Here is a 114,174-nt window from a genome sequence, read left to right as displayed (position 1 = left end):
CGAGGACTTCACCCTCGACGACTTCCTGTCCCAGATGCAGCAGATCAAGAACATGGGCAGCATCAAGAAGATGCTGGGCATGCTGCCGAACATGGGCCAGTACCGCGAGGCGCTGGACAGCTTCGACGAGCGCGAGGTGGACCGCATCGAGGCGATGATCCGCTCGATGACCCCGGCGGAGCGCAACGACCCCAAGATCATCAACGGCTCGCGCCGCAACCGCATCGCCAAGGGCTCCGGCACCACCGTGCAGGCCGTCAACCAGCTCCTCGAGCGGTTCAAGCAGGCCCAGCAGATGATGCGCACAATGGGCAAGGGCATGGCCGGCGGCGGCATGCCGGGGATGCCCGGCGGTCCCGGCATGGGCATGGGCAAGAAGTCCCGCGGCAAGCAGCAGGCGCCCAAGCAGGGCAAGAAGGCCAAGTCGAAGAACCCGGCGAAGGCGGCCCGCGAGCAGGCCGAGGCCGCGAAGAAGGCGAAGTCCGGCGAGGGCCAGGGCGGATCCGCCTTCGGCGGCGGCGCACCGAGCGGTCAGGACGTGGCGGACTTCGATCCCAGCCAGCTCCCGCCGGAGATGCAGAAGCTGCTCGGCGGCCGCTGAGCCCGTCGGCGCCTCCGGGCGGCGGGAGTCGATAGCCTCGGGGCATGCGCACCGAAGCACGCTCCGCCCACGCCGCCCGTGAGGCCTTCTCCGCCGGGCTCCGCCCCGGCACGGAGAGCCCGTCCTATGCCCGGCAGGCCGCGGACCACGAGGTCCTGCACCTCACCGGACCGGTCCTGACCGGCCCCGAGCAGGAGATCAGCGGCGCCTGGGTGGTCGGCGGCAGGATCCACCACGAGCGGCCCGAGCTCCCCGCGGGGACGGCGATCCGGGAGATCGACGGCGTCGTCGTGCCCGGCCTCGCGGATCTCCACTGCCACATCGGCATCAGCGACGAGGGCACCGCGACGAGCCTCGACGCGGCCCGTGCGCAGGCCCGCACCGACCGCGACACCGGGGTGCTGCTGATCCGCGACGCCGGGTCGATCACCGACACCGCCCCCCTCCAGGGCGAGGGCGACCTCCCGCGGATCATCCGCGCCGGCCGGCACGTGGCCCGCACCCGCCGCTACCTCATCGGCTATGCCCACGAGGTGGACCCCGCGGACCTGCCCGCGACCGTCGCCGCGGAGGCGGAGCGCGGCGACGGCTGGGTGAAGCTCGTGGGGGACTGGATCGACCGCAGTGCCGGGGACCTGACGCCCACCTGGTCCGGGGAGGACTTCCGGGCCGCCGCCGAGGCCGCGCACGCCCACGGCGCCCGCATCACCACCCACACCTTCGACGAGGAGACGCTCCCGCTCGTCCTCGACGCCGGCTTCGACTGCCTCGAGCACGCCACCGGCCTCACGGCGGAGACGATCTCTCGCGCCGCCGCGGCCGGCGTCCCGGTCGTCACCACGCTCGTGAACGTCGACGAGTTCGAGACCTACGCGAGCCAGGGCGAGCGGAAGTTCCCCGCCTACGCCGCGCACATGCGACGCCTGCGCGCGGCCCGCCACGAGCGCACCCGCGACGCGCACGACGCCGGCGTGCAGCTGCTGACCGGCACCGACGCCGGGGGAGTGCTCGGCCACGGCATCATCCACGACGAGCTCGACGCGCTCGCCGCCTGCGGGCTGGACGCCACCGCGATCCTCGAGGCGGCCACCTGGGCGCCCCGCGCCTACCTGGGCGTGCCCGGCCTCGAGGACGGCGCCCCCGCGGACCTGCTCGTCCTGCCCGGCGACCCGCGCACCGACCACCGGGTGCTGCGCGAGCGCCGCCACGTCGTCCTCGCAGGTCGCGTCGTGGCCTGAGCCCGCGGCACGGTAGCGTGCAGGGATGCACTCCGACGACGCAGCGCACCCCAGCCCGCCCGGCGGCGGGACCGACACCGCGCCCCCGCCCCGCTGGAAGCTCATCGGCCCCGGTCTCGTGGTCGCCGCGACCGGGATCGGCGCGGGCGACCTCGTCGCGACCCTCGTCGCGGGCTCCCGCTACGGGTACGCCCTGCTGTGGGCGGCCGTCGCGGGCGTGATCATCAAGATCGTGCTCGTCGAGGGCGCGGGCCGCTGGACGCTCGCCACCGGGCACACGATCTTCGAGGGCTGGCGCCGCGTGGGCCGCTGGACCTCCTGGTACTTCGGGCCCTACATCATGATCTGGGGCTTCGTGTACGGGGCGACCGCCATGAGCGCCTCCGCCCTGCCGCTCGCGGCGCTGGTCCCGCAGCTGCCGGGTCTCGGGGACGTCGGATGGATCGCGGACATGCCCTTCATCGTCTATGCGATCCTCTCGGGCCTGATCGGCGCGGCGCTCGTCTGGATGGGCCGCTACCACCGGCTCGAGAAGCTCGTCGCGGTGCTCGTCGGCATCATGTTCCTCACCGTCGTCGGCGCCGCCGTCGTGACCCTGCCGAACATCCCGCAGATCATCGGCGGCCTCGTCCCGCGCATCCCCGACGGCGGACTGCTCTACACGCTCTCCATCGCGGGCGGCGTGGGTGGCACGATCACGCTCGCCGCCTACGGCTACTGGCTCTCCGAGAAGGGCTGGTCCACGCCCCGCTGGATGAAGGTCATGCGGATCGACAACGCCATGGCCTACGTCATCTCCGGCATCTTCGTCGTCGCCATGCTGATCGTGGGCGCTGAGCTGCTGTACTCCTCCGGCGTCGCGATCGACGAGGGCGACCGCGGCCTGCTCGACCTCTCCGACGTGCTCGCCGCGCGCTACGGCACCGTCTTCAGCTGGGTGTTCCTGCTGGGCTTCTGGGCCTCGTCGTTCTCCTCCGTGCTCGGCGTCTGGAACGGCGTCTCGATCATGTTCGCGGACTTCTGGGGCCACGTGCGCGGCAAGGAGGAGGGCCACCCGGACCGGCAGATCGGCGGGCGCTGCTACCGCTTCTACATCCTCTGGCTCACCTTCCCGCCGATGCTCCTGCTGCTGCTCGGCAAGCCGGTGCAGGTGATCATCGCCTACGGCGTGCTGGGCTCGTTCTTCATGCCCTTCCTCGCGATCACGCTGCTCGTGCTCATGAACTCCCGGCACATGCCCGCGGCCTGGCGCAACCGCCCGGTGGGCAACATCGTCCTCGGCGTCGTGACGCTGCTGTTCGTGGTGCTCGGCGTCAACCAGCTCGTCGATGCGATCGCCGGCTGACCGGCCGCGGGGGGAGCGGCGGAGCGCTGTGCCCCGCCGCACATCCCTCCCGGGTGGAACCGGTCGGGGGCGAGCTGGCATAATCACTCCCTGTATGCGCCGCGGCCGGCCCTCTACCCGTCGCGGCACAGCACCCCGAGCACCGTCAGCGCCCGCATACCCCACAGGCAGCGGCGGGACTCACCCGAACATCCTGAAGGAGAGTCCACACACGTGGCTGTCAAGATCCGTCTGAAGCGCATGGGCAAGATCCGTGCACCGTTCTACCGCGTCGTGGTGGCCGATTCGCGCAAGAAGCGCGACGGCGCCGTGATCGAGGAGATCGGCAAGTACCACCCCACCGAGAACCCCTCGTTCATCGAGATCCAGTCCGAGCGTGCGCTCTACTGGCTCGGCGTGGGCGCGCAGCCCACCGAGCAGGTCGCCGCGCTGCTGAAGATCACCGGCGACTGGCAGAAGTTCAAGGGTGAGGGCGACGCCGCCGGCACCCTGAAGACCGCCGAGGCGAAGAAGTCCGCCGAGGAGCTCATCGCCGAGGCCGACAAGGCCGCCTCCACGTCCCGTGAGGGCGCGAAGAAGGCCAAGGCCGAGGCGGAGGCCCCCGCGGCCGCCGACGAGGTCGAGGCCGGCTCCGAGGAGGCCCCCGCCGAGGGTGAGTCCACCGAGGACGCCGCGGCCGCCGCCGACGAGGCCTGAGATGAGCTCTCGCGCCGAAGCCCTCGACCATCTGGTCCGCGGGATCGTCGACAGCCCCGACGAGGTCCAGGTGACCGAGAAGTCGACCCGTCGCGGTCCGCTGCTCGAGGTGCGGGTCGGTCCCGCCGACCTCGGTCGCGTGATCGGGCGCTCGGGCCGCACCGCCCGGGCCCTGCGCACCGTCACGGCGGCGCTGTCGGACGATGACGTGCGTGTGGACATCGTCGACGTCGACCGGCGCTGAGGTGCCTCACCCCTCTCACGAGAGCGGCATGGTCGGGTTCGCCCGGCGATGCCGCTCTCGTGCGTTGCCCGGCCGGGGGGCCTCGGTCTCCCGGGCCGTGACGGGGACGCTCGCCGTCCTCACCGCGGCCGCGCTGGTCACCGGCTGCGACCCCGTCGGCGCGACCGGCGGCTCCGACGCGGGGGTCGGGAGCACCGGACCCTCCGCGGACCCGTCCCGCACCACCGCGTGCACGCGATTCTTCGGGGACGCCGACTACCACGAGGTCCCGGCCTGGCGCGTCCTCGAGGGCGCCGCCGTGATCGCCGGGACCGCGGGCACCGGCCCCTCCGACGGCGGCCCGTCCGACGGCAGTCCCGCGACCGCTGTCGCGAGCGAGGTCGAGACCTCCTTCGCCGATGCCCCGGAGGACACCCGTGAGGCCGCGAGCGACGTCGCGACCTGGCTGCGCACCGCTCCCGCCTCGGGGCAGCACGCCGACCTCGACACCTTCGCGGTCGCCTGGCAGGGCCTCGCCGAGTCCTGCACCCCTGACTCCACGGCGGCCACCTGGACCGCCGGTCACGGCCAGCAGGGCGCCAAGCCCGCGGCGCTCGTCTGCGCGGAGACCTTCACGGCCCCCAGCACGCTGAGCGTCTTCGCAGACCGCGACCAGGTCGTCCCGCACCTGACGGCGATCGCCGGCGCCTCCCCGCAGACCGTCCCCGCGAGCGCGGCGACCGAGGTCGCCGAGGCCTCCGACCTGCTCACCGCGCAGAGCGTCGCCGTGGACGATCCCGCGGTCGCCGCCGCGCTGCGCGAGGTGCGCACCCCGTTCCAGGACGCGCTGCAGGGCGACCTCGACTCGCCCGGCCTCCACGACCCCCTCACCGAGCTCGGCGCGGCCTGCACCGCAGCCGGCTACGACGTCCCCGACCCGCTCGCGGGCACGGACACCGACCCTTCCGACGGAGGAACCGCATGAGCACCCGAGAGGTCATCGTCGCGACCATCGCCCGCGCGCACGGACTGCGCGGGGAGGTGGGGCTGATCCTGCGCACCGACGTGCCCGAGGAGCGCATCGTCCCCGGCGCCGTCTTCACCGCGGCGACCGCGGGAGGGGAGCGCACGCTCACCGTGGCCTCGGTGCGCAGCCAGCAGGACCGCTGGTACGTGCGCTTCGACGAGGTCGCCGACCGCACCGACGCCGAGTCCCTGCGCGGCGTCGAGCTCCCGATGACCGTGGACGAGGAGGTCGAGGCGGAGGAGGACCCCGACGCCTGGTACCCCGATCAGCTGACGGGCCTCGCGGTGCGCCACGTGGACGGTCGCGAGCTCGGCACCGTGGTCGACGTCCAGCACTACCCGGCCCAGGACCTGCTCGTGGTGCGCACCCCTCAGCGCACCCGCGTGCAGCTGCCGCTCGTCGAGGAGCTCGTGCCGGAGGTGGACCTCGAGGCCGGCGTGGTGATCGCCGACCCCCCGGGCGGCCTCTTCGAGGAGCTGCCCGCCGACGCCGACGACGACGCCGGTCGGGGCTGAGCCGTGCGCATCGACGTCCTCACGCTCTTCCCGGAGTACCTCGCCCCGCTCGAGCTCTCGCTGATCGGCAAGGCCCGCCGCGAGGGGATCGTGGACCTCCATGTCCACCAGCTGCGGGACTTCACCCACGACCGCCACCGCACCGTGGACGACACGCCGCTCGGCGGCGGCGCCGGCATGGTCATGAAGCCCGAGCCGTGGGCGGAGGCCTTCGCGGCCGTGCACGCCGCGGGCCGCGCGGAGCTGGGCGAGCAGGCATGCCCCCTGGTCGTCTTCCCGAACCCGGCCGGTGCGCCCTTCGCGCAGGCCACCGCCCAGGAGTGGTCGGGACGGGACTGGATCGTCTTCGCCTGCGGGCGCTACGAGGGCATCGACGAGCGCGTCTACGAGCATCTCGCGGACGCCGGTGTCGAGGTGGCACTGGCGAGCCTCGGCGACTACGTCCTCAACGGCGGCGAGGTCGCCGTGCTCGCGATCACCGAGGCGATCGTGCGCCTGGTGCCGGGCGTCGTCGGCAACGCGGAGAGCCTCGTCGAGGAGTCCCACTCGGAGGGCCTGCTCGAGTACCCGCTGTACACCCGCCCGGCGTCCTGGACGGATCCCGACGGCACCGTGCGTGAGGCGCCGGAGATCCTGCTCTCGGGGGACCACGGCCGCATCGCCGCCTGGCGGCGCGAGCAGTCCCTCGCCCGCACCGCGCAGCGCCGGCCGGACCTGCTCGAGGCGTCCGAGCGGCGCGGTGACGCCGGGGCCGTGACCAAGCCGACACGGTGACCGACCGCTGACCAGCGTGATTGGCGGGCCCGACGCTTGCCGCGTCCCGTGTGCGCTGGCACAATGGGTCCTCGTGCGCGTCGCGCGCCCCCCTGCCTCAGGGGAGGGGCGCAGGAAGCGGCCGGGCAGGTCCGTGGCGATGGGAGTCGCCGCCAGAGGCCCAGCACACCGGCACGAGGGTCTGCCCTCGCCGGATCGACGGTTCATCACGGTCCCCCGTCCCGGGAGACCCGCGAACATGCTGTCCGACCTGAGGCGGAGGGCTGGAGAAGAACGATGCAGAAGCTCGACGAGCTCGACAAGGCGTCCCTGCGCGAGGACATCCCCGCGTTCCGCGCCGGTGACAACGTCAAGGTCCACGTGAAGGTCATCGAGGGCAACCGCTCCCGTGTCCAGGTCTTCCAGGGCTACGTCATCGGCCGCCAGGGCCACGGCGTGGGCGAGACCTTCCGGGTCCGCAAGATCTCCTTCGGCGTGGGCGTGGAGCGCGTGTTCCCCGTGCACGCCCCGACCATCGAGAAGATCGAGGTCGTCACCCGTGGCGACGTGCGCCGCGCGAAGCTGTACTACCTGCGCAAGCTCACCGGCAAGAAGGCCCGCATCAAGGAGAAGCGCGAGCACTCCTGAGCCACGGCTCTCCCGGTGACCGATCAGGTCCACGACGGACGGCGGCGATCCCACCTCACGGTGGCGGTCGCCGCCGTCCTCGTCGTTCTGCTCCTGCTCGGCGCCCTGCTGGTGCGTCAGTTCGTGGCCCAGCCGTTCACGGTGCCCTCGGCCTCGATGGAGCCCGCCCTGCAGCCCGGCGACCTGATCCTCACGGACCGCTCCGACCGCGGCACCGCCGAGCGCGGCCAGGTCGTGGTGTTCGACGGCTCCGGCTACTTCGGGACCGACGGCGCCGGGGCGAGCGGCCGCTTCTGGGTGAAGCGGGTGATCGCCGTGGGCGGCGATCGCGTCACCTGCTGCACGGACGCCGGGGCGATCACGGTGAACGGGGAGGCGCTCGAGGAGCCCTACCTCCCCGAGGGCACCGTCCCGAGCGAGATCCCCTTCGACCTCGAGGTGCCGGAGGGGCGCATGTTCGTGCTCGGAGACAACCGGGGCGATTCCACGGATTCACGGAACCTGCTCGGCGCGCCCGGCGGCGGGATGATCCCGGTCTCGCGGGTCGTGGGGAGCGTCGACGCGATCGCGTGGCCGCTCTCGCGCCGCGGCGCGCTCTGACCGGGGCGACCAGGCTCGGCGAGGCCCCTCGTCGTGGCGCGGCGGGGCCATGCAGGAACCGCGGCTAGGATCGCGGTGATGAACGAGCCCGATGAACCCCGCAGCGACGTGACCTCCCCGGAGGCGCACGGCGACGCCGAGCACTCCCACCGCGCCGGCGCCCCGCGGGCGGCCCGCGAGCGGCGACGGCTGCCGCTCTGGCTCGACATGGTCGTCACCATGGCGGTCGCGCTGGTCATCGCGGTGCTCGTGAAGACCTTCCTGATCCAGCCGTTCTACATCCCGTCCGAGTCGATGAGCCCCACGCTCGAGACGAACGACAAGATCCTCGTCTCCAAGCTCACCCCGGGGGTCTTCGACCTGCAGCGCGGCGACGTCGTGGTCTTCGCGGACCCGGGCAACTGGGTCGAGGGTGATGCGACGGAGGATCCCACCCCGCGGGTGCGCCTGATGATGCTGCTGAGCCTCGTGGGCCTCGCGCCGGATCCCTCCCAGGACCACCTCGTGAAGCGCCTCATCGGCCTCCCGGGTGATCATGTCGTCTGCGAGTCCGCGGACTCGCAGCTCGAGGTGAACGGCGTCGCCCTCGACGAGCCGTACATCAACCCGGCGACGAGCGCCTGCCAGGGCGCCTTCGACGTCACCGTCCCCGAGGGCAAGGTCTGGGTCATGGGGGACAACCGGCACGCCTCCGCCGATTCGGCGTACCACGAGATCCAGGGCGAGGACGGCTTCGTCCCCCTCGACGACGTCACCGGCACCGCCGAGGTCGTCTTCTGGCCCGCGAGCCGCTGGACGGGCCTGAACGACGGCCACGACGCCTTCGCCGACGTCCCCGACCAGCCGTGAGCCCGGCCGGACCGGCCGTCGTCCCCACCCTCGAGGTCGAGAGCGCCCTCGCCGCCGCCTGCGGCCCGGGGGAGCGGATCGTCGTCGGCATCGACGAGGTGGGCCGCGGCGCCCTCGCGGGCCCCGTGACCCTCGGCGCCTGCGCCGTGCGCGCGGTGGACGGCGAGATCGCCCCGCTGCCCGCGGGGGTCCGAGACTCCAAGCGCCTCTCCGCGCGCCGCCGCGAGGCGCTCGTGGAGCCGATCCGCGAGAGCGCCCTCGCCGTCGCGACCGGCTGGGCGAGCGCCGCGGAGATCGACGAGGCGGGCATCATGACGGCCCTCACCCGGGCGGCGCTGCGGGCGCTGGACGCCCTCGAGCTCCCGGACGGGGCACGGATCGACGCGATCCTGCTCGACGGCGACGCCGACGTGCTCACCCCCGCGCTCGCCTCCCGCGGCGGGCACGTCCCGCGGGTCGCGCTGCAGGTGAGCGCCGACCGCGACTGCGCGAGCGTCGCCGCGGCGAGCGTCGTCGCGAAGGTCGCGCGGGACGCCCACATGGTCGCGCTGGACGAGGAGCTGCCCGCCTACGGCTGGGCGGGGAACAAGGGCTACGGCTCCGCCGCCCACCGGGAGGCGATCGATGCCCTCGGCGCGAGCGACCACCACCGCCGCAGCTGGCGCCTGGGCTCCTCACCGGCGCCCACCGGGGCACCCGCCCCCGCTCCGGTCCGGGCGTCGACGCGCATCCAGGCTCCGGTGAGGCAGGCCCCTCTCACTGGCGTACTGTGGGACGACCCTGATCCCGGGACCGGCGTGGAGGAGCGAGAGTGAACAGTCAGGACCTCGAGAACTACGAGTCGGATCTCGAGCTTCAGCTCTTCCGGGAGTACCGCGACGTCGTCAGCCTCTTCACCTACGTGGTCGAGACGGAGCGCCGGTTCTACCTCGCCAACCAGGTGGACCTGCAGGTGCGCTCCGCGGGCGGCGAGGTTTTCTACGAGCTGCGCCTCGCGGACGTCTGGGTGTGGGACATCTACCGCTCCCACCGCTTCGTGCGGTCCGTGCGCGTGGTGACCTTCAAGGACGTGAACATCGAGGAGCTGTCCAAGCCGGACATCTCGCTGCCCTGACGCGGCAGTCGATCGTTCCTCCCCAACGGCCCTCCGTCCCCAGTCCGGGACCGGAGCGGGCGCGCGAGCCGGGCACCGCCCAGGCTGTCCCGCATGAACAGCGCCACCGCCGCCGGCGGACCCCGGACCGAGGCCCCCTCCCGCCCCACGGGGCGACCACCCACCGCCGCGCAGGGACCCGCTCCCGCCCCCGTCCCGCCGCCCCTGCCGCCGCGCCCTCCCCGCCCCCTGCGCTCCCTCTCCACGGCGGAGCTCGGCCGCCGCGGGGAGGACATCGCCGCTGAGCGTCTCGAGGCCGAGGGATGGCTCGTCGTGGAGCGGAACCTGCGCCTCGGCCGGCGCGGCGAGCTCGACATCATCGCCCTGGACGGGGACACCCTCGTCTTCGTCGAGGTGAAGACGCGCCGCAGCTTCGTCACCGGTGTCCCGCAGGCCGCGGTCACCCCGGACAAGCTCGCCCGGCTGCGCCGCCTGGTCGGCACCTATCTCATGGAGCGCTCGACCCCGCACCGCGACGTGCGCATCGACGTGATCGCCGTGCACGTGCACCTCGACGGCACGGTGCTCGTCGAGCACCTGCGGGCGGTCGGCTGAGATGGGCCAGGCGCGCACGCTCTCGGTCGCGCTCACGGGGCTCGAGGGGACGCTCGTCGAGATCGAGGCCGACGTCTCCCCGGGACTCCCCGCCTTCTCCCTCGTGGGACTGCCCGGGCCCTCGACCCTGCAGGCCCGTGAGCGGGTGCGGGCCGCCTCCGCGCGCAGCGGGATCCACCTCGCCCAGCGCCGGCTGACCGTCAACATGACCCCCGCCTGGATCCCCAAGCACGGATCGGGCTTCGACCTCGCGATCGCGATCGCCCTCGTCGCCGCGCAGGGCGACCTGCCCTCCCAGGGCATCGAGCGCACCGTCCACCTCGGCGAGCTGGGTCTCGACGGCCGGCTGCGGCCCGTCCCCGGTGTGCTCCCCGCGCTCGTCGCCGCCCGCGGCCTCGGGATCGACCGTGCCGTGGTGCCGCTGGAGAACCTCGCGGAGGCCCGGCTCGTGGACGGCATCTCGGTGGACGCCGCCGGGGACCTCGCGACGGTCCTGCACCGGTGGGGCGCCCGGGTCTCCCCGGGCCCCGACCCCGCGGACCGTCCGGGCGCGCGCGGGGGAGACGACGCCGGCCCCGATGACGGGGACGGGACGGACGCCGACGGCACCGGCCCCCGCTCCACCCTGGACTTCCGCGACGTGCTCGGGCAGGAGCAGGCCCGCTTCGCCGCCGAGGTCGCCGCCGCGGGCGGCCATCACCTGCTGCTCACCGGGCCGCCCGGCGCGGGGAAGACGATGATCGCCGCCCGGATCCCCGGGATCCTCCCCGACCTCGACACCGAGGACTCCCTCGCGGTCTCCGCCATCCACTCCGTCTGCGGGCGGTTCGACGCGCGCCTGGGGCTGCGACGGCGCCCGCCGTTCGAGAGCCCCCACCACACCGCCACGGCCGCCGCCGTGGTGGGCGGTGGATCGGGGATCGCGCTGCCCGGTGCGATCTCCCGCGCCCACGCCGGCGTGCTCCTGCTCGACGAGGCACCGGAGTTCCCCGCACGGGTGCTCGAGGCGCTGCGGGAGCCGCTCGAGACCGGCGACATCACGCTCCACCGCTCAGGCGGCACCGCCCGCTATCCCGCACGCTTCCAGCTCGTGCTCGCCGCGAACCCGTGCCCCTGCGGGATGTCATACGGCCACGGGGAGGCCTGCAGCTGCTCGCCGCTCCAGCGCCGCCGCTACCTCCACCGCCTCTCGGGCCCGATCATGGATCGCATCGACATGCGCCTCGACGTCCCACCCGTGGACGTGCACCGCCTGGACGGCGCGGCAGGGGAGTCCTCCGCCGAGATCGCGCTCCGGGTCGCCGCGGCCCGCGAGCGCCAGCGACGGCGCTTCGCCGGCCGACCCTGGCACCTGAACTGCCAGATCCCCGGGCCGGACCTGCGTCGGGACCTCGCCCCCGAGCCCTCCCAGTCCCGACTGCTCGACCACGCCCTCGCCCAGGGACGGCTCTCCCTGCGCGGCCACGACCGCGTGCTGCGCCTCGCCTGGACCCTTGCGGACCTCGCCGGCGCCGAGCGACCCGAGGCCGAGCACGTGGGCACCGCCCTCACCCTGCGTGACGAGGACCGACGATGAGCGCCCCCTCCCCGGACCTCCTGGCCCGCGTCACCTGGTCCCTCATCGCCGAGCCCCTCGACGAGGTCGCCCTCGCGCTGCGCCGGCACTGCGGGCCTGTCGACGCCCTCGCCCTGGCCCGCACCGGGACCGCCAGGGAGCTCCTGCGCCGCACCGGGACGGAGCCGATACCTGCGGCTGAGCGTGCGGCGACCGAGGCGCTCTCCCGCTGGCGGCACCGGCTGAGCTCCCTCGACGTCGGCGCGGTGCTCGCCGACGCCGGCCGGCGGCGTCTGCGGGTGCTCACCCCCGAGGCTCCCGACTGGCCCGGGCAGCGGCTCGCGGACCTCGAGCACGAGCAGCCGTCCTGCCTGTGGCTGCGCGGGGACGGAGACCTCGGCGAGCTGCTGGGACGCCCCGTCGCGGCGGTCGTCGGCTCCCGCGCCTCGACCCGCTACGGGGAGGACGTCGCGACGTCGTTCGCCGCCGGTCTCGCGGCGAGGGGCGCGGCCGTCCTCTCCGGCGGCGCCTACGGGATCGACGCCGCCGCGCACCGCGGAGCGCTCCATGCGACCGAGGGCGCGACGGCGGCGGTGCTCGCGGGCGGGCTGGACCGCCTGTACCCGCGGGGCAACAGCGATCTGCTCGAGCGGATCGCCGCGCGCCACGTGCTGATCTCCGAGGCGCCGCCGGGCACGGCCCCCACGCGCTGGCGGTTCCTCGCCCGCAACCGCCTCATCGCAGCGCTCGCGGACGCGACCGTGGTGGTCGAGGCATCCTGGCGCTCCGGGGCGCTCTCCACCGCCCGCCGGGCCGAATCCCTGCGCCGCGTGGTCGCGGCCGTGCCCGGCCCGGTCACCTCAGCGGCGAGCGCCGGCTGCCACCGGCTGCTGCGGGAGAGCGACGCGGTCCTCGTGACCGAGGTGCAGGACGTCCTCGAGCTGCTGCCCGGCGGGGACCCCGCGGGGGACGGCGGCTTCGCCGAGCAGGACGCGCTGGACCTGCTCGAACCCGCGGACCGCCGGGTCCTCGACGCGGTGCCTCCCCGCTCCTCCCTCGACCTGGCCGGCATCGTCCGCGAGGTCGCGCTCCCCGAGCCGCAGGTGGTCGGGGCGATCGCGAGGCTCGAGCTGATGGGCCACGTGGAGCACGCCGGGGAGCGGATCCGGCGTCCCCGGCCGGCACGACAGGGCAGAGGGTGAGGCCCGGCGCCGCCTCTGTCCCAGGATGCAGGCAGAGCCGGGGCGGCGCCGGGGCGCCGGCCGCGGCACGGGAAGGATGAGACGCCGGGGACGGCGCGAGGCCCGGGGCGCCGGCCCCGGCGCGGCACGTGAGGGACACTGGGGCCATGTCCGCCACCCGCGAGGAGCATCCCGAGGACCTCCGCGTCCTCGAGGCCTTCGTCGACCACCTCCAGCTCGAGCGAGGCCGTTCCGAGCACACCGTGCGCGCGTACCGGCGCGAGGCGGCGGATCTCCTCGCCCATCTGCGGGAGGTCGAGCGGATCGACGTCGCGGGCATCGACATCATGGCGCTGCGCTCGTGGCTCTCCGCCCGTGCGGAGACCGGTGCGAGCCCCTCGACGCTCGCCCGCTCCGCCGCCGCCGCACGCACCTTCTGCACCTGGCTCGCCGCCTCGGGGCGGACCCCGCACGACGTCGGATCCCGACTCCGCGCCCCGCAGCGGGGTCGGCACCTGCCGACGGTGCTCTCCGCCCAGCAGGCCGGGCACCTGCTCGAGGACGCCGAGGATCCGGAGCACGCCAGGAGCTCCGATGCTCACGAGCATCCGGGGTGTTCCGAGAGCACCGTGCCCGAGGGTTCCCCGGAGGCCCCGGACCCGACGGAGCAGGCGCTCGCGCTGCGCGACGCCGCGGTGCTCGAGCTCCTCTACTCCTCCGGGCTGCGCGTCTCGGAGCTCGTGGCACTGGACCGGCGCGGCATCGACCGGGACCGCGGCACGGTGCGCGTCCGCGGCAAGGGGGACAAGGAGCGGGTGGTGCCCGTCGGGCGGCCCGCGCTCGCGGCGATCGCCCTGTGGGAGCAGGAGGGCCGCCCAGTGCTCGCGGCCGGACCGGGCCGATCGGGGGAGGCGCTCTTCCTCGGTGCCCGGGGTGGAAGGCTCGGGGACCGCGCCGTGCGCACGATCGTGGACCGCTCCGCGAGGGCTGCCGGGATCGACAAGCGGATCAGCCCGCACACGCTCCGCCACAGCGCCGCGACCCATCTCGTGGAGGGCGGTGCGGACCTGCGCAGCGTCCAGGACTTCCTGGGCCACTCCTCCCTGCAGACCACACAGATCTATACGCACGTCAGCGCCGAGCGGCTCCGGCGTACCGTCGAGCAGGCTCACCCCCGGGCGTGATCCGGGGCCGATTTCGTGCCCCGAGCAGAGTGGGCGCCGGCCGCACGTGGGGAGGGCGTCGGCCGTCGGGCCGTGTCAGTCCACGGTCGCCGCGCGGCCACCGGCGCGCACCGACGACCCTCCCGGGACAGCGGACACCCGTGACGACGAGGGCCCGGCCGCGGCGGGCGCATCCCGGTCGAGCAGGGGAGCGGGCCCCGCCCCGGCGCCGCCCGAGCCGCCCCCGTCCCAGCGGACCAGCACGCTCGGCCCGCGCATCCCGAGCAGCAGCAGCGGGTCGAGGTAGTCCTCCCCGCGCCGCGCCCCGAGGTGCAGACAGGTCGCCGGGACGCAGTGCGACAGCGACCCCTCGATCGCCTCGATCGTCCCGAGCGTCGACCCCGTCGCCACCTGGTCCCCGGCGGAGACCGTCGCCGTCACGGGCTCGTAGGTGGACAGCAGCCCGTCGGCATGGTGCACCGAGACCACGCCCCGGCCGGCCACCCTCCCCGCGAAGTGCACGGTGCCCGCCTCCACGGCACGGACCTCGGCCCCTGCCGGGACGCCGACGTCGATGCCGCGGTGGCCGCTGCCGTAGCGGTGCTCCGGGGCCTCGAAGGCGCGCAGCACGGGGTGCGGAGGGGCGACGGGCCAGTGCCATCGGCCCGACCCCTCCGCGCCGGCCCCGGGCTGGGGGAGCGCGAGGAGGGCGAGCGCGACGAGTGCGACCACCACGAGGAGCCGCCGCAGCACAGGAGGGGGCGCCGGGCGGGAGAGAGGCCGGAGAGGCGGGATCGGCGGGTGCGGGGAGCGCAGGCGTGACGGGAGCATGCCGCCATCGAAGCGGGCTGGGCCGCGTCGCGGTCCCCGGGGAGCCCGGCGGTGGACGGTGCGCGCCGGGGGAGGAGAGGCCGGCCGTCCCTCCCCGAGGCATGCGCATCCACCGCCGCCACGTGACGCAGGACGCGCCGTGCGGTGCCCCGGCGTCGGATAGACTGCTCCCAGCATCCGGTCCGTCCGGATGACTTCGCGTGCCCACCAGGGCCCGCCGGCCGACGGTCCTCGATCGTCCTCGGAGCAGCTGATCCCCGGATCGGCGTCCGGGACGGGACGAGGCGGCCGGTGACCCGGGCACCAGGCCCCGCACCACCCGGTCGTGGGGAACAACCGAGAATGCAGGTCCTGCGCGAGGACCACGGATGCCCCGACAGGTACGCCGTGCGAGCCCAGGGCCAGAAGAGGACACCGATCATGGCAGTCGTCACCATGCGCCAGCTCCTGGAGAGCGGCGTGCACTTCGGGCACCAGACCCGTCGTTGGAACCCCAAGATGCGCCGCTTCATCTTCACGGAGCGCAACGGCATCTACATCGTCGACCTCATGCAGACCCTGTCGTACATCGACAAGGCCTACGAGTTCGTGCGCCAGACCGTCGCCCACGGCGGCACCGTGCTGTTCGTCGGCACCAAGAAGCAGGCCCAGGAGTCCATCCAGGAGCAGGCCACCCGCGTGGGCATGCCCTACGTGAACCAGCGCTGGCTGGGCGGCATGCTCACCAACCTGCAGACCGTCTCCCAGCGGGTCAACCGCCTCAAGGAGCTCGAGCAGATCGACTTCGACGATGTGGCCTCCTCCGGCCGCACCAAGAAGGAGCTGCTGATGATGCGCCGCGAGAAGGAGAAGCTCGAGAAGACCCTCGGCGGCATCCGCGACATGGGCAAGGCGCCGAGCGCCGTGTGGGTCGTGGACACCAACAAGGAGCACCTGGCCGTCGACGAGGCGCAGAAGCTCAACATCCCCGTCGTCGCGATCCTGGACACCAACTGCGATCCCGACGAGGTCGCGTACCCGATCCCGGGCAACGACGACGCGATCCGCTCCGTCACCCTGCTGACCCGCGTCATCGCCGATGCCGTGGCCGCCGGCCTGCAGGAGCGTCACGCGAAGTCCACCGGCGGCGAGAAGAACGTCTCCGCCGTCGACGCCGAGCCGCTGGCCGAGTGGGAGCGCGAGCTCCTGGCCCAGTCCGAGGTCCAGCAGCAGGATGCCCCGGCCGAGAAGTCGGTCGAGGCCGAGGCGCCCGCCGCCGAGACCGCGGAGGCCGCCGAGTCCACCGAGGCTCCCGCCGCCGAGTGATCCGGCGGGGACGGGGGCGCCGATCGGCACCCCCGTCCCCCTCCGGGCGCTCCGCCCGGCCCCTCCCCTCATCACGCACCTCCCACCAGGAAGAGGACCATGGCTAACTACACGGCAGCCGACATCAAGGAGATCCGCGAGTCCACCGGCGCGGGCATGCTCGACGTCAAGAAGGCTCTGGACGAGGCCGATGGCGACAAGGCCAAGGCCGTCGAGCTCATCCGCATCAAGGGTCTCAAGGGCATCGCCAAGCGCGAGGGTCGCACCGCCTCCGAGGGCCTCATCGCCGTCGACGTGCGCGACACCGAGGGCGGCCAGACCGGCACCCTCGTCGAGATCAACTCCGAGACCGACTTCGTGGCCAAGAACGACAAGTTCGTCGCCCTCGGCGACGAGGCCGTGGCCGCCGCCGTCGAGTCCGGCGCCTCCGAGCCGGCCGAGCTGGCGGAGACCCCCTTCGGCGAGGCGCTCACCAACGCCGGCGCCACGATGGGCGAGAAGATCGAGGTGCGCCGCATCGGCCGCGTCTCCGGCGAGGCCGTCTCCTCGTACATGCACCGCACGAACAAGGACCTGCCCCCGCAGGTCGGCGTCCTCGTCGCGACCGACAAGGCCGGCGCCGAGGTGGCGCGCGACGTGGCGATGCACATCGCCGCGTACTCCCCGACCTACCTCACGCGCGACGAGGTCCCCGCGGACGTCGTCGAGAACGAGCGTCGCATCGCCCAGGAGACCGCCGAGAACGAGGGCAAGCCCGAGAAGGCGATCCCCAAGATCGTCGAGGGTCGCCTCAACGGCTACTACAAGGAGAACGTCCTGCTCGACCAGGCGTTCGCCAAGGACCCGAAGCAGACGGTCGGCAAGGTCGTCGAGGCCGTCGGCGGCACCGTCACCGGTTTCGTCCGCTTCCGCGTCGGCAGCTGACACCCCGCATCACCCGGCGCGCGTGAGCGTGCCCACCCACGAGCGGCCCCGCACCATCGGTGCGGGGCCGCTCCGGTATCCTCGCCCAGGACCCAGTGCGCGCGGAAGGATCGTCATGACCCAGACCATCACCTCCACCCTCCCTGTCCTCCCGAGGAAGCAGGGGGGACGCCGCGTCCTCCTCAAGCTCTCCGGCGAGGCGTTCGGCGGCGGGAAGGTCGGCGTCGATCCCGACGTCATCTCCAGGATCGCTGCAGAGATCGCCGAGGGCGTCGCCCAGGGCGTCGAGTGCGCGATCGTCGTCGGCGGCGGGAACTTCTTCCGCGGCGCCGAGCTCTCCCAGCGCGGCATGGACCGCCAGCGCGCCGACTACATGGGCATGCTCGGCACCGTCATGAACTGCCTCGCGCTCCAGGACTTCCTCGAGCAGAAGGGCGTCACCACGCGCGTCCAGACCGCCATCACGATGGGCCAGGTCGCGGAGCCCTACCTGCCGCTGCGCGCCGTGCGCCACCTCGAGAAGGGTCGCGTCGTCATCTTCGGCGCCGGGGCCGGCATGCCCTACTTCTCCACCGACACCGTCGCCGTGCAGCGTGCGCTCGAGATCGGCTGCCAGGAGGTGCTGATGGCGAAGAACGGCGTCGACGGCGTCTACACCGCGGATCCGCGCACCGATCCGAGCGCGACGAAGCTCTCCGCCATCACCTACAGCGAGGCCCTGCAGAAGGGTCTCAAGGTCGTCGACGCCACCGCCTTCAGCCTGTGCATGGACAACAGCCAGCCGATGATGGTGTTCGGCCTGGACGCCCCCGGCAACATCACCCGGGCCATGCTCGGCGAGCGCATCGGCACGGTCGTCACCGGCGATTGACCCCGCGTTCCCGGCATCCCGCCGGGTCGTCCCCGCGCGCACCGGCGCATGCGGGACAATGGACCTGATCCACGAGCAGATTCTGAGCAGAACGAGGACACAACGACATGAGCGACGACATCCCCGGCATCCTCAAGGACGCCGAGTCCAAGATGAGCAAGTCCATCGAGGTGACCAAGGACGAGTTCACCGCGATCCGCACCGGGCGGGCGACGGCCGCCATGTTCCAGGGCATCGACGTGGAGTACTACGGCGCGCCGACGCCGCTGAACCAGCTCGCCTCCCTGCAGTTCCCCGAGGCGCGCACCGTCATCGTCACCCCGTACGACAAGACCGCCACGACCGCGGTGGAGACCGCGCTGCGCGAGTCCGATCTCGGTGTTAACCCCACGAACAACGGTGACAACCTCCGCGTCGTCCTGCCCGCCCTCACCGAGGAGCGCCGCCGCGACTACATCAAGCTCGCGAAGAACAAGGCGGAGGACGGCCGCGTCGCCATCCGTGGCTCGCGCGGCAACGCGAAGAAGGCCATCGAGAAGCTGGTCAAGGACAAGGAGATCGGCGAGGACGAGGGCACGCGCGCCGAGAAGGAGCTCGAGGCCCTCACCAAGAAGCACATCGAGCAGATCGACGAGGCGCTCGCCGCCAAGGAGACGGAGCTCGCGACGGTCTGACCGTCCTCCTGCGATGACTGCGACCGCTGAGCCCGCGGGCCGACCGGCCGCCCCGATGACCCTCGGGGCGGCCGTCGCCGTGCCCGGCGAGGGGAGCGGCGGGGGAGCGGTGAGCGAGGAGGCGCCGAAGCGGCGCGGACCGGGACGCAACCTCCCGGCCGCGATCGCCGTCGGCCTCGTGCTCGTCGCCGTCGTGCTCGTGAGCCTCTTCGTCGTCCCGCAGGCCTTCCCGGTTCTCGTCGGGATCGCGATGGTCCTCGCGGGGCTCGAGCTCGTGCGCGCGCTCGGCGAGGGCGGCCTGCGGGTCCCGCCGGTGCCCCTGCTCGTGGGGATCGCCGGGATCGTCGTCTCGACGGTGGTGCTCGGACCGGAGGGTCTGCTCATCGCGACGGCCGCGGCGGTCTGCGTGATCATCCTGTGGCGCGTCACCGAGTCCATGGGGCTCTCCGCGCTGCGGGACGTCACCGGCGGGGTGTTCGCCCTCGCCTGGGTCGCCTTCCTCGGCTCCTTCATCCTCCTGCTCCACGACCGCGAGGGAGGGGCTGTCCTCGTCCTGCTCGCGATCTTCGTCCCCGTCGGCAACGACGTGGGCGGCTACATCTCCGGCGTGCTCTTCGGCTCGCACCCCATGGCGCCGAGCATCAGCCCCAAGAAGAGCTGGGAGGGGTTCGCGGGATCCCTCGTGCTCGGCACCGGCATCGCGATCGGCATCTCCGTCCTCGCCCTGGACCTCGACTGGTGGATCGGCGCCGTGCTCGGCGTGGTCCTCGTCGTCATCTCCACCTGCGGCGACCTCGCCGAGTCCCTGCTCAAGCGCGACCTGGGCATCAAGGACATGGGCCACCTGCTCCCCGGCCACGGCGGCGTGCTGGACCGCATCGACTCGATCCTCCTCGCCGCTCCCACCACGTTCATCCTGCTGGAGGTCCTCCTGCCATGACCAGTCCGTCCTCCGCCGCCCCCGGCGGCAACCCGGACCTCTCCCGCGAGGCCGTCCCCGGCCAGGCGATCGCGCTCGCGCCGGGGCAGCTGCAGCTGCGCCCCACGCGCCGCGGCAAGCCGCCGGCCCACCTCGCGGACCTCACCCTCGCCGAGCGCGTCGAGGCGGTGAAGGAGATGGGTCTCCCGGGCTTCCGGGCGAAGCAGCTCTCCGTGCACTACTTCGAGCACTTCACGACCGATCCCGAGGACCTCACGGACATCCCCAAGGATCTCCGCGAACGCCTCGTGGAGCGCTTCTTCCCGACGCTGCTGGAGCCGGTCTCCCGGCAGTCCGCGGACCACGGCGCGACCCAGAAGTTCCTGTGGAAGCTGTTCGACGGCTCCCTCGTGGAGTCCGTGCTCATGCGCTACAGCGACCGGGTCACGCTGTGCATCTCCTCCGAGGCCGGCTGTGGCATGAACTGCCCCTTCTGCGCGACGGGGCAGATGGGCCTGACCCGCAACCTCTCCGCCGCGGAGATCCTCGAGCAGGTCCGGGTGGCGAACAGGCTGCTCGCGAGCGGCGAGCTGCCGGGCGGCACGGGCCGCGTCTCGAACATCGTCTTCATGGGCATGGGGGAGCCGCTCGCGAACTACCGCCCCGTCGCCACGACCTGCAAGCGGCTGAACGCCCCCGCGCCGGAGGGCTTCGGCATCGGCGCCCGCCACATCACGGTCTCCACCGTCGGCCTCGCGCCGGCCGTGCGGAAGCTGATCAAGGAGGAGATCCCGGTGACCCTCGCCGTGTCCCTCCACGCCCCGGACGACGAGCTGCGCAACGAGCTCGTCCCGATCAACACGCGCTTCGACGTCGACGAGATCCTCGACGCGGCCTTCGAGTACTTCGAGGCGACGGGCCGGCGGGTGAGCATCGAGTACGCCCTCATCCGGGACATCAACGACCAGGCGCATCGGGCCCAGCTGCTCGCGGACCGTCTGATCGCGCACGGCGGCGCCCACTGGATCCACGTGAACCCGATCCCGCTGAACCCCGTGAAGGGGTCGAAGTGGACGGCCTCGGACCCGCGGGACGAGAAGCGCTTCGTGGAGATCCTGCGGGAGAACGGGATCTCGGCGACGATCCGCGACACGCGCGGCAGCGACATCGACGGCGCCTGCGGCCAGCTCGCCGCCGAGGTCATCGAGACCGACGAGCACCGTGCGGACCGCGAGGCCCGCGTCGCCCGCGTCGAGGCCGTCGCCTCCCTGGCGGAGTGACCGCCGCGCCGCCTCCCAGGCGGCCCCCGGCCCCGCCGCTACAGTGGGGCACCGACAGCACCGAGGAAGGACCCATCTGGTGAGCACATCGTTCGAGCGCGTCTCGCGGTTCAGCGTCGGGTACGACATGCACGAGGTCGACGAGTTCCTGGCCCGTGCCCGCACCGCCTACGAGGGCCGCGAGGCCGGCTTCGACGGGGCGGACATCACCTCCGCGAGCTTCGGCACCGAGCGCGGCGGCTACGACATGCGCGTCGTCGACGAGGCGCTGGACCGTCTCTCCGACGCCTTCGCCCTGCAGGCCCGTGACGATGCGATCGCGGAGAAGGGCGAGGAGTCCTGGATCGCGGAGCTCACCGAGCGCGCGGAGGTCCTCAAGGAGCGCCTCGAGCGTCCCGCCGGGGAGCGCTTCGCCCCGGGGGCCGACGGCGAGGCCGCGTACGACCGCGCCGACGTCGACGCGCTCTGCGACCAGCTCGTCGCGTACTTCACCGAGGGGCACCCGATGAGCGTGGACGACGTGCGCCGCGCCGCCTTCCGTCGCCGCCGCGGCGGTGACGGCTACCGTGAGGCCGTCGTCGACGTGTACCTCGACCACGTCGCGGACGTGATGGCCTCCGTGCCGTGACCTCCGCCCCGTCACGCCGGCTCGTCCTGCTCGGCTCGACCGGCTCGATCGGCACGCAGACCCTCGACGTCGTCTCCCGCTACCCGGGCACGGTCCGCGTCCACGGCCTCGCCGTCGGCGGCTCCCGCCCGGAGCTCGTGGCCGAGCATGTCCTCGTGCACCGCCCCGAGCGGGTCGTCGTCGCCGATCCCGACCGGCTCGACGCGGTCGCCGCGGCCGTGACCGCGGCGTGCACCGCGGAGGGGATCACTGCTCCGCACCTGGACGCCGGGCAGGAGCGGATCACCGCCCTCGCGGGCGCGCTCGGCGCGGGGGACGTGGTCCTCAACGCCGTCACCGGCTCCGTGGGCCTGCTGCCCACCCTCGCCGCGCTCGAATCCGGCGCGCGGCTCGCCCTCGCGAACAAGGAGTCGCTCGTCGTGGGCGGCCCCCTCGTCACACGGGCCGCGGTGCCCGGGCAGATCCTCCCCGTGGACTCCGAGCACACCGCGATCGCGCAGGCCCTCGCGGGTGTGCGCCCCGATCAGGTGGGCCGGCTCGTCGTCACCGCCTCCGGCGGCCCCTTCCGCGGCCGCACGCGGGCCGAGCTCGCCGACGTCACCCCCGATCAGGCGCTCGCCCATCCCACCTGGGCGATGGGGCGTGTGATCACCACGAACTCCGCGACGCTCGTGAACAAGGCGCTCGAGGTGATCGAGGCCTGCTTCCTCTTCGACCTGCCCGAGGACCGCGTCGACGTCGTCGTGCACCCGCAGTCGATCGTGCACTCCATGGCGACGCTCGTGGACGGCTCGACGATCGCGCAGGCGAGCCCGCCGGACATGCGCCACGCGATCGGCTGGGCCCTCGCGCATCCCGAGAAGCTGCCCGGCCTCGCGGCGCCGCTCGACTTCACGGCGGCGCAGTCCTGGACCTTCGAGCCGGTGGATGAGGAGACCTTCCCGGCGATCCGCCTCGCCCGCGGCGCCCACCGTGAGGGCGGCGGTGCGATGGCCGTGCTGAACGCCGCCAACGAGGAGGCCGTCGACGCCTTCTTCGAGGGCCGCCTGGGCTTCCTCGGCATCGTCGACCTGGTGGCGGAGGTCCTCTCCCGCCCCGACCGTCCCCGTGCCGATCTCGACGGCGGCGCCGCCGCGCTGCTCGAGGTCGAGGCCTGGGCCCGCCGCGCCGCGCAGGAGCAGATCACACTCGCGGAGAGCGCTTCGTGAGCGTCCTGCTCTTCGTGCTGGGCATCGTGCTGGTGGCCCTCGGCCTCGGGGTGTCGATCGCGCTCCACGAGCTCGGGCACCTCCTGCCCGCCAAGCGCTTCAGCGTCAAGGTCACGCAGTACATGATCGGGTTCGGGCCCACGGTCCGCTCCTGGCGCCGCGGGGAGACCGAGTACGGCCTCAAGGCGATCCCGCTCGGCGGCTACATCCGCATGATCGGCATGTACCCGCCGCACAAGGGGGAGCCCGAGGGCACCGTCCGCGAGGACTCCACCGGCATGTTCCAGCAGCTCGCGGACGAGGCCAAGGAGTACGAGTCCTCCCAGTACGGCCCCGAGGACGCGCACCGCACCTTCGTCGCCCTCAGCGTGCCCCGCAAGCTCGTGGTGATGCTCGGCGGTCCGGTCATGAACCTGCTCATCGCGACCGTGCTCATGACGGTGCTCGCCTGCGGGATCGGCATGCCGGAGGTGACGCCCCGGGTGCAGTCGGTCTCGCAGTGCGTGCTGCCGGCGGACGCCGCGGCCGACGCCTCCTGCGCCGGTGAGCAGGAGGCCCCGGCGATGGCCGCGGGCATCCGCCCCGGGGACGAGATCCTCCGGATCGACGGTGCCGAGATCTCCACCTGGGACGACGTCACCGCCGCGGTGCGCGCCGCGGGCGGCCGCGAGATCGACGTGGTCGTCGAGCGGGACGGCGAGCGCCTGGACCTCACGGCGACGCCGATCCTCGACGACCGCCCCGTCTATGCGGCGGACGGCAGCGCGGAGACCGACGAGAACGGCGCCTACGTCACCGAGGAGGTCGGCTTCCTCGGGGTCTCCGGCACCCCGGCGCTCGTGCGCCAGTCCCCGCTCGAGGTGCCCGGCATGGTGGGCAGCGCCTTCGTCGGCACCGCGAAGGTCGTCGTGACCCTCCCGGTGCGCCTCTACGACGTCGCCGTCGCGGCCTTCGGCTCCGGGGAGCGGGACCCGAACGGCCCCGTCGGCGTCGTGGGCGTCTCCCGCCTCGCCGGGGAGATCGTCGCGGCCGACGAGCCGGGCTTCGCCCTCCAGCAGAAGGTCGCCTCGCTGATCTCGATGCTGGCCTCGCTGAACATGGCGCTGTTCGTGTTCAACCTGGTGCCGCTGCTGCCCCTGGACGGCGGGCACGTGCTGGGCGCGCTCATCGAGGGCGTGCGCCGTGCCTTCGCCCGGCTGCGCGGGCGCCCGGACCCGGGCCCCGTGGACATGTCGCGGATGCTGCCGCTGACCAACGCGGTCGCCCTGCTGTTCATCGGCATGACGGTGCTGCTGATCTACGCGGACGTCGTCAACCCGATCACGCTGTTCTGAGGCGGGGCCGGAGCGGCCGCGCCTGTGCCCGGGGCCACGCGGGGCGTGGGGGAGTGGTGGAGGTGTCGCACCTCGCTCCCCCTCGGGGCGCGAGGGGGCGATAATGGAGCGGTGACTTCCGTGAGCCTCGGCATCCCCTCCGTCAAGACGCCCCCGCCGGTCCTCGCCCCCCGGCGGAGGACCCGCAAGGTCAAGCTGGGCGACATCTTCGTGGGCGGCGACGCGCCGATCACGGTGCAGTCGATGACGACGACCCCCACCCACGACATCAACGCGACGCTCCAGCAGATCGCGGAGCTGACCGCCGCGGGCTGCGACATCGTCCGCGTCGCGTGCCCCCGGCAGGAGGACGCCGACGCGCTCGTCGCGATCGCCGCGAAGTCCCCGATCCCCGTGATCGCGGACATCCACTTCCAGCCCAAGTACGTCTTCGCCGCGATCGAGGCGGGCTGCGCGGGGGTCCGCGTGAACCCCGGCAACATCCGTCGCTTCGACGACCAGATCAAGGACATCGCGAAGGCCGCGAAGGACCACGGCACGGCCCTGCGGATCGGCGTGAACGCCGGCTCGATCGACCCCCGCATGATGAAGGGCGACCGGGTCACCCCGGAGGCGCTCGTGGCGTCCGCGAAGTGGGAGGCCTCGCTGTTCGAGGAGCACGACTTCCACGACTTCGGCATCTCCGTGAAGCACAACGACCCGGTGATCATGGTCGAGGCCTACCGGCAGCTCTCCGCGGAGGGCGACTGGCCGCTCCACCTCGGCGTCACCGAGGCCGGCCCCGCCTTCCAGGGCACCATCAAGTCCTCCGTCGCCTTCGGCATCCTGCTCGGCGAGGGCATCGGCGACACGATCCGCGTGTCCCTCTCCGCCCCGCCGGTGGAGGAGGTCAAGGTCGGCAACCAGATCCTGCAGTCGCTGAACCTCAAGCCGCGCAAGCTCGACATCGTCTCCTGCCCCTCGTGCGGCCGCGCCCAGGTCGACGTGTACACGCTCGCCGAGGAGGTCACCGAGGGCCTCAAGCACCTCGAGGTCCCGCTGCGCGTCGCCGTCATGGGCTGCGTCGTCAACGGGCCGGGCGAGGCGCGCGAGGCGGATCTCGGCGTCGCCTCCGGCAACGGCAAGGGCCAGATCTTCGTCAAGGGCGAGGTCATCAAGACCGTGCCGGAGGCGGAGATCGTCGAGACGCTGCTCGCGGAGGCGAACCGCATCGCCGCCGAGATGGGCGAGGGCGCCGAGGGCGCGCCGTCCGTCTCCGTGAGCTGAGGCCACCGGTGTTCCGCCGCGGGGGCCGCGTGCGCCCGCTGCGGGGCGCGGCGGTCGAGCCCGCCCTCTCCCTCGCGCTCGAGGAGCCCGTGCTCAACACCCTGGGCGGTGCGCGCCTCGCGGAGCTCGCCCGTGCCGGCAGCACCGCCGCCGAGTTCTCCGTGCTGGGTGAGGACGACGCCCCCGAGGGTCTGCTCTGGCACGGGGTGAACCTGTCGCCGCTCGGGGCGGGTCCCGAGGTGCTCGAGGAGTTCGGCCGCCACCTCGCGGGCCGCTCCCGCCGCTCGAGCTCCGTGGTGGGGCCGCGGCAGGCGGTCGAGGCGATGTGGGCACCGATGGCGCCCACCTGGGCGGGCCAGGTGCGGGAGTACCGCTGGAGCCAGCCGCTGCTCGTCGCGGACGAGACGCCCGCGGCCCTCGCGGACGTCGGCCTGCGCCGAGCACGCCCGGGGGAGGAGTCCGCCGTGTTCCCCGCCGCGGTCGCGATGTTCCGTGAGGAGGTGGGGGCCGATCCCACGCGCGGCGACGGCGGCCGCTCCTACGGGAACCGGGTCACCGAGCTCATCCGCGCGGGCCGCACCTACGTCGTCATGCACGACGGGCTCGTGCTGTTCAAGGCCGACGTCGGCGCGATCTTCGGCCCGGTCGCCCAGGTGCACGGCGTGTGGGTGCGACCGGGGCACCGCAGCCGCGGCCTCGGGCGGGCGGCGATGGCGCAGCTCGTCTCGCAGGTGCGCGCGGACCTCGCCCCGCAGGTCTCCCTCTACGTGAACGACTTCAACGAGCCCGCGCGCCGCGCCTATGCGGCGGCCGGGTTCCACGAGGCGGGGGAGCTCTCCACCATCCTGTTCTGAGCGGTCTGCGGCCCGTCACCGGGTGCCGAGCCCCGCCCGGGACCGGTCGGCACGGCTCCTCGACCACACGCTCCTCGACCACACGGCACGGCCACCGACCGCGCGGTCGCGCCGGATTCCCCGTGCGCGGGCGTGCGTCGGCCGGTATGTTCCCCGCATGTCCGCATCCCCTGACCGACCCTCCGGGAACGATGTCGGGCAGGGCCCGTCGCTGGTCCTGCTCGTCGGTCCGCCCGCCGCGGGCAAGCTCACGATCAATCGAGAGCTCGAGCGGCGCACGGGAGCGATCGTCGTGGACAACCACCTGGTCAACAACGCGGTCTTCGTGCCGATCGGTCTGAACCGCTCGCCCGAGGTGCGCCTCGAGGCGACCGATGCCCTGCGCGCACGGGTGTGGGACGTGGTGATCGAGGCGACCGAGGCCGCGCCCGCCCGGCTCAGCCATGTGTTCACGGTCTGGCTGGCCGATGCTCCCGGGAGCGCCGCCCACGTGGAGCGGCTGCGCGCCCTCGCCGGACGTCGCGGCGTGCGGTTCGTGCCCGTGTGGCTGCAGGCCGGCACGGAGACTCTGCTGGCGCGGGTGGACGATCCTGACCGGGCCGAGCGGGGCAAGCTCACCGACCCCGGCGCGCTGCGGGAGATCCTCGCGCTCCCCCTGCTCCCCGCCCCGGAGGACGCGCTGGTGCTGGACACCGGGACGGTGTCCCCGGACCAGGCCGTGGACGCGATCCTCGACCGCTGAGCCCAGCCGTCGGCCCCCCTGCGGGCCGGGCATCGCGCGGTGGTCAGCCCTCGCGCAGCGCGTCGATCGTGAGGATTGTGTTCGCGGCCGTCCAGGCGAGCGGGGCGACGGCCGCGGGGCGCCCGTCGAAGAGCACCTTCTCGCTGAGCGAGCCGGCGGCGGTGCGATGCTCCGCGAGCCAGGTCAGGAGCGAGCCCGCCTCGTCATCAGCGCCGGTGCGGGCGAGGCCCAGGGCGAGCAGGCTCGTGGACGGGGTCCAGCTGATGCCGTCCCGCTTCCAGCGCGCCCCGGGGGCGATGCCGCCGGCGGGACGGCGGAGCGTGTCCCCGAGGCGGGTGAGGTCCGCGGCGGGGACGACGTCCGCGGCGCCGAGCGCCGCCAGCAGGGCGAGCGCGGAGTCGGCGCCCCCGCGCCGGGCGTAGCGCTGGTACCCGGCCGGCCCGAACTCCTCGCGCAGCAGCGCGGCGAAGGCCTCCGCGGCCTCGGCGTCCCCGCTCTCGCCGCTCACGGTCGCGGCGGCCTTCCAGCCGGCGAGGGTCGTCGCCATCAGGGCGAGCGTCACCGAGCGCTCGCGCAGCTCCCAGTAGTCGGGGGAGACGGGCGGCAGCTGCTCGCCGTGGCCGGTGCCCGAGCGCAGCAGGTCCCGCGAGCGGGTCACGAGGCGCTCGAGCCCGCCGGCGGCGGTCGCGCGCCGCTCGGGGGTGGGCAGCGCCGCCAGGACCTCCGCCACCGCCCAGAAGACGAGCCCGGTCCCGTCGAACTGCGGGGGCCGGTCGTCCGGGGCGCGGCCCGTGGCGAGGTCGTAGCGGGCCTCGAACCAGCTCCCCTCCCGCTGCAGGGACTGCAGGTGGGAGAGGATACCGAGCGCCTCGTCGTACAGCCCGGCGCGGGCGAGCGCGACCGCGCAGAAGGCGCCGTCGCGCGGCCACAGGTAGCGCCAGTTACGCGACCATCCGGCGACCGGGGCGGGGGCGTCGTCGCCCAGCACCCAGAGGTCCGCGAGAGCGGAGGCCGCGAGCTCGGAGTGCGCCGCGGGCACCGTGTCCAGCCAGGGCCGGGCCGTCGCCATGAACGCGGCGGCGCGGCGGGCGGGGGCGGCGTCCTCGGGGACGGAGGCGAGCAGCCGGGTGCCCGGTCGCAGCCGGGAGGCGGGGATCGAGGAGTCGCCGCCCACCAGGTGGCGTCGACCGTCGGCCGCGATCGCGACGCTCGCCGAGAGCAGCGGTGCCTCGGTGCGGGGATCCTCGCGCAGGGCGAGGGCCCCGGCGCCGAGCGCGCCCGCCCCGAGCAGCCCGCCGCCCAGGAGCAGCGACCGGCGGGCAGGGCGGGAGGAGGCCACCTCCATGGCATGCACCTCCCTGCTCGTCGCGCGTGCGCACCAGCGTACGTGCGCGCCCTTACCATGGTCCCGGTGCCCGCGCGAGAGCCGGCCGCCCCCTCACGTCCGAAAGGCCCCTCCATGATCCGCATGTCCTCCTCGTTCGTCCGCACGCTGCGCGAGGACCCGTCGGATGCCGAGGTCGCGAGCCACAAGCTGCTGGTGCGCGCCGGGTACATCCGCCGCTCCGCCCCGGGTGTGTACACCTGGCTGCCGCTGGGCCTGAAGGTGATGCGCAAGGTCGAGCAGATCGTGCGCGAGGAGCAGGACGCGATCGGCGGCCAGGAGCTGCTGTTCTCCGCGCTGCAGCCCCGCGAGCCCTACGAGGCGACCGGCCGCTGGGAGGAGTACGGGCCCACGCTGTTCCGTCTCCAGGACCGCAAGGGCGCGGACTACCTCCTCGCCCCCACCCACGAGGAGATGTTCGCCCTCGCGGTGAAGGACCTGTTCAGCTCCTACAAGGACCTCCCGGTCATGCTCTACCAGGTCCAGCACAAGTACCGCGACGAGGCGCGCCCCCGCGCCGGTCTGCTGCGCGTGCGCGAGTTCGTCATGAAGGACGCCTACTCCTTCGACGTCGACGACGCCGGTCTCGACGCCTCCTACGACCGTCAGCGTCAGGCGTACCAGCGGACCTTCTCCCGCCTCGGCCTGCCCGTCGTGATCTGCCAGGCGGATGCGGGCGCCATGGGCGGCTCCCGCTCCGAGGAGTTCCTCCACCCGACGCCCGTCGGCGAGGACACCTTCGTGGTGACCGACGGCGGCTACGCCGCGAACGTCGAGGCCGTGACGACCGTGGCCCCGGCGCCGCTGTCCGCGGAGGAGATCGCCGCGCTGCCCGCCGCCCATGTCGAGCAGACCCCCGGTGCCTCGACCATCGCCGCGCTCACGGACTTCTCCAACGCGACCTACCCCGGCGGCGGCTACGTCGCGGAGGACGGCAGCTGGACCCGCTACGAGATGCTCAAGCACCTCGTCTACCTGCTCACGCACCCCGACGGCAGCACCGAGCCGCTCGTCATCGCGCTGCCCGGCGATCGCGAGATCGACGAGAAGCGCCTCGAGGTCGCGGTCGCCCCGGCGGTCGCCGCGCCCTTCACGGAGGAGGACTTCGCCCGCCACCCCGTGCTCGCCAAGGGGTACATCGGACCGGCGGGCCTGGGCCTGGAGTCGGCGTCGAAGATCCGCTACGTCGTGGACCCGCGGGTCTCCGAGGGCACGCGCTGGGTCGCCGGCGCGGGCGAGGCCGGCAAGCACGTCTACGACCTCGTCTTCGGCCGCGACTTCACGGCCGACGGCACGATCGAGGCGGCGGAGGTGCGCGACGGCGACCCCGCGCCCGACGGCTCCGGGCCGCTGCGCCTGACCCGCGGCATGGAGATGGGCCACATCTTCCAGCTGGGCCGCAAGTACGCCGAGGCGCTCGACGTGAAGGTCCTGGACGTGAACGGCAAGGCCGTCACGGTCACGATGGGCTCCTACGGGATCGGCGTGACCCGTGCGGTCGCCGCGATCGCCGAGCTGCACCACGACGACAAGGGCCTCGCGTGGCCGCGCTCCGTCGCGCCGATGGACGTGCACGTGCTCGCGACCGGCAAGGACGAGGCGATCTTCGCGAAGGCCGCGGAGCTCGCGGAGCAGCTCGAGGCCGCCGGGTACGACGTGCTCTACGACGACCGTCCCAAGGTCTCCCCGGGCGTGAAGTTCAAGGACGCCGAGCTCATCGGCATCCCCGCGACCGTGGTCGTGGGCCGCGGGCTGGCGGAGGGCATCGTCGAGGTCCGCGACCGCGTCGCCGGATCCGTCCAGGAGGTCGCGCCCGAGGCCGTCGTCGCGACGGTGCGCGGTCTCGCCGACGCCTGATCCCGCGGACGGGACGACGCACGGGGCGCCGACGGCTCAGCCGTCGGCGCCCCGCTGCGAGATGTCCAGGGAGGGCAGCGGATCCATCGCGCTCGTGAGCGGGGCGAGCACGCCCGCCTCCGCGAGCGCGGCCGCGATCCCGAGCGGGCGCCGCGCGAAGGGCGCCGCACCGGTGAGGGCGAGATGCGCGTCGAGCAGCGCCGTGGAGACCTGTGCGGGGAGCTTCGCCGCGGTGTCCTCGTCGAGGGGCTCGACCGGCAGGGCGTACACCGCCTTCCGCTCCACCACGGGGGCGCCGTCCTCCTGCGCGGCCGCCGCGAGGGCCGCCGCCCGGTCCCGGTGCAGCGTGCTCGCCTGCTCGTGCGCGGTGCGCTCCTCGTCCGCGGTGCGCGCCGCGAGGACCTCGTGCACGTATCCGGCGTACCACTCCTGGTCCTGCGCCGCCTCGATCGTGAGGTGGTAGTCGGACTCGGCGCCGATGGACGGCGGGTCGGTCTCGGGCACGGTCCGGGTGGGGACGATCTCCTCCGCCGCGGGCAGTGCGGCGAGCTCGCCCGATCCGCTCGCCGCGGCGAGCCGCAGCGCCGCCCAGTGCACGTGCGCTCCGACGGCGGCGACGGGCCGGGCGAGGGAGCCGGAGACCTGGCGCGCGGCAGAGGTGCACAGCACCCGCAGATCGGACAGCGCCGCGACGAGGGCGGCGGCGTCGGCGGCGGGGGAGGCGGAGGGGGAGACCGTCGCCGTCGGGGAGCCGGCGGCCTCGGCGCTCGCGGCGTCCTCGAGCTCCGCGCCGGTGCGCAGGGCGTCACGCTGCGCTGGCAGGACGCCCACGAGCTCGGAGAGCACCTCGGCGGTCGCCGTGTCCGTCCCCGGATCCGTCGCCTCCGCGACGACTCGGGCCCCGGCGAGGCAGGCCTCGAGGGAGGCCAGCAGGTCCTTGCGGTAGAGGTCGTCGATGCCGGGCGGGGGAGGGGTGTAGGGGGCCGGCCCGCCCAGGCGCACCGTGCCGCAGCCCGTGAGCGCGAGCAGACCGGTCGACGCCCCGGCCAGGAGCACGGCGCGGCGCCCCGGCCGCGACGCCGGCGCCCGACGGACGGAAGTCTCCCGGCGGCCGGGAGCCGGACGGCCGGGGTCTGAGGGATCGGGGAGCATGCGGAGCACGGGAGGATTGTCGCACCGGAGGCCTCCCGGGGCGCGTTCAGGGCGGTGGACCACTATCCTGGAGCGGTCCCTGCCGGCACCCCGGCGCACGGACCCCACGCCCCGCCCCGCGCGGGCGCCATACGCAGGAGGAGAAGAGCGCCGATGAGCACCCTCGACCCGTATCCGGCCCTGCGGGAGGCCGCGGAGCGCCTGCTCGCGGACCACGATCTCGTGCTCGAGGACATCCAGGTGCGGCCCCGCTCCGGGATGCCGGAGATCCGCGTCGTCGTCGACCTCCCCGAGGACCGCTCGGGCAGCGTGGACCTCGACACCGTCGCCCTCGTCTCCCGTGCGCTGAACGACATGGTCGACGAGGACGATGCGCTGCTGGGCCCCGATCCCGCGCTGCTCGAGGTGACCACCCCCGGCGTGGACCGCCCGCTCACCGCCGCCCGCCACTTCCGTCGCGCCCGCGGCCGCCTCGTCGAGCTGCGCACCGCGCAGGGCGAGGAGCACCGTGCCCGGATCCTCGCCGTGACCGAGGCCGAGGCGGTGCTCCTGCGCCCGGAGGCGGGCCGCGACGACCGCGGCCGGCCGCGCAAGCTGCCCGCCGGCACCCCCGACCGCCTCGAGATCCCCGTGTCCGAGGTCGAGTCGGCACGGGTGCAGATCGAGTTCGACCCGCCCGCCGATCTCGAGCAGCTGCTCGCCGAGGCCGGCCACACCGCACCGAAGGAGAGTTGAGATGGACATCGACATGGGGGCGCTGCGCGCGCTCGAGCGCGAGCGCGAGATCAGCCTGCCCGTGCTGCTGGACGCCATCCGCTCCGCGCTCCACGCCGCGTACCTCCACACCGACCACCCGGTGCGGGACTCCGAGGTGCTGATCGACGAGCGCACCGGTGAGGTCGCCGTCATCGCCCGCGAGCGCGACGCCGAGGGCAACGTCCTCGAGGAGTGGGACGACACCCCGGAGAACTTCGGCCGCGTCGCCGCCTCCACCGCGCGCCAGGTGATCTTCCAGCGCATCCGCGATCTCGAGGACGACGCCGTGCTCGGCACGTACGCCGATCGCGAGGACGACATCGTCTCCGGCATCATCCAGCAGGGCCGCGACCCGCGGATGGTGCTCGTGGACCTCGGCGAGGTCGAGGCGGTGCTGCCGCCGCACGAGCGCGTCCCCGGGGAGGACTACTCCCACGGCAAGCGCCTGCGCGCCTACGTCACCGAGGCCCGTCGCGGCCCCAAGGGCCCCCAGATCACGCTCTCGCGCTCGCACCCGAACCTCGTGCGGCGGCTGTTCGCCCTCGAGGTCCCCGAGGTGGCCGACGGCTCCGTCGAGATCGCCGGGATCGCCCGCGAGGCGGGGCACCGCACCAAGATGGCGGTCCGCGCGACCGTGCCGGGTCTGAACGCCAAGGGCGCCTGCATCGGCCCGATGGGCGCCCGCGTGCGCGCGGTGATGAGCGAGCTCAGCGGCGAGAAGATCGACATCGTCGACTACTCGGAGGACCCGACCACCTACGTCGCCAACGCGCTCTCGCCCTCGAAGGTCACGAGCGTTGTCGTGGTCGACGAGGTCGGTCGGGCGGTCCGCGCGACGGTCCCCGCGACCCAGTTCTCGCTCGCGATCGGCAAGGACGGACAGAACGCGCGCCTCGCGGCGAAGCTGACCGGCTGGAAGATCGACATCCACCCCGACGGCCCGGCCCCCGCGGAGGACGCGGGCGCCTGACCGGCGCCGCGGGCCGGGCGGGCCCGCGCGCGGGGTGGTGTGTCGCACGACTCCCCGGTGCCCGGCGCCCCGGGCGTGTCCGCTACACTGGACCAGCTGTCCTTCCAGGATTCCTGGCTGGTCCGTGCCCTTCGGGGAGGCGGATCGTCACCGGGGAGGGCGCTCGGAACGGAGAGAGAGGGACCGATGGCTGGCCCTTCGCCCCACCGCCCCGAGCGCACGTGCATCGGCTGTCGTGAGACGGCCCCGCGCGATCAGCTGATGCGTCTGGTCCGGGAGCCCGCTCCCGATGGGACGGCACCGCTCATCCGGCTCGACCCCCGCAAGGTCGCCCCGGGCCGCGGGGCCTGGCTCCATCCCGACGCGTCGTGCCTCGACCTCGCCCTGCGACGGGGCGGCCTCGCCCGGTCCTTCCGCGGCGCGGTGCGCACCGATCAGCTGCTCGGGGATCTCGAGGCTTTCGAGCCCACCATCCAGTGGAAGTAGAAGAACCCATGGACATCCGATGAGTACTCACTCATGAGCACCCTCTGGAATTAATGGTCCGAGCCCTTCTGTCGGCCGGACCGAGACAGGAGAAAAGTGGCTAAGGTCCGCGTCCACGAGCTCGCCAAGGAGCTCGGACAGCCCAGCAAGGTCGTCCTGCAGAAGCTGCAGGACATGGGCGAATTCGTCCGTTCCGCCTCGTCGACCATCGAGGCACCCGTCGCCCGTCGTCTGCGCGGGGAGTTCCCCGCCGGCTCCGGCGACTCCGGCGCGTCGGCCCCGGCGCCGTCCGCCAAGCCCGCCGGTGCCCCCAAGCCCGGCGGCGCCCCCAAGCCCGGCGCCAAGAGCGCCCCGAAGCCGGGTGCCGCCCCGGCGCCCGCCGCCGAGCAGAAGCCCGCCGCCGAGGCCGCCCCGGCCCCGGCCGAGCAGTCGGCCCCCGCCGCCGAGGCCCCTGTCGCGTCGGCCCCCTCCGCCGGTGCCGAGCGCCCCGCCGCGAAGCCCGCCGGCGCCCCGAAGCCGGGCGCCCCGCGCCCCGCGCCGAAGGACGAGCGCCCCGCCGCGAAGGAGGAGCGTCCCTCGGGCGCCCCGAAGCCCGGCGGCGAGCGTCCCGCGCCGCGTCCGGGCGGTGCCCGTCCCGGCAACAACCCGTTCGCCAGCTCGCAGGGCATGCCCCGTCCCGGTCGCAAGCCGGGCGGTGCCGGTGCCGGCGGCCGCGGCCCTCGCGAGGGTGGCAGCGCGCGTCCGGGCAACAACCCCTTCGCGAGCTCGCAGGGCATGCCCCGTCCGGGCGGCCCGCGTCCCGCGCAGCGTGACGGCCAGGGTCAGGGCCAGGGCGCGCAGCGTCCCGGCGGTCCCCGTCCGGGCGGTCCCCGCCCCGCCGGCGCGCGTCCGGGCATGCCCACGCCCGGCGTCATGAACCAGCACGCCCACGGCGGTCTCCAGGACGCCGCGAAGGGCGCCGACGGTCGCGGCCCCCGCGGCGCACGTCCCGGCGGCGGCCCCGGTGCCCGTCCCGGCGGCGGTCCCGGCGGCGGTGGCGGCGGTCCCCGCGGCGGCCGCGGCGGTCGCGGCAGCACCCAGGGCGCCTTCGGGCGCGGCGGCAAGCCCGCCCGCTCGCGCAAGTCGAAGCGCGCGAAGCGCCAGGAATGGGAGCAGCAGCAGGCTCCCGCCCCGGGCGGCGTCTCGCTGCCCCGCGGCAACGGCGCGACCATCCGGCTGCGCCGCGGCGCCTCGCTGTCCGATTTCGCGGACCGCATCGACGTCAACCCCGCATCGCTGATCACCGTGCTCTTCGCGATGGGCGAGATGGCCACGGCCACCCAGTCCCTCGACGAGGACACCTTCGGCCTGCTGGGCGAGGAGCTCGGCTACAAGATCGAGATCGTCTCCCCGGAGGACGAGGAGCGCGAGCTGCTCGAGCAGTTCGACATCGATCTCGACGCGGAGCTCGCGGACGAGGACGACGAGGACCGCCTCCCGCGGCCCCCGGTCGTCACCGTCATGGGCCACGTCGACCACGGCAAGACCCGACTGCTGGACACGATCCGGTCCTCGAAGGTGGCCGCGGGCGAGGCCGGCGGCATCACCCAGCACATCGGTGCGTACCAGGTCGCGGTCGAGCACGAGGGCGCCGAGCGCGCGATCACGTTCATCGACACCCCGGGCCACGAGGCGTTCACCGCCATGCGTGCCCGCGGTGCCGAGGTCACCGACATCGCGATCCTCGTGGTCGCCGCGGATGACGGCGTGATGCCCCAGACCATCGAGGCGCTCAACCACGCCCAGGCGGCGAACGTGCCGATCGTGGTCGCGGTCAACAAGATCGACAAGCCGGACTCCAACCCGGACAAGATCCGCCAGCAGCTGACCGAGTACAACCTGATCGCCGAGGAGTACGGCGGCGACACGATGTTCGTCGACGTCTCCGCTCGCGAGAACCTCAACATCGACAAGCTGCTCGAGGCCGTCCTGCTCACCGCGGACGCGTCCCTCGACCTGCGGGCGAACCCCGACAAGGACGCCCGCGGCGTGTCGATCGAGGCGAACCTGGACCGCGGTCGCGGCCCGGTCGCGACGGTGCTGGTGCGGCAGGGCACCCTGCGCGTGGGCGATGCGATCGTCTGCGGCATCGGCCACGGCCGTGTGCGCGCAATGCTCGACGAGGACGGCACCCCGGTCGAGGAGGCGGGTCCGTCCCGTCCCGTCCAGGTGCTCGGTCTGACCTCGGTCCCCGGCGCCGGTGACAACTTCCTGGTCGCGGCCGACGAGCGCACCGCTCGCCAGATCGCCGAGAAGCGTGAGGCGGCCAAGCGCGCCGCGTCGCTGTCCAAGGTGCGCAAGCGCATCAGCCTCGAGGACATCACGCAGCACATGGCCGACGGCAAGATCGAGACCCTCAACCTCATCCTCAAGGGTGACGCCGCGGGTGCGGTCGAGGCGCTCGAGGAGTCGCTGCTGGGCATCGACGTGGGCGAGGAGGTGCAGCTGCGCATCATCGATCGCGGCGTCGGCGCCATCACGATGAACAACATCAACCTGGCCGTCGCCTCGGATGCCGTCATCATCGGCTACAACGTGCGCGCCGAGGGCCAGAACGCGGAGTACGCCGACCGCGAGGGCGTGGAGATCAAGTACTACTCGGTCATCTACAACGCCATCGACGAGATCGAGCAGGCCCTCAAGGGCATGCTCAAGCCGGAGTACGAGGAGGTCGAGCTCGGCTCGGCGGAGATCCGCGAGATCTTCCGCTCCTCGAAGTTCGGCAACATCGCCGGCTCGATCGTCCGCAGCGGCATCATCCGCCGCGGCGCGAAGGCCCGCATCACCCGCGGTGGTGTGGTCGTCTCGGAGAACATCGAGATCGCCGGTCTGCGTCGTTTCAAGGACGACGTCACCGAGGTGCGCGACGGGTACGAGTGCGGTATCAACCTGGGCTCGTACAACGATCTGCAGCTCGAGGACGTCATCACGACCTACGAGATGCAGGAGAAGCCCCGCAGCTGATCGCCGAGGGTCCGGGTGCCGCATCTGCGGCACCCGGACCTCCCGATCAGGAGGTGACCCGAGATGACCCGATCCCTCCTGGCGCTGCGCGCCCCCTCCGCGAACCGCGTCTACACCTCCGCCGCCGGGCCCCTCGTGCTCGCCGAGGCCCGCTGGGTCCTCGGTGCGCACCTGGGGTCCGGCGTCGCCGTGAGCGAGCGCCCGGTGGGCGGGATCCCCGCCCTCGAGGTGTCCCTGCCCGGCGGTGATCCGGACGCCGAGTGCGCGCTCCCCGCCCTGCTCTCCACGCTCTCCGCGACCTACGGGCTGTTCGAGCTCGTGGGGGATGGCGCGGAGGTTGCGGAGGAGCCGCTGCTCCGGCCGCTCGCGGTGCCCTCGACCCTGCGCCACGGGGACGACCTCGAGACCATCCTGAAGTACCCCGGCAAGACCAACGAGCAGTTCACCGCCCTGCTCGTGAACCTCGCCGCCGCGCTCTCCACGCGTCGCGCCGGACTGCGCGACGGCAGCCTGCGGCTGCTCGACCCGATGGCCGGTCGCGGCACCACCCTGAACCGTGCGCTGCGGCTCGGGCTCAGCCCCGTCGGCGCGGAGATCGACCGCAAGGACGTCGACGCCTACCGGGCGTTCCTCTCCACCTACCTGCGCACCCACCGCTACAAGCACACGGTCGCCGCGAGCCGGCTCAGCGTGCGCGGCGAGCAGCTCGGCACCCGCGTGGACGTCGAGCTCGCGGAGGACAAGCGCGTCCAGCGCGAGACCGGCGGCCAGCGCCTCACCCTGCTGGGCTGCGACACCCGCCGCCTCGGCGAGCTGCTGCCGGACGCCTCGGTCGACGCCCTCGTCGCCGATCTGCCCTACGGCGTCCAGCACGGCTCCCGCTCCGCCGGCGGCTGGGACCGCTCCCCGCTCACCGTGCTCGAGGAGGTGGCCCCGCGCTGGCGCGCCCTGCTGCGCGACGGCGCCGGGGTGGCGCTCGCGGTGAACCGGCATACGCTGGACCACGCCGGCGCCTCCCGCGCGCTCGAGGCGGCCGGCCTGCGCCTGATCAGCCACGACGGAGCGTTCCGCCACCGCGTGGACCAGTCCATCGACCGCGACGTCCTGCTCGCGGTGCCCACGACCCACCCGCGGCTCGAGGAGCTCACCGCCCTCGGCGCCGCGACGGATACCCGTCCCCAGGAGGACCCCTCATGACCGAGAACCCCCGCGTGCGGCGCCTCGCCCACCGCATCCAGCAGATCGTCGCCACCCAGCTCGACACGAAGGTCAAGGACCCGCGCCTGGGGACCGTGACCGTCACCGACGTCCGCGTGACCGGGGACCTCCAGCACGCGACGGTCTTCTACACCGTGTACGGGACCGACGAGGAGCGCGAGGGCACCGCCGCCGCCCTCGAGAGCGCGAAGGGCATGCTGCGCCGCGAGGTGGGTCGCGAGACCGGGGTGCGCCTCACCCCGACCCTCGAGTTCATCCTCGACGCGATCCCGGAGAACGCCCGCTCCATCGAGGACCTCCTCGTGACCGCCCGCACCCGGGACGAGGACCTCGCCCGCACGAAGGAGGGCGCCGCCTTCGCCGGCGAGGAGGACCCCTACCGGGTCCCCCGTGAGGACGTCGACGACGACCTCGAGGACGAGGGCACCGACGCCGACGCCGACGACGTGCGCGGGGGCACCACCGCGTGAGCGGTCCCCACGGCATCCTCCTGGTCGACAAGGCACCGGACCGCACGAGCCATGACGTCGTGGCGCGCGTCCGCTGGCTGCTCGGCACGAAGAAGGTCGGCCACGCCGGCACGCTCGACCCGATGGCCACGGGCGTGCTCGTGCTCGGCGTCGGCCAGGGCACCCGCCTGCTGACCTACCTCGTGGGGCTGGACAAGACCTACACCGCGACGATCCGGCTGGGCCGCGCGACGACCACCGACGACCGCGAGGGCGAGGAGATCGGCGAGGTCGTCCCCGCCGCCCACCTCACCGAGGCCCAGGTCGAGGCGGCGCTGGTCCCGCTGCGCGGGGAGATCCAGCAGGTGCCCTCGACCGTCTCCGCGATCAAGGTCGACGGGAAGCGCGCCTATGCCCGCGCCCGCGCGGGGGAGGATGTGCAGCTCGCCGCGCGCGGCGTCCGCATCTCCCGCTTCGAGGTGCTCGGGCGGCGTGAGGACGGCCCGCACCTCGACCTCGACGTCGTGGTCAGCTGCTCCTCGGGCACGTACGTGCGCGCCCTCGCCCGGGACCTCGGCGCCGCCCTCGGCGTCGGCGGTCACCTCACGGCGCTGCGGCGCACCGCGGTCGGGCCCTTCGGTGTGGACGAGGGCCTGCACGTCCCCGCCCGCGGCGAGGGCGACGACGTGGAGCTCCCGCTGCGGGGGCTCGGGGCGGTCGCCGGGGCGGTCCTCCCGACGATCACGGTCGACGAGGCGGGCGCGTCGGACCTCGCCGTCGGCCGTCCGCTCCCCGGGGCGGAGGGCAGCTCCGAGCAGCCCGTCGCGGCCCTCGACGCCGACGGCGCCCTGTGCGCCGTGGTCCGAGCCGAGAAGGGCAGCTGGAAGCCGCTTCTCGTCGTCCCCCTCGACGCCCGGAGCTGAGCGGCGCCCGGCGCCGGAGCCACCGTCGCCCGCGTCCGCCCCGTCCCGCACCCTCCGCACGCACAGCGCCCCCGCCCGGATCACCGGACGGGGGCGCTGCGCATGCGGGGGAGGGGATGGTCAGCGATGGACCTCGACCCGGGTGCCCATGCCGCCCCAGTCGTAGAGCCACTTCGCGTCGGAGACCGGCAGGTTGATGCAGCCGTGCGAGCCGGAGTAGCCGAAGGACGAGCGCCAGGGCGCGCCGTGGAAGGCGTAGCCGCCGTGGAAGTACTGCACCCAGGGGACGTCCTCGGTGTAGTAGTACTTCTCGTGGCCCACCGGGTAGCGGGAGGCGTTGGTCATGTCCTGCTTCTCGTAGGTCAGGTAGACCTCGAACGAGCCCTCGACGGTCTCGTAGCCGGACTTGCCGTCGACCATCGAGCGCGGGCCCCACACGGGGGTGTCGCCGACGTAGGCGGTCACGGTCTTGTCGGCGAGGTTCACGTCGATCCACTTCTCGCCGGTCGGCGTCGCGTTCTCCTCCTCCTTCTCCTCGGAGTCCTCGGAGGTGGCCTTCTCCTTGTCGTCCTTGGCCTTGTCCGCGTCCTTCTCGTCGTCGGTCGCGGCGTCCTCGTCCTCGTCCTCGTCGGCGGGGGCGTCGACCTTCTGGATCTCGGCGGCGACGGACTTCGTCTCGAAGGTGCCCTCGAAGGGGCTCGTGCCCTGGAGGGAGGAGATGAGCTGGTCCGCGACGGCGTCGGTGTTGGTGATCTCGACGCCGTCCTGCTTCTCCGCGACGACCTTCACGGTCTTGCCGGACTCGTCGACCTGCTCGATGCCGTCCTTCTTCTCCTTGGTCCGCTTCTCGGCGCGCTCGGCGACCCAGTCGCGCACGGCGTCCTCGTCGACGGAGACCTCGAGGGCGGATCCGGCCTCGTCGGCGGCGACGGAGAGCCAGCTGCTCCGGCGCTCCTTCGAGATCTCGAGGACCTCGCCGTCGGCGTCCTTGATGACCATCGACTGGTCCAGGAGCGAGGCGATCTCGCCGACCGTCTTCTCCGCCTCGTCGGTGGTGATCGCGGGGGCGATCTCCTCGATGGGCTGCTCGACGGTGAAGGACTCGAGGGAGGCGGCCTTCTCGGTGACGGTGTCGACGAGGGCCGTCGGGTCGACTCCCTGGCCGGCGGTGCCGGGCACCGCGTTCCAGGTGCCGGCGTCCGCGTCGTACTCGACCTTCGCGTCGACGGGCTGGGTGCGGTCCGCGGGGACGAGCCCCTTCGCGACCTCGGCGGCCTTCTTCTGGTCGACGTCCACGACCGGCTGCACGGCGTGCTCGCCGGACCAGGTCGAGGCGACGACGTCCGGAAGGGCCCGGTCGCGGTCGAGCGCGGCGGCGGCGGTGGCGTCGGCGTCCACGCTCACGCCGAGATCGGCGAGGGCGACGTCCTTGCTGTTCTCGCCGGCGTCGATCGTGACGGTGACGTCGTCGGCCTTCCCCGCCACGAGGGCGGCGATCTCCTCGGCGCTCTTGCCGGAGACGTCCTGGCCGAGCACCGTGGTGCCGGGCAGCGCCTTGCCGTCGAACTGCTTGGCGTACGCCAGCGCGCCGCCCGCGAGGATCACCGCGAGCACCGCGATGATCGCGAGCAGCACGAGGGCCACGCGCCGGCGGCCGTGGCGGCCCGTGGCCGTGTCGGTCACGTTCGTCATGGTCATCGTTCCGTTCCCGGGCGGCGTCGATGCCGCACCACGCGCTCGCGCGGAGGCGACGGGGAGAGTCCCATACCACCCTTTCCGATCCACGATAGCCGAGCCCGGTCCCCCGGGGTCGTGCAGGACTCTCCGATGTTCGTCACAGGGAGGTCACATCGCGGCCGGGCGGCCGCCCGCGGGCCGGGAGCACCGGGGTTACAGTGGCCCACGGCGTCCGGGAGCCCCCGCGCCACCGCCGTGGGCCGCGCGCCCTGCCCGGAAGGATCCGCTGCCCCGTGACCCCCACGCCCATCTGGCACTCCCCGGCGGAGGTGCCCGCGGACCTCGGCCCGACGGCGGTCTCGATCGGCAACTACGACGGCGTCCACCGCGGCCACCGCGCCGTGCTCGACCAGCTCGTGCGCCATGCCGAGGCGCGCGACCTCGCCCCCGTGGCCCTCACCTTCTGGCCCCACCCCCGCCACGTCATGACCGGCGTCGCGGAGCCGCCCCTGCTCACGGGGCACGCCGACCGCGACCGCCTGCTCCTGCTCGCCGGGGTCGCGGGAGTCCTGGACCTCGAGTACACCCTCGAGTTCGCCCAGCACAGCCCCGAGGACTTCGTGCGCACCTTCCTCGTCGAGGGGCTCGGCGCCCGCTGCGTCGTGCTCGGCGAGGACGCCCTCTTCGGCAAGGGGAACTCGGGGACCATCCACACGATGCGCGAGCTCGGCGAGGAGCTCGGCTTCGAGGTCGTCACCGTCGCGGACGTCGGCCCCGAGGGGGAGGGGAGCGGCCGCATCTCCTCCTCCGCGATCCGCGCGGACCTCCTGCGGGGCGACGTCGCCGCCGCCTCGGAGATGCTCGGCCGCCGCCACACGGTGACCGACACGGTCCACCACGGCTTCCAGCGCGGCCGGGAGCTCGGCTTCCCGACCGCCAACCTCGGCCCGCACCCCGCGGGGCTCGTCCCGGCCGACGGCGTCTACGCGGGCCGGCTGACCGTCCTCGAGCAGGATCCCGGCCACGAGGGCTGCCCGCCGCTCGCGGGCGCGCCCGCGACGATCTCGATCGGCACGAACCCGACGTTCACCGTGGACGGGGCGCCCCAGCGTGTCGTCGAGGCCTACGTGCACGGCGACCACTCGCTGGACCTCTACGGGGACACCGTGCGCCTCGAGTTCGTGGACTACCAGCGGCCCACGCTGCGCTTCGAGTCGGTGGACGCGCTCGTGGTGCAGATGCACGAGGACGTCGAGGTGACCCGCCGCACTCTCGAGGTCGACGCCTCCCGGCCGGAGAGCGCCGGCTGATACCCTGGCCATGCCGTGACATCGGCCGCGGAGAGCAGTTCGCACCCCCTCGCAGCACCCCTCGCGGGAGAGCCGCGCGCGGGCAGGACGCTCGCACAGAGAGCCCGGGTCAGCAGGACCCGCGGCGCCGCGCAACGACCAGGGAGAGCTATGGCATTCGACACCGCCACCAAGCAGCAGATCATCGCGGAGTACGGCACCTCGGAGGGTGACACCGGCTCGCCCGAGGTCCAGATCGCGCTGCTCACCCACCGCATCACCTACCTGACCGAGCACCTCAAGTCGCACAAGCACGACCACCACACGCGTCGTGGCCTGATGCTGCTCGTCGGTCAGCGCAAGCGACTCCTGAAGTACCTCCAGGGCGTCGACATCGAGCGGTACCGCGCGCTGATCCAGCGCCTCGGCATCCGCCGCTGATCCTCACCGCCGCTCGCCCTCCGGGGCGGGCGGCGGTTCGATGTGCCCGCCCCTTCGGCGGGCACCGGAACCCCGCCCCCGACCAGGTTCGGTCCTCGGCAGTGACCTGCGGAGCGGATCCCCGCGATCCGATCCCGCGCGTGACTGACGATGGCCGCACCGGCAGGGGCACCACCGAACACAAGGAGATACCTCATGGCCATGGAAGGCCCTGACATCACCGCGACCACCGCGGTCATCGACAACGGCTCGTTCGGCCGTCGCGAGGTGCGCTTCGAGACCGGCCGCCTCGCCCAGCAGGCCGCCGGCGCCGTCGCCGTCTACCTCGACGACGACACGATGGTCTTCTCGGCCACCGCCGTGTCGAACAAGCCCAAGGACCAGTTCGACTTCTTCCCCCTCACCGTCGACGTCGAGGAGCGGATGTACGCCGCGGGCCGCATCCCCGGCTCCTTCTTCCGTCGTGAGGGCCGCCCCGGCACTGACGCGATCCTCGCCGCGCGCCTCACGGACCGCCCGCTGCGCCCCGCCTTCGTCAAGGGCCTGCGCAACGAGGTCCAGGTCGTCCTCACGGTCATGGCCTGCGCCCCCGACGACGCGTACGACGTGGTGGGCATCAACGGCGCCTCCGCCTCCACCCAGATCTCCGGCCTGCCCTTCTCCGGCCCGATCGGCGCCGTGCGCATCGCGCTCATGCCGACCGCCCAGGGCGGCCAGTGGGTCGCGTTCCCGACCTTCGCCCAGCTCGACGAGGCCGTCTTCTCGATGGTCGTCGCCGGTCGCATCGTCGGCGACGACGTCGCGATCATGATGGTCGAGGCCGAGGCCACCGACAACTCCTGGAGCCTCATCAAGGAGCAGGGCGCGATCGCCCCCACCGAGGAGGTCGTGGCCGAGGGCCTCGAGGCCTCCAAGGTCTTCATCCGCAGCCTCTGCGAGGCGCAGATCGAGCTCGCCCGCACCGCCGCCAAGCCGGTCCGCGAGTTCCCCCTCTTCCTGGACTACCAGGAGGACGCCTACGGCATCGTCGAGGGCGCCGTCTCCGAGCGTCTCGCCGCGGTCATGCAGATCGCCGCGAAGACCGAGCGCGAGGAGAAGACCGAGGAGCTGCTCGCCGCGGCCCTCGAGGAGCTCGCCGGCGAGGGCAAGCCGCTCGCCGGCCGCGAGAAGGAGGTCTCCGGCGCGTACCGCGCCCTGACCAAGAAGCTCGTGCGCCAGAAGATCCTCACCGACGGTGTGCGCATCGACGGCCGTGGGCTGCGGGACATCCGCCAGCTCTCCGCCGAGGTCGAGGTGCTCCCGCGCGTGCACGGCTCCGCCCTGTTCCAGCGCGGCGAGACCCAGATCCTGGGCGTCACCACGCTGAACATGCTCAAGATGGAGCAGCAGATCGACTCCCTCGGGCCGGTCGACCGCAAGCGCTACATCCACCACTACAACTTCCCGCCGTACTCCACCGGCGAGACCGGCCGCGTCGGCTCCCCGAAGCGCCGCGAGATCGGCCACGGCATGCTCGCCGAGCGCGCCCTGGTGCCGGTGCTCCCGGGCCGCGAGGAGTTCCCCTACGCGATCCGCCAGGTGTCCGAGGCGCTCGGCTCCAACGGCTCCACCTCGATGGGCTCCGTGTGCGCCTCGACGCTCGCGCTGCTCAACGCCGGTGTGCCGCTCAAGGCCCCCGTCGCCGGCATCGCCATGGGCCTGGTCTCCGACCAGGTCGCGGGCGAGACCAAGTACGCCGCCCTCACCGACATCCTCGGTGCGGAGGATGCCTTCGGCGACATGGACTTCAAGGTCGCCGGCACCTCCGAGTTCGTCACCGCGATCCAGCTGGACACCAAGCTCGACGGCATCCCGGCCTCCGTGCTCGCCGCCGCGCTGTCCCAGGCCCGCGAGGCGCGCCTGCACATCCTCGGCGTCCTCGCCGAGGCGATCGACACCCCGGACGAGATGTCGCCGCACGCCCCGCGCGTGCTCGCCGTCACCATCCCGGTGGACAAGATCGGCGCGGTCATCGGCCCGAAGGGCCAGATGATCAACCAGATCCAGGACGACACGGGCGCGGACATCACGATCGAGGACGACGGCACCGTCTACATCGGCGCGACCGACGGCCCCTCGGCCGAGGCGGCCCGCTCCGCGGTCAACGCCATCGCGAACCCGCAGGTCCCCGAGGTCGGCGAGCGCTACCTCGGCACCGTGGTGCGTGTGGTGGACTTCGGCGCCTTCGTGTCCCTCACCCCGGGCAAGGACGGCCTGCTGCACGTCACCCAGCTGCGCAAGCTGAACGACGGCAAGCGCGTGGACAGCGTCGAGGACGTCGTCAAGGTCGGCCAGAAGATCGAGGTCGAGATCCGCGAGATCGACGCGCGCGGCAAGATCAGCCTCGCCGTGGTCGAGGACGACGCCCCGGAGTCCTCCGAGGCGCCGGCGGAGACCCCCGCCGAGTGATCCCTTCGGGGGAGCGGTGACCCGGAGCGATCCGGCCACCGCCCCTCCGCCGCCGAGGGCGGCACCCCGCACGGGGTGCCGCCCTCGGTGCGTCCGCGGCCGCCCTCGGCGCGTCCGCTGTGAGCGAGGACTCGGACGTGACCCGCTGCGGTCGTGGAACAATCGATCGATGCCTCTCGACCTCGCCTTCGACGACCCCGCGTCCGACGTCCTGCTCGACCCCGCCGCCGGGGTGCGCCGCAGCGTCCTCCCCGGCGGTGTGCGGCTGCTGACCCAGACCGACCGCTCCGTGCGCAGCGCGACCGTGGGCCTCTGGCTGCCCGTCGGCTCCCGCGACGAGCGACCCGAGCACGCCGGCTCCACGCATGTCCTCGAGCACCTGCTGTTCAAGGGCACCTCCCGCCGCAGCGCCCTCGACATCGCCGCCGCCTTCGACGAGGTGGGCGGCGACTCCAACGCCGTCACCGCGAAGGAGCACACCCTCTACTACGGTCGCGTGCGCTCCGCGGACCTCCCCATGGCCGTCGACGTCCTCACCGACATGATCACCTCGAGCCTGCTCGAGGAGGAGGCGCTCGCGACCGAGCGCGAGGTGATCCTCGAGGAGCTCGCGATGGCGGAGGACGACCCGCAGGACGTCGGCTACGAGACCTTCCTCGCCGACGTCCTCGGCCCCGACACCCCGATCGGGCGCCCCGTCGGCGGCACCGCGGAGACCGTCACCGCGCTCGGCATCGAGCAGGTGCGCACCCACTTCCGCGAGCACTACCGCCCCGAGAACCTCGTCGTCACCGCCGTCGGCGACCTCGACCACCACGAGCTCGCCGCATGGATCACCCAGGGTCTGCGCCGCGGCGGCTGGGACCTCGCCGAGGGCGCGCTGCCCCGCCGGCGCCCGCTCCGGGACGCCGTCCTCGCGGGCGGTCCCGCGCTCGGTGCGGGGGAGGTCGCCGCGCTCGCCCCGCATCGCCTGGACCGCCCCGCCGAGCAGAACCACATCTACCTCGGCGGCACCGGGATCAGCGCGGTCGACGAGGACCGCCATGCGCTGTCCGTGCTCATGTCCGTCCTCGGAGGCGGCATGTCCTCGCGGCTCTTCCAGAACATCCGGGAGCAGCGGGGCCTCGCCTACTCCGTCTACTCCTTCAGCGCCGGGTACCGCGACGCGGGCCTGTTCGGCCTGTACGCCGCATGCCGCCCCGCGCGCACCGCGCAGGTGGTCGAGCTGCTCGCGGCCGAGCTCGCCATGATGGGGGAGCGGGGTGTGGACGAGGACGAGATGCGCCGCGCGCTCGGGCAGATCACCGGGTCCTTCGCGCTCGGCCTCGAGGACACGAGCAGCCGCATGGGCCGGCTCGGCACGATCGAGCTCGTGCACGGCCGCTACTCGGGCGTCGACGAGACGCTCGCCCGGATCGGCCGGGTGACCGCGGCGGAGGTCCAGGAGCTCGCCGCCCGTCTCTCCGCCTCGTTCTCCACGCGGGTCGACGTCGGCCCCGCCGCCTGACCCCACCCCGCCCCCTGTCGACCGCCCCGCTTCCGCACGAAGGAGCCCTCATGCCCGGTACCCCCGCCTCCCGTCCCCTCCGCGTCGCCGTCCTCGGCGCCTCCGGCCGCATGGGCTCGGAGGCCTGCCGCGCCGTCGACGGCGCCGAGGACCTCGAGCTCGTCGCCCGGATCGGCCGCGGGGACGACCTCTCCGCCGTCGTCGACGCCGGTGCGCAGGTCGCCGTGGACCTCACGGTCCCCGCCGTGACCGCGCAGAACGTCGACTTCCTCGTCGAGCACGGGATCCACGCGGTCGTCGGCACGACCGGCTGGGACGACGACTCCCGCGACGCCCTGCGTCGCCGCCTCGAGGGGGCGCCCGGGGTGGGCGTGCTCATCGCCCCGAACTTCGCGATCGGCGCGGTCCTCACCGCGCGCTTCGCCGAGATCGCCGCCCGCTACTACGAGAGCGCGGAGATCATCGAGATGCACCACCCGGACAAGCTCGACGCGCCGTCGGGCACCGCGGTGCACACGGCCGCGGCGATCGCCCGCGGCCGCGCCGCCGCGGGACTCGGCCCCGTGCCGGACGCGACCGAGAAGGATCCGCAGGGTGCGCGCGGCGCGGTCGTCGACGGCGTCCACGTGCACGCGGTGCGCCAGCGCGGGCTCGTCGCGCACGAGGTCGTCCAGTTCGGCGGGGTGGGCGAGCAGCTGGTGCTGCGCCACGACTCCTTCGACCGGGTCAGCTTCATGTCCGGGGTGCTGCTGGGCGTCCGCGAGGTCGGGTCGCGGCCCGGTCTCACGGTCGGCCTGGACGGCTACCTGGACCTGGGCTGAGGGCGAGGGGGAGCGCAGCGATGCGTCAGAAGCTGATGGTGGCGGCGCTCGTCCTCATCACCGCCGCGTACGCCTGGGGCCTCGGCTGGATCGCCTGGGGGTTCTGGAGGGCGGGCGGCGGGATCGGGATCGGTCTCGCCCTCGCGGTGCTCGTGCTGCTCGTGCTCACCGTGTGGGTGACCTGGAGGGAGGTGCTGTTCGGCCTCGAGGCCGGGGGCCTCGCGCGGCGCTACGCCGGCACCGCCGTCGAGCACGAGGAGCCGCGTGAGGAGTTCGAGGCCGCGCGCGCCCACCTCGAGTCCGACACCGCCGCGGAGGAGGACTGGCGGGGATGGTTCCGCCTGGCGCTCGCCTACGACGCCCTCCGCGACCGCAAGCAGGCCCGCGCCGCCACCCGCCGCGCGATCCAGCTGGCGCGCGAGGAGCGGGCGGGCGCCCGGTCCTGATCGGACGATCCCCGACCCAGGGGGCTCAGCCGATCCCGACGGCACGGAGCAGGGCGGTGACGGCCGCCGCGCCGATCACCACCGCGAGGAACGGGGCGCGCAGGATCAGCAGCACCACCGCCGCGGCGAGCCCGGCGAGACGCGCGTCGAGCACGATCGCGGTGCCGGAGGTCGCGACCTGCACGGCGACGAGCGCTCCGAGCAGCGCGATCGGCAGCAGGGTCGTGATCCGGGCGATCCGCGGCCGCTCGAGGAGCTCGGGCGGCACCTGGTAGCCGATCCACTTCTGCACGAAGGCGCCGATCGAGGCGGCGATCACGCCGATCCAGAGCATGCTCATCAGGTCCCCTCCTCGAGGTGCTGCTGCTCGGTGCCCCGGGGCCGTGTCCGCACCCGCATCCCGGCGGCGACCGCGACGAGGGCCGCGGCGAGCACGGGCAGCCCGGCGGGCAGCACCGGCGTGGTGAGCAGGGCGACGAAGGCGGCGGCGACGGCGATCGCCACGGCCTCGCGCCGCCGCAGGCGCGGCCACAGCAGCGCGAGGAAGGCCGCGGCCGCCGCCGCGTCCAGCCCCCAGGCCCCGGGATCGGCGATGTGCTGACCGGCGAAGGCCCCCACGAGCGTGAACAGGTTCCAGAACACGTAGACCGCGATGCCCGCGGCCCAGAAGCCCGCGCGGACGCCCGCGGGGGTGCGCCCGGTCGCCGCGGCCGCCGCGGACTCGTCGATCGTCAGCTGCGCCCGGGCGAGGCCCCGCAGCCCGCCGCGGGGGAGGTCACGGGTGAGGACCAGGCCGTAGAGCGTGTTGCGCACGCCGAGCAGGAGCGCGGCGAGCGCGGCCCCGATCGCCGAACCGCCGCCGCCGACGACGCCCACGAAGGCGAACTGGCTGCCGCCCGTGAACATGACCGCCGAGAGCACCATCGCCTGCCACAGGTCCAGACCGGAGGCGGTCGCGAGCGCGCCGAAGGAGAGCCCGTAGAGCCCGGTCGCCACGCCGATCGAGAGCCCGGTGCGGCGCGCCCTCGCGACCTCCGCGGCCTCGTCGGCGACCTCCGGACCGCCCTCGGGACCGGGGCCGCGCGCGGCGTCGCCGGACGCGGGATCGAGCGGGGACGGATCGGGGCGCATGATGCATCCCACTGTACGATCACCTGCACCGATGCGGGCGCGGCGTCCGCGGCCGGGCGCCGCTCCGTGAGACCGTGGAGGCATGATCTCCCCCTCCTCCGCCCCGGGCCCCGCCGCCTCGGAACCGTCCTCCCGGGAGGATGCGCTGCCGCTGGTCTCGGATGCTCTCCTGCTCGACATGGACGGCACCCTCATCGACTCGGGCCCCTCCGTGGAGCGCGCGTGGGGGACCCTGCTGGAGGAGCTCGACGCGCCGCGCCCCTTCGACCACACGATGCACGGGCGTCCGGCGCGGCAGATCCTCGCCGAGCTGCTCCCGGAGCTGGACGCGGAGCAGATCGACGACGCGCACCGCCGCATCGAGGAGCTCGAGATCGCCGACGTCGCCGGGATCGTCACCCTCCCCGGCACCCGCCGCGTGCTCGAGGAGCTCGAGGCCGCCGCGGAGCAGCTCGGCCGGACCACCTGGACGATCGTCACCTCCTGCACGCGCCCGCTGTTCGAGGCGCGCTGGGCGCGCACCGGCCTGCCCGTCCCCGGCCACCTCGTCACGGCCGACCAGGTCACCCGGGGCAAGCCGGATCCGGAGCCGTTCCTGCTCGGCGCCCGCCGGCTCGGCGTCCCGGGGGAGCGGACGATCGTCGTGGAGGACTCCGCCGGTGGCCTCACCGCGGGCCGCGCGGCAGGTGCGCGGACGGTGGCGCTGACCACCACGACCCCGGCGGATTCCCTCTCCCCGCTCGCCGATGCCCTCGTGACCTCCCTCGACGACCTCGAGGTCACCGTCGTCGAGGGCACGCTGCGCCTCGGGCGGCGCGGGGCCTGAGGGTCCGTCGTTGATAAGCTCGAGCGGCCGATCGCGGTGCCTCCGCGCTCCGGTCGTCCCCCACGGAAGGACTCGTCCATGAGCGGAATCTCCGGCAGCCACGGATCCGGCGCCGACCACGACGCGATCGCCGCACGCCTCGGCGCGGCGCTCGCGGCACCTGCCGGGAGAGAGGTCGTCGACCGCTCCGTGCCCGGCGGCGCGCTGACCCTCGTGGGGCCCGGCATCGGCGGCGCGCGGAGCGAGGCGATCGGCCGCGTGCTGCTGGCCGACGGACTCACGGACGCCGCCGCGGCCGCGCTGCTGGACTCGCTGGGCGACGACCTCGCCGGCCTCGACCTCACCGCGATCGAGCAGCCCTTCGCCCTCGCGCTCCACGACGAGGCCACCGGCACGCTCCTGCTCGCGCGCGACGGGCTGGGACGCGCACCGCTGTACTGGTGGACGGACGCCGCACAGAAGCACCTGCTGTTCGCCTCCCGGATCGACGCGCTGCTGGACGCCGGGCCCGTGCCCGCGCGCCCCGACGAGCGCACGATCCACCGCTTCCTCCTCGACGGCGTCGCGGACACCGACGAGCGCACCTTCGTCGAGGGGATCCGCCGCCTGCTGCCGGGGCAGGTGCTGCGTCACGGGCCGGACGGGCTCTCGCTCTCCCAGTCCGCCCCGCTCGCCGAGGAGCTGCAGGGGATCGCCGCCGCCCCGGGCCGACCGCTGGACGATGCGGCCGTCGCCGAGGCGACGAGCCTGCTCGCCGCCTCCGTGCGTCGCGCCGCGACCACCGGGGATGCGATCGCCCTGACCGGGGACCTCGGCTCGCTCGCCGTCGCGGCCGCCGCCCCCGAGGGCGTCCGCGCCGTCGCCGCGACGCGCCCGAGCGGCTCCGTGCCCTCCGCCGTCACCGCGCTGCACGCCGCCCGCGGCCGGGACATGGAGCTGATCACCGCCCGGGACTCCCAGGGCGACCTTCTCGCGGACCTCGACGAGCTCTCGACGGCCCTCGGCGAGCCGGTGCCCTCCGCCCGCTCGCACACCGCCCTCACCCTCGCCCGCTCCGCCCGCGAAGCCGGCGCCGGTGTGCTCGTGGACGGCGTCGGCGCCGAGCAGCTGCTCCCCTCGAGCGCCGCCCACCAGGTGTCCGGCCTGCGCCGGCTCCGCGCCGCTCGACGGATCGGTGACCTCGCCCAGGGCGCCCTCGCCTCCCGCGGCGCGCTCCTCGGCGCCGCCCGGGGCGCCCTCGCCCCGCGAGCCGAGGTGCCCACCGAGGCGCTCCTCGCGAACGCCTTCGTCGCCTCCCACCGCAGCGAGCGGCGCGCCGCTCCCGCGAGCCTCCGCGCGGCCCTCGTCGAGGAGGTGCTGCACGGCGACCTCCCGGTGGCCCTGCGCGCCTCGCGCGCAGCCGCGGACCACGAAGGCCTGCGCAGCGCCTCCCCGCTCGTCGACGCCGGGCTGCTGCGGCTGCTCGCCTCCCTCGACGACGCGTCCCTGCTGCGCGCCGCGCGGGACGGCTCCCTGCTGCGCTCGGTGCTCTCGGGGCTCGCCCCCGGGGCCGATCTCCCCGCCCGGCCCGAGGCCGCCGTCCTGGACGAGCACGCCTGGATCGTCCGCCACGCCGACGACGTGCGCGCGATCCTCGCCTCCGAGTCCTTCGCCGCACGACCCTACGTGGACGCGCGCAGCGTGCTCGCCTTCTTCGAGGATGTCGCCGCCCACCCCGAGCACCACCGCAGCGAGCAGATCTGGCGGCTCCTCTCCCTCGAGCTGTGGCTGCGCGCCGTCATCGACCCGCGCACCGCGGCGGGGACGGAGGAGCAGGCCGCCCACGGGACCGCGGGGGAGGAGCTCGACCCCGACGCGATCGAGGCCGCCAAGGCCGATCACGAGCCGAACCCCGGCAAGCGCCTCGACCTCGTCTCCGAGACCGACGGCCGCACCTGGCGCCGCCTGCCCCTGCAGACGGAGCTCGTCGGCCGCGGCGACGACCTCGACGCGATCGTGCGCGAGCGGGTGGAGCGCTTCGCCGCGTCGGTGCCCGCCGGCACGGTCCCCGAGGGCGCCCCCTGGTACTACGTGATCAGCGAGAAGATCGTCGCGATCACCCAGGGCCGCTCCTGGTACACCTGGGAGATCCACCCGCGCCCCTCGGCGAAGGTGCTCAGCCGCTTCGTGACGCGCACCCCGGCCGGCATCGGCCTCGGGGACCCGACCACGATGGAGCTCGCGATCCGCGAGGTCGGTCTCCCGCGGGTGCTCATGGCCTCCGCGGCGGGCGCCGCCGGCAAGCTGCTGCGCCGCCGCGGCGTGTTCTACGAGGTCGTCGGTGACAACGTGCGGGCCATCGACGGCCCCACGCCGTACTCCGCCTTCCCCTCGAACGTCTCCGCGAAGCTCCCGCCGAAGGACCCCGACGTGGTCGCGGCGCGGCTCTCCGCGGCGATCCGGGCCGCGGACATCCCCGCGTCCCTGCGCGAGAGCTTCCGCGGCACGGTCGTGATGGACGCCAACGACATCGGCCGCAACGTGCTGGGCAGCGACGTGTCCACGCCGAAGGCGGACCTCGAGGCGACCTTCGCGGACAACCCGCTGGGCCAGGGCCGACAGCGCACCCCGATGGCGATCCTCGTGGACCGGGGAGTGCAGCCCGGCGATGGGACCGCGCCCGCTCCCGCCGCGCCGAGGGGCTGAGCGCCCGCCGCTGGACTAGGCTCGGGCAGGAGCGCCCGCGCCGCACCGATCGATCCCCGCGCCGGCCGCACGCCCGGCGCCCACCGCCACCTCTGACCGGCCCTGCCGGCCGCCCCTCCCGGGAGGAGACCATGACCACCTCCGACACGCGCCCCGCCCGCCCCTTCGGCGCCGTGGGCACCGCGATGGTGACCCCCTTCAGCGCGGACGGCCGCGCCCTGGACCTCGACGCCGCGTCCGCCCTCGCCGCGCACCTCGTCGAGCACGGCCACGACCAGATCGTCGTCTCCGGCACCACGGGCGAGTCGCCGACCGTCTCCGACCAGGAGAAGATCGAGCTGGCGAAGGCCGTCCGCGCGGCCGTTGGCCCGGAGGTCAGCATCGTCGCCGGGGTCGGCAGCAACGACACCGTCCACTCGATCGAGCTCGCCCGCGCCCATGCGGACCTCGGCCTCGACGGGCTGCTCGTGGTCTCCCCGTACTACTCCAAGCCCTCCCAGGCCGGCATCCTCGCGCACGTGCGCGCCGTCGCGGACGCGACGGACCTGCCGGTCATGCTGTACGACATCCCCGGTCGCACCGGGGTCCCCTTCTCCCGCGACACCCTCCTCGCCCTCGGCGAGCACGAGCGGATCGTCGCGGTCAAGGACGCCAAGGGCGATCTGCTCGAGGCGTCCCTGGTGATGGCGCAGACCGGCCTCGCCTACTACTCGGGCGAGGACGCGCTGAACCTCCCGTGGCTCGCCATCGGCGCCGCGGGCATCGTCTCCGTCGTCGGCCAGGTGGCCGGTGACCTCGAGCGGGCGATGATCGACGCCGTGGACCGCGGCGACCTCGTCGCGGCCCGGGCGGCGAGCACGTCCCTCGCCCCGCTGGTCGAGGCGATCATGACCCGCATGCCGGGCGTCGTCGCCGCGAAGCATGCCCTGCACCTGCAGGGCGTCCTGCCCCATGCCGCGCTGCGCGGCCCCCATGTCCCCGCCGACGACGACCAGGTGCGCGCCCTGGCCGCTGCCCTCGACGCCGCCGTCGGCATCCCCCCACTGGATCCCTCTCGGAGGCCCGAATGAGCACTGCCTACTCCCACCGGCTGAACCAGCCGCCCAAGCTGAAGAAGGACACCATGCGGGTCATCCCGCTCGGTGGCCTGGGCGACGTCGGCCGCAACATGACCGTCTTCGAGTACCAGGGGCGTCTGCTCGTGGTCGACTGCGGCGTCCTCTTCCCCGAGGACGCCCAGCCCGGCGTGGACCTGATCCTCCCGGACTTCGACGTCATCTCCGACCGTCTCGACGACATCGCCGCGATCATCCTCACCCACGGGCACGAGGACCACATCGGCGCGGTGCCCTACCTCCTGCGCCAGAAGCCGGACATCCCCCTCGTGGGCAGCCAGCTCACGCTCGCCTTCATCGAGGCGAAGCTCAAGGAGCACCGCATCACGCCCTACACCTTCGCGGTGAAGGAGGGGCAGAAGGAGTCCTTCGGACCCTTCGACTGCGAGTTCGTGGCCGTGAACCACTCGATCCCGGACGCGCTCGCGGTGCACATCGCGACCGGCGCCGGCACCGTGCTCCATACGGGCGACTTCAAGATGGACCAGCTGCCGCTCGACGGCCGCATCACCGACCTGCGCGCCTTCGCGCGGCTCGGCGAGGCCGGGGTGGACCTGTTCATGACGGACTCCACGAACGCGGAGGTCCCCGGGTTCACGCTCGGCGAGCAGGAGATCGGCCCGGTCCTGAACCAGATCTTCGGGCGCGCGCGGCAGAAGATCGTCGTCGCCTCCTTCTCGAGCCACGTCCACCGTGTGCAGCAGGTGCTCGACGCCGCCGCCGCGCACGGCCGCAAGGTCGCCTTCGTGGGCCGCTCGATGGTGCGCAACATGGGCATCGCCGCGGACATGGGCTACCTCGACGTCCCGGACAACACGCTGGTGGACGTCCGCAAGATCGACAACCTGCCCGACGACAAGGTCGTGCTCATGTGCACCGGCTCCCAGGGCGAGCCGATGGCGGCGCTCGGCCGGATCGCGAACCGCGACCACCGCGTGAGCGTGGGCCCGGGCGACGTCGTCGTCCTCGCCTCCTCGCTCATCCCGGGCAACGAGAACGCGGTCTTCCGCATCATCAACGGCCTCATGGCGCTCGGTGCCGAGGTCGTGCACAAGAGCAACGCGAAGGTCCACACCTCGGGCCACGCGAGCGCGGGCGAGCTGCTGTACTGCTACAACATCGTGCGACCGAAGAACGTCATGCCGGTCCACGGCGAGGTGCGCCACCTCATCGCGAACGGGCGGATCGCCGAGTCGACGGGCGTCGCCCCCGAGCGCGTGATCCTCGCGAAGGACGGCCACGTCGTCGACCTCAAGGACGGCGTCGCGAAGGTCGTGGGCGAGGTGCCCAACGGCTACGTCTACGTCGACGGGTCGAGCGTGGGCGAGATCTCCGAGGCCGATCTCAAGGATCGCCGCATCCTCGGCGACGAGGGCTTCATCTCCCTGTTCGCGGTCGTCAACTCCGAGACGGGCGCGCTCATCGCGGGCCCGGAGATCCATGCGCGCGGCGTGGCGGAGGACGACGAGGTCTTCGAGCGGATCCGCCCGGAGATCGTCAAGGCTCTCGAGCAGGCCGTCGCGGACCAGACCAACCGTCGCGACACGCATCAGCTGCAGCAGGTCATGCGCCGCGTCGTGGGGCGCTACGTCTCCCAGCGCCTGCGCCGCAAGCCGATGATCATCCCGATCGTCGTCGAAGCGTAAGAGGTCGACGGGTCCGCTCTCCTGCGGGCCCGTCGGTGATGTCACCGCCCCGCCCTCCCGGGTCCCGGGAGGGCGGGGCGGTAGTCTGTGGGGCATGGCGACACGTACGTCTTCCCCCGCACGTGCGTCGAAAGGCTCCTCGCGGACCGCATCCGCCGGCACGTCCCGGACGTCCGGCGCCGCGGCCTCCGACCCCTCGACGCTTCCCCTGCCGGTGCGCGCAGTGCGCTCCGGCTACCTCGGCACGGCCCGGATGGTCGGCGGCGTGGTCCGCTCGATCGGCGTGGCCCGCTGGGAGGTGCCCCCGGAGCTCCGCCGTGACGGCTACGCCCTGGTGCTCCTGCTCATCGCGGTGCTCGTCGCCGTCGTCGAGTGGTGGAGCGCCGAGGGCCCCGTCCTCGGCGCGGTCCACACGGTCGTCGCGGGCACCTTCGGCATCGCCTCGATGGTGATCCCGCTGCTGGCGCTCGGCTGGTCGCTGCGCATGTTCCGCCGCCCGGACCACGTCCGGGCGAACACGCGCATCGTGCTCGGCGTCGCCCTGCTGCTCACGGCGATCGCCGCGATCTCCGCGGTCTCGGCGCGGCTGCCCGCCCCGGCGGACGGCGTCGACGCCCTCGCCCGCGGCGGCGGCGTGCTCGGCTACCTGGCCGCGGCGCCGCTCATCGCGCTGCTGCCGCCGGTCGCGGTCGTCGTCCTGTACTCCGTGCTCATCTTCTTCGGCGTGCTCGTCCTCACGGCGACCCCGGTCGAGGCGATCCCCTCCCGCCTGCGAGGCGTCTACGACGTGCTCGTCGGCCGCAGCGCCGAGGAGGACGAGGAGCGCGCCGCCTTCGGCCTGCGTCCCCGCCGCGTCGATCCGGAGGTGCACGAGCAGCCCACGACCGCGCAGGCCGCGGGCCGCACGCGCCGCCGCTCCCGCAAGGAGAAGGACGCCGACGAGCAGGCGCGGATCGAGGCCGAGCGCGACCACGACGGCTTCGGCTATGCGGGTGACGAGGCCTTCGAGCAGGGCGTCGCCGAGGAGAAGGCCGCCGCCGGCAGCAGGCGCAAGCGGCGCGGGGGCAAGGCCCCGAAGGACTCCACCGAGGTCTTCGACGTGGTCGAGGAGGAGAACCAGCGCACGAAGTCGTTCCCGAGCGGCGGCGCCGACGACGGTGCCTCCCCGGCCGGGCAGTCCGGTCGCAAGGTCCCCACGAGCGCTGCGGAGAAGGTCGCCGCCGCGGCCGCCGCGCCGGTCGCCCCGGCGCGCTCGTCCACGGCGGAGGCGGCCCCGGAGCCTCAGGAGCCCGACCTCGTCCACCCGCCGATGGGCGATCTGCCCCGGGCGGGGGAGCAGCTCGAGCTCGCCGGCGACATCGTCTACACGCTCCCGGAGTCGACCTTCCTGCTCGAGGGTCCGCCCCACAAGACGCGCTCCGAGGCGAACGACCACGTCGTCGCCGCGCTCGGCGAGGTCTTCGAGCAGTTCAACGTCAACGCCGAGGTCGTGGGCTTCACCCGCGGGCCGACGGTCACGCGCTACGAGGTGGAGCTCGCCCCGGGCACCAAGGTCGAGAAGGTCACGGCCCTCGACAAGAACATCTCCTACGCCGTCGCGAGCGCCGACGTCCGCATCCTCTCGCCGATCCCCGGAAAGAAGGCCATCGGCATCGAGATCCCCAACGCGGACCGCGAGACGGTCGCGCTCGGCGACGTGCTGCGCAGCCAGGTAGCCCACCGCAACGAGCACCCGCTCGTGATGGGCGTCGGCAAGGACGTCGAGGGCGGCTACGTGGTCGCGAACCTCGCGAAGATGCCCCACCTGCTCGTCGCGGGCGCCACCGGCGCCGGCAAGTCGAGCTTCGTGAACTCCATGATCACCTCGATCCTCATGCGCGCCACGCCGGAGGAGGTCCGCATGGTGCTCGTGGACCCCAAGCGCGTGGAGCTCACGATCTACGAGGGCATCCCGCACCTCATCACCCCGATCATCACGAACCCCAAGAAGGCCGCGGAAGCCCTCGAGTGGGTCGTGCGGGAGATGGACGCACGCTACGACGACCTCGCGGCGTTCGGGTACAAGCACATCGACGACTTCAACAAGGCCGTCCGCTCCGGGGAGCTCACCGTGCCCCCGGGCAGCGAGCGCAAGATCGCGCCGTACCCGTACCTGCTGGTCGTGGTCGACGAGCTCGCGGACCTCATGATGGTCGCCCCGCGGGACGTCGAGGCGTCGATCCAGCGGATCACGCAGCTCGCGCGCGCGGCCGGCATCCATCTGATCCTCGCGACCCAGCGCCCGTCGGTGGACGTCGTCACCGGCATCATCAAGGCGAACGTGCCCAGCCGCCTCGCCTTCGCGACCTCGTCCCTGCAGGACTCCCGCGTCATCCTGGACTCCCCGGGCGCGGAGAAGCTCATCGGCCAGGGCGACGCCCTGTTCCATCCGATGGGCAAGTCCAAGCCGATGCGCGTCCAGGGCGCGTGGGTCAACGAGTCGGAGATCCACAAGGTCGTCGACCACGTCAAGAACCAGATGAAGCCGACGTACCGCGAGGACGTGGTCGTCGCGACGACCAAGAAGAAGGTCGACGACGACATCGGCGACGATCTCGAGGTGCTGCTGCAGGCGGCGGAGCTCGTGGTCACCACGCAGTTCGGCTCGACCTCCATGCTGCAGCGCAAGATGCGCGTGGGCTTCGCGAAGGCCGGCCGGCTCATGGACCTGCTCGAGTCCCGCGAGATCGTGGGCCCCTCGGAGGGCTCCAAGGCGCGTGACGTGCTCGTGCACCCGGACGACCTCGCCGGTGCGCTCGCCCGCATCCGCGGCGAGGACGAGCCCTCCGCGGCCGGCCAGGGCTCCGAGCCCTACGACGACGGCGCCGCCGAGGTCGGGACCGAGGAGCCGGGTCACCCCGGCGCGGGCGGTGCGGACCGCTACGGCTCGGACCCGCTCTCCCACGAGGACGCGGACGTCGCGACCGACTACTACGACGACGCGGACGATTCCGAGACCGAGGACGCCTGGCAGCTGACCGGCCGCTGAGCATCCTCCCGCCCCTCCTGCCCGACCCCACCCGCCCGCACCCCGACCTCCCGGAGCAGCCATGACCACCCCCGCCGCGCCCGTCCCGCTGTGGAACATCGCCAACATCCTCACGATGGTGCGGTGCGTGATGGTGCCCGTCTTCGTCGTGGTCGCCGCGCTCTACCCCGAGTCGGTGGGCGGCCGCTCGCTCGCGGCGGCGATCTTCGTGGTCGCGATGATCACCGACTTCCTGGACGGGTACCTCGCCCGGAGCCGGAACCTCATCACGGACTTCGGCAAGATCGTGGACCCGATCGCGGACAAGGCGATGACCGGTGCCGCCTTCGTCATGCTCTCGGTCTGGGACTACGTCCCGTGGTGGATGACGATCCTGATCCTGGTGCGCGAGTTCGGCATCACGATCATGCGCTTCACGATCCTGAAGTACGGGGCGCTCCCGGCGAACATGGCGGGCAAGGCGAAGACGATGATGCAGTCCATCGCGATCACCTTCTGCCTGCTGCCCTTCGAGCTGCTGTGGTCGCCCGCCCGCTGGATCGGGCTCGCGCTCGTGACGATCGCCTTCGTGCTGACGATCTGGTCGGGTCTGGTGAACCTCAAGGACGGCCTGCGCCTGCGCCGCGAGGCGCTCGCGAGCGGGGCCTGATCCCATGACGACGCCCCGCACGGACGCCGGGACGGGCCACGGAGCGGACGTCGCCGCGGTCATCGCTGCGGCGCGCGCCCAGGGCGTGCAGCTCGCCACGGCCGAGTCGCTCACCGCGGGGGCGGTCGTCGCCCGGCTGGTGGACGTGCCGGGTGCGAGCGCGGTCGTCGCCGGGGGAGCGGCCACGTACTCCTACGCGGCGAAGTCGCGGGTGCTCGCGGTGGACCCCGCGGAGCTCTCCGCCCGCGGCGCCGTCAGCGCGGAGGTCGCGCGGGAGATGGCGGCGGGAGCGCTCGAGCTCTTCGCCGCTGATCTCGCCGTCGCGACCACCGGTGTGGCCGGACCGGGCGCGGACGAGCGCGGGGTCGAGGCGGGGACCGTGTGGATCGGTCTGGCGCGTCGCGGCTCCGCACCGGTGGCGGAGCTGGTGATGCTCGACGGCGATCGGCCGACGGTGCGCGCCGCGGCGGTGGACGCCGCGATCGCGGCTCTCGCCGGGGCGCTCGGCCTGGGCTGACCGTCCGTCCGGACCCGCCGCGCGCCCGTCCGACCTCAGATCCGGCACGACCGCTCCGCGGGCGCCGATGTCACGATCGTCCACATGCCCGGGTATTCCCAGGGGGCATGGGAGCTCGCCCACTACACTCTGGGGAACACTCGACGGGGCAGCGACGTTGTGGAGATCGTGATGACTTCCATGACACCGATGACCCCGATCGCCCGGACCGCTTCCGCGAAGCCGGCTCCGGGAGTGCTGACCGTGCATGACGCGAAGAAGGGAGGCAAGGCCATGGTCCTGTTCCGCCAGGAGCTCGGGGACGTCCTGCGCGACGCCCGCCGCTCCCAGGGTCGCACCCTGCGACAGGTGTCCTCCGATGCCCGGGTCTCGCTGGGCTACCTCAGCGAGATCGAGCGCGGGCAGAAGGAGGCCTCGAGCGAGCTGCTGCACTCGGTGACCGACGCGCTCGGCCTCCCGCTGTCCTTCGTGCTGCGCGAGGTCTCCGACCGCATCGCCGTGGCCGAGGGGGTCGCGGTACCGGACACGGTCCCCGCCGAGCTCACCGACGAGCCGCTGGTCGGCGCCCACTGAGGTGCGGCGCAGCGAGTTCACCGAGCTGGCCGAGCACGTGTTCGGCCCGACGCTCGCACGCACCTACACGCGGGACCTCGTGCTCGAGGAGGTCGGCGGGCTGACCGCCGAGCAGGCCCTCGAGGCGGGGCGTCCCGTGCGCGCGGTCTGGACCGCGCTGTGCGACGCGATGGACGTGCCCGAGGGCTCCCGCTGGGAGGTGCCGCCGGCGGTCCGCCGGCGCTGATCGCCAGGAGCGGCAGGAGCGGCGCGGCACGGTCCTCCCGCTCCTCGACGCCCCCCGGCACGGGGGGAGCGGCCGGGTCCCGCCGTGAGCGCGGGGGACCTCCCCGGCGACACGCCGCCGCTGCTGTTCGCTTCGAACGAGTGTTCGGGTATCGTGATGCCCGACGGTTCCCGCCACCGTCGTCGTTCCTCCCCATGGCGCCTCGGTCCACAGGTCGCCACGAGGGGCACGGCGTTTGTCCGGCGGCCCGCCTACTGTGGCCGCAACGGTCACGCCGCCGGCCCCCGGCCACTCGGAAGGAAAGCCCCCATGGCAGTTCAGAAGTCCGCACCGAAGTCCGCATCCAAGGATCGCGGCACCTCCCTCGACAACGCCCTCGCGCAGATCGACCGCCAGTTCGGCAAGGGCTCGATCATGCGTCTCGGTGACGACACCCGCCCCCCGGTCGAGGTCATCCCGACCGGCGCGGTCGCGCTGGACGCCGCCCTCGGCATCGGCGGCCTGCCCCGTGGGCGCATCGTGGAGATCTACGGCCCGGAGTCCTCGGGCAAGACGACCGTGGCGCTCCATGCGGTCGCGAACGCCCAGCGCAACGGCGGCATCGCCGCCTTCATCGACGCCGAGCACGCCCTGGACCCGGAGTACGCGAAGAAGCTCGGCGTGGACACCGACGCCCTGCTCGTCTCCCAGCCGGACACGGGTGAGCAGGCCCTCGAGATCACGGACATGCTGATCCGCTCCGGCGCCCTCGACATCGTGGTCATCGACTCCGTCGCGGCGCTCGTGCCGAAGGCGGAGATCGAGGGCGAGATGGGCGACTCGCACGTCGGCCTGCAGGCCCGGCTCATGTCCCAGGCGCTGCGCAAGCTCACCGGTGCGCTCGCCGCCTCCGGCACCACCGCGATCTTCATCAACCAGCTCCGCGAGAAGATCGGCGTGTTCTTCGGCAGCCCGGAGACCACCACGGGCGGCAAGGCGCTGAAGTTCTACGCCTCGGTGCGCATGGACATCCGCCGCATCGAGACCCTCAAGCAGGGCCAGGACGCGGTCGGCAACCGCACGCGTGTCAAGGTCGTCAAGAACAAGATGGCCCCGCCCTTCAAGCAGGCCGAGTTCGACATCCTCTACGGCGAGGGCATCTCCCGCGAGGGCGGGCTCATCGACCTCGGCGTGGAGCACGGTGTGGTCCGCAAGTCCGGCGCCTGGTTCACCTACGAAGGTGACCAGCTGGGTCAGGGCAAGGAGAACGCGCGCCAGTTCCTCAAGGACAACACGGACCTCGCCGCGGAGATCGAGGAAAAGATCCTGCGCACGCTGGGCGTGGGCAAGTACGCGACGGAGCAGGCTCCCGCGGAGGATCTGGACGCGGAGCTCCCCGGCGAGGGCGACTTCCTCGACGAGGACGTCCCCGCCGCCATCTGATCGATGGCTCTGTCCACCGAGCACGACGGGCACGGCGCCCCGGAGCAGCAGAATCCGCGCGGATCCGCTCCGGGCGCCGTGCCCGTCGCGGTGTCCCCGGCCGGCGCGCAGGGGCGCGAGCGCTCGGCGGTCCAGGAACGGCTGGCGCGCCGCACGCAGGAGATCCTCGAGCGCCCCCGGCCCGAGAAGGATCCCGACCGCGCCGAGCGCGAGAAGGCGGTCATGCGCGAGTGCCGCTACCTCATGCGTCTGCTGGCCACGCGCCGCCGCTCGCGCGGGGAGATGCTCGAGCGCCTCGAGCGCCGCGAGGTCCCCGGGTCCGTCGCGCACGAGGTGATGGCCCGCATCGAGCGGGCGGATCTCGTGGACGACCGCGCCTTCGCCCACGAATGGGTGCGACAGCGCCGGGAGCTGCGCAGCCTGGGGGACCGGGCCCTGCGCCGCGAGCTCGAGCGGCGCCACGTCGACGGGGAGCTCATCGAGGAGGCGCTCCGCGCCGGTGGTGCGGGCCAGGGGCCCGAGGGGGACCCGGTGAGCGGCGAGGAGGATCGCTGCCGGGAGCTCGTGCGATCCCGGCTCGGGGAGCGGGATCTCGAGCGGCTCGCCGCCGATCGCGACGGCAGCCAGCGGCGACGCCTGTCCCGCCGGCTCGATGCCCTGCTCACCCGCAAGGGCTACCCGGGGGACCTCGCCGTGCAGGTCATCTCGAGCGAGCTGCGCCGCGCCTCCGGCCGCTGAGCCCGCCGGGCCCGCGGGGCGCTCCGGCTGCTGAACCCGCGGAACACTGGACCCGCGGGGCCCGCCGATCCTGCGGAGCGGGTACTGGAGGCTCGGACGCCGTCGGCTCAGACCTCGACGGTCGGCGTGCCCACCACGACGGGCGCCCGGCGCCGTCGGCCGCTGCGTCGCTGCGCCCACACCGCGAGCCGCGAGAGCAGCACGTTCAGGGTCACGTACACCGCCGCGCCCACGGTGAGCAGGGGCAGCAGGTACGAGGCGTTCGTGAGGGCATCGGCCACCCGGCTGATCGATCGCAGCAGCTCCGCGTAGGAGACGATGTAGCCCAGCGAGGAGTCCTTGACGAGCACCACGCCCTGCGCGATGAGGGAGGGCAGCATCATCCTCACCGCCTGCGGCAGCTGCACGTCCCGGTAGGTGAGCGCGGGCCCCATGCCGAGGGACTCCGCGGCCTCCGTCTGCCCCCGGGGGAGGGCGGCGATGCCGGCGCGCAGGATCTCGGCGAACACGGCCGCGTTGTACATGACCAGGCCGAAGACGACCGCCATGAGCGGGGTCGAGCCGGGGATCACGAGGATCGCGAAGAACATCATGAGCACCACGGGCAGTCCGCGGCACACCTCGATGACGCCGATCGCGAGCCAGCGCACCGGGAGCAGGCGTGAGGTGCGCAGGGACACGAGCACCACGGCGAGCACGGCGGCGAGCGGGAGCGCGATGACCGCGGCGAGCAGGGTCGCGCCGAGGCCGCGGAACACCGCCTGCCACACGTGCTTCGTCTCGTAGCCGGCGAAGTTCATCGGCACGTCCCACAGCACGCGCCAGCGCTCGTCGAACACACCGTTCGCGGCGAGACGGGAGACGGCGACCGCGGCCGCGCCGAGGACCACCACGGTGAGCACCACCGAGATGATGCGGCTGCGCCGGCGCTCAGCGGGGCCGGCGACGTCGTACAGGACGGGTCCGCTGCTCATCGGGCGAACGCCACCTTCCGCTCGATGCCCGCGGCGAGACGCCCCAGGGGGATGCAGATGATCAGGTAGCACAGGGCGACGCCCGCGAGGATGCCCAGCACGTCACCGGAGTGGACGTTGGTCAGGCGCCGGGACATGGCGAACAGCTCGAGCACGCTGAAGGCGCCCGCGACGGAGGTGTTCTTCACGAGGGCGATGAGCACGTTGATGAGCGGCGGGATCGCGGTGCGGAACGCCTGCGGGAGCACGACGATCGCGAGGTTCTGGCCGAAGGACATGCCGAGCGAGCGGGCCGCCTCCGCCTGGCCGACCCCCACGGAGTTGATGCCCGAGCGCACCGCCTCCGCGACGAAGGCGGAGGTGTAGGAGCTCAGCGCGATGATCGCCGCGGCCTTGTACTCGAGCGTGAAGCCCATCGACGGGGTCACGAAGACGTAGAAGAAGAAGACGATCGTGAGCGGGGTGTTGCGCAGGAACTCCGTGTAGAGCGTGGCGACGGTGCGCAGGGGCAGGTAGGGGGAGACGCGGAGGCCCGCGACCACCGTGCCGACGACGAGCGCGATCGCGCCGGAGACGGCGGCGAGCATCAGCGTGGTGCTGAACGCCTGCCACAGCAGGTCGTGCTCGAGCAGGAGGCTGCGCATGCGAGGGCTCCTCGGGGCGGGAAGGGGCGCCGGTCAGGTCGCGAGGACCGGGCCGGCGCCCGGGACGATGGCGGTGAGGACGGGGTGACGCGGGCGGTCGCCGGCGCCGGGCGGGCGCGCGGGTCCCGTCCGGGCGGCCTCAGTAGCGGTCGATCTCCGGCGGGTCCGGGGTGGGCAGCACCGCGCCCGCGGTCGCCTCCCAGGCCTTGGCCCAGCTGCCGTCGTCGTAGGCGGCCTGGAGGGTGTCGTTGACGAAGGCGCGGAAGTCGTCGTCGCCCTTCTTCAGGCCGATCCCGTACGGCTCCTCGGTGAAGGTCGCGCCGTCGCCCACGAGCTTGAGCTCCTCCTTGTTCGCGGCGACGAAGCCCGCGAGGATCACGTTGTCCGTGGTGACGGCGTCGACCTGGCCGTTGGTGAGCGCCGTGACGCAGTTGGAGTAGGTGTCGAAGGTCGAGAGCTCCGCCTCGGGGTGGTTGTCGGTCATGTACTGCGCGGGTGTCGAGCCCTCCACGGAGGCGACCTTCTTGCCCTCGAGGGTGTCCTCGCCGGTGATGTCCTCGTTGTCCTTCGTGACCATGAGCGCCTGTCCGGCCACGTAGTAGGGGCCCGCGAAGTCCACGACCTCCTTGCGGGTGTCGTTGATCGTGTAGGTCGCGACGACGAGGTCGACCTTGCCGTTCTCGATGAAGGGCTCGCGGTTCGCGGAGACCGTCTCGACCCATTCGATGGACTTCTTCTCGATGCCGAGGGCGGCGGCGATCAGCGTGCCGATCTCGACGTCGAAGCCGGCGGGTGTGCCGTCCGGCCCGGCCTGCCCGAACAGCGGCTGGTCGAACTTGGTGCCGATGGTGATCTTGCCGGCGTCGGCGAGCTTCTTCATGGTCGAGCCGTCGGCGAAGGTCGCGTCCTCGGCGACCTCGGGCTCGTCGGAGGACGAGGAGCCGCCGCAGGCGGCGAGGACGATCGCGGCGGCGAGTCCGGCGCCGCTGGTGAGGAGGAGTCGTCGGCTGGTGGTCATGGCATGCTCCTTGGCGGTCGGGACGGGGTCAGTGCTGCAGGATCTTCGCGAGGAAGTCCTGGGCGCGCTCGGTGCGGGGCTGGGCGAAGAACTCCTCCGGCGGGGCGACCTCGAGGATCCGCCCGTCATCCATGAAGACGACGCGATCCGCGGTGCGGCGGGCGAAGCCCATCTCGTGGGTCACGACGATCATGGTCATGCCGTCCTTCGCGAGCCCCGTCATGACCTCGATGACCTCGTTGATCATCTCGGGGTCCAGGGCGGAGGTGGGCTCGTCGAAGAGCATGACCTTGGGGGCCATGGCGAGGGAGCGGGCGATCGCGACGCGCTGCTGCTGCCCGCCGGAGAGCTGGGCGGGGAGCTTCCGGGCCTGGTCGGCGACGCCGACCCGCTCGAGCAGCTCCATGGCGCGGGCCTCCGCCTCCTTGCGCGGCACCTTCTTCACCTTGATCGGGGCGACGGTGACGTTGTCGAGGACCGTCTTGTGGGCGAAGAGGTTGAAGGACTGGAACACCATGCCGACCTCGGAGCGCAGGCGCGCGAGGCCGGGGCCGGAGGTGGGGAGCGGCTCGCCGTCGATGCGGATCTCGCCCTCGTCGATCGTCTCGAGCCGGTTGATGGTGCGGCACAGCGTGGACTTGCCCGAGCCGGAGGGGCCGAGCACCACGACGACCTCGCCCGCGGCGACGCTCAGGTCGACGTCCTTCAGCACGTGGAGGTCGCCGAAGTGCTTCTGGACCCCCTCCATCGCGACGAGGGGGCGTGCGCCCGGGCTCCCGGCAGGCGGGAGCGCGGATGTGGTCTGGGTCATGTCCTGCACCGTAGACCCCGCCGCGGAGGGCCGCCGGGCGGGTCGGGGGACCGTCACCCCATCGTGACCTGCGTCGGCCGGGGGCGCGGGCGTGATCTCCCTCCGAACCCGCCCGTCGGGGCGCCGTCGACCCGCACCGGGAGCCCTGCCCGCCGTACCCTGGGACCACCATGAGCACGCAGCAGATCGACCCGGCGCCGCGCGGCACCTATCAGGTGCGCACCTTCGGCTGCCAGATGAACGTCCACGACTCCGAGCGCCTGACCGGACTCCTCGAGGAGGCCGGCTACGCCGCCGCGCCCGCCGACGCCGACGCCAAGCGCGGAGAGGTCGACGTCGTCGTCTTCAACACCTGCGCGGTCCGCGAGAACGCGGACAACAAGCTCTACGGCAACCTCGGCGCGCTGCGCCCCGCGAAGCGCGCGAACCCCCGCATGCGGATCGCCGTGGGCGGCTGCCTCGCGCAGAAGGACCGCTCGAGCATCGTGGACCGTGCCCCCTGGGTGGACGTCGTCTTCGGCACGCACAACATCGGCGCGCTGCCCACGCTCCTGGACCGGGCCGCGCACCGCCGCGAGGCGCAGGTGGAGATCCTCGAGTCCCTCGACGTCTTCCCCTCGACCCTGCCCACGCGCCGGGAGTCCTCCTACGCGGCCTGGGTCTCGATCTCCGTGGGCTGCAACAACACCTGCACCTTCTGCATCGTCCCCTCGCTGCGCGGCACCGAGAAGGACCGCCGGCCCGGGGACGTGCTCGCCGAGGTGCGCGACGTCGCCGAGGCGGGCGCCCTCGAGGTGACCCTCCTGGGCCAGAACGTGAACTCCTACGGCGTCGAGTTCGGGGACCGCGGCGCCTTCGCGAAGCTCCTGCGCGCGTGCGGGGACGTCGAGGGCCTCGAGCGGGTCCGCTTCACCTCGCCCCATCCCGCGATGTTCACCGACGACGTCATCGACGCGATGGCGGAGACCCCCAACGTCATGCCGCAGCTGCACATGCCGCTGCAGTCCGGCTCCGACGACGTCCTGCGCCGCATGCGCCGCTCCTACCGCAGCCGGAAGTTCCTCGGGATCCTCGAGCGGGTCCGGGACCGCATCCCGGAGGCCGCCATCACGACGGACATCATCGTCGGCTTCCCCGGGGAGACGGAGGAGGACTTCGCGCGCACCCTCGAGGTCGTCGAGGAGAGCCGCTTCGCGAGCGCCTTCACCTTCCAGTACTCGATCCGCCCGGGGACGCCCGCCGCGACCATGGAGGACCAGGTCCCCAAGGAGGTCGTCCAGGAGCGCTACGAGCGTCTCGTCGCCCTCCAGGACCGCATCACCTTCGAGGAGAACCGGACCCGCGAGGGGAAGGTCGTCGAGGTGCTCGTCGCCGAGGGGGAGGGGGACCGCGACGCGGAGACCCATCGCGTCTCCGGCCGCTCCCGCGACCATCGCCTCGTGCACCTCGCGCTGCCGTCGGACCTCCCCGAGGCGCAGCGCCCGCGCCCCGGCGACATGGTCACGACGACGATCACCCGCGCGGCGCCCTTCTACCTGCTCGCGGACTCCGCCCTCGAGGCCCCGCTCGCACGGCTGACCCCGGAGCAGTTCTCGGTGCGCCGCACGCGCTCGGGGGACCTCTGGGAGCAGGGTGCCCTGGGGCTCGACGCGACCTGCGGCACGGGCCACGGCGGCGGGGGAGCGGGCGGGCCGGTCACCCTGGGCATGCCCTCCCTGCGCCGCGGCTGACGCCGCCCCGGACGTGAGGACGGCCGGCACCCCGCGGGGTGCCGGCCGTCCTCATGCGTGGTGCGGGATCAGCCGTCGAGGTCGTCGAGCTCGGCGCCGAGGCGGTCCTCGAGGCTGTGGAAGAACGCGATGACGGTGCTCAGCCCGCAGGTGAGCGCGCTGTCGACCTGGGCGTCGAGGGCGCCGGCGCGGAAGTCCGCGGCGAGCTCGCCGTAGACGCCGAGCAGGCCCTCGGACTCACGCCGCACGTAGACCTTGGGCCACACGCGGTTCATGTTCCACTCGTTGCAGAGCTTGATCATCTGCACCTTGCGGGACATGTCCACGCTGTGGTTCCAGCGCCCGCGGGTCTGCAGGACGCCGTGGTCCTCGCCGCTGAGCATGAACTGGAATCGGTAGTCGTCGAAGCGCGCCCGGAGGATCTCGGGATGCGCCTCGTCCTCCACATAGGCGTAGCCGTGGCGGGTCAGCGCCTGCTGCACCCGCTGCAGGGACATCGGCGTCAGGCCCTCGGCCGAGTCCGCCAGCAGGCGGTCCTCGTTCGCGGTAGTCACGTGCACCTCGGTGGTCTCGCTCGGGAACGGTGGAGCCCCGGTGCCGGGGCGGGCCTCACCCTACCCCGTCCCCTGCAAGAAGGCCCGGCCGCCCGACGTGATCCCGCTGACCCCTCGACGAGCTCGCCCTCGGACCCGGCGGATAGGGTGCTCGCCATGGAGAACGCCCCGCTGATCGCGATCGTCGGCGCGACCGCGACGGGCAAGTCCGACCTCGCGATCGCGCTCGCCCGGCACCTGGACGGCGAGGTCGTCAACGCGGACGCCCTGCAGCTGTACCGCGGCATGGACATCGGCACCGCGAAGGTCCCCCCGGCGGAGCGGCTCGGCGTGCCCCATCACCAGCTCGACGTGCTCGACGTGACGGAGGAGGCGAGCGTCTCCGCGTACCAGGCCGCCGCCCGGGCGGACCTCGCGGCGATCCGTGACCGAGGGCGGGTGCCGATCCTCGTGGGCGGCTCCGGTCTCTACGTGCGCGCCGTCCTCGACGACCTCGAGTTCCCGCCCACCGATCCGGAGGTCCGCGCCCGCTGGGAGCGCCGCGCGGAGGAGATCGGCGCCCCGGCCCTCCACGAGGAGCTCGCCCGACGGGACCCCGGGGCGGCGAGCAGCATCGGTCCCGGGGACGTGCGGAGGATCGTGCGGGCCCTCGAGGTCGGCGAGCTCACCGGCCGCCTCTTCGCGGCGTTCCTCCCGCGGCCCCTGCACCGCGACCCCTCGACGGTGCAGATCGGGCTGCGGCAGGACCGCGGCGCGCTGCACGAGCGGATCGCGCGGAGGGTGGACGGCATGCTCGCGGCGGGGCTGCTCGAGGAGGTCGCCGCGCTGCGCGAGCGCGGTCTGGACCGCGGGGTCACGGCGCGGCGCGCGATCGGCTACGAGCAGGGACTCGCCGTGCTCGACGGGACGATGACGACCGAGCAGGCGCGGGAGTCCACGGTGGTCGGCACCCGGCGGCTCGTGCGCAAGCAGGACACCTGGTTCCACCGCGACGCACGGGTGCGCTGGATCGACGGTGCCGACCCGGCGGCGGGGCGAGCGCTGGATCACGTGCTCGAGGACGCCCTCGCCGCGCTGGCCTAGGCTCGGACCATGAGCACTCCTGCGCCGTACGGACGGTCGACCCCCGCGGGTCCGCGCTTCCCCGAGGGGCTCCGCTTCTCCAAGGGCCACGGCACCCGCAACGACTTCGTGCTGCTGGACGACCCCGACGGCGCGATCGACCTGGACGCGGCCGCGGTCACGGCCCTCGCCGACCGTCGCTCCGGGGTGGGCGGCGACGGCGTGATCCGCGCGGTGCGCACGCGTGCGGCCGGGATCGACGCCCCGGCGGACGCCCCCGAGTGGTTCATGGACTACCGCAACGCCGACGGCTCGATCGCCGAGATGTGCGGTAACGGGGTGCGCGTGGTCGCGGCCTTCCTGCGCCGCGAGGGGCACGTGCGCGAGGACCGCTTCCCGCTCTGGACCCGCGCGGGCGTGCGCACCGTCGAGATGCTCGCCGACCCGACGGCGGAGGATCCCGCCTGGCGCGTGCGCGTCGGCATGGGCGAGGCGGGGATCTCCCGGACGGGCCGCACGGTCCACGTCGAGGGCCACGACCTCGAGGTCACCGACGTCGACATGGGCAATCCGCATGCCGTCGCGTTCCTCCCCGAGGGCGTGGCGCTCGAGGACCTCGACCTCACCCGCCGCCCGGGGCTCTCCCCGGAGCCGGAGCACGGCGCGAACATCGAGCTCGTGGTCACGCGCGGTGAGCGGCACGTGGCGATGCGCGTCCACGAGCGCGGGGTGGGGGAGACCGAGTCCTGCGGCACGGGCGTCGCCGCCACGGCGGTCGCGGCCGCCCTGCGCGCGGGGGACGACACCCGCCTGCCCTGGCGGGTCGACGTCCTCGGCGGCACCCTCGAGGTGGGCTGGACCGATCAGGGCGAGGTCACGCTCGCCGGCGCCGCCGAGATCGTCGCCGACGGCACCCTGCTCCTCTGAGCCCCGCCGGCCCGGGGTGACCGGGTCCCCTCGCTCCGCCTCAGCGGGCGGGCCCCACCTCGAGGACCCGGAAGCCCTTGGCGCTCGCGACCTTGGCGACCTCGCGGCCCGGCAGCTGCTCGCCGAGCCACCGGGCCAGCGGGTCCGCACCGAGGTTCTTGCCCACGACCATCGCCGCGGTGCCCTCGGGGGTGAGGCGGCCGATCCACGTCAGCAGCAGCGCGTGGAGGGCCTCCTTGCCGATCCTGATCGGCGGGTTCGACCAGATCGCGTCGAGGGTGAGGTCGTCAGGGACCTCCTCGGGCGCGATGACGTGGACGTTCCCCAGCCCGAGGGTCGCGGCGTTCTCCGCCGTGAGGTCGCGGGCGCGCTCCGAGACGTCGACCGCCCAGACCTCGGCGTCCGGGTGCAGCAGCGCCGCCGTGAGCGCGATCGGGCCCCATCCGCAGCCGAGGTCCAGCAGCCGGGCGCCGGGCGGCACGGGGGAGATCTCGTCGAGCCGCGCGAGCATCACCGCCGTGGCCTTGTCCAGGCCGTGCCCGCTGAACACGGAAGAGCTCGAGACCAGGTGCCGCTCCTCGCCGGCGAGGCTCACCCGCAGCGGGAAGCGGGTGTCCTCGGTCGAGGGGGAGGGGGAGAAGTAGTGCTCGTCCACCCCGGCAGGATACGGAGGCCTGCGCCGGCGTGCGGCGAGCTCGGCGCCGGGGCGGGTGCGCCGTGGGCAAAATCCCTCGACCCCGGCGCGGGGGCGTGGGATTCTGGGACGACCCGGTGCCGCCGGGCCCCTGTCGTCCCCCATGAGGAGATCCCTGAACGTGCCCATCGCCTTCCATCCCGATTCCGAGCCCGACACCGACGTCGTGCCGAGCAGCGCCCCGGGAGCAGAAGCCGCCGAGAGCACGATCCCGGGCTCCCGCACCCGTGACCCGCTGACCGAGCGCATCCTCGCCCGCGGCGACGCCTCCGTCTCGTCGGTCACCTACGACTCCACGACCGACGGGGACCAGCTCGACCTCGCCGACCGCCATGCCCTGCGCCGCGTCGCCGGGCTGCGCACCGACATCGAGGACGTCACCGAGGTCGAGTACCGCCAGCTGCGGCTCGAGCGCGTGGTCCTCGCGGGCCTCTACACCTCCGGCGACGTGGCGGAGGCGGAGAACAGCCTGCGCGAGCTCGCCGCGCTCGCCGAGACGGCGGGCTCCGAGGTGCTCGAGGGCGTCATGCAGCGCCGTGCCCATCCCGATCCCGCGACCTTCCTGGGTCGCGGCAAGGCCGCCGAGCTCGCCGAGGTCGTCACCGAGGTCGGCGCGGACACGGTCATCGCCGACGGCGAGCTGGCCCCCAGCCAGCGCCGTGCCCTCGAGGACATCGTCAAGGTGAAGGTCGTGGACCGCACCGCGCTGATCCTCGACATCTTCGCCCAGCACGCCAAGTCTCGCGAGGGCAAGGCGCAGGTGGAGCTCGCGCAGCTCGAGTACCTGCTGCCGCGACTGCGCGGCTGGGGCGACTCCATGTCGCGTCAGGCCGGCGGGCGCGTCGCCGCGGGCGGCGCGGGCATGGGCTCCCGCGGCCCCGGCGAGACGAAGATCGAGCTGGACCGCCGGCGCATCCGCGACCGCATGTCCAAGCTGCGCCGCGAGATCAAGGCCATGGCCCCGGGGCGCGAGGCGCAGCGCGCGGACCGCCACCGCAACCAGGTGCCCTCCGTCGCGATCGCCGGCTACACCAACGCCGGGAAGTCCTCCCTGCTCAACCGCCTCACCGGGGCGGGCGTGCTCGTCGAGAACGCGCTGTTCGCGACGCTGGACCCGACGGTCCGGCGCACGCGGACCCCGGACGGCCGCGAGTACACCTACGCGGACACGGTGGGCTTCGTGCGGCACCTGCCCACGCAGCTCATCGAGGCCTTCCGCTCGACGCTCGAGGAGGTCGGCGACGCGGACCTCCTGCTCCACGTCGTCGACGCCTCCCACCCGGACCCGGAGGGCCAGATCCGCGCCGTGCGCACCGTGCTCGGCGAGATCGAGGGCTTCGACGTGCCCGAGATCGTCGTGCTGAACAAGGCCGACATCGCCGCCCCGGAGACCCTCGCCCGGATCCGATCCCAGGTGGGGCTCTCCGCGGTGGTCTCCGCCCGCACGGGAGCCGGCATCGAGGAGCTGCGCGAGCTCATCGCGGAGCACCTGCCCCGTCCCGCCGTCGAGGTGGACCTCGTGGTGCCCTACTCGCGGGGCGACCTGATCTCGCGGGCGCACGACACGGGCGAGGTGCTGGGTGAGGAGCATCTCGCCGAGGGCACCCACCTGCACGCCCGTGTCGACGAGGCGCTCGCCGCGGAGCTGCGCGGCGCGGCCTGAGCCGGAGCGCGGGGGCGCGCGGATACCCTGATCCGATGACCGCAGCCCCCGCCTCCGAGGCGTCCGTCGCCTCCCTGTCCACCCTGATGGAGGCGGCCGTCGGGGCCATCGGCGGCAGCCCCCGCGAGGGGCAGTCCGCGATGGCGGAGGCCGTCGACACGGCCATGCGGGGTCAGCGCCATCTGCTCGTCCAGGCGGGCACCGGCACCGGCAAGTCCCTCGCCTACCTCGTCCCCGCCCTGCGGCACGCGGTGACCTCGGGGCGCCCGGTCGTCGTCTCCACGGCGACGATCGCGCTGCAGACCCAGCTGATCCGCAAGGACCTCCCGCGGATCGTCGACGCGCTCGCCCCGCACCTCCCGCGCACGCCCACCTTCGCCCTGCTCAAGGGGCGCGGGAACTACCTGTGCCGGCACAAGATGGACGGCGGCTACCCCGTCGAGGATCCCGGCTCCCTCTTCTCCGAGGCCGCGGTGGACCCCGCCTCCGGCGCGAGCGAACGGCTCGGGGACCAGGTGCGGCGACTGCGCGCCTGGGCGGAGGAGACGGACACGGGTGACCGCGACAGCCTCGAGGACCCGGTCTCCGACCGCGCCTGGCGGCAGGTCTCCGTGCTGGGCAACCAGTGCCTCGGCCAGACCTGTCCGATGGTCGGCTCCTGCTTCGCCGAGCGCAGCCGCGAGATCGCGAAGGAGGTCGACGTCATCGTCACGAACCATGCGCTGCTCGCGATCGACGCCTTCGACGGCCACGGGATCATCCCCGAGCACGACGTGGTCGTCTTCGACGAGGCCCACGACCTCACCTCCCGCGTCACCGGCGCCGTCACCGAGGTGCTCGTGCCCGGCATGGTGCGGGGGACCGTGCGCGACCTCCGGGGCCTGGGCATGGCCGCGACCGCGCTCGACGACGCCGGCGACGAGCTGCGCGAGGCCCTCGCGCTCGTCCCCGACGGGCGGGTGATCGGGGACCTCCCGGAGCGCCTCGCCGATGCGATCGAGCAGCTGCGGGTCCAGGCCCGCACCGCCCACACCGACGCCAAGGACGCGGGGGACGAGGGTGTGGTCGGCACGGCCGGCGCGCGCAAGGCCGTCCGCTCGAGCCTGCAGGAGATCATCGACGTCTGCGAGCGTCTCCTGGACCCGGCGGAGGACGACGTCGTCTCCGTCTCCCACTCGCCCGTCACCGGGCGCTCGAGCGTGCAGGTGGCGCCGCTGAGCGTCGCGCTCGCCATGCGCGGGGCGATCCTCGAGCACCGCACGGCCGTGCTCGCCTCCGCGACCCTCGCCCTGGGCGGCCGCTTCGAGCCGCCCGCGGGGGAGGTGGGGCTCGCGCGCGCGGCCCGCACCGCGGTGGACGAGGTCCCCTCCCGCGAGGACCACGGCGCCTGGGCGGGTCTCGACGTCGGAAGCCCGTTCGCCTACCGCCGCCAGGGCATCCTCTACACGGCCGCGCATCTGCCGCGGCCGGGCCGCGAGGGGCCGAGCATCGAGATGCTCGACCATCTGACGGAGCTCGTGGAGGCCTCGCACGGCGGTGCGCTGTGCCTGTTCTCCTCCCGCCGGGGCGCGGAGCTCGCCGCGGAGCACGTGCGCGCCCGGCTCGACCTCCCCATCGGTGTGCAGGGGGAGGACTCGATGGGCAATCTCGTGCGGGACTTCCGTGAGGACCCGGACACGAGCCTCTTCGGCACGCTCACCCTGTGGCAGGGCGTGGACGTCCCCGGGCAGGCCTGCCGCCTGGTGACGATCGACCGCATCCCGTTCCCGCGGCCGGACGATCCGCTGACGGCGGCGCGCCAGGAGCGCGTGGACCAGCGGGGGAGCAGCGGCTTCATGGCGGTCTCCGTGCAGCATGCGGCGCTGCTCATGGCGCAGGGCGCGGGCCGGCTCATCCGCACGCAGGAGGATCGCGGCATGGTCGCGGTGCTCGACCCGCGGCTGGCGACGGCCCGCTACGGGCAGGTGCTGCGGGCGGCGATGCCTCCGCTGTGGCCCACCCAGGACCCGCGCGTCGCCGTCGACGCGCTCCGGCGGCTCAGCGCCTCCTGAGCCGGGCGGTCCCAGGGCCCGGGGGCGTCAGGCCCTGGGCCGGGACGAGCCCGAGCCCGAGCCCGAGCCCCGGCAGGACATGGGCCCGGAACGACCCGGCCTGGCAGGACCTCAGACCGCGCGGAGGACGGCGACGACCTTGCCGAGGATCTCGGCGGCGTCGCCGAGGATCGGCGTGAAGGCCGGGTTGTGCGGCATGAGCCAGATGTGGCCGTCCCGCTGGGCGAACGTCTTGACGGTCGCCTCGCCGTCGATCATCGCGGCGACGATCTCGCCCTTCTCCGCCGTGGGCTGCGAGCGGACGACGACCCAGTCGCCGTCGCAGATCGCCGCGTCGATCATCGACTCGCCGACCACCTGCAGCAGGAAGAGGTCGCCGTCGCCGACGAGCCGCTCGGGCAGCGTGAAGACGTCCTCGACCTGCTCCTGCGCGGTGATGGGGACGCCTGCGGCGATCCGTCCCACGAGCGGAACGGGCACGGAGGGGCCGGCCATGACCTCGGAGGGATCTGCCTCCTGCTCGGGGGCGCCGTCCTCCCCGGGCATGACGACCTCCATCGCGCGCGGGCTGCGCGGGTCGCGGCGCAGGAATCCCTTGCGCTCGAGCACCTGGAGCTGGTGGGAGACCGAGGAGGACGAGGTGAGTCCCACGGCGTCGCCGATCTCCCGGATGGTGGGCGGGTAGCCGCGCGAGCGCAGCGACGCGGTGATGGTCTCCAGCACGAGCCGCTGGCGACGGGAGAGCGCGGCCGTGGACTCGGACGGCGACTCCTCGCGCAGGCGGCGGAGCGGCGCGGGTCGGGACGGGATGCTCGGCGACATCGGGCGGTCCTCCTGGCTTCGTCTGTCTGACCCTCGCGGTTCGGTGGTCGTGTCACCCAGGGTAGGTCGGCCGGGAGCGAACTCCAAACATGTGTTCGAGTTTTCTCTTGCGTGTCGCGAAGCTCTGCCCTAGAGTCGCACAGAGATTCGATCGAACAGGAGTTCGTAAGATGCACACTCGTCAGGCCACCGTCACCGCCCTTCCCCTGCGTGACGCCTCCGCCGTCGCCCGCCCTGCTCGTGCAGGTGTTCGACTGGAGGTCACCCGTCGGGGCCGCATGCTCGTCACCGCGATCGCCTTCCTCCTCGGGCTGGCCGTCGCCGCCCTCGCCCTGCTCGTCCTCGACGTCCCCTCCGCCCTCGCGGGTGACGGGGCCGACGGCGAGCGGACGGTCACCGTCGCCGCCGGCGACGACCTCTGGTCCTACGCCGATCTCTACGCCCCCGAGGGCATGAGCGACGCCGACTTCGTCACCGAGGTCCGCGCGCTCAACGAGCTCCCCACCCCGCGCCTCACGCAGGGCCAGGAGATCGTGCTGCCGGCCGCGGATCCCGCCGGGCGCTGATCCCCCGGGCCAGGTACCCTGGCCCGATGCACTGCCCGTACTGCCGCCATCCCGATTCGAGGGTCGTCGACTCGCGCACGTCCGACGACGGCGGCACGATCCGGCGCCGGCGCCAGTGCCCCCAGTGCTCCCGCCGGTTCTCCACCACGGAGACGGCCTCGCTCTCCGTGCTCAAGCGATCCGGGGTGAGCGAGCCCTTCAGCCGCGCGAAGGTCATCTCCGGCGTGCGCAAGGCCTGCCAGGGCCGTCCCGTCTCCGACGATCAGCTCGCCGTCCTCGCGCAACGCGTCGAGGAGGACATCCGCGGATCGGGCCAGGCGGAGATCGACGCCCACGGCGTCGGGCTCGCGATCCTGCAGCCGCTCCAGGAGCTGGACCTCGTGGCCTACCTCCGCTTCGCGAGCGTGTACCAGGGGTTCGAGTCCCTCGACGACTTCGAGGCGGCGATCCGTCGGCTTCGCGACGAAGGTCCGGCCTCGTCCTGAGACTCGTCCACCAGGTGGTGGATAGTGGTCAGGAGACTCCCAGGGTGTGCGTAAGATAGCCCCCGTGCGCTCGCGCGGCGCACATCTGATCGGCGGTCGTGGAGGGGAAGCCACGGCCGCCGATCTCTGTCCGTGGACCCGCCCCGAGCGGAGCCTCCCGCCCGCCCCGGGCCGCGGGACGCCGGGCACCGTGGGGGCACAGGGCGCAGGAGGCTCAGCCGCCGACGCCCTCCGGCAGGTCCCGGGCGTGCACCACGCCCAGATGGGTCGTGGGCCGGGTCATCGCGACATAGAGGTCCCCGGCGCCGTGCTGCTCCACGAGCTCCGCCGGCTCCACGACGACGACCGCGTCGAACTCGAGGCCCTTCGCGTCCTGAGCGCTCATCACCGCGATCTCGTCGTCGACACCGGAGGATCCCAGCCCGATCCGTCCCTGTCCGGACACCGCGCCGTGCTCCTGGAGCGCGCGGGCCACCTCGCCGATCCGCTCCGGGGCCGTGATCACCGCGGTCCGGCCGGTCCGGCCGTCGCGCCAGGACAGGACCGCCCGGGCGGCGCCCGCGGCGAGCTCGTCCGTTCCCACCCTGAGGATCTCCGGGTCGCTCGCGCCCTCGCGCACCGAGCTCACCGTCGTGACCGGCAGATCGTGCGCGGCCGCCATGGCGAGGGCCCGCTCCATGATCCGGGCCGGCGTGCGGTAGTTGACCGTGAGGTTCTCGACCTGGAGACGGTCCTGCACGTACGGGGAGAGCGCGGCGGACCACGAGGAGGTCCCGCCCGCGGAGGAGGTCTGCGCGACGTCGCCCACGACGGTGAACGACTTCGTCGGGCAGCGGCGCATGAGGGCGCGCCAGCTCATGGGGGAGTGCTCCTGCGCCTCGTCGACCACGACGTGGCCGTAGGTCCACGAGCGCTCGGAGGAGGCGCGCTCGGCGAGGGAGCGCCCGTCGCGGACCCGCGTGACCTGGTCGGCGAGGTCCTCAGCGCGCACGATCCCCGAGCTGTCCACGTTCTCGAGCACGCGCCGGGCGTACTCGACGTCCGCCGCACGCCGGGAGGCGGCCTCCTGGGCGCGGGCCTCGTCGGGCGCGGAGTCCTCCCCGAGGAGCTCGGCGACCTCGTCGAGCAGCGGCACGTCCTCGACGGTCCAGGGCTCGTCCTTGCCGCGCACGAGGAGATGCACGTGGTCGGCGAGAGAGCGCGGGGCGGCCTCCTGCAGGCGGTCGGGCCGCGAGAGCAGGATCCGCAGGAAGCCCTGCGGCGAGTAGGGGAGCCAGGCCAGGTTCAGCGCCCGGCGCACGTCGGGATCGCTCCGCAGATCGGAGAGGAGGTCGCCGCGGTCCTCGGGGACCACGGTGCGCCCCTCGGCGGCGAGCGCCTTCTCGTAGCGGGTGACGAGCCGGTTGAGCGCGGCGCGCACGAAGACCGCGCGCGCGGCGTTGTGGGGCTTGTGCCCCGAGCGTGCCTCGCGCCGGGCGCCGCGCACGTCGTCCCGGCTGAGCACGAGCTCGGTCCCGTCGATGCGCAGGCGCACGTCCTCCGCGGGGATGCGCTGGCGCTGCTTGACCGCACGGGAGAGCAGCTCGGCCATGTCGGCGTGGCCCTTGATGCGGGCGACGGGGTCCGGATCGTGCAGCGTCGTCTCGACGCCGGGGTACAGGGTCCCCGGCGTGGTCATCACGACGCCGGACTCGCCGAGGCTCGGCAGCACGCGCTCGATGTAGCGGAGGAACCCCTGGGTGGGGGCCATGATCAGCACGCCCGTGTGCTCGAGACGGCGGCGGTGGGTGTAGAGCAGGTAGGCCGCGCGGTGGAGCGCCACGGCGGTCTTGCCGGTGCCCGGCCCGCCCTGGACCACGAGCACGCCACGGTTCTCGGAGCGGATGATGCGGTCCTGCTCGGCCTGGATGGTCGCGACGATGTCGCCCATGCGTCCGGTGCGGCGCTCGGAGACCGCGGCGAGCAGGGCGCCCTCGCCCTGGAGGACCACGTCGTCCCCCTCGGCGAGCACCGTTGGGTCCAGGACGTCGTCCTCCAGGCCGGTGATTGTGCGGCCGCGGCTGATGAGGTGGCGCCGCAGGCGCACCCCCTGCCGGTCGGCGCTGGTGGCCTGGTAGAAGGGGGCGGCGGCGGGCGCCCGCCAGTCCACGAGCATCTGCTCGCGCTCCGCGGTGAACAGGCCGATGCGGCCGATGTACCGCCGGGCGTCCTCCTCGGTGTCGAGCCGCCCGAAGACCACGCCGTGGGACACCGAGCGCAGCAGCGCGAGGCGGTCCTCGTACAGCGCCATGAAGGAGTCCCGCTCGGAGCGGTTCTGATGGGTGGAGGCGTGCTGGGACGCCTGGATGCTCTCGAGGTTCCCCTCGACCTGGATGATGAGCTCGTCGAGCCGTGCGTAGAGTCGATCGGCGTGCGTCTGCTCACGCGCGATCTCGCGACGGATCTGCTCCTCGGCGTCGTCCACGGACCTGCTCCCCCTGACGGTTCCACTCCTGCCGGCCGCCGACCGAGGACATCGGGCCGGCGGAGCGCGGTGGTCCATTATGGTGGACGCGCCTGGGTGCGCGCGCCACCCGTCGGCCCGGGAGGAGGGGACAGATGCGGGATCCTCGGGATCTGTATTCGTTCGAGGCCTCGGAGCTGCTCGAGGCGGTGCCCCGGGAGGGTCTCACGCTCGTCCACGCGCTGCCCGGCATGGTCGACGCCGGGAACGCCTGCCGCATCGCGGCGACCTATCTCCGCGACGAGCTGCGCCACGTCCGGCTCGTGAGCTTCGACGTCGATGAGCTGCTGGACTATCGCGGCTCCCGCCCGCAGGCGGTCTTCGACGGGGTCTCCTTCCAGAGGGTCGAGATCCCCGAGCTCACGCTCTCGCTCATGTACGACGACTCGGACCGGCCGTTCCTGCTCCTGGACGGGCCGGAGCCCGATCTCCAGTGGAAGCGGCTCGCCCAGGCGATCGTGGACCTCGTGGAGTTCTTCGGCGTGCGCCGGGTGGTGGGGATGCAGGCCGTCCCCATGGCCGTTCCGCACACCCGCCCGATCGGTCTGTTCGCGCACGCGAACGATCCCGAGCTGCTCGGCGGCCGGGACCGTCGCCCGCCCGAGGGGTCGCTGCGGCCCGAGGAGGGCGCGGAGATCGTGATTCCCGCCGGCTTCGGTGCGCTCCTCGAGGTCGAGCTGGGCCGCGCCGGTCATCCGGCGATGGGCTACGCGGCCCAGGTGCCGCACTACCTGGCCCGCACGGACTTCCCCGCGGGCGCGCTCGCGCTGCTGCGCCGGGTCTCCGGAGGAGCGGGGCTGGACCTGCCGCTCGTGGCGCTGGGGGACCTCACGGACGCCGCCGGTGCGGCCCTCGAGAGCACTCTCGAGCGCAACGCCGAGGTGGGGCAGGTCGTCAGCGCCCTGGAGGAGCAGTACGACGCGGACCGTGACGAGGAGGGGTCCCCGCTCGCGACGACGGTCGACATGCCGACCGCGGACGAGATCGGTGACCACTTCGAGCGTTTCCTCGCGGATCGTGACGGCGACGGACGGGAGTCCCCGCCGTCGCTGTGATCACCCCGGCCCCTCGGGGTCGGGACCGCATGTGAACAGCGCCACCTCCGTGCCAGAATGGTCGCTCCGCAGCAACGGGGTCGCACGGGCGGCCGCCGCAGGACGCACACGAGGAGAAGGACAGGTATGGCACAGGGCTCGGTCAAGTGGTTCAACGCCGAGAAGGGCTACGGGTTCATCGAGATCGACGGCGGCGGCGCCGACGTCTTCGTGCATCACAGCCAGATCGACATGGACGGCTACCGCTCGCTGGACGAGGGTCAGCGTGTCGAGTTCGAGGTCGCCCAGGGCGACAAGGGCCCGCAGGCCGAGCAGGTCCGTCCGCTCTGATCCCGCGCGTCGCCGGACGCCCGCGAGGGCCGGCACGGAGCATCGCTCCGGGCCGGCCCTCGTCGCGTCCCGGACCGGACCCCGCTGAGGCGGGTGCTCGGGGCGCTGCCCTCGGCGCTCAGTGCTCGAGGACGCGGCCGGAGCGGCGCAGGGCGGTGACCTGCTCGGGTCGCGCGAGGCGCACCGAGACGGCATCGGAGCGGAGCGCCCGGTCCAGGCCGTCGGGGAGCGGGTGCGCGCTCGCGAGGAGCACGGCGTTGCCTCGGCGCTTCCCGCTGAGGTGGGCGGGCTCGGCGATGACGCCCACGTGCTCGAACACGGCGGAGAGCGTCGCGACCTCGTCCGCCAGGAGCCCGGTCCCCGGGGCGGCCGCGCAGTTCGCGAGGTAGAGCCCGCCCTCGCGGAGCACGCGGGCGGCGTGTTCGGCGGCCCCGCGGGACACGAGGGAGTCCGGGGTGCGGTCCCCGGCGAAGACGTCGCGCACGAGCACGTCGAAGCGGTCCTCGCGCCAGTCCGCGAGCGCGACGGCCGCGTCGTCGACCCGGATGCGCAGCTGCGGGGAGCGGGGGAGGTCGAACCAGGTGCGCACGTGCTCGGCGAGCAGGGCGTCGAGCTCGACGACGATCTGCCGGGACCGCGGCCGGGAGGCCGCGACGGCCCGGGGCAGGGAGCAGCCCCCGCCGCCGAGGTGCGCGAGCTGCGCGGCGTCGTCACCGGAGTCGCCGAGGTGGAGGTCGATCGCGAGGAGCATCCACCGCATGTACTCGAAGACGAGGTGCCGCGGGTCAGGATGCAGATGGGAGGAGGGAACGCCGTTGACCTCGAGGAGCACGGAGCCGTCGCTCTCCTGCTCGAGCCGCACGACGCCGGTGGAGACGGGGACGACCTCGCCGAGGGGGCCGAGGTGCGGGAAGGGGCTCGAGCCGGCGGAGGAGGCGCCGGAGCGGCGTCGGGCACGTGGGGGCATCACCCCACTCTAGGAGGCGGCGGTCGGATCGTTCCTCCCCAACGTCCCGTCGTCCCCATGCCGACGGCAGGCGGCTCGTCCGTCGCACCCCCTTCGTAGCGTGGGGGACATCCCGGGAGCGCCCCGGGAGGACCGATGGCAGGAGGAGCGGATGACCGGCAGCATCACGACCCCGCGGGGCGGCGCACGGCGCGGCCCCCTCCACCGCTTCGATGAGGACCAGGCGGATCTCGAGCGCGCGCGCCAGCTGCTCACCGCGGCGCGGGAGCGCGAGGACACCGACCCTCGCGGCGCCTTCGAGCTCGTCCACCGTGCCGCACTGCGCGGCGCCGGGATCCTCGTGGCCCGGGCCAACCGCGAGCGCCGCCGCAAGCTGCCGCTGAACGTGTGGGCGGCGCTCGAGCGGATGGGGCCCGCCGAGCGCGACCGCGCGCTCGCGCTGGTGCCTCTCGTCGCGGAGAGGATGCGGCTGGACCGCGACCCCCGGGCGATGCCGGAGCCCGAGCTCCTCGCGAGGCACCTCCAGGACACCGCCGCGCATCTCGAGGCGGTGGGGGAGATCCTCCTCGAGGATCTCCCGGGCTCCCTCACGGCGCTCGCCGGCTGAGCGGTCCTGCGCGCTACAGTGCGCGGGCGGGATCGAGCACATGAGCAAGGAGCGGTGATGGGCGCGCAGCACGGCGAGGTCACGCCCGGGGGCGCCCGCGAGTCCGAGCGGTCCGAGGCGCCCGAGCCCCTCGAGCAGCCCGGGATCCTCCACCTCGACATGGATGCGTTCTTCGCCTCGGTCGAGGTGCGCGACGCCCCGGAGCTGGCCGGGCTTCCGGTGGTCGTGGGCGGCGAGGGACGTCGCGGCGTGGTCGCGGCGGCGAGCTACCCGGCGCGCGAGCGGGGGATCCGCTCCGCGATGCCGATGGCGACCGCCCGGCGCCTGGCGCCGGACCTCGTGATCGTGCCGCCGCGGATCGGCGTGTACCGCGAGATCTCCGCCCAGGTGATGGGAATCCTCGGCGACGTCGTCGCGGACGTCGAGCAGATCAGTGTCGACGAGGCCTTCCTCGACGTCCGGCCCGCGCGACGGCTCTTCGGGCCGCCGGAGCGGATCGGCGCCCTGCTGCGGGAGCGGATCCGCTCGGAGCTCGGCCTGCCCAGCTCCGTGGGCGGCTCCGTCTCCCGCGCCGTCGCGAAGATCGCCTCCGCGCGGGCGAAGCCGGACGGCATGCTCATCGTCCCCGCGGCCCGGACGGCGGAGTTCCTCGCCCCGCTGCCCGTCTCCGTCATCTCGGGGGTCGGTCCGCGGGCGGTGCAGGGGCTCGAGCGCCTCGGCGTCCGCACGATCGGTCAGCTGCGGGAGCTGCCGCCCGCGGCGCTCTCCCGGGTGCTCGGTCCGCAGGCCCCGCACGTCGCCCGGCTCGCGGACGGCACCGACCGCACCGGTCTGGGGCGCCGTGTGCGCGACAGGTCGCTCGGCACCGAGCGCACCTGGGACGAGGACCTCGTGGACCCCGTCGACATCCGTCGTCGGATCACCGTCATGGCGGACGAGGTCGCCCGCCAGCTCCGCTCCGGCGGCTTCGTCGCCCGCACGGTGACGCTCAAGCTCCGCGGGCCGGACGGCACGACCCTCACCCGCTCCTCCACCCTCTCCCAGCCCACCTCGAGCGGCGAGCGGCTGCGGGAGCACGTCGTCGCCCTGTGGGAGCGGGAGCGCGCCGGCATGCCGAGGGTCCGACTGGCCGGTGTGCGGGCCTCCCACCTGGAGCCCGCGGGAACCGCCGGGAGACAGGCCGAGCTCGTCGGCCGCACCACGGGATGGACGGATCTGGAGGCCGCGATGGACCGGGCGCGGGACCGGTTCGGCAGCGGCTCGCTCTCCCGCGGATCGACGCTGCCCGGTGCGGCGCCGGCGCCGACGCCCCCGCCGCCCGTGCCCGATGAGAGCCCGAACGCCCTCGAGTTCCCATAAGGCGCATGCCCGTCCTAGAATGGGACGACCGCCGACGGAGGCGCACGGGACCGGCCATCCGGCCGGGACGAGGACGTTCTCCGGGACGGCGGGGACGCCCCAGGGCGTGACAGGACGGGGACGAAGGAGCGGGACCATGCCGCTGTCGGAGCACGAGCAGAAGATGCTCGAGGAGATGGAGCGCCAGCTCTTCGCCGATGACCCGCGCCTCGCGCGGGCCTTCTCATCGGGACGCGCTCGGCGCCGGAGCGGCCGGCGGATCGCCGTCGGCCTGGCCGGTGTGGTCGTGGGCCTCGTGGTCCTGGTCCTCGCGGTGGCCCTTCCCGCGGTCTGGCTCGGGGTCCTCGCCTTCCTGATCATGCTCGCCGGAGCGGTGTACGCGGTGACGACCCCCGCGCGCCGCGGCGGGGACGAGTCCGGCGACGGCGCGACACCGGCCTCGCCTCCCTCCCCGGGGGACCGCAACGGCCGCTTCATGAACCGCATGGAGCAGCGCTGGGAGAAGCGCTCCGGGGACGACCCCCGCCGCTGAGCCCCACCTGCGCCGGCCCTCCCGGGACGGCGCCCCGCGCGGCCCCGGTCGACCGCCGCCGGCCCACGCCCGGCGGTGACCCGCCCGGCCTCCTGACCCACCCGCTGCTGACGCCCCGGCTCCCACGAGCCGGGGCGTCGTCATGCCCGGCGTCGATCAGGCTCCTCCCAGGTCCCCACTTCGCTCCACCGGAGCCCTCCACATCCCTCCACCTGCTGCCCTCGGACCCCGCGCGTGCCGATGACCTGCATCAACACTGCGGCGACCGTGGGGGAGTGCTGCCGGGAGCGGCGTCCTGACCGTCCGGGCGGCGCGCGCGGCGCGTTTTCCCTCCACTTCACACCCCACCCTGTGACCTGCACTGATGGGTCGGATCGGGGGCGAAAAGGGCTGTTCGCTGGCGGAGGGTGGGGGGTAGTGGGGTAAAGTGGAGGGCGTAGGGAGGAGAACGGTTCGGCTCACGAGTCCAGGCAGCTGAAGGAGGTCCGAGATGTTCCTCGGGACCTTCACGCCCAAGCTCGATGAGAAGGGCCGCTTGATCTTCCCCGCGAAGTTCCGTGACGACCTCGCCGGAGGACTGGTCATGACTCGCGGTCAGGAGCACTGCATCGCCGTGTACCCGATCGGGGAGTTCCGCCAGAAGCTCGAGGAGGCCCGTCGGGCGCCCACCACCGATCGGCGCACCCGCGACTACCTGCGAGTGCTGCTGTCCGGAGCGGAGGACGTCATCCCGGACAAGCAGGGCCGCATCACCATCCCGGGCCATCTGCGCACCTACGCGGAGCTGGATCGGGAATGCGCGGTGATCGGCGCGCTCGACCGGCTCGAGATCTGGTCCCTCCCGGCGTGGGAGACCTACCTCGAGCAGAAGGAGGAGGGCTTCGCGCAGACCGCGGAAGAGGTGGTTCCCGGCCTGTTCTGAGGTGGCCCCCACGGACCTCCGTCCTGCGAGACCTCTCGTCGTTCCCGCCCCGAAACAACTTCCCCGGTGGCGGGTCGGGAACGACGGGGCATCTGGCCGGACGGCCTCCGGGCCCACGCATCAGCCGGCAGTCAGCACGAGAGACACGAGAGCACGAAGGGGAGGGCAGCCATGGACAGCCAGAGCGCGCCGGCCGACGACCGCCACGTCCCCGTCCTCCTGGACACCTGCGTCGACCTCCTCGCCCCCGCGCTCGCCGCGGAGGGCGCCGTGCACGTCGACGCGACCCTCGGCATGGCCGGCCATGCGATCGCCGTCCTCGACGCGGCGCCCGGCGCGCGGCTCGTCGGCATCGACCGCGACCCGCAGGCGCTCGAGCTGGCCCGCGAGCGGATCGCCCGGGCCGGGCACGCCGATCGGGCGACCCTCGTCCACGCGACCTACGACGAGATCCCGGCGGTCCTCGCCGATCTCGGCATCCCCGCGGTGCAGGGCGTGATCATGGACCTCGGGCTCTCGAGCTTCCAGATCGACACCGCCGAGCGCGGCTTCTCCTACGCGGCGGACGCGCCGCTGGACATGCGGATGGACACCTCCTCCGACGGCCCCACCGCCGCGGACCTCCTCGCGGAGCTGCCCGAGGCGGAGATCGCCCGGATCCTCCACGAGCTGGGCGACGAGCGGTTCGGCCGTCGGATCGCCCGCCGGATCGTCGAGCAGCGGGAGACCGCGCCGATCACCCGCAGCGGCGAGCTCGTGGCCCTGCTCGAGAAGGCGATCCCGGCCGCATCGAAGGCGAGCGGAGGCCATCCCGCCAAGCGCACCTTCCAGGCGCTGCGGATCGCCGTGAACGAGGAGCTCGAGATCCTCACCCGCGCGATCGACGGGGCCCTCGACTCCCTCGCCGTAGGCGGCCGGATCGTCGTGGAGTCCTACCACTCCGGGGAGGACCGCCTCGTGAAGACGGCGTTCGGCCGTCGGATCCGCTCGAGCGCTCCCCCCGGGTTCCCGGTCGAGCTCGACGAGCACAAGCCCACCTTCTCCCCGCTGGTCCGCGGCGCCCTCCAGGCCGACGAGACCGAGCGGGAGCACAACTCCCGCGCCGCCAGCGTCCGGCTGCGCGCCCTCACCCGCACCCGTCCCGACCACGGAGCACACTGACATGGCAAGCACCACCGCCGTCCGCGCCGCCGCGGTCCGACCCGCCCGCACCGCACCCCGCCCCGCGCCCGCCCCGCGCCCGCGGCTGACGATCCTCTCGCGGCCGCGCACCGCCGGCAGCCCCCTGCCGTTCACGGCGCTGTGCACGCTCATCGTCGTGGCGACCCTCGCGACGCTGCTCTACCTCAACATCCAGATGTCGGACACGAGCTACGAGATCACCCGCCTGCAGTCGCAGTCGCAGAGCCTCACGCAGGAGAAGCAGGCGCTCGCCGAGACGAACGAGCGTCTGGGCACCCCGCAGGAGCTCGAGCGGCAGGCCCGCGAGCTCGGCATGGTCCCCGTGAGCGAGCCCGCCTACATCGACCTCTCCACGGGGAAGGTGCTCGGGGAGAGCACCCCGACCGCGGGTGACGCGGCCGTCGCCGACACGCCGTCCGCCTCCTCCGCGGTGCCCCCCGCCGAGATCTACGATCAGCCCAGCAGCTATCACGGCATGGGCAACGAGGGGGACTGATCGTGGCCACGTCCCGTCGGACCGATCGACGCACGCGGACGTCCCGACCGCGCCTTCCCGCGGCCCAGGTGGGCACACCGGCCGTCCGGCACCGCCTCGTGCTCAGCATGATCATGGTGGCGGTGCTGGCGCTGTCCGGCCGCCTGCTGTGGGTGCAGGGCCTGGACGCGAGCGCGCGGGCCCAGGAGGCCATCGACGCCCGCACCACGACCCGCACCATCCCCGCCCTGCGCGGTGACATCACCGACCGCGACGGCACCGTCCTCGCGAGCTCGGTGGAGCGCTTCGACCTCTGGGTCAACCAGCGTCAGGTGAGCACCTACCAGCAGGACGACAAGGAGGCCGTGGCCGCCGGCGACACCGGCGTGAAGGCCGCCGCCGAGGCGCTCGCCCCGGTGCTCGGCTGGACCGTCGAGGACACGCAGAAGGCGCTCACGGGGGACAAGGGATTCAAGTACCTCCAGAAGAACGTCGAGCCGGCCGTGCGCAACGCCGTCATCGCGCTCAAGATCCCGGGCCTCGGCGCGGACCGCGTCGCGGACCGCCTCTACCCGGCGGGCTCCGTGGGCGGCAACGTGCTCGGCTTCGTCGGCGCGGACGGCGCCCCGCTCGCCGGTGCGGAGCTCTCCTACGACGACCTGCTCGCCGGCACCAACGGCAAGACGACCTACGAGCGCGGCGCGGGCGGCCAGATCATCCCCACCGCGACGCAGTCCACCACCGCGGCCGTGGACGGCTCCGACCTCGTGCTCACCCTGGACCGCGACCTCCAGTGGAAGGCGCAGGAGATCATCGCCTCCGCCGTGGACCAGTGGGGCGCGACCGCCGGCAGCATCGTCATCCTCGACGCCCACACCGGCGAGGTGCTGACCCTCGCCGAGGCGCCCACCTACGATCCCAACAGCCCCGAGGCGGACTCCTACCTGGGCAACCGCACGGTCTCGGACGTCTACGAGCCGGGCTCCACCGGCAAGCTGTTCACCCTCGCCGCCGCCCTCGAGGAGGGCACGGTCGACATGGACAGCCAGTACACCGTGCCCTACACGATGTCCTTCAACGGGGAGCGCATCAAGGACTCCCACTCCCATCCCACCCAGAAGCTGACGCTCGCGGGCGTGCTCAAGAACAGCTCGAACGTGGGCACCGTGCAGATCTCCGAGACGCTCTCCGACCAGACCCGCTACGACTACCTCAAGGCCTTCGGGCTGGGGGAGACGACGGGCGTCGGGCTGCCCGGCGAGTCCAAGGGCATCGTCCACGACCCGTCGGACTGGACCGGCCGCACCAAGTACACGACCGCCTTCGGCCAGGGCTACGCCGTGACCGCGCTCCAGATGGTCTCCGCGATCAGCACCTTCGCCAACGACGGCGTGCGCGTGCAGCCGCAGATCGTCAAGGGCGTCAAGGAGGAGGACGGCAGCGTGCGCTCCCTCGGCGAGCCCACGCAGACCCGCGTCGTCTCCTCGGAGACCTCGCAGAAGATCCTCGAGCTCATGGACAACAACGTCGTGGACGACGGCAAGACCAACGGGGACGTGCCCGGCTACGCCGTCGCCGCGAAGTCCGGCACCGCCCAGGTGCCCGGGGAGAACGGCGGGATCACCTACACCGCCTCCTTCATCGGCACCGCCCCCGCCGACGATCCCGACATCGTCATCGGCGTGACCCTGTTCGGGCTGAACTCCTTCATCTCCGGCACCACGGCGGCCGCCCCCGCCTTCTCGCAGATCATGGCCTACACGCTGCAGAACCAGGGGATCGCGCCGACGGGCAAGCCCGGCCGCGAGCTGGAGAACGAGTGGTGAGCGCCGCCGTCCCCGAGCCCGCCCGCCCCCGCAGCCCGCGCGGACTCGGCGCCCCGGAGCTCGCCCGCACCCTCCACGCCGCGCTGCCCGCGGAGGCCGAGGGGAGCGTCCTCACCGGCGTCACCCTCGACTCCCGCTCCGTGCAGCCCGGTGACCTCTACTGCGCCCTGCCCGGTGCCGTGACCCACGGGGCGCGCTTCGCCGCCCAGGCCGCGGCCGCCGGCGCGCTGCTCGCCCTCACCGACGACTCCGGCGCCGAGGACTGCGCGCGGGCCGGCCTGCCCGCGCTCGTGGTCGACGACCCCCGCCGCGACACGGCCCGCGCCGCCGCGCTCGTGCTCGGCGACCCTGCCGAGCAGCTCGGCACCATCGGCGTGACCGGCACGAACGGCAAGACCTCCGTCACCACGATCCTCACCGGCGCGCTGCGCCACCTGGGCCGCAGCGCCGGGGTCGTCGGCACGTCGGGCACGAGCTACCGCGACGCCCGCGGCGGGGACCACGCGATCGGCACCGTCCGCACGACGCCCGAGGCCCCCGAGCTCCACGGACTCCTCGCCCGGATGGTCGAGGACGGCGTCGAGGTGGCCGCGATGGAGATCTCCTCCCACGCGATGGTGCTGCACCGCGCGGACGGCGTGGTGCTCGACGCGGCCTGCTTCACGAACCTCAGCCAGGACCACCTGGACTTCCATCCCACGATGGAGGACTACTTCGCCGCGAAGGCGATGCTGTTCACCCCCGAGCACGCCCGCCTCGGCGTGGTGTGCGTGGACGACGACTGGGGCCGCCGCCTCGCGGACTCGGCCCCGATCCCGGTGACGACCTACTCGGCGACGGGCCGGCCGGCGGACCACCAGGTGCGGGACATCCGCGCCGAGGGCTTCGGCAGCGAGTTCACCGTGGTCTCCGCGGCGGGGGAGCGCACGCTCCGCGCGGCCCTGCCCGGTGTGCACTACGTCGCCAACACGCTCGCCGCCTCCCTGCTGCTCGAGGCCGTCGGGATCGCCGGCCCGGAGGCCGACGCCGCCCTCGCGGAGGCCGGCACCGTCCCCGGCCGCATGGAGCTCGTCGCCGAGCACCCCGTGCGCGGGGTCGTCGACTACTCGCACACCCCCGACGCGCTCGAGAAGGCCCTCGCGACCCTCCGCACCGTCCCCGGCACGCGGCGCCTGATCGCCGTGATGGGCGCCGGCGGGGACCGCGACCGCGGCAAGCGCCCGCTCATGGGCGAGGTCGCCGCCCGACTGGCCGACGTGGTGATCATCACCGACGACAACCCCCGCTCGGAGGACCCCGCGGCGATCCGCGGCGAGGTCGCCGGCGGCGTGCCCGCCTCGACGAGTGCGCAGGTCCACGAGGTGGACGGCCGCGGTGAGGCGATCGCCCTCGCGGCGCGTCTCGCGGACGTGGGCGACACCATCCTCGTGGCCGGCAAGGGGGCGGAGACCGGTCAGACGATCGGCGGTATCGTCCATCCGTTCGACGATCGTGCCGTGCTGCGCGACGCCCTCGCCGCTCGAGGCGCGTCGACGCGGACGGACCAGGACGGAGAAGGCTGAGCATGCTCGAGACCACCTCCCGCGACATCGCGGGCATCACCGGGGGCCGCCTCGTGGGCGGGGCCACCGGCGAGGAGACGGTCACCGGCGAGGCCCGGATCGACTCCCGAGAGATCGCCGCCGGCGACCTCTTCGCCGCCTTCGACGGCGAGCACGTCGACGGCCACGGCTTCCTCTCCCGCGCGCACGCCGCCGGCGCCGCGCTCTCCCTCGTCTCCCGGGAGACCGACGGCGAGCAGTCCGTGCCCGCCGTGCTCGTCCCGGACGTCGGCGAGGCGCTCTCGGCCCTCGCCCGCGCCCAGCTCGAGCGCGCCCGCGCCGAGCGCGAGGACCTCGTGGTGCTCGCGGTCACCGGCAGCGCCGGCAAGACCAGCACCAAGGACCTCCTGCGCCGGGTGCTCGGGACCGCCGGTGAGGTCGTCGCGACCCACGCGAGCCTCAACAACGAGCTGGGCCTGCCGCTCACGGTGCTCCGACTCACCCCGACCACGCGCTTCCTCGTGCTCGAGATGGGCGCGCGCGGCATCGGCCACCTCACGCACCTCACCGGGATCGCCCGGCCCGACGTCTCCCTCGTGCTCAACGTGGGCAGCGCCCATCTCGGCGAGTTCGGCGGGGTCGAGAACATCGCCGTCGCCAAGGGCGAGCTCGTCGAGGCCCTCGCGCCCGAGGGGCGCGCCGTGCTGAACACCGAGGACCCGCGCGTCGCCGCCATGGCCGCCCGCAGCCAGGCACCCGTGACCACCTGGGGCTTCGCCTCCGGTGACGTGCGCGGCGCCGCGCTCGGCCTCGACGAGGACGCCCGCATCAGCTTCACCCTCGAGGTCCCGGAGGGGCTCACGCGCCTGGACGGCTCGACCGTCCCCGCCGGCTCCTTCCCGGTGCGGCCCGACCTCCTCGGCGAGCACCAGGCCGCGAACGTGCTCGCCGCGCTCACCGGCGCGCTCGTCGCCGGCGCCGACCCGGCCGCGGCGACCGCCGCCCTCGAGGACGCGCGCCTGGACTCCGGACAGCGCATGGAGGTCCATCGCGCCGGCGGGGCGATGATCATCGACGACGCCTACAACGCGAACCCCGACTCCATGCGGCAGGCGCTCAAGACGCTCGCGCACCTCGGTCGGGGGCACCGCACGATCGCCGTCCTCGGCGAGATGCTCGAGCTCGGCCCGGACGGCGTGCGCCTGCACGACGAGATCGGCCGGCTCGTGGTGCGCCTGAACATCAGCCAGCTGTACGTGGTCGGGGACGGCGCCGCCGCGATCCATCACGGCGCGAGCCTCGAGGGCAGCTTCGGCGGGGAGTCCGAGTACCTGGACACGGTCGAGGAGGCCATCGCTGTGCTAGAACGGGAGGTGGCGCCCGGTGACGTGGTGCTGCTGAAGTCGTCCCGGGACGCCGGCCTGCGCCGGATCACCCCGCCCCTGCTCGATCACCTCGCGCAGCCCGTCCACGGAGGAGTCCAGGAATGATCGCGATCATCATCGCGGGGGCCCTCGGTCTGGCGCTCTCCGGCCTCGGCACCCCGCTGTACATCAAGGTGCTCGTCAAGCGCGGCTACGGCCAGTTCATCCGTGACGACGGCCCCACCTCGCACGCCACGAAGCGCGGCACCCCCACGATGGGCGGCGTGGCGATCATCCTCGCGACGCTGCTCGCCTACGGGATCACCCACCTCGTGCTGTGGACCAGCCCCTCCATCACCGTCGGCCTCGTGCTGCTGCTCATGGTGGGACTCGGGATCGTCGGCTTCCTCGACGACTACATCAAGATCTCCCGCCAGCGGAGCCTGGGCCTCACCGCCCGCGCGAAGCTCATCGGCCAGTTCGTCGTCGCGACCGGCTTCGCGGTGCTCGCACTGCTGTTCGCGGACTCCGACGGCAACGCCCCCGCCTCCTCGGCGATCTCCTTCGTCCGGGACATCCCCTGGCTGGACCTCGCCTTCGGCGGCACCGTCGTCGGCTTCATCCTCTTCGCGATCTGGGCGAACTTCCTTGTCGCCGCCTGGTCCAACGGGGTGAACCTCACCGACGGCCTCGACGGCCTCGCGAGCGGCGCGACGATCCTGTTCACCGCTGCGTACCTCATCATCTCGTTCTGGCAGTGGCGCCAGGTGTGCAACGTCGACCTCGAGGCCGGCGGCCTCGTGCACTGCTACGGCGCCCGCGACCCGCTGGACACGGCGGTGCTGTGCGCGGCGATCATCGGCGCCCTCGTCGGCTTCCTGTGGTGGAACACCTCTCCCGCGAAGATCTTCATGGGCGACACCGGCTCCCTCGCGCTGGGCGGCGCCCTCGCCGGCCTGACGATCGTCACCCGCACCGAGATCCTCGGCGCGATCATCGGCGGCCTCTTCGTCATCATCGCGCTGTCCGTGATCATCCAGGTCACGACCTTCAAGCTCACCGGCAAGCGCGTGTTCCGCATGGCACCGCTGCAGCACCACTTCGAGCTCAAGGGCTGGAACGAGGTCACCATCGTGGTCCGCTTCTGGATCGTGGCCGGCATCCTCGCGGGCGTGGGCCTCGGGATCTTCTACCTCGACGCGCTGCCGGGGCTCGCCTCGTGACCGGCCTCCCTGCCGTCGAGGACCGCCCCTGGCCCGGACTCGACGTCAGCGGCGTGCGCGTGCTCGTCGCCGGCTTCGGGGTCTCCGGCTACGCGGTCGCGGACCAGACCATGCAGCGCGGCGCCCAGGTGCTCGTCGTGGACGGGAAGGACACCGAGGAGGTGCGCGAGCGCGCCCGCATCCTCGAGGTGCTCGGTGTCGAGGTGCGCCTCGGCGCGGAGCACACCACGGCGCTTCCCGCCGATCGCGAGATCGACCTCGTCGTCACCTCTCCCGGCTGGCGCCCCGAGCAGCCGCTGCTCGCCGCGGCCGCGGCGGCGGGCATCCCCGTGTGGAGCGAGATCGAGCTGGCGCGTCGCATGCAGGCGGAGGACGGCCCCGCCTGGCTCGGCATCACCGGCACCAACGGCAAGACCACCACGGTCACGATGCTCGAGTCGATCCTCCGGGCGGCCGGGCTGCGCGCGGTCGCCTGCGGGAACGTGGGCCTCCCGGTCATCGAGGCGGCGCTGGACCCCGAGGGCTTCGACGTGCTCGCCCTCGAGCTCTCGAGCTTCCAGCTGCACTGGACGGAGCACCTCCGCTGCGAGGCCGCGACGATCCTCAACGTGAGCGACGACCACCTCGACTGGCACGGCGGCGCGGAGGGCTACGCCCGCGCCAAGGGCCGTATCTACGACCAGGTGCGCACCGCCTGCGTGTACTCCGTCGCCGATCCCGTGACGCTGCAGCTCGTGGAGGACGCGGACGTCGTCGACGGCGCCCGTGCGATCGGCGTGACCCTCGGTGCCCCCGGGCCCTCGGAGCTCGGTGTCGTCGACGGGCTGCTCGTGGACCGCGCCTTCGTGGAGAACCGACGCACCCACGCCGCGGAGCTCACCTCCCTCGAGGACCTCGCCCACCTGGGCGCGCACGGCGCACCGCCGCACGTGGTGCTCGACGCCCTGCACGCCGCGGCCCTCGCCCGCGCCCACGGGGTGCCCGCCCACGCCGTGCGCGACGGCCTGCGCGCCTACCGCCTGGGCCGCCACCGGGCGGAGACGATCGCCCGCGTCGACGACGTGGTCTACGTCGACGACACGAAGGCGACGAACCCGGCCGCCGCCCAGGCCTCCCTCGCCGCCGCCGAGCGGATCGTCTGGATCGCCGGCGGCGACACCAAGGGGGCCGACGTCGACGCGCTCGTGTCCCGCGCCGCCCCGCGGCTCGTCGGCGCGGTGCTGCTGGGCCGTGACGCGAGCCCCTTCCTCGAGGCCCTCGCCCGACACGCGCCCGAGGTCCCCGTGGTCCGCGTCGAGGCGGGTGACACTGGAGCCGTCGCCGCTCGCGAGCGCCTCATGGAGGAGGCGGTGGGGCACGCCCATCGCCTCGCCTCCGCCGGGGACGTCGTGCTGCTGGCGCCCGCCGCCGCCTCCATCGACCAGTTCCGTGACTACGCGGAGCGGGGGGATCTCTTCGCGGCGGCCGTGTCCCGACTGCCAGGAGAGCACCGATGACCATGCAGGAGTCACGTCGCTCCACGCGGGTCGTGCGTCCCGACGAGGAGCAGCCGCTCGGCAGCATCGGCTCCCGCGTCAAGGAGGGCGTGGGCAGCTGGCTGAAGTCCCCGGCCCTCGACTTCTACGGCCTGATCGTGGTGGGCGCGCTGCTCATCGGGGTGGGCCTCGTGATGGTGCTGTCCTCCTCCGCCGTCATCAACATCTCCAAGGGGCTGTCCGGCTACGCGGGCCTGTTCCGCCAGGGCACCTTCGCGATCCTCGGACTCGTGGTGCTCGTCGTCGCCGCGCTGCTCCCGCCCTCCTTCTTCCGGCGGGCGGCCTGGCCGCTGCTGTTCCTGGGGCTCGTGCTGCAGTCGCTCGTGCACACGCCGCTCGGCATTGGCAAGGACGGCAACACGAACTGGATCCTCATCGGCGGGCAGACCCTCCAGCCCTCGGAGTTCCTCAAGCTCGCCCTCGCCGTGTGGCTCGGCGCAGTGCTCTCGACCAAGCAGAAGCTGCTGAACCAGCCCTTCCACCTCGCGATCCCGATGGTGCCCGGCGTGATCGCCGCCCTGGGGCTGGTGCTCTCCGGCCACGACCTGGGCACCGCCCTGGTCATGGCGATGCTCGTCGCCGGCGCCGTCTGGGTCTCCGGGGCGCCGCGGCGCTGGTTCGCCCTCGCCGCGGGCCTGGGCCTCGTCGGCGTGCTCGCGCTGACGTTCACGAGCGCGAACCGCATGCACCGCATCGGCAACTGGCTCACCGGCACCTGCGAGAACGACAGCTGCTACCAGTCCGACCAGGGCCTCGCCGCCCTCGCGGGAGGCGGCTGGTGGGGCGTGGGCATCGGCGAGTCCCGCCAGAAGTGGGGCCTGCTCCCCGCCGCGCAGGACGACTACATCTTCGCGATCATCGGCGAGGAGCTGGGCCTGATCGGGACGCTCGGCGTGCTCGCGCTGTTCACCGCGCTCGCCCTGTTCATGTTCCGCATGATCACCCGCATCGACGACCGCTTCCAGCAGATCACCGTGGCCGGCATCAGCTGCTGGCTGCTGGGCCAGGCCTTCGTCAACATGATGGTGGTGACCGGCCTGCTGCCCGTGCTCGGCGTGCCGCTGCCGTTCATCTCCTCGGGCGGCTCCGCCCTCATCGCCTCCATGGCCGCGCTCGGCGTGCTGATCTCCTTCGCCCGCCGCGAGACCGGGGCGGCCGAGGCGATCAGCGCACGCATCGGTGTGGTGCGCCGCTCCACGAGCGTGCTCCCCGCCCCGCGTGATGCGAGCGCGGGCACCTCGCGCCGCGGCCGCCGCGGCACGGGCCGCGGCGGGTCCGCCCGCACCTCCCGCTCCGATGCGGGCTCCCGTCCCCGAACCCGGAAGGGCTCCCGATGACCCGCGCACCCCGCGTGCTCCTCGCCGGCGGCGGCAGCGCCGGCCACGTCTCCCCGCTGCTCGCGACCGCCGCGCAGATCGCCGAGCAGAGCCCGGAGGCGGAGATCCTCGTCCTCGGCACGGCCGACGGCCTCGAGGCGGATCTCGTGCCCGCCGCGGGCCTCGAGCTCGCCACGATCGAGAAGGTGCCCTTCCCGCGCCGCCCGAACGGCGCCGCGCTGCGCTTCCCCGGCCGCTTCTCCGGCACCCTCCGGCGCGTCCGCGCGCTCATGGAGGAGCGGGGGACGGACGTCGTCGTCGGGTTCGGCGGCTACGTCTGCCCGCCCGCCTATCTCGCCGCCGCCCGCTCGCGGGTCCCGCTCGTCGTGCACGAGGCGAACCGCCGCCCGGGCCTCGCGAACCGCCTGGGCGCGCGTCGTGCCGCCGCCGTGCTCACCGCCTTCCCCGGATCGACCCTGCCCGGCGCCCGCCGCATCGGCATGCCCATGCGCGAGGGCATCGCCCACCTGGACCGCGCCGCGCACCGCGCCGGGGCGCGCGAGCGTCTGGGCCTGGACCCCGAGCGCCCCGCCCTGCTCGTCACGGGAGGGTCCCTCGGCGCCCAGCGGCTGAACGAGCAGGTCTCCGCCGCCGCGCAGGACGTGCTCGACGCCGGTGGGCAGATCCTCCACGTGACCGGCAGGGGCAAGACCGCCGGCGTCCAGGAGCGGCCCGGGTACCGCGTGCTCGAGTACGTCTCCGCGATGGAGGACGCCTACGCCGCCGTGGACCTCGCCCTCACCCGCTCCGGGGCGGGCACCGTCAGCGAGCTCACGGCCGTCGGCCTGCCCTCCGTGCTCGTCCCGCTGCCGATCGGCAACGGGGAGCAGGCGCTCAACGGCGAGGACGTCGTCGCCGCCGGCGGCGCGCTCATGGTCCCCGACGCGCAGCTCGACGCGGCGTACCTGCGCGAGCAGGTGCTGCCCCTGCTCCTGGACCGCGAGCGGCTCTCGAGAATGGCGGATGCCGCGCGCGGCTTCGGCATCACCGACGCCGCCGAGGTGCTCGCGGAGATCGTGATCAGCGCCGCACGCCGCGCCTGAGCGGCGGCCCGCGCGGCGCGGATTACGGTGGGTCCATGACCTCCGCGGCCCCTTCCCCTCGCACCGTCCTGCGCCCCGGGGCGGTGATCACCCAGCCGGCATGGCCGGAGGGTGAGGTCCGCTCCGTGCACGTCGTGAGGATCGGCGGGGCGGGGATGTCCGCCGTCGCCCGGCTCGCCCTCGAGGCGGGGCTCGCGGTGAGCGGATCCGACTCCCAGGACGGCCAGTTCATCGCGCCGCTGCGCGAGGCCGGGGCGCGCATCGGCATCGGCTTCGACGCCGAGCTCATCGCACCGGACTGCGACCTTCTCATCGTCTCCACCGCCGTGCGGGCGGACAACCCCGAGATCATCGCCGCCCACGAGCGCGGCATCCCCGTGATCCACCGTGCGGCGGGCCTCGCGGGTCTGCTCGCCTCCCGGGACGTCGTCGCGATCGCCGGCACCCACGGGAAGACCTCGACCACGGGGCTCGCCGTCAGCGCCCTGCGCGGCGCGGGCCATGACCCCGCCTGGGCGCTCGGCGCGGCGGTGCCGGACCTGGGCCGCAACGCGGGCTTCGCGGCGGATCCGGCGACCGGCGCGAGCGCGGGCGAGTCCCTCGCGGTCGTCGAGGCCGACGAGTCCGACGGCTCCTTCCTGGCCTTCCGTCCTCGCGCGCTCGTCGTGACGAACCTCGAGGCCGACCACCTCGACTTCCACGGCGACGAGGAGACCCTGACCGCCGCCTTCGACGCCCTGACGACGCAGATCGTCGACGGCGGCGCGCTCGTGGTGTGCGGTGACGATCCCGGCGCCCGCGCGCTCGGGCAGCGCGCCGCGGCCCGCGGCACGCGGGTGCTCACCTACGGCACGGCGCCGGGTGCGGACTGGCGCATCGTCACGGAGACGCCGGGGGAGCGCGGGGCACGCGCCGAGGTGGAGAGCCCGCGGGGCCCGCTGCTGCTGGACCTCGCCGTCGCCGGGCACCACAACGTGCTCAACGCCGTGGGCGCCCTCGCGGCCGCCGCCGAGGCGGACCCGGAGTCGCCGCTCCCGCAGCTCGCCGCCGGGCTCGGCACCTTCAGCGGCGCGTCCCGCCGCTTCGACGTCGCCGGGACCGTCGCCGGCGTGACCGTCGTCGACGACTACGCCCACCATCCCCGCGAGGTCGCCGCGACGCTCGCCGCCGCCCGCGGCATCGTCGAGGGCGCCGGGCGCGGGGGCCGGGTGCTCGCCGTCTTCCAGCCGCACCTGTACTCCCGCACCCGCAGCTTCGCGGGGGACTTCGCCGCCGCCCTCGGCGCCGCGGACCTCGCCTGGGTGCTGCCCGTGTACGGCGCCCGCGAGGATCCCGTCCCCGGGGTCGACCAGCGCACGATCACCGACCTCGCCCCGGCCGGGACGCTCACGCCGCTGGAGGTCGGCGAGGAGGCCGCCGGGCAGGTCGCCGGCGCGGCCCGCGCGGGCGATCTCGTCCTCATGCTCGGCGCGGGCGACGTGGTCGAGCTGACCCCCGGCGTGCTCGCCGCCCTCGAGCAGAGCGCGCAGGAGCGCTGATGGCCCGACGTCCCACGGCGCCGCGGCCCGTCGCGCCGCGCACCCCGGCCTCGCGACCCGCGGCCCCGCGGTCAGCGGCCCCGCGTCCTGCGACACCGCGTCCCGAGACGCCGCGACCCTCGTCCTCGACGGCGCCGTCGGCCCCGTCCCCGTCGGCATCGCGCACGTCCGCCTCGTCGGCGACCTCGCCCGCGGAGCCCGCGGGCACGGACCGTCCGGTCGTGAGGACTGCGGGCGACGCACGCTCCACGACCGGGGTCTCCCGGCCCGGGCGTGCCCGGCGTTCGCCGTCCGGCGCGGGCCGGCGGCCCTCGGGCGGTCCCTCCTCGACACGGCCCGCGGCTCGCGCCGCCGGGTCCGATCACGTCGCCGCTCCTGCACCCCGCGGAGGGGGACGGGCCGTCGGCCGCGCCCGCGCGGAGGACCGCACCGCGACGTCGGAGCAGGCCGCCCGGCAGCCGGGGCGCGGCGGCGTGATCCAGGCGGCGGACCGCTTCCGCGACCTCGTCCGCGCGCGGCCCTGGCGCCGCCGGCGTCGCGCGATCCTCGTGACCGCCGCCGTCGTCATGGCGCTGCTCGTGGTCGCCCTCGTCGCGGCCGTGACGCTGCCGGTGCTCTCCGTGCGGCAGGTGCAGGTCGAGGGCCTCGGCTACGTGCAGGAGTCGGCCGTCGACGAGGCGGTCGAGCCCTTCCGGGGTGACAGCGTGCTGCTGCTCGGCACCGGCGCCGTGGAGTCCGCGGTGGAGGAGGTGCCCGGGGTCGCGACCGCCGAGGTGCACCGCTCCTGGCCGGACGGCATGAGCATCACCGTCACCGAGCGCACGGCGATCGCGAGCGTAACCCAGCAGGACGGCGCGACCGTGCTGCTCGACGCCGAGGGGACCGAGCTGCCCGAGGGGGCGGGGGAGGGCGCCTCTCCCGTCCCGCTCACGGTCGCGGCCGACGCCGCCGATCCCGACGGCGCGCAGGCGGCGATGATCGACGTCCTCGCCCAGATGCCGGGCTCGCTGCGCACGGGCATGACCGGGATGACGGCCTCCTCCCCGAGCGACGTCTCCTTCACGCTCGAGCTCGAGGACGGCGGCACGAAGACGATCGTGTGGGGCGATGCGGCGGACGCCGATCTCAAGGCGGAGGTCGTCCGGGCGCTGCTGGCCGAGCCCGGATCCGAGATCGACGTGTCCTCGCCGGTCGCCCCGGTGACCCGCTGACGTGAGACTCGTCCGTTCCCGCGCACGACACGCGGGTGCGGTCGTTGCGCCGGGACGGGAGGGTCCCTAGCGTCGAAGGGACGGAGAGGCGCCCCGATCCTCGAACCTCAGGTGGAGGTTGAGGGTTGAGGGTTCGGCCCTCTCGGCAGGCGAACGACAAAGAGCAAGGACCAAACGTGGCCGGAACCCAGATCTCCCTCGCAGTCATCAAGGTCGTCGGTGTCGGCGGCGGCGGCGTGAACGCCGTCAACCGCATGATCGAATCCGGCCTCAAGGGCGTCGAGTTCATCGCCATCAACACCGATGCGCAGGCCCTCCTCATGTCCGATGCCGACGTCAAGCTCGACGTCGGCAAGGAGATCACGCGCGGCCTCGGCGCCGGCGCGGACCCGGAGGTCGGCAAGAAGGCCGCCGAGGACCATGCCGAGGAGATCGAGGAGGTCCTCCGCGGGGCCGACATGGTCTTCGTGACGGCCGGCGAGGGCGGCGGCACCGGCACCGGCGGCGCCCCCGTCGTCGCGAGCATCGCCCGCAGCCTCGGCGCGCTGACCATCGGCGTGGTCACCCGCCCCTTCACCTTCGAGGGCCGCCGCCGCGCGACCCAGGCCGAGTCGGGCATCGCGGCCCTCCAGGCCGAGGTCGACACGCTCATCGTGATCCCCAACGACCGCCTGCTGTCGATCGCCGACAAGGCCGTCTCGATGCTCGACGCCTTCAAGAGCGCGGACCAGGTCCTGCTCTCCGGTGTCCAGGGCATCACGGACCTCATCACCACGCCGGGTCTGATCAACCTCGACTTCGCGGACGTCAAGTCCGTCATGCAGGGCGCCGGCAGCGCCCTCATGGGCATCGGCTCCGCCCGCGGCGAGGACCGCGCGCTGCAGGCCGCCGAGCTCGCGGTCTCGAGCCCCCTGCTCGAGGCCTCGATCGACGGCGCCTACGGCGTGCTGCTCTCCATCCAGGGCGGCAGCGACCTCGGCCTCTACGAGGTCTCCGAGGCCGCCCGCCTGGTGCAGGAGGCCGCCCACCCGGACGCCAACATCATCTTCGGCTCCGTCATCGACGACGCCCTGGGCGACGAGGTCCGCGTGACCGTCATCGCCGCCGGCTTCGAGAGCGGCGGCCCGCGCCCCCGCCAGGAGTCCGCTCCCGTGGTCGCGCGCCCCGCACCCCGTCAGGAGAAGGCCCCCGCGCCGCGCCCCGCGGTCACCGAGAGCCGCAGCGCGGCCCCGGCTGCCGGCGGCACCGGCACCGGAGCGTGGAACGCCCCGCAGCAGACCTTCACGCCGTCGGCCCGCTCCGCCTCGGAGCCCGAGACGGAGCAGTTCGACCCGGCCGAGGTCGAGGAGCAGGACGCCGTGCAGAGCAGCGAGCCCTCGCCCGCGCAGCCGGTCGCACCGCAGCCCGCGCGCCCGCCGCGCATCGAGGAGCCGCCGGCGGACGACGACGACCTCGACCTCCCGTCCTTCCTGAAGTGACGACACCACTCACGGCACGGGCCCCGCGACTTCGCGGGGCCCGTTCCCTGTTCACGGGGCGCGCGGGCGGGGTGAGCGGCGGCGACTTCGCCGGCCTCAACCTCGCCCGGCACGTGGGGGACGAGGAGGCGGACGTCGAGCGCAACCGCGCGCTGCTCGCGACCGAGGTGGGACTGCCGCTCGCCTTCGTCGACCAGGTGCACTCACCGGATGTCCACGTCCTGCCCGAATCCGGCCCGGTGCCCCTCGTCACGGCCGACGCCCTCGTGACCGACCGCCGCGACGTGGCGCTCGCGATCATGGTGGCGGACTGCCTCCCGGTGCTGCTCGTCGATCCCGAGGCCGGGGTGATCGGCGCCGCCCACGCGGGGAGACGCGGCCTCCTGGACGGCGTCCTGCAGGAGACCGTCCGCGCGATGGCCTCGCTCGGGGCCGTGCCCGCCCGGATCGGGGCGGCGATCGGCCCGTCGATCTGCGGGGCCTGCTACGAGGTCCCCGCCGCCATGCGCGAGGAGTCCGCGGCGCAGCTCCCCGTGCTCGCCGCGACGACGTCCTGGGGCACGCCGTCCCTCGACCTCACGGCCGGCGCGGTCGCCGCGCTGGTGGGCGCCGGCGTCCCCGCCGACGCCGTCGAGGACCGCCACCCCTGCACGCTCGAGGACGAGGACTTCTTCTCCTACCGGCGCAGCGCCCGGACCGGGCGCCTCGCCGGTGTCATCGCCCGGGCGTGAGCACACGGGTGTGAGCACGAGCGCATGTCGCGGCGCGCGGCGACACGCCGAGCAGGTGCGCCGTGCCGGGAGGGCCCTGCGGTACGTTCGTCGCACAGGGCCCCCGCGCACTCCCCGTGCTTCCCCGGGGTCCAGGTCAGCGTGAACAACGAAGTGGGAGAACAGCCATGGGAACCTGGCGCAACGCCATGGTCGCACTCGGCCTCGCCAACGAGGTCGACGACGAGTACTACGAGGACGAGCGGGACGCCCGCGACGAGGCCGCACAGCCCCGCCGCACCGAGCGCACCCCCGAGCCTGCCCCCGCCCGGGAGGCCCAGGTCACCCCGATCCGTCAGCGGTCCATCGTGACCGTGGCGCCTTCCGTGGAGGAGTCGATGCACCGCATCACCACGATCCACCCGCGTTCCTACAACGACGCGAAGGCCATCGGCGAGTCCTTCCGCGACGGCGTCCCCGTCATCGTGAACCTCTCCGACATGCAGGACGGCGACGCGAAGCGCATGGTCGACTTCTCCGCCGGCCTCGTGTTCGGCCTGCGCGGCACCATCGAGCGCGTGACGTCCAAGGTCTTCCTGCTCTCCCCGGAGTTCGTGGAGGTCGACGGCGACACCACGCCCGACGAGGGCAGCTTCTACAACCAGAGCTGACCCTCGATGGCCGTGATCGCAGGAGTGCTGTACATCGCACTCCTGCTCTACATGATCGTGCTCGTGGCGCGTCTGGTCCTGGAATGGATCCAGGCGTACTCGCGCGACTTCCGGCCGACCGGCCTCGTGCTGGTGCTGTTCGAGGTGGTGTACACGCTGACCGACCCTCCCGTGAAGGGTCTTCGCCGCCTCATCCCGCCCATCCGGCTCGGGGCGGTCTCCCTGGACCTCAGCCTCATGATCGTGCTCCTCGTGGGCTGGATCCTGCTGGGAGTCCTGGGACGCGTCGCCGTCTGACCGCGACGCCCTGCACGATCCGCTACTCTGTCCAGCAGCGCGCAAGCGCGTTCGGACCCAGACTGCAACGAGAAGGTGACCCATGGCTCTGATGCCCGATGACCTGCTGAACAAGCGGTTCACCCCGGTGCGGTTCTCCGAGGGCTACGACATGGACGAGGTGGACAACTTCCTCGACAATGACATCCTGCCGCGCCTGCAGGAGCTCATCGACGAGAACAGCCGGCTGACCAAGGAGCTCGAGGAGGCGCACAACCGCGTCGCCGAGCTCGAGTCCGCCCAGGCAGCCTCCACCGAGGTCCCGGCCGAGCAGGCCGAGGAGACCGCCGCCCCCGTCGCAGCCGTCGCGGAGACCCCCGAGGTCGACGAGACCGCCCCGCAGACGGTCGTGGACGAGGCCCCCTCGACCACCGAGACCGTCGCCGCCGAGCAGCCCGCCCCCGTGGTCGAGCAGCCCGCGGAGGCCCCGGCCGCCGAGGCTCCCGCCGCCGGCGCCGCCGCCCCGGCGCCGACCGACGCCGCGGGCATCATCGCCCTCGCGAACCGCCTGCACGACGAGTACGTCAAGAACGGTGAGGACGAGCGCGACCGCCTCATCGCCGAGGCCAACGACGAGCACAAGCGCATCGTCGGCGAGGCCGAGGAGAAGTCGGCGAGCACCCTCGCGGCGCTCGAGAAGTCCAAGGCGGATCTGGAGAAGTCGATCGAGGGTCTGCGCACCTTCGAGCGCGACTACCGCAACCGCCTGCGGAACTACCTCGAGAACCAGCTCCGCGACCTCGACACCGACGAGACGCAGGACAAGCAGGCGAACTTCGGCCTGTGAGCCAGCCCGCCTCCTCCTCGACGAGCGCCGGACCCGTGGGGTCCGGCGCTCGTCGCCGTGCGGGCCTCCCGCTGCCCGCGGTGCTCGCGATCGTCGTGCTGTTCGGCGCCGTGATCCTCGTGCTCGACCAGCTCTCGAAGAATTGGGCCGTCGCGAACCTGCCGCTCCTGGAGCCGCAGCCGTTCCTCGGTGAGCTCCTCCAGCTGACGCTGCTGTACAACACCGGCGCCGCCTGGGGCATGGGCGCGGAGATCACCCCCGTGGTCACCGTCCTGCAGATGGGCATCGCCGCCGGCGTCGTGGTCTTCGCCGTGAAGGCGGTGCGCTCGCCCTGGTACGCGATCGCCCTCGCCCTGATCCTCGGCGGGGCCCTCGGCAACATCCACGACCGCCTGCTGCGCGAGCCCGGCCCCTTCCACGGCGGCGTCGTCGACTTCCTCGAGCTGCCCCACTGGCCCGTCTTCAACGTCGCCGACATGGGCGTGGTGGGCGGCGCGGTGCTCGTCGTGCTGCTCGGCGTCCTCGGCGTCGCGACCGACCCCGGCGCCACGGACCGCGAGGACCACACGACCGAGGCCCCCGCGCCCGAGGAGGGCGAGGCGTGAGCAGCGAGCGCACGCTCATGGTCCCGGACGGTCTCGTCGGCGACCGCGTGGACGCGGGGCTCTCCCGGATGCTGGGGCTCTCCCGCACCCGCGCCGCGGATCTCATCGACGCCGGCCACGTGGAGATCGACGGCAGCGCCGTCGCCTCGCGCTCCGTGCGCCTCGAGCCCGGCATGATGCTCTTCGTGCACCTGCCGGACGAGGCGCCCGCCGTCGCGGTGCGCCCGCAGATCGCCCCCGGCATGAGCCTCGTCCACCAGGACGAGGACCTCGTCGTGGTCGACAAGCCCGTGGGCGTCGCCGCGCACCCGAGCACCGGCTGGTCCGGCCCGACCGTGCTGGGGCACCTCGCCGCCGCCGGCGTCTCCATCCGCACGAGCGGCGACGCGGAGCGCCAGGGGATCGTCAGCCGCCTCGACGTGGGCACGAGCGGCCTCATGGTCGTCGCCCGCACCGAGCGCGCCTACACGACGCTCAAGGACGCCTTCCGGGCTCGTGAGGTCGGCAAGGTCTACCATGCGGTCTGCCAGGGTCGCCCGGATCGCGGCGCGGGCACGATCGAGGCGCCGATCGGGCGCTCCCCGCACCACGACTACAAGTTCGCGGTGCGCCAGGACGGCAAGCACTCGGTCACCCACTACTCGACGCTCGAGGAGCTCTCCGGCGCGACGCTGCTGCGGGTGAAGCTCGAGACCGGGCGCACGCACCAGATCCGCGTGCACATGGCCGCCCTGCACCACCCGCTCGTGGGGGACCCGCTCTACGGCGCCGATCCCACGCTCGCGGAGCGGGTGGGCCTGCGGCGCCAGTGGCTGCACGCCATGGAGCTGACCTTCGTGCACCCCGTCTCCCAGGAGCAGGTCACCTTCTCCTCGCAGTACCCGAGCGATCTCCAGCACGCGCTCGACGCCCTGCGCGACGCTTGAGCCGCCCGGCCGGATACGGTCGACCCATGAGCCCCGCGAGCGAGAACCCGCAGCGCCCCTCCCGCGACCGCGCCCTCGAGCGGGCGGCGTTCCCCTGGTCCCGGGTGGCCGGCGTGCTCGGCCTGGACCCGGAGGAGGCGGAGCTCGCGCTCCGCGACGAGGACCGCACGCGCGAGGCGGTGCTCGCCGCGAGCCGGGCCCACCTCGCCGCGGACGACGACCGCCGGGCGGGCCGCGTGCCGGACACCGCCATCGCCGCCCATCCGGACTTCCCGACCGGGATGGGCATGAGCCTCATCGGCGCCGGCGTGCTGTGGGAGGTCACGGACCTCGTGCCGCAGATCGCCCTGCGCGTCGCGAAGGACCACCACGAGGACGGCGACGAGGAGCTCGCCGCGAGCTTCGCGGCGATGGTGGCCGAGTTCGCCCGGCCCCCGGAGGACGACGCCGTCGCCTGGGCGGCGCAGTCGCTGCTCGTGGACGTGTTCACCCGCGCCGGCAGCCCCGACCGGGCGGACGCCCTCGCCCAGGACCTCGCCGCGCACGCCGTGCCCCTGGACCTGTGGCGGGATGACGACCCCGCCCTCCCGGACGACTCCATGGCCTGGCACGGCGGCGCCTTCGTCGAGGGCATGCCGCCCCGCCGCGACGGTCGCGCCCTCACCTTCGAGGAGGCCGCCGAGTACGTCGACTCCCTGCTCACGGACAGCCTGCGCGAGCGCGAGGCCGAGGGCGACGGCCCAGGGGACGGCCCGGGCGAGCGCCCGGCCTGAGCCCTGTCCCGGCCCGTCGGACGCCGCCCCCCCGGAGCCGCCGCCGAACGCCCCGCGGGCCCCGAGGATTCCCCTGCGGGCCGACCCGCCGGGGTGACCTCCGTGACCCCCGTCGCGCGGCACGTCGGGGCCGCGGGATGACTACGCTGGAGCGCATGGCTTCCGCGGGTAACGACGACTTCGTCCATCTCCACGTCCACACCGACTACTCCCTCCTGGACGGGGCGGCGAAGATCGACAAGCTCGTCGCCGAGGCCGCCCACCAGGGGCAGAGCGCGGTCGCGATCACCGATCACGGGTACCTCTTCGGCGCCTACGAGTTCTACCGCGCGGCGACGAACGCCGGGGTGAAGCCGATCATCGGCGTCGAGGCGTACGTGACCCCGGGGACCAGCCGGCACGACCGCACGCGCGTGCAGTGGGGGACCAAGGAGCAGCAGCTCGCCGGCGACGACGTCTCCGCGCGCGGCGCCTACACGCACATGACCCTGCTGTCGAAGTCGACCGAGGGCATGCACAACCTCTTCCGCCTGGGCTCCGCCGCCTCCCTCGACGGCCAGATGGGCAAGTGGCCGCGCATGGACCGCGAGATCCTCGCGAAGTACGCGCCGGGCCTCATCGCGACCTCCGGCTGCCCCTCCGGCGAGGTGCAGACCCGGCTCCGCCTGGGACAGGTCGACGAGGCCATCAAGGCCGCCGGCGAGTTCCAGGACATGTTCGGCAAGGAGAACTACTTCATCGAGCTCATGGACCACGGGCTCGACATCGAGCGGCGGGTCACGAAGGGCCTGCTCGAGGTGTCGAAGGCCGTGGGTGCCCCGCTCGTCGCGACCAACGACCTCCACTACGTCACCGAGCAGGACGCGACCATCCAGGACGTGCTGCTGTGCATCAACTCCGGGTCCAAGCTCACCGACCCGGACCGCTTCAAGTTCGACGGCTCCGGCTACTTCCTGAAGTCCGCCCAGCAGATGCGCGAGCTGTTCCGCGAGTTCCCCGAGGCGTGCGACAACACGCTGCGGATCGCCGAGATGTGCGACGTCGCCTTCACGACGACCGCCGAGGGCGCGAACTACATGCCGCACTTCCCGACCCCCGGCGGCGAGGACGAGGACTCCTGGTTCGTCAAGCAGGTCCAGGACGGCCTCGAGTACCGCTACCCCGCCGGCATCCCCGACAACGTCCAGCAGCGCGCGGACTACGAGGTCGGGATCATCCTCCAGATGGGCTTCCCGGGCTACTTCCTCGTCGTCTCCGACTACATCAAGTGGGCCAAGGAGCAGGGGATCCGCGTGGGACCGGGCCGAGGCTCGGGCGCCGGCTCGATGGTCGCCTACGCCATGCGCATCACCGACCTCGACCCGATCGAGCACGGCCTGCTCTTCGAGCGGTTCCTCAACCCCGACCGCGTCTCCATGCCCGACTTCGACGTCGACTTCGATGATCGCCGCCGCGGCGAGGTCATCGACTACGTCGAGCAGAAGTACGGCGACGACAAGGTCGCCCAGGTCGTCACCTACGGCGTCATGAAGACGAAGAACTCCCTCAAGGACGCCGCCCGCGTCCTGGACTACCCCTTCGCCGTCGGCGACCGGATCACGAAGGCGCTGCCGCCGGCCGTGATGGGCAAGGACATCCCGATCAAGGGGATCTTCGACCCCGAGCACAAGCGCTATGCGGAGGCGACCGAGTTCCGCCGTCTCCACGACGAGGACCCGGACGTCCAGAAGGTCGTCGGGATCGCGAAGGGCGTCGAGGGCCTGACCCGCGGCTGGGGCGTCCACGCCTGCGCGGTCATCATGTCCAGCCACACCCTCACCGACATCATCCCGATGATGCGCCGCCCCTCCGACGGCCAGATCATCACTCAGTTCGAGTACCCGACCTGCGAGACGCTCGGCCTGCTGAAGATGGACTTCCTGGGGCTGCGCAACCTCACGGTGCTCTCCGACGCGGTGCAGAACATCGAGCGCAACGGCAAGGAGCCCGTCGACCTCGAGCAGCTGCCCTTCGACGACCCCGCCACCTACGAGCTGCTCCAGCGCGGCGACACGCTCGGCGTGTTCCAGCTGGACGGCAGCGGCATGCGCACCCTGCTGCGGCAGATGAAGCCCGACAAGTTCGGCGACATCACCGCCGTCTCGGCGCTCTACCGCCCGGGCCCGATGGGCATGGGCTCGCACACGAACTACGCGCTGCGCAAGAACGGCCTGCAGCCGATCACGCCGATCCACCCGGAGCTCGAGGAGCCGCTCGCGGAGATCCTCGGCGAGACCTACGGCGTGCTCGTCTACCAGGAGCAGGTCATGCAGACCGCGCAGAAGGTCGCGGGCTACAGCCTCGGCGAGGCGGACATCCTCCGCCGCGCCATGGGCAAGAAGAAGAAGGCGGAGCTGGACAAGCAGTACGTCTCCTTCGAGGCCGGCATGAAGGAGCACGGCTACTCCGACGCCGCCGTCGCCGCGCTCTGGGAGACCCTGCTGCCCTTCGCGGACTACGCGTTCAACAAGTCACACTCCGCCGCCTACGGCGTGGTCTCCTACTGGACCGGCTACCTCAAGGCGAACTACCCGACCGAGTACATGGCCGCGCTGCTCACCTCCACGCAGGAGAACCGCGACCGGCTCGGCCTGTACCTGGGCGACTGCCGCCACCGCGGGATCACGGTGCTGCCGCCCGACGTCAACGAGTCGGACCTGTACTTCTCCGCCGTCGGCGACGACATCCGCTTCGGCCTCTCCGCGATCCGCAACGTGGGCGCGAACGTCGTCGAGGAGATCATCAAGGCGCGCGAGGAGAAGGGCGCCTTCACCTCCTTCACGGACTTCCTCGACAAGGTGCCGCTCAGCGTGTGCAACAAGCGCACGATCGAGTCGCTCATCAAGGGCGGGGCCTTCGACTCGCTGGGCCACAACCGCCGCTCCCTCGTGCTCATCCACGAGGACGCCGTGGACTCCGTGGTCGACGTCAAGCGCAAGGAGGCCCAGGGCCAGTACGACCTCTTCGCGGACATGCTCGGCGGGGGCGGGGCCGACGACGGCATGGCCACCGGCTCCGCCGCGACCCTCACGATCCCCGAGCTGCCCGAGTGGGACCGCAAGGAGAAGCTCGCCTTCGAGCGGAACATGCTGGGCCTGTACGTCTCCGACCACCCGCTGTACGGCCTCGAGCACGTGATCGCGCAGAACTCCTCGATCGCGATCAGCGCCCTCGCGGACGACGGCGCGGTCGAGGACGGCACGATGGTCACGATCGCGGGGCTCATCACGACCCTGCAGCGCAAGACCACCAAGAAGGGCGACATGTGGGCGATCGCCACCGTCGAGGACCTCGAGGGCGCGATCGACTGCCTCATGTTCCCCTCGACATACATGACCGTCGCCTCCGAGCTCGCCGAGGACCTCGTCGTCTCGATGAAGGGACGTGTGGACACCTCCAAGGGCATGCCCGAGCTGCGCGTCATGGAGATGACGATCCCCGAGGTGGGCTCCGGCCCGGACGGCCCCGTCACGCTCGTCCTCCCGGCGATGCGCGCGACCTCGAAGGTCGCCGAGGGCATCCGCGGGGTGCTCGAGGACAACCCGGGCTCGAGCGAGGTGCACCTGCGGCTCCAGGAGCCGGGCCGCACGACGCTCATGCAGCTGGACAAGCGGCTCTCGGTGACGCCCTCGCCTGCGCTCTACGCCTCGCTGAAGGCGCTGCTGGGTCCCGGCTGCCTGATGTGACCGGGTGAGCGCCGTGCGCGTCGCGAGCGTCAACATCCATCACGGGGCCGACGCCCGCGGCCGCCTCGACCTGGCCCGCACGGCGGCGGCGATCGCCGCGACGGGCGCGGACCTCGTCGCCCTCCAGGAGGTCGACGTCCGCTTCGGTGAGCGCTCGCTGCACGAGGACCAGGCGGCGCTGCTGGGCGAGGCGCTCGGCATGCACGTGCGCTTCGGCGCCGCGATCCCCCGCGGGGAGGGGGACGGCTACGGCCTCGCCCTCCTGAGCCGCGCCCCGATCGGGGAGGCGGTCATGCACCCGCTGCCCGGGGCGTCCGGGCCGCGGCCGCTTCGGGAGCCCCGCGGGCTGCTCGACGCGCAGGTCGAGCTGCCGGGGGAGGGGACGGTGCGGGTGCTCGTCACCCATCTCGACCACGACCACCGGTCCCATCGTGACGTCCAGGTGCGGGAGATCCTGCGCCTCGTCGCGGAGGACGCGGGCCCCGTCGTGCTCCTCGGGGACCTCAATGCCGACCCCTCCGCCCCCGAGCTCGCGGGCCTGCGGCTGCGCGGCTTCCGCGACGCCGCGATCGAGGTGGCGCGGGAGCGCCGGCGGGGGACGGTCGCTCGCGCCCCGGGCGGGACGGCGCCGGGCCGTGCCCTGTCGCGCGCGGCGCGGGTCCTGTCCCTCGCGCGCGCGGTGGTCCCGCACGGGCCCGTGCGCGCGACCTGGCCGGTGCGCGTCCCGCTGCGCCGCCTCGACGCGATCTGGCTGCGCGGGCCCGTCCGCGCCCGGGAGCTGCGCGTGGTGAGGACCGCGGCGACCGACCACCGCCTCCTCGTCGCCCGCCTCGAGCTCGACCGACCTGCGCGGGGCCAAGGACAGGGGCAGTGACCTGCAGGAAGGTCAGCTGTGTTGCGCGACGTCAAGGGGCGCGTCGGCCTACGGTAGGACCATGAGCCTCGAGACCGATCTGCTGCCTGTCGACCTGCTGGCCACGATCCGCGAGCGTGCCGTCGTGCACGACCGGGAGAACACCTTCCCCGAGCAGGACCTCGCGGATCTCCGCGAGCGCGGCTACCTGCGCCTGCTCGTGCCGGAGGAGCTCGGCGGGCTCGGCGCGAGCCTGCTCGAGGCGACCCGCGTGCAGCGCCGGCTCGCGCAGGCCGCCCCGGCCACCGCCCTCGCCATGAACATGCACCTCGTCGTCACCGGCGCCGCGCTGCACGCGCACCGGCTCGGCGTCGCCGAGGTGCGCACGGTGCTCGAGGAGGCCGCGGCGGGGGAGCTGCACGCCTTCGGGATCTCCGAGGCCGGCAACGAGGCGATGCTCTTCGACTCCTCGACCCATGCCGTGCCGGACGGCGAGGGCGGCTTCCGCCTCACCGGCACCAAGATCTTCACGTCCCTCGCCCCCGTGTGGGACCGGCTCGTCGTCCACGGGCGGATCGCCTCGACCTCGGAGAACGACCCGCGGCTCGTGCTCGGCGTCCTCGAGCGCACGGACGCCGTCGAGGTGCTCGAGGACTGGGACACCCACGGCATGCGGGCCTCCCAGTCCCGTACCACGCGGCTCCACGAGGCGCCGCTGAGCGCCGCCCGCGTGCTCACGCAGACGCCCGTCGGCCCTCACGGTGACCCCTTCGTCATGGGCGTCTTCGGCGCCTTCGAGCTGCTGCTGGCCGCGGTGTACACGGGCCTCGCGGAGCGGGCCGTCGAGCTCGGCGCCGGGATCGCCACGACCCGCCGCAGCGTGACCCGGGGGATCCTCCACGCCGACGACCCGGACGTGCGCCGGCGCCTCGCCCGCGCGGCGATCGCCCTGGACGGCTCCGTGCTCCAGATCGAGAAGCTCGCCGGGGATCTCGACGCGCTCGGCACGGGGGAGCGGGGCGCGGGCACCACGGACCACGGCCCGCGCTGGTTCCTGCAGTTCTCCGGCGTGAAGTCCCGTTCCACCGAGGCCGCGATCGCGGCCGTGGACGAGGTGCTGCGTGCGAGCGGCGGCGCGCACTTCTTCCGGCGCAGCGAGCTCGAGCGGCTCTCCCGCGATGTCCGCGCGGGCATGTACCACCCCTCCGACGAGGAGTCAGTGCAGTCCTCCTACGCGAAGGCGCTGCTCGGCGAGATCGGCGACGCGGAGCGGCCGGGAGCCGATCGCTCCTGATCGGGAGGCCCCGACGACGGCGCGCCCCGGCCCCTCGTAAAAGGGACCGGGGCGCGCCGTGCGGTGGGGAGGTCAGTCCTCCGAGGAGGCGTCCTCCTCGATCGGGGCCGACGGGGCCGACACGGCAGGAGCCGGGGCGGAGGAGCTCTCCGCCTCGGCGCGCACCGCGCGGCCGCCCTCGGAGGCCCGCTGGAGGGTCTCGCCGAAGTCGATCCCGGTGGTGGAGCTGACCATGTCGAGCACCTGCGCGAGGCCCACGGAGATGTTCTGCCCGATCTTCGCCTCGCCGTCGGTGGAGAACACGGAGAGCTTGTCGATGTTCGAGTAGGGCTTCGCGAGCTCGCCGGCGACCGTCGGCAGCACCTCGAGCACCTGCGCGAGCACGGCGGCGTCGTTGAACTGCTTGTACGCCTCGGCGCGGGCGCGGGTGGTCTCCGCCTCCGCGTCGCCCTTGGCGCGGATGGACGCGCCCTCGGCCTCGCCCTGCGCGCGCAGGGAGTCGGCGGTCGCCTGACCCTCGAGGCGCACGGCCTCGGCGTCCTTCGAGCGGCGCTGCAGCTCGACCTCGGCCTCGGCGCGGCCGCGGGCCTCGATCGCGTGGGCCTCCGCGTCGGCGGAGACCTTGCGGGACTCGGCGCGGTTGCGCTCGTCCGTCAGCTGCGCCTCGGAGTCGGCGATGCGCGCGTACTTCTTCGAGTCCGCGTCCTGCTGCTCGGCGTAGCGCTTGGCCTCGGCCGGCTTGTGGACCTCGGCGACGAGCTGCTTCTCGCGCAGGTCGTTGTTGCGGACCGCGATGAGCTCCTCCTGCTCGATGATGCGCTGCTGCTGGGCGGCGCGGGCGAGCGGGCCGGCGGCGTCGGCGACGGCCTGGCGGGCGTCGGTCTGCTCCTTGATCTCGGCCTGGCGGAGGTCGAAGGCCTGCTTGGACTCCGCCTCCTGCTGGAGGTTGAGGTTCTTGGCCTGGGTGGACTCACGGTTCGCGTCGGACTCGGCGATCGCGGCGCGCTTGGCGACGAGCGCGGCCTCGGGCCGGCCCCAGTCGCGGAGGTAGGAGCCGTCGTCCTCGACCGCGGAGATCTGGAAGGTGTCGATGACCAGACCCTGGTTGTTCATGGAGTGCTCGGCCTCGGCCTGCACCTGGCTCGCGAAGGAGGCGCGGTCGCGGATGATCTGCTCGACCGTCAGCGTGCCGACGACGGCGCGCAGGGTGCCGGAGAGGATCTCCTGGGTGTAGTGGTCGATCTGCTGCTGCTGATCAAGGAAGCGCTGCGAGGCCTTGCGGACGTCGTCCACGTTGCCGCCCACCTTGACCTGCGCGACGCCGCGCAGGCGCAGGAAGATGCCGTTCATCGAGTAGCCCTCGACCTCGACGGGGATCTGGCGCGAGCTGAGGCTCAGCACGAAGGCGCGGTCGACGATGGGGCGCACGATCGCGCGGCCGCCGATGACCACGCGGGCGCCGCCGGACTCGAGGTCGATGTCCCCGGTGGGGCTCGCCTTCCCGCTGCGACCGGTGATGATGAGAGCCTCGTTCGGCGCGGCGATGCGGTAGCTGCGCAGCAGCACGAGCAGCAGGATGAGCAGCACGACGATCACGACGGCTGCGATGCCGATGATCGGCACCAATGCTTCCATGGGGTCCCCCTCCAGCGATGGCACAGCGCGGCCCCGGGCACGCGCTGTCGGTCCCGGTCATCCTCCCAGGTGGGGGAGGGGAGCGGCGAGCGCTGTCCGAGGTCGGGACCCAGCCGTGACCCGGGTCCAGGATACGGATGGCATGTCCCGGATGGTGAGACCCGGGCGTATCGTCGCGCGGGTGAGTACGACAAGCACCTCCTCCGCGCCGGCAGCGGCGCCCGCGAACACCCGAGGGCGGGTGATCGGGGCCTCGATGATCGGCACGACCATCGAGTTCTTCGACTTCTACGCCTACGCGACCGCCGCCTCGCTCGTGTTCCCGGCCCTGTTCTTCCCCCGGCAGGACGCCACCACGCAGCTGCTGAGCTCCTTCGCGATCTTCGGCGTCGCCTTCTTCGCCCGGCCCATCGGCTCGATCATCTTCGGGCACTTCGGCGACCGGATCGGCCGCAAGAAGACCCTCGTGGCGAGCCTGCTCGTCATGGGCATCGCGACCTTCCTCATCGGCCTGCTGCCCTCCGCCTCGACGCCCGGCTTCGCCGTCGTCGCCCCGACGATCCTCGTGCTGCTGCGCTTCTGCCAGGGCATCGGCCTGGGCGGCGAGTGGTCCGGCGCCGCGCTGCTCGCGACCGAGAACGCCCCCGAGGGCAAGCGCGCCCTCTACGGCACCTTCCCCCAGCTGGGTGCCCCGATCGGGTTCATCCTCTCGAACGTGCTGTTCGTGATCCTCAGCCTCACGCTCGACGAGGCGCAGTTCTCCTCCTGGGGCTGGCGGATCCCGTTCCTGCTCTCCGCGGTGCTGGTGGTCGTGGGCCTCTGGGTGCGCCTGAAGCTCATGGAGACCCCGGCCTTCCAGAAGGTCCTCGACGAGCAGCGCGTGGCGACCGTGCCGCTCGCGCGCGTCTTCACCACCGCATGGCGACCGCTCATCGCGGCGACCCTCGCGATGGTCGCGACCTACGTCCTCTTCTACATGATGACGGCCTTCCTCACCGTCGTCGGCACCACCCCGGCCGACGCCGCGGTGCCGGGCCTCGGCTACGAGCGGGCGGGCTTCCTCACCCGGCTCATCATCGGCGTCGTGTTCTTCGGGATTTTCACCCTGGTCTCCGGCCCGATGGCGGACCGCCTGGGCCGCCGTCGCCACCTCATCGGCGTGACGATCGCGATCGGCGTCTACGGCTTCCTCGTGCAGCCGCTGCTGCACGCGGGCGGCGTCGGCGTCATGGCGACCCTCATCATCGGCTTCTCGCTCATGGGCCTGACCTTCGGGCCCATGGCGTCCTTCCTGCCGGAGATGTTCAAGGCCGACGTCCGCTACACGGGCAGCGCCATCAGCTACAACATGGCCTCCGTGATCGGTGCGGCGCCCGCGCCGTACGCGCTCATCGCCCTGTGGGGTGCCGGGGACGGGAAGCTGTGGCTCGTGGGCGGCTACCTCACCCTCGCCGCGCTCATCACGCTGAT

106 protein-coding genes (2 of these 106 cut by a window edge) are annotated in these 114,174 nt (G+C 73.4%); 90 read left to right on the top strand and 16 right to left on the bottom strand.

Annotation, left to right across the window (positions count from 1 at the left end; all coding sequences use genetic code 11):
* The 17 genes from ffh to NLU66_RS15025 all read left to right on the top strand — a co-directional run.
* On the top strand, positions 1-601 hold the 3' portion of the coding sequence (gene ffh / locus NLU66_RS15105; RefSeq protein WP_259360437.1) for a signal recognition particle protein. 983 nt of this gene lie to the left of the window's left edge; only the last 601 of its 1,584 coding nucleotides appear in the window; its start codon lies beyond the left edge, outside the window; its stop codon occupies positions 599-601.
* A gap of 44 nt (positions 602-645) precedes the next feature.
* Entirely contained in the window at positions 646-1,839 is a 1,194-nt protein-coding gene (locus NLU66_RS15100; RefSeq protein ID WP_259360436.1) for an amidohydrolase family protein, read from the top strand.
* Between the two features lie 25 nt (positions 1,840-1,864).
* Complete coding sequence (locus tag NLU66_RS15095) at positions 1,865-3,184, top strand: Nramp family divalent metal transporter (protein WP_259360435.1); 1,320 nt, start codon at positions 1,865-1,867, stop codon at positions 3,182-3,184.
* 213 nt (positions 3,185-3,397) lie between these two features.
* The gene (gene rpsP, locus NLU66_RS15090; protein ID WP_137771298.1) at positions 3,398-3,880 is read left to right on the top strand and encodes a 30S ribosomal protein S16; all 483 of its coding nucleotides are present in this window, start codon (positions 3,398-3,400) and stop codon (positions 3,878-3,880) included.
* Position 3,881: 1 nt separating this feature from the next.
* Entirely contained in the window at positions 3,882-4,124 is a 243-nt protein-coding gene (locus tag NLU66_RS15085) for an RNA-binding protein (protein ID WP_137771297.1), read from the top strand.
* Positions 4,125-4,221: 97 nt separating this feature from the next.
* The gene (locus NLU66_RS15080) at positions 4,222-5,088 is read left to right on the top strand and encodes a hypothetical protein (RefSeq protein ID WP_259360434.1); all 867 of its coding nucleotides are present in this window, start codon (positions 4,222-4,224) and stop codon (positions 5,086-5,088) included.
* Positions 5,085-5,645, top strand: a complete 561-nt coding sequence (gene rimM, locus NLU66_RS15075; protein WP_259360433.1) for a ribosome maturation factor RimM — start codon at positions 5,085-5,087, stop codon at positions 5,643-5,645. Before NLU66_RS15080 ends, rimM begins: the two co-directional genes overlap by 4 nt.
* Positions 5,646-5,648: 3 nt before the next feature.
* Positions 5,649-6,419, top strand: a complete 771-nt coding sequence (gene trmD / locus NLU66_RS15070) for a tRNA (guanosine(37)-N1)-methyltransferase TrmD (RefSeq protein WP_259360432.1) — start codon at positions 5,649-5,651, stop codon at positions 6,417-6,419.
* Between the two features lie 276 nt (positions 6,420-6,695).
* Positions 6,696-7,046, top strand: a complete 351-nt coding sequence (gene rplS, locus NLU66_RS15065) for a 50S ribosomal protein L19 (RefSeq protein WP_103385149.1) — start codon at positions 6,696-6,698, stop codon at positions 7,044-7,046.
* Positions 7,047-7,061: 15 nt separating this feature from the next.
* Positions 7,062-7,646, top strand: a complete 585-nt coding sequence (gene lepB, locus NLU66_RS15060) for a signal peptidase I (RefSeq protein WP_259360431.1) — start codon at positions 7,062-7,064, stop codon at positions 7,644-7,646.
* A 78-nt stretch (positions 7,647-7,724) separates the two neighbouring features.
* Entirely contained in the window at positions 7,725-8,495 is a 771-nt protein-coding gene (gene lepB, locus NLU66_RS15055) for a signal peptidase I (protein ID WP_259360430.1), read from the top strand.
* The gene (locus tag NLU66_RS15050; RefSeq protein ID WP_259360429.1) at positions 8,492-9,310 is read left to right on the top strand and encodes a ribonuclease HII; all 819 of its coding nucleotides are present in this window, start codon (positions 8,492-8,494) and stop codon (positions 9,308-9,310) included. Before lepB (NLU66_RS15055) ends, NLU66_RS15050 begins: the two co-directional genes overlap by 4 nt.
* Positions 9,307-9,609: a DUF2469 domain-containing protein gene (locus tag NLU66_RS15045; protein WP_137771291.1), complete on the top strand. Its 303-nt coding sequence runs from the start codon at positions 9,307-9,309 to the stop codon at positions 9,607-9,609. Before NLU66_RS15050 ends, NLU66_RS15045 begins: the two co-directional genes overlap by 4 nt.
* Positions 9,610-9,702: 93 nt before the next feature.
* Complete coding sequence (locus NLU66_RS15040) at positions 9,703-10,203, top strand: YraN family protein (RefSeq protein ID WP_323374425.1); 501 nt, start codon at positions 9,703-9,705, stop codon at positions 10,201-10,203.
* A gap of 1 nt (position 10,204) precedes the next feature.
* Entirely contained in the window at positions 10,205-11,779 is a 1,575-nt protein-coding gene (locus NLU66_RS15035; protein ID WP_259360428.1) for a YifB family Mg chelatase-like AAA ATPase, read from the top strand.
* Positions 11,776-12,960 carry a DNA-processing protein DprA gene (dprA, locus tag NLU66_RS15030; RefSeq protein ID WP_259360427.1) on the top strand — a complete coding sequence of 395 codons (1,185 nt, stop codon included), beginning with the start codon at positions 11,776-11,778 and terminating at the stop codon, positions 12,958-12,960. The genes NLU66_RS15035 and dprA overlap by 4 nt, the downstream gene beginning before the upstream one ends.
* Positions 12,961-13,106: 146 nt before the next feature.
* On the top strand, positions 13,107-14,123 hold the full coding sequence (locus NLU66_RS15025; protein WP_259360426.1) for a tyrosine recombinase XerC: 1,017 nt from the start codon (positions 13,107-13,109) through the stop codon (positions 14,121-14,123).
* Positions 14,124-14,198: 75 nt separating this feature from the next.
* On the opposite strand, the gene NLU66_RS15020 is transcribed toward NLU66_RS15025, so the two are convergent.
* A complete protein-coding gene (locus NLU66_RS15020) occupies positions 14,199-14,834 on the bottom strand; it encodes a murein hydrolase activator EnvC family protein (protein ID WP_259360425.1) in 636 nt (211 codons plus the stop codon).
* A 519-nt stretch (positions 14,835-15,353) separates the two neighbouring features.
* On the opposite strand from NLU66_RS15020, the gene rpsB reads away from it, so the two are divergent.
* From rpsB to NLU66_RS14960, 12 genes are all read left to right on the top strand, one after another.
* Entirely contained in the window at positions 15,354-16,238 is an 885-nt protein-coding gene (gene rpsB / locus NLU66_RS15015; protein WP_259360424.1) for a 30S ribosomal protein S2, read from the top strand.
* 99 nt (positions 16,239-16,337) lie between these two features.
* On the top strand, positions 16,338-17,162 hold the full coding sequence (gene tsf, locus NLU66_RS15010) for a translation elongation factor Ts (RefSeq protein ID WP_137771284.1): 825 nt from the start codon (positions 16,338-16,340) through the stop codon (positions 17,160-17,162).
* A gap of 115 nt (positions 17,163-17,277) precedes the next feature.
* Entirely contained in the window at positions 17,278-18,033 is a 756-nt protein-coding gene (gene pyrH, locus NLU66_RS15005) for a UMP kinase (protein ID WP_259360423.1), read from the top strand.
* A 107-nt stretch (positions 18,034-18,140) separates the two neighbouring features.
* A complete protein-coding gene (frr, locus tag NLU66_RS15000; RefSeq protein WP_137771282.1) occupies positions 18,141-18,707 on the top strand; it encodes a ribosome recycling factor in 567 nt (188 codons plus the stop codon).
* Between the two features lie 13 nt (positions 18,708-18,720).
* The gene (locus NLU66_RS14995; RefSeq protein WP_259360422.1) at positions 18,721-19,647 is read left to right on the top strand and encodes a phosphatidate cytidylyltransferase; all 927 of its coding nucleotides are present in this window, start codon (positions 18,721-18,723) and stop codon (positions 19,645-19,647) included.
* Positions 19,644-20,906 carry a 23S rRNA (adenine(2503)-C(2))-methyltransferase RlmN gene (gene rlmN, locus NLU66_RS14990; protein ID WP_259360421.1) on the top strand — a complete coding sequence of 421 codons (1,263 nt, stop codon included), beginning with the start codon at positions 19,644-19,646 and terminating at the stop codon, positions 20,904-20,906. The genes NLU66_RS14995 and rlmN overlap by 4 nt, the downstream gene beginning before the upstream one ends.
* 79 nt (positions 20,907-20,985) lie before the next feature.
* The gene (locus tag NLU66_RS14985) at positions 20,986-21,534 is read left to right on the top strand and encodes a DivIVA domain-containing protein (RefSeq protein WP_137771280.1); all 549 of its coding nucleotides are present in this window, start codon (positions 20,986-20,988) and stop codon (positions 21,532-21,534) included.
* The gene (dxr, locus tag NLU66_RS14980) at positions 21,531-22,742 is read left to right on the top strand and encodes a 1-deoxy-D-xylulose-5-phosphate reductoisomerase (RefSeq protein ID WP_259360420.1); all 1,212 of its coding nucleotides are present in this window, start codon (positions 21,531-21,533) and stop codon (positions 22,740-22,742) included. Before NLU66_RS14985 ends, dxr begins: the two co-directional genes overlap by 4 nt.
* The gene (locus NLU66_RS14975; RefSeq protein WP_259360419.1) at positions 22,739-24,076 is read left to right on the top strand and encodes a M50 family metallopeptidase; all 1,338 of its coding nucleotides are present in this window, start codon (positions 22,739-22,741) and stop codon (positions 24,074-24,076) included. Before dxr ends, NLU66_RS14975 begins: the two co-directional genes overlap by 4 nt.
* 111 nt (positions 24,077-24,187) lie before the next feature.
* Complete coding sequence (gene ispG / locus NLU66_RS14970) at positions 24,188-25,342, top strand: flavodoxin-dependent (E)-4-hydroxy-3-methylbut-2-enyl-diphosphate synthase (RefSeq protein ID WP_137771277.1); 1,155 nt, start codon at positions 24,188-24,190, stop codon at positions 25,340-25,342.
* Between the two features lie 8 nt (positions 25,343-25,350).
* Positions 25,351-26,196, top strand: a complete 846-nt coding sequence (locus tag NLU66_RS14965) for a DUF4081 domain-containing GNAT family N-acetyltransferase (RefSeq protein WP_259360418.1) — start codon at positions 25,351-25,353, stop codon at positions 26,194-26,196.
* Between the two features lie 157 nt (positions 26,197-26,353).
* On the top strand, positions 26,354-26,938 hold the full coding sequence (locus tag NLU66_RS14960) for an AAA family ATPase (RefSeq protein WP_259360417.1): 585 nt from the start codon (positions 26,354-26,356) through the stop codon (positions 26,936-26,938).
* Between the two features lie 43 nt (positions 26,939-26,981).
* Here the strand turns inward: NLU66_RS14960 and NLU66_RS14955 are convergent, their stop codons facing one another.
* Positions 26,982-28,283, bottom strand: a complete 1,302-nt coding sequence (locus NLU66_RS14955) for a hypothetical protein (protein WP_259360416.1) — start codon at positions 28,281-28,283, stop codon at positions 26,982-26,984.
* Positions 28,284-28,397: 114 nt separating this feature from the next.
* On the opposite strand from NLU66_RS14955, the gene NLU66_RS14950 reads away from it, so the two are divergent.
* Positions 28,398-30,179, top strand: coding sequence for a proline--tRNA ligase (locus tag NLU66_RS14950; RefSeq protein WP_259360415.1), 1,782 nt, complete (start codon positions 28,398-28,400; stop codon positions 30,177-30,179).
* 36 nt (positions 30,180-30,215) lie between these two features.
* Here NLU66_RS14950 and NLU66_RS14945 read toward each other — a convergent pair whose 3' ends face one another.
* Positions 30,216-31,235, bottom strand: coding sequence for a ferritin-like domain-containing protein (locus NLU66_RS14945; RefSeq protein WP_259360414.1), 1,020 nt, complete (start codon positions 31,233-31,235; stop codon positions 30,216-30,218).
* Between the two features lie 249 nt (positions 31,236-31,484).
* On the opposite strand from NLU66_RS14945, the gene rimP reads away from it, so the two are divergent.
* The 7 genes from rimP to truB all read left to right on the top strand — a co-directional run bounded on the left by rimP (position 31,485) and on the right by truB (position 39,136).
* A complete protein-coding gene (gene rimP / locus NLU66_RS14940) occupies positions 31,485-32,066 on the top strand; it encodes a ribosome maturation factor RimP (protein ID WP_259360413.1) in 582 nt (193 codons plus the stop codon).
* Between the two features lies 1 nt (position 32,067).
* On the top strand, positions 32,068-33,057 hold the full coding sequence (gene nusA, locus NLU66_RS14935) for a transcription termination factor NusA (protein ID WP_137771272.1): 990 nt from the start codon (positions 32,068-32,070) through the stop codon (positions 33,055-33,057).
* Positions 33,058-33,243: 186 nt separating this feature from the next.
* A complete protein-coding gene (locus NLU66_RS14930) occupies positions 33,244-33,543 on the top strand; it encodes a YlxR family protein (RefSeq protein ID WP_259360412.1) in 300 nt (99 codons plus the stop codon).
* A gap of 96 nt (positions 33,544-33,639) precedes the next feature.
* Positions 33,640-36,546, top strand: coding sequence for a translation initiation factor IF-2 (gene infB, locus NLU66_RS14925; RefSeq protein WP_259360411.1), 2,907 nt, complete (start codon positions 33,640-33,642; stop codon positions 36,544-36,546).
* A gap of 63 nt (positions 36,547-36,609) precedes the next feature.
* Positions 36,610-37,743 (top strand): TRM11 family SAM-dependent methyltransferase, encoded by a 1,134-nt coding sequence (locus NLU66_RS14920; protein WP_259360410.1) that lies wholly within the window; start codon positions 36,610-36,612, stop codon positions 37,741-37,743.
* Entirely contained in the window at positions 37,740-38,234 is a 495-nt protein-coding gene (gene rbfA / locus NLU66_RS14915; protein WP_259360409.1) for a 30S ribosome-binding factor RbfA, read from the top strand. The genes NLU66_RS14920 and rbfA overlap by 4 nt, the downstream gene beginning before the upstream one ends.
* Positions 38,231-39,136 (top strand): tRNA pseudouridine(55) synthase TruB, encoded by a 906-nt coding sequence (gene truB / locus NLU66_RS14910; protein ID WP_259360408.1) that lies wholly within the window; start codon positions 38,231-38,233, stop codon positions 39,134-39,136. Before rbfA ends, truB begins: the two co-directional genes overlap by 4 nt.
* A gap of 120 nt (positions 39,137-39,256) precedes the next feature.
* Here the strand turns inward: truB and NLU66_RS14905 are convergent, their stop codons facing one another.
* Positions 39,257-40,828, bottom strand: a complete 1,572-nt coding sequence (locus NLU66_RS14905; RefSeq protein WP_259360407.1) for a L,D-transpeptidase — start codon at positions 40,826-40,828, stop codon at positions 39,257-39,259.
* Between the two features lie 278 nt (positions 40,829-41,106).
* Here NLU66_RS14905 and NLU66_RS14900 point away from each other — a divergent pair, with 278 nt between their 5' ends.
* From NLU66_RS14900 to NLU66_RS14875, 6 genes are all read left to right on the top strand, one after another.
* Positions 41,107-42,123, top strand: a complete 1,017-nt coding sequence (locus tag NLU66_RS14900) for a bifunctional riboflavin kinase/FAD synthetase (RefSeq protein ID WP_259360406.1) — start codon at positions 41,107-41,109, stop codon at positions 42,121-42,123.
* A gap of 150 nt (positions 42,124-42,273) precedes the next feature.
* Positions 42,274-42,543, top strand: coding sequence for a 30S ribosomal protein S15 (rpsO, locus tag NLU66_RS14895; RefSeq protein ID WP_137771264.1), 270 nt, complete (start codon positions 42,274-42,276; stop codon positions 42,541-42,543).
* Positions 42,544-42,744: 201 nt separating this feature from the next.
* On the top strand, positions 42,745-44,991 hold the full coding sequence (locus NLU66_RS14890; RefSeq protein WP_259360405.1) for a polyribonucleotide nucleotidyltransferase: 2,247 nt from the start codon (positions 42,745-42,747) through the stop codon (positions 44,989-44,991).
* Between the two features lie 169 nt (positions 44,992-45,160).
* The gene (locus tag NLU66_RS14885) at positions 45,161-46,498 is read left to right on the top strand and encodes a M16 family metallopeptidase (RefSeq protein ID WP_259360404.1); all 1,338 of its coding nucleotides are present in this window, start codon (positions 45,161-45,163) and stop codon (positions 46,496-46,498) included.
* Positions 46,499-46,548: 50 nt separating this feature from the next.
* Positions 46,549-47,319, top strand: a complete 771-nt coding sequence (dapB, locus tag NLU66_RS14880) for a 4-hydroxy-tetrahydrodipicolinate reductase (RefSeq protein WP_259360403.1) — start codon at positions 46,549-46,551, stop codon at positions 47,317-47,319.
* Positions 47,320-47,339: 20 nt separating this feature from the next.
* Positions 47,340-47,765 carry a hypothetical protein gene (locus tag NLU66_RS14875; RefSeq protein WP_259360402.1) on the top strand — a complete coding sequence of 142 codons (426 nt, stop codon included), beginning with the start codon at positions 47,340-47,342 and terminating at the stop codon, positions 47,763-47,765.
* A 25-nt stretch (positions 47,766-47,790) separates the two neighbouring features.
* Here NLU66_RS14875 and NLU66_RS14870 read toward each other — a convergent pair whose 3' ends face one another.
* Complete coding sequence (locus tag NLU66_RS14870; RefSeq protein ID WP_259360401.1) at positions 47,791-48,105, bottom strand: AzlD domain-containing protein; 315 nt, start codon at positions 48,103-48,105, stop codon at positions 47,791-47,793.
* Positions 48,105-48,896, bottom strand: coding sequence for an AzlC family ABC transporter permease (locus NLU66_RS14865; protein WP_259360400.1), 792 nt, complete (start codon positions 48,894-48,896; stop codon positions 48,105-48,107). Before NLU66_RS14865 ends, NLU66_RS14870 begins: the two co-directional genes overlap by 1 nt.
* Positions 48,897-48,978: 82 nt before the next feature.
* Here NLU66_RS14865 and NLU66_RS14860 point away from each other — a divergent pair, with 82 nt between their 5' ends.
* From NLU66_RS14860 to NLU66_RS14810, 11 genes are all read left to right on the top strand, one after another.
* Positions 48,979-49,722, top strand: a complete 744-nt coding sequence (locus NLU66_RS14860; protein WP_259360399.1) for an HAD family hydrolase — start codon at positions 48,979-48,981, stop codon at positions 49,720-49,722.
* Positions 49,723-49,800: 78 nt separating this feature from the next.
* On the top strand, positions 49,801-52,407 hold the full coding sequence (locus tag NLU66_RS14855) for an asparagine synthase-related protein (RefSeq protein ID WP_259360398.1): 2,607 nt from the start codon (positions 49,801-49,803) through the stop codon (positions 52,405-52,407).
* Positions 52,408-52,538: 131 nt separating this feature from the next.
* Positions 52,539-53,477: a 4-hydroxy-tetrahydrodipicolinate synthase gene (dapA, locus tag NLU66_RS14850; RefSeq protein ID WP_259360397.1), complete on the top strand. Its 939-nt coding sequence runs from the start codon at positions 52,539-52,541 to the stop codon at positions 53,475-53,477.
* Complete coding sequence (locus NLU66_RS14845; RefSeq protein WP_259360396.1) at positions 53,474-55,168, top strand: ribonuclease J; 1,695 nt, start codon at positions 53,474-53,476, stop codon at positions 55,166-55,168. Before dapA ends, NLU66_RS14845 begins: the two co-directional genes overlap by 4 nt.
* Positions 55,169-55,382: 214 nt before the next feature.
* Positions 55,383-58,196 carry a DNA translocase FtsK 4TM domain-containing protein gene (locus NLU66_RS14840; protein ID WP_416232163.1) on the top strand — a complete coding sequence of 938 codons (2,814 nt, stop codon included), beginning with the start codon at positions 55,383-55,385 and terminating at the stop codon, positions 58,194-58,196.
* 61 nt (positions 58,197-58,257) lie between these two features.
* Positions 58,258-58,845, top strand: coding sequence for a CDP-diacylglycerol--glycerol-3-phosphate 3-phosphatidyltransferase (gene pgsA / locus NLU66_RS14835; protein WP_259360394.1), 588 nt, complete (start codon positions 58,258-58,260; stop codon positions 58,843-58,845).
* A gap of 4 nt (positions 58,846-58,849) precedes the next feature.
* Complete coding sequence (locus NLU66_RS14830) at positions 58,850-59,362, top strand: CinA family protein (protein ID WP_259360393.1); 513 nt, start codon at positions 58,850-58,852, stop codon at positions 59,360-59,362.
* Between the two features lie 273 nt (positions 59,363-59,635).
* Positions 59,636-59,935 carry a helix-turn-helix domain-containing protein gene (locus tag NLU66_RS14825; RefSeq protein WP_259362601.1) on the top strand — a complete coding sequence of 100 codons (300 nt, stop codon included), beginning with the start codon at positions 59,636-59,638 and terminating at the stop codon, positions 59,933-59,935.
* Between the two features lies 1 nt (position 59,936).
* Positions 59,937-60,161, top strand: coding sequence for a DUF3046 domain-containing protein (locus tag NLU66_RS14820; RefSeq protein ID WP_259360392.1), 225 nt, complete (start codon positions 59,937-59,939; stop codon positions 60,159-60,161).
* A gap of 309 nt (positions 60,162-60,470) precedes the next feature.
* The gene (gene recA, locus NLU66_RS14815; protein WP_137771249.1) at positions 60,471-61,583 is read left to right on the top strand and encodes a recombinase RecA; all 1,113 of its coding nucleotides are present in this window, start codon (positions 60,471-60,473) and stop codon (positions 61,581-61,583) included.
* A gap of 3 nt (positions 61,584-61,586) precedes the next feature.
* Entirely contained in the window at positions 61,587-62,321 is a 735-nt protein-coding gene (locus tag NLU66_RS14810; protein ID WP_259360391.1) for a regulatory protein RecX, read from the top strand.
* A gap of 107 nt (positions 62,322-62,428) precedes the next feature.
* Here NLU66_RS14810 and NLU66_RS14805 read toward each other — a convergent pair whose 3' ends face one another.
* The 4 genes from NLU66_RS14805 to NLU66_RS14790 all read right to left on the bottom strand — a co-directional run bounded on the left by NLU66_RS14805 (position 62,429) and on the right by NLU66_RS14790 (position 65,768).
* Positions 62,429-63,295, bottom strand: a complete 867-nt coding sequence (locus tag NLU66_RS14805) for an amino acid ABC transporter permease (RefSeq protein ID WP_259360390.1) — start codon at positions 63,293-63,295, stop codon at positions 62,429-62,431.
* On the bottom strand, positions 63,292-63,939 hold the full coding sequence (locus tag NLU66_RS14800; RefSeq protein WP_137771246.1) for an amino acid ABC transporter permease: 648 nt from the start codon (positions 63,937-63,939) through the stop codon (positions 63,292-63,294). The genes NLU66_RS14805 and NLU66_RS14800 overlap by 4 nt, the downstream gene beginning before the upstream one ends.
* A gap of 139 nt (positions 63,940-64,078) precedes the next feature.
* Positions 64,079-64,957, bottom strand: a complete 879-nt coding sequence (locus NLU66_RS14795) for a glutamate ABC transporter substrate-binding protein (protein ID WP_259360389.1) — start codon at positions 64,955-64,957, stop codon at positions 64,079-64,081.
* Between the two features lie 28 nt (positions 64,958-64,985).
* On the bottom strand, positions 64,986-65,768 hold the full coding sequence (locus tag NLU66_RS14790) for an amino acid ABC transporter ATP-binding protein (RefSeq protein ID WP_259360388.1): 783 nt from the start codon (positions 65,766-65,768) through the stop codon (positions 64,986-64,988).
* Positions 65,769-65,938: 170 nt separating this feature from the next.
* Here NLU66_RS14790 and miaB point away from each other — a divergent pair, with 170 nt between their 5' ends.
* Positions 65,939-67,498 carry a tRNA (N6-isopentenyl adenosine(37)-C2)-methylthiotransferase MiaB gene (miaB, locus tag NLU66_RS14785; RefSeq protein ID WP_259360387.1) on the top strand — a complete coding sequence of 520 codons (1,560 nt, stop codon included), beginning with the start codon at positions 65,939-65,941 and terminating at the stop codon, positions 67,496-67,498.
* A gap of 68 nt (positions 67,499-67,566) precedes the next feature.
* Here miaB and NLU66_RS14780 read toward each other — a convergent pair whose 3' ends face one another.
* Entirely contained in the window at positions 67,567-68,052 is a 486-nt protein-coding gene (locus tag NLU66_RS14780; protein ID WP_240811143.1) for a YbjN domain-containing protein, read from the bottom strand.
* A 156-nt stretch (positions 68,053-68,208) separates the two neighbouring features.
* On the opposite strand from NLU66_RS14780, the gene miaA reads away from it, so the two are divergent.
* Entirely contained in the window at positions 68,209-69,135 is a 927-nt protein-coding gene (miaA, locus tag NLU66_RS14775) for a tRNA (adenosine(37)-N6)-dimethylallyltransferase MiaA (protein ID WP_259360386.1), read from the top strand.
* 9 nt (positions 69,136-69,144) lie between these two features.
* Positions 69,145-70,041 (top strand): diaminopimelate epimerase, encoded by an 897-nt coding sequence (gene dapF, locus NLU66_RS14770; protein ID WP_259360385.1) that lies wholly within the window; start codon positions 69,145-69,147, stop codon positions 70,039-70,041.
* A gap of 40 nt (positions 70,042-70,081) precedes the next feature.
* On the opposite strand, the gene NLU66_RS14765 is transcribed toward dapF, so the two are convergent.
* Positions 70,082-70,696 (bottom strand): class I SAM-dependent methyltransferase, encoded by a 615-nt coding sequence (locus NLU66_RS14765; RefSeq protein ID WP_259360384.1) that lies wholly within the window; start codon positions 70,694-70,696, stop codon positions 70,082-70,084.
* Between the two features lie 160 nt (positions 70,697-70,856).
* Here NLU66_RS14765 and hflX point away from each other — a divergent pair, with 160 nt between their 5' ends.
* Together hflX and NLU66_RS14755 are read left to right on the top strand one after the other, a co-directional pair.
* The gene (gene hflX, locus NLU66_RS14760; RefSeq protein ID WP_259360383.1) at positions 70,857-72,398 is read left to right on the top strand and encodes a GTPase HflX; all 1,542 of its coding nucleotides are present in this window, start codon (positions 70,857-70,859) and stop codon (positions 72,396-72,398) included.
* Between the two features lie 35 nt (positions 72,399-72,433).
* Complete coding sequence (locus NLU66_RS14755) at positions 72,434-74,449, top strand: ATP-dependent DNA helicase (RefSeq protein WP_259360382.1); 2,016 nt, start codon at positions 72,434-72,436, stop codon at positions 74,447-74,449.
* Between the two features lie 111 nt (positions 74,450-74,560).
* Here the strand turns inward: NLU66_RS14755 and lexA are convergent, their stop codons facing one another.
* Positions 74,561-75,271 carry a transcriptional repressor LexA gene (gene lexA, locus NLU66_RS14750; protein ID WP_259360381.1) on the bottom strand — a complete coding sequence of 237 codons (711 nt, stop codon included), beginning with the start codon at positions 75,269-75,271 and terminating at the stop codon, positions 74,561-74,563.
* Between the two features lie 278 nt (positions 75,272-75,549).
* Here lexA and NLU66_RS14745 point away from each other — a divergent pair, with 278 nt between their 5' ends.
* Positions 75,550-75,837: a peptidoglycan-binding protein LysM gene (locus tag NLU66_RS14745; RefSeq protein WP_259360380.1), complete on the top strand. Its 288-nt coding sequence runs from the start codon at positions 75,550-75,552 to the stop codon at positions 75,835-75,837.
* Between the two features lie 26 nt (positions 75,838-75,863).
* On the top strand, positions 75,864-76,322 hold the full coding sequence (gene nrdR / locus NLU66_RS14740; protein ID WP_137771235.1) for a transcriptional regulator NrdR: 459 nt from the start codon (positions 75,864-75,866) through the stop codon (positions 76,320-76,322).
* Positions 76,323-76,536: 214 nt separating this feature from the next.
* On the opposite strand, the gene NLU66_RS14735 is transcribed toward nrdR, so the two are convergent.
* On the bottom strand, positions 76,537-78,786 hold the full coding sequence (locus NLU66_RS14735; RefSeq protein ID WP_259360379.1) for a HelD family protein: 2,250 nt from the start codon (positions 78,784-78,786) through the stop codon (positions 76,537-76,539).
* Between the two features lie 134 nt (positions 78,787-78,920).
* On the opposite strand from NLU66_RS14735, the gene NLU66_RS14730 reads away from it, so the two are divergent.
* Both NLU66_RS14730 and NLU66_RS14725 read left to right on the top strand, forming a co-directional pair.
* A complete protein-coding gene (locus NLU66_RS14730) occupies positions 78,921-79,880 on the top strand; it encodes a proteasome assembly chaperone family protein (RefSeq protein WP_259360378.1) in 960 nt (319 codons plus the stop codon).
* 126 nt (positions 79,881-80,006) lie between these two features.
* Entirely contained in the window at positions 80,007-80,210 is a 204-nt protein-coding gene (locus tag NLU66_RS14725) for a cold-shock protein (RefSeq protein WP_137771232.1), read from the top strand.
* A 118-nt stretch (positions 80,211-80,328) separates the two neighbouring features.
* Here the strand turns inward: NLU66_RS14725 and NLU66_RS14720 are convergent, their stop codons facing one another.
* On the bottom strand, positions 80,329-81,177 hold the full coding sequence (locus NLU66_RS14720) for a spermidine synthase (RefSeq protein ID WP_259360377.1): 849 nt from the start codon (positions 81,175-81,177) through the stop codon (positions 80,329-80,331).
* Between the two features lie 151 nt (positions 81,178-81,328).
* Here NLU66_RS14720 and NLU66_RS14715 point away from each other — a divergent pair, with 151 nt between their 5' ends.
* From NLU66_RS14715 to NLU66_RS14590, 26 genes are all read left to right on the top strand, one after another.
* The gene (locus NLU66_RS14715) at positions 81,329-81,784 is read left to right on the top strand and encodes an SAV_6107 family HEPN domain-containing protein (RefSeq protein ID WP_259360376.1); all 456 of its coding nucleotides are present in this window, start codon (positions 81,329-81,331) and stop codon (positions 81,782-81,784) included.
* Between the two features lie 57 nt (positions 81,785-81,841).
* On the top strand, positions 81,842-83,143 hold the full coding sequence (dinB, locus tag NLU66_RS14710; protein WP_259360375.1) for a DNA polymerase IV: 1,302 nt from the start codon (positions 81,842-81,844) through the stop codon (positions 83,141-83,143).
* Between the two features lie 136 nt (positions 83,144-83,279).
* Positions 83,280-83,675: a DUF3040 domain-containing protein gene (locus NLU66_RS14705; protein WP_137771228.1), complete on the top strand. Its 396-nt coding sequence runs from the start codon at positions 83,280-83,282 to the stop codon at positions 83,673-83,675.
* Positions 83,676-84,165: 490 nt separating this feature from the next.
* Positions 84,166-84,597, top strand: coding sequence for a division/cell wall cluster transcriptional repressor MraZ (mraZ, locus tag NLU66_RS14700; RefSeq protein WP_137771227.1), 432 nt, complete (start codon positions 84,166-84,168; stop codon positions 84,595-84,597).
* 171 nt (positions 84,598-84,768) lie between these two features.
* A complete protein-coding gene (gene rsmH / locus NLU66_RS14695; protein WP_259360374.1) occupies positions 84,769-85,758 on the top strand; it encodes a 16S rRNA (cytosine(1402)-N(4))-methyltransferase RsmH in 990 nt (329 codons plus the stop codon).
* Position 85,759: 1 nt separating this feature from the next.
* Positions 85,760-86,275: a septum formation initiator family protein gene (locus tag NLU66_RS14690; protein ID WP_259360373.1), complete on the top strand. Its 516-nt coding sequence runs from the start codon at positions 85,760-85,762 to the stop codon at positions 86,273-86,275.
* Between the two features lie 113 nt (positions 86,276-86,388).
* A complete protein-coding gene (locus NLU66_RS14685) occupies positions 86,389-88,080 on the top strand; it encodes a peptidoglycan D,D-transpeptidase FtsI family protein (protein WP_259362600.1) in 1,692 nt (563 codons plus the stop codon).
* Positions 88,074-89,642 (top strand): UDP-N-acetylmuramoyl-L-alanyl-D-glutamate--2,6-diaminopimelate ligase, encoded by a 1,569-nt coding sequence (locus tag NLU66_RS14680; RefSeq protein ID WP_416232162.1) that lies wholly within the window; start codon positions 88,074-88,076, stop codon positions 89,640-89,642. Before NLU66_RS14685 ends, NLU66_RS14680 begins: the two co-directional genes overlap by 7 nt.
* A 2-nt stretch (positions 89,643-89,644) precedes the next feature.
* Entirely contained in the window at positions 89,645-91,111 is a 1,467-nt protein-coding gene (locus tag NLU66_RS14675; RefSeq protein ID WP_259360371.1) for a UDP-N-acetylmuramoyl-tripeptide--D-alanyl-D-alanine ligase, read from the top strand.
* Positions 91,108-92,208 (top strand): phospho-N-acetylmuramoyl-pentapeptide-transferase, encoded by a 1,101-nt coding sequence (mraY, locus tag NLU66_RS14670; protein ID WP_259360370.1) that lies wholly within the window; start codon positions 91,108-91,110, stop codon positions 92,206-92,208. Before NLU66_RS14675 ends, mraY begins: the two co-directional genes overlap by 4 nt.
* On the top strand, positions 92,205-93,704 hold the full coding sequence (gene murD / locus NLU66_RS14665) for a UDP-N-acetylmuramoyl-L-alanine--D-glutamate ligase (RefSeq protein WP_259360369.1): 1,500 nt from the start codon (positions 92,205-92,207) through the stop codon (positions 93,702-93,704). The genes mraY and murD overlap by 4 nt, the downstream gene beginning before the upstream one ends.
* On the top strand, positions 93,701-95,080 hold the full coding sequence (ftsW, locus tag NLU66_RS14660; RefSeq protein ID WP_259360368.1) for a putative lipid II flippase FtsW: 1,380 nt from the start codon (positions 93,701-93,703) through the stop codon (positions 95,078-95,080). The genes murD and ftsW overlap by 4 nt, the downstream gene beginning before the upstream one ends.
* Positions 95,077-96,162, top strand: a complete 1,086-nt coding sequence (murG, locus tag NLU66_RS14655; RefSeq protein WP_259360367.1) for an undecaprenyldiphospho-muramoylpentapeptide beta-N-acetylglucosaminyltransferase — start codon at positions 95,077-95,079, stop codon at positions 96,160-96,162. The genes ftsW and murG overlap by 4 nt, the downstream gene beginning before the upstream one ends.
* A 35-nt stretch (positions 96,163-96,197) precedes the next feature.
* Complete coding sequence (gene murC, locus NLU66_RS14650) at positions 96,198-97,700, top strand: UDP-N-acetylmuramate--L-alanine ligase (RefSeq protein ID WP_259360366.1); 1,503 nt, start codon at positions 96,198-96,200, stop codon at positions 97,698-97,700.
* A 473-nt stretch (positions 97,701-98,173) separates the two neighbouring features.
* Complete coding sequence (locus NLU66_RS14645) at positions 98,174-98,911, top strand: cell division protein FtsQ/DivIB (protein ID WP_259360365.1); 738 nt, start codon at positions 98,174-98,176, stop codon at positions 98,909-98,911.
* A gap of 176 nt (positions 98,912-99,087) precedes the next feature.
* On the top strand, positions 99,088-100,389 hold the full coding sequence (ftsZ, locus tag NLU66_RS14640; protein ID WP_137771216.1) for a cell division protein FtsZ: 1,302 nt from the start codon (positions 99,088-99,090) through the stop codon (positions 100,387-100,389).
* Positions 100,386-101,120 (top strand): peptidoglycan editing factor PgeF, encoded by a 735-nt coding sequence (pgeF, locus tag NLU66_RS14635; protein ID WP_259360364.1) that lies wholly within the window; start codon positions 100,386-100,388, stop codon positions 101,118-101,120. Before ftsZ ends, pgeF begins: the two co-directional genes overlap by 4 nt.
* 167 nt (positions 101,121-101,287) lie before the next feature.
* The gene (locus NLU66_RS14630; RefSeq protein WP_259360363.1) at positions 101,288-101,770 is read left to right on the top strand and encodes a cell division protein SepF; all 483 of its coding nucleotides are present in this window, start codon (positions 101,288-101,290) and stop codon (positions 101,768-101,770) included.
* Positions 101,771-101,776: 6 nt separating this feature from the next.
* Positions 101,777-102,067 (top strand): YggT family protein, encoded by a 291-nt coding sequence (locus NLU66_RS14625; protein WP_137771213.1) that lies wholly within the window; start codon positions 101,777-101,779, stop codon positions 102,065-102,067.
* Positions 102,068-102,149: 82 nt separating this feature from the next.
* Positions 102,150-102,893, top strand: a complete 744-nt coding sequence (locus NLU66_RS14620; RefSeq protein WP_259360362.1) for a DivIVA domain-containing protein — start codon at positions 102,150-102,152, stop codon at positions 102,891-102,893.
* Positions 102,890-103,498 (top strand): signal peptidase II, encoded by a 609-nt coding sequence (lspA, locus tag NLU66_RS14615; RefSeq protein WP_259360361.1) that lies wholly within the window; start codon positions 102,890-102,892, stop codon positions 103,496-103,498. Before NLU66_RS14620 ends, lspA begins: the two co-directional genes overlap by 4 nt.
* A complete protein-coding gene (locus NLU66_RS14610) occupies positions 103,495-104,424 on the top strand; it encodes an RluA family pseudouridine synthase (protein ID WP_259360360.1) in 930 nt (309 codons plus the stop codon). The genes lspA and NLU66_RS14610 overlap by 4 nt, the downstream gene beginning before the upstream one ends.
* Before the next feature lie 26 nt (positions 104,425-104,450).
* The gene (locus tag NLU66_RS14605) at positions 104,451-105,197 is read left to right on the top strand and encodes a hypothetical protein (RefSeq protein ID WP_259360359.1); all 747 of its coding nucleotides are present in this window, start codon (positions 104,451-104,453) and stop codon (positions 105,195-105,197) included.
* A gap of 155 nt (positions 105,198-105,352) precedes the next feature.
* Positions 105,353-108,922 carry a DNA polymerase III subunit alpha gene (dnaE, locus tag NLU66_RS14600; protein ID WP_259360358.1) on the top strand — a complete coding sequence of 1,190 codons (3,570 nt, stop codon included), beginning with the start codon at positions 105,353-105,355 and terminating at the stop codon, positions 108,920-108,922.
* A 4-nt stretch (positions 108,923-108,926) separates the two neighbouring features.
* On the top strand, positions 108,927-109,796 hold the full coding sequence (locus NLU66_RS14595; protein WP_259360357.1) for an endonuclease/exonuclease/phosphatase family protein: 870 nt from the start codon (positions 108,927-108,929) through the stop codon (positions 109,794-109,796).
* Between the two features lie 61 nt (positions 109,797-109,857).
* Entirely contained in the window at positions 109,858-111,069 is a 1,212-nt protein-coding gene (locus NLU66_RS14590; protein ID WP_259360356.1) for an acyl-CoA dehydrogenase family protein, read from the top strand.
* 72 nt (positions 111,070-111,141) lie between these two features.
* Here NLU66_RS14590 and NLU66_RS14585 read toward each other — a convergent pair whose 3' ends face one another.
* A complete protein-coding gene (locus NLU66_RS14585; RefSeq protein WP_259360355.1) occupies positions 111,142-112,704 on the bottom strand; it encodes a flotillin family protein in 1,563 nt (520 codons plus the stop codon).
* A 181-nt stretch (positions 112,705-112,885) separates the two neighbouring features.
* Between NLU66_RS14585 and NLU66_RS14580 the strand changes: the two genes are divergently transcribed.
* Positions 112,886-114,174, top strand: the 5' portion of a protein-coding gene (locus tag NLU66_RS14580; protein ID WP_259360354.1) for an MFS transporter. Its footprint extends 49 nt past the window's final position; the window shows 1,289 of its 1,338 coding nt (coding positions 1-1,289); the start codon lies at positions 112,886-112,888; its stop codon lies off the right edge, out of view.

The sequence above is a fragment of the Brachybacterium sp. NBEC-018 genome (assembly GCF_024860185.1).
Classification (GTDB): domain Bacteria; phylum Actinomycetota; class Actinomycetes; order Actinomycetales; family Dermabacteraceae; genus Brachybacterium; species Brachybacterium rhamnosum.
The sequence above is the reverse complement of the archived record's forward strand: the minus strand, read 5'-3'. Positions and strand labels throughout refer to the sequence as shown.

Excerpts from the sequence above, each read along its gene's own strand:
- NLU66_RS15100 (WP_259360436.1), top strand. The coding sequence starts at position 646 with ATGCGCACCGAAGCACGCTCCGCCCACGCCGCCCGTGAGGCCTTCTCC.
- NLU66_RS15095 (WP_259360435.1), top strand. The coding sequence starts at position 1,865 with ATGCACTCCGACGACGCAGCGCACCCCAGCCCGCCCGGCGGCGGGACC.
- NLU66_RS15085 (WP_137771297.1), top strand. The coding sequence starts at position 3,882 with ATGAGCTCTCGCGCCGAAGCCCTCGACCATCTGGTCCGCGGGATCGTC.
- rimM (WP_259360433.1), top strand. The coding sequence starts at position 5,085 with ATGAGCACCCGAGAGGTCATCGTCGCGACCATCGCCCGCGCGCACGGA.
- rplS (WP_103385149.1), top strand. The coding sequence starts at position 6,696 with ATGCAGAAGCTCGACGAGCTCGACAAGGCGTCCCTGCGCGAGGACATC.
- lepB (WP_259360430.1), top strand. The coding sequence starts at position 7,725 with ATGAACGAGCCCGATGAACCCCGCAGCGACGTGACCTCCCCGGAGGCG.
- NLU66_RS15040 (WP_323374425.1), top strand. The coding sequence starts at position 9,703 with ATGAACAGCGCCACCGCCGCCGGCGGACCCCGGACCGAGGCCCCCTCC.
- NLU66_RS15035 (WP_259360428.1), top strand. The coding sequence starts at position 10,205 with ATGGGCCAGGCGCGCACGCTCTCGGTCGCGCTCACGGGGCTCGAGGGG.
- dprA (WP_259360427.1), top strand. The coding sequence starts at position 11,776 with ATGAGCGCCCCCTCCCCGGACCTCCTGGCCCGCGTCACCTGGTCCCTC.
- NLU66_RS15025 (WP_259360426.1), top strand. The coding sequence starts at position 13,107 with ATGTCCGCCACCCGCGAGGAGCATCCCGAGGACCTCCGCGTCCTCGAG.
- rpsB (WP_259360424.1), top strand. The coding sequence starts at position 15,354 with ATGGCAGTCGTCACCATGCGCCAGCTCCTGGAGAGCGGCGTGCACTTC.
- tsf (WP_137771284.1), top strand. The coding sequence starts at position 16,338 with ATGGCTAACTACACGGCAGCCGACATCAAGGAGATCCGCGAGTCCACC.
- pyrH (WP_259360423.1), top strand. The coding sequence starts at position 17,278 with ATGACCCAGACCATCACCTCCACCCTCCCTGTCCTCCCGAGGAAGCAG.
- frr (WP_137771282.1), top strand. The coding sequence starts at position 18,141 with ATGAGCGACGACATCCCCGGCATCCTCAAGGACGCCGAGTCCAAGATG.
- NLU66_RS14995 (WP_259360422.1), top strand. The coding sequence starts at position 18,721 with ATGACTGCGACCGCTGAGCCCGCGGGCCGACCGGCCGCCCCGATGACC.
- rlmN (WP_259360421.1), top strand. The coding sequence starts at position 19,644 with ATGACCAGTCCGTCCTCCGCCGCCCCCGGCGGCAACCCGGACCTCTCC.
- NLU66_RS14960 (WP_259360417.1), top strand. The coding sequence starts at position 26,354 with ATGTCCGCATCCCCTGACCGACCCTCCGGGAACGATGTCGGGCAGGGC.
- NLU66_RS14955 (WP_259360416.1), bottom strand. The coding sequence starts at position 28,283 with ATGGAGGTGGCCTCCTCCCGCCCTGCCCGCCGGTCGCTGCTCCTGGGC.
- NLU66_RS14950 (WP_259360415.1), top strand. The coding sequence starts at position 28,398 with ATGATCCGCATGTCCTCCTCGTTCGTCCGCACGCTGCGCGAGGACCCG.
- rimP (WP_259360413.1), top strand. The coding sequence starts at position 31,485 with ATGAGCACCCTCGACCCGTATCCGGCCCTGCGGGAGGCCGCGGAGCGC.
- nusA (WP_137771272.1), top strand. The coding sequence starts at position 32,068 with ATGGACATCGACATGGGGGCGCTGCGCGCGCTCGAGCGCGAGCGCGAG.
- NLU66_RS14930 (WP_259360412.1), top strand. The coding sequence starts at position 33,244 with ATGGCTGGCCCTTCGCCCCACCGCCCCGAGCGCACGTGCATCGGCTGT.
- NLU66_RS14920 (WP_259360410.1), top strand. The coding sequence starts at position 36,610 with ATGACCCGATCCCTCCTGGCGCTGCGCGCCCCCTCCGCGAACCGCGTC.
- rbfA (WP_259360409.1), top strand. The coding sequence starts at position 37,740 with ATGACCGAGAACCCCCGCGTGCGGCGCCTCGCCCACCGCATCCAGCAG.
- NLU66_RS14905 (WP_259360407.1), bottom strand. The coding sequence starts at position 40,828 with ATGACGAACGTGACCGACACGGCCACGGGCCGCCACGGCCGCCGGCGC.
- rpsO (WP_137771264.1), top strand. The coding sequence starts at position 42,274 with ATGGCATTCGACACCGCCACCAAGCAGCAGATCATCGCGGAGTACGGC.
- NLU66_RS14890 (WP_259360405.1), top strand. The coding sequence starts at position 42,745 with ATGGAAGGCCCTGACATCACCGCGACCACCGCGGTCATCGACAACGGC.
- NLU66_RS14885 (WP_259360404.1), top strand. The coding sequence starts at position 45,161 with ATGCCTCTCGACCTCGCCTTCGACGACCCCGCGTCCGACGTCCTGCTC.
- dapB (WP_259360403.1), top strand. The coding sequence starts at position 46,549 with ATGCCCGGTACCCCCGCCTCCCGTCCCCTCCGCGTCGCCGTCCTCGGC.
- NLU66_RS14875 (WP_259360402.1), top strand. The coding sequence starts at position 47,340 with ATGCGTCAGAAGCTGATGGTGGCGGCGCTCGTCCTCATCACCGCCGCG.
- NLU66_RS14870 (WP_259360401.1), bottom strand. The coding sequence starts at position 48,105 with ATGAGCATGCTCTGGATCGGCGTGATCGCCGCCTCGATCGGCGCCTTC.
- NLU66_RS14865 (WP_259360400.1), bottom strand. The coding sequence starts at position 48,896 with ATGCGCCCCGATCCGTCCCCGCTCGATCCCGCGTCCGGCGACGCCGCG.
- NLU66_RS14860 (WP_259360399.1), top strand. The coding sequence starts at position 48,979 with ATGATCTCCCCCTCCTCCGCCCCGGGCCCCGCCGCCTCGGAACCGTCC.
- NLU66_RS14855 (WP_259360398.1), top strand. The coding sequence starts at position 49,801 with ATGAGCGGAATCTCCGGCAGCCACGGATCCGGCGCCGACCACGACGCG.
- dapA (WP_259360397.1), top strand. The coding sequence starts at position 52,539 with ATGACCACCTCCGACACGCGCCCCGCCCGCCCCTTCGGCGCCGTGGGC.
- NLU66_RS14845 (WP_259360396.1), top strand. The coding sequence starts at position 53,474 with ATGAGCACTGCCTACTCCCACCGGCTGAACCAGCCGCCCAAGCTGAAG.
- pgsA (WP_259360394.1), top strand. The coding sequence starts at position 58,258 with ATGACCACCCCCGCCGCGCCCGTCCCGCTGTGGAACATCGCCAACATC.
- NLU66_RS14830 (WP_259360393.1), top strand. The coding sequence starts at position 58,850 with ATGACGACGCCCCGCACGGACGCCGGGACGGGCCACGGAGCGGACGTC.
- NLU66_RS14825 (WP_259362601.1), top strand. The coding sequence starts at position 59,636 with ATGGTCCTGTTCCGCCAGGAGCTCGGGGACGTCCTGCGCGACGCCCGC.
- recA (WP_137771249.1), top strand. The coding sequence starts at position 60,471 with ATGGCAGTTCAGAAGTCCGCACCGAAGTCCGCATCCAAGGATCGCGGC.
- NLU66_RS14810 (WP_259360391.1), top strand. The coding sequence starts at position 61,587 with ATGGCTCTGTCCACCGAGCACGACGGGCACGGCGCCCCGGAGCAGCAG.
- NLU66_RS14805 (WP_259360390.1), bottom strand. The coding sequence starts at position 63,295 with ATGAGCAGCGGACCCGTCCTGTACGACGTCGCCGGCCCCGCTGAGCGC.
- NLU66_RS14800 (WP_137771246.1), bottom strand. The coding sequence starts at position 63,939 with ATGCGCAGCCTCCTGCTCGAGCACGACCTGCTGTGGCAGGCGTTCAGC.
- NLU66_RS14795 (WP_259360389.1), bottom strand. The coding sequence starts at position 64,957 with ATGACCACCAGCCGACGACTCCTCCTCACCAGCGGCGCCGGACTCGCC.
- NLU66_RS14790 (WP_259360388.1), bottom strand. The coding sequence starts at position 65,768 with ATGACCCAGACCACATCCGCGCTCCCGCCTGCCGGGAGCCCGGGCGCA.
- miaB (WP_259360387.1), top strand. The coding sequence starts at position 65,939 with ATGAGCACGCAGCAGATCGACCCGGCGCCGCGCGGCACCTATCAGGTG.
- miaA (WP_259360386.1), top strand. The coding sequence starts at position 68,209 with ATGGAGAACGCCCCGCTGATCGCGATCGTCGGCGCGACCGCGACGGGC.
- dapF (WP_259360385.1), top strand. The coding sequence starts at position 69,145 with ATGAGCACTCCTGCGCCGTACGGACGGTCGACCCCCGCGGGTCCGCGC.
- NLU66_RS14755 (WP_259360382.1), top strand. The coding sequence starts at position 72,434 with ATGACCGCAGCCCCCGCCTCCGAGGCGTCCGTCGCCTCCCTGTCCACC.
- lexA (WP_259360381.1), bottom strand. The coding sequence starts at position 75,271 with ATGTCGCCGAGCATCCCGTCCCGACCCGCGCCGCTCCGCCGCCTGCGC.
- NLU66_RS14745 (WP_259360380.1), top strand. The coding sequence starts at position 75,550 with ATGCTCGTCACCGCGATCGCCTTCCTCCTCGGGCTGGCCGTCGCCGCC.
- nrdR (WP_137771235.1), top strand. The coding sequence starts at position 75,864 with ATGCACTGCCCGTACTGCCGCCATCCCGATTCGAGGGTCGTCGACTCG.
- NLU66_RS14730 (WP_259360378.1), top strand. The coding sequence starts at position 78,921 with ATGCGGGATCCTCGGGATCTGTATTCGTTCGAGGCCTCGGAGCTGCTC.
- NLU66_RS14725 (WP_137771232.1), top strand. The coding sequence starts at position 80,007 with ATGGCACAGGGCTCGGTCAAGTGGTTCAACGCCGAGAAGGGCTACGGG.
- NLU66_RS14720 (WP_259360377.1), bottom strand. The coding sequence starts at position 81,177 with ATGCCCCCACGTGCCCGACGCCGCTCCGGCGCCTCCTCCGCCGGCTCG.
- NLU66_RS14715 (WP_259360376.1), top strand. The coding sequence starts at position 81,329 with ATGACCGGCAGCATCACGACCCCGCGGGGCGGCGCACGGCGCGGCCCC.
- dinB (WP_259360375.1), top strand. The coding sequence starts at position 81,842 with ATGGGCGCGCAGCACGGCGAGGTCACGCCCGGGGGCGCCCGCGAGTCC.
- NLU66_RS14705 (WP_137771228.1), top strand. The coding sequence starts at position 83,280 with ATGCCGCTGTCGGAGCACGAGCAGAAGATGCTCGAGGAGATGGAGCGC.
- mraZ (WP_137771227.1), top strand. The coding sequence starts at position 84,166 with ATGTTCCTCGGGACCTTCACGCCCAAGCTCGATGAGAAGGGCCGCTTG.
- rsmH (WP_259360374.1), top strand. The coding sequence starts at position 84,769 with ATGGACAGCCAGAGCGCGCCGGCCGACGACCGCCACGTCCCCGTCCTC.
- NLU66_RS14690 (WP_259360373.1), top strand. The coding sequence starts at position 85,760 with ATGGCAAGCACCACCGCCGTCCGCGCCGCCGCGGTCCGACCCGCCCGC.
- NLU66_RS14685 (WP_259362600.1), top strand. The coding sequence starts at position 86,389 with ATGGTGGCGGTGCTGGCGCTGTCCGGCCGCCTGCTGTGGGTGCAGGGC.
- NLU66_RS14675 (WP_259360371.1), top strand. The coding sequence starts at position 89,645 with ATGCTCGAGACCACCTCCCGCGACATCGCGGGCATCACCGGGGGCCGC.
- mraY (WP_259360370.1), top strand. The coding sequence starts at position 91,108 with ATGATCGCGATCATCATCGCGGGGGCCCTCGGTCTGGCGCTCTCCGGC.
- ftsW (WP_259360368.1), top strand. The coding sequence starts at position 93,701 with ATGACCATGCAGGAGTCACGTCGCTCCACGCGGGTCGTGCGTCCCGAC.
- murG (WP_259360367.1), top strand. The coding sequence starts at position 95,077 with ATGACCCGCGCACCCCGCGTGCTCCTCGCCGGCGGCGGCAGCGCCGGC.
- murC (WP_259360366.1), top strand. The coding sequence starts at position 96,198 with ATGACCTCCGCGGCCCCTTCCCCTCGCACCGTCCTGCGCCCCGGGGCG.
- NLU66_RS14630 (WP_259360363.1), top strand. The coding sequence starts at position 101,288 with ATGGGAACCTGGCGCAACGCCATGGTCGCACTCGGCCTCGCCAACGAG.
- NLU66_RS14625 (WP_137771213.1), top strand. The coding sequence starts at position 101,777 with ATGGCCGTGATCGCAGGAGTGCTGTACATCGCACTCCTGCTCTACATG.
- NLU66_RS14620 (WP_259360362.1), top strand. The coding sequence starts at position 102,150 with ATGGCTCTGATGCCCGATGACCTGCTGAACAAGCGGTTCACCCCGGTG.
- NLU66_RS14605 (WP_259360359.1), top strand. The coding sequence starts at position 104,451 with ATGAGCCCCGCGAGCGAGAACCCGCAGCGCCCCTCCCGCGACCGCGCC.
- dnaE (WP_259360358.1), top strand. The coding sequence starts at position 105,353 with ATGGCTTCCGCGGGTAACGACGACTTCGTCCATCTCCACGTCCACACC.
- NLU66_RS14590 (WP_259360356.1), top strand. The coding sequence starts at position 109,858 with ATGAGCCTCGAGACCGATCTGCTGCCTGTCGACCTGCTGGCCACGATC.
- NLU66_RS14585 (WP_259360355.1), bottom strand. The coding sequence starts at position 112,704 with ATGGAAGCATTGGTGCCGATCATCGGCATCGCAGCCGTCGTGATCGTC.